This is a genomic window from Algoriphagus aquaeductus (assembly GCF_003253485.1).
In the GTDB taxonomy this organism is placed as follows: Bacteria; Bacteroidota; Bacteroidia; order Cytophagales; family Cyclobacteriaceae; genus Algoriphagus; species Algoriphagus aquaeductus.
Map to the genome: position 1 here is coordinate 288,358 of NZ_QKTX01000004.1, position 110,230 is coordinate 398,587.

Genomic DNA, 110,230 nt, shown 5'->3' on the forward strand with positions numbered 1-110,230 from the left:
ATCGGATCAAAAAATAAATCCCGGCGAGAACCGGGATTTACTCCAGATCAATTTCCAAAGGTATAGCCTATGGAAAGTTTCAAAACGCGATTGCTTACGTCTGTATTGAAATAATTCAGGGAAGAGAGTCCCAAATCGTAGCTTGCCTGAAGGTTGAGACCTGCGGCCACTTTTACCCCCACTCCGACTAGGGCACCGAGCTCATATCCAGCGACTGGTTCAAGGCTTGAATTGGAAATATTACCCTTGGTATAATTACGAGAAACCAGCAAGGAAGCTTGAGGTCCTGCAAAAACATTCAGTGCGGGCATCAAATTCAATCGGATCAATACCGGAATATCCACATAGCCCAATTTTTCGGTGACCTCATCGCCATCCAGGGCGACTGTGGAGTATCCTTTTCCGGAATACTGAATTCCCGGCTCTACGGATACCAAGTCAGCACTGGTTTTCACCAAATAGTATCCCCCAATATGAAAAGCTCCAATGGAAGAAAAATCCGAATTGGAGAAATTGGCGGAACTGTAGCCTGCCCGGACTCCAAACTGTGCTTGTGCTGTCACCGCAAAAGCGAAAAGAAAGAATAGAAGGAAAATTTTTCTCATAAACCGTTAAATTTTAATTTCCCTAAACTAACGCAAGAATTATAAAATTCTTCTCCCTTTTTACACTTTTCTAACCAAAATGAAATCACCTGACGAGACTTTCAGGACCTTTCCCTTTCTGGACCAGGCATCCAAAGAGGCCTTTCTTTCTAATATTCAATTTCATACCTATGAAAAAGGGGAATTATTGGAAGAAGCCGGCAAGGTCTGTCATTACCTTTATTTTTTGGCAGAGGGATCGGTCCGAAGCTATTACCTAAAGGAAAACAGGGAAATCACCGTGTCCTTTTCTCTGGATGGGGAATTTATCACCTCGATGCACTCCTTTATTACCCAAAAGCCATCTTATGAAAACATCGAGGCCATGGAAAAAACAACCGTAGGAAAAATGAGCCAAGAGGCGCTTTGGGGACTTTTTGACACCCATCCCAATATCGAAAGAGCATATCGGATGATTCTGGAGCAATATTACATCACCTTGGAGGAGCAGCTCATTTTTTCCAAATTCAAATCAGCCAAAGAGCGATACCTCGAGCTGATGAATACCCGTCCCAAGGTGATTCAAAAGGCCTCAGTCGGGCACATTGCTTCCTTTTTGGAAATGAGCCTCGAAACCCTCAGTCGAGTCCGGTCAAAAATCTGATTATTTGACTTTTCTCAAAGGAATTCAGCCGGGCAAAGGATATTTTTGGAGTATTCCCTCAAAAGCACTACTCCATGAAAAAATCCTTGATTTATCTGTTCTTGTTGTGGGTCGGAATAGCCTGCAGCACCCAATCTTCGGAACAGACTTATGACAGCTCTGTTTTGCGAAAAGCCAGTCCCGGAGAAATCGAGCAATTGGTGGAAGCGTTTATTTTGGCCGAAGATTCTACCACGATCCAAATTCCCCCGGGATTTTATGACCTGAATACCCAACTTATTCTGGACAATAAATCTTCCATCCGGATCAAAGGTGCAGGAATGGATCAAACCGTGCTTTCATTCAAAAACCTCAAATCAGGTGGCGAAGGAGTCAAGATCGTGGGCAACCAGATCATCATCGAGGACCTAAGCATAGAAGATGCCCCGGGAGACGGAATCAAAGCCCAGCACACCGACGGGATTACTTTTCGACGGATCAACGTCACCTGGACCAACGGAGACAAATCCAAAAACGGAACCTACGCTATTTATCCGGTTCAATGCAAAAATGTCCTGATTGATGAATGCATCGCCTCACACTCCAAAGATGCAGGAATCTATGTGGGGCAATCTGAAAACATTGTGGTCAAAAACTCACTTGCCTTTGGAAATGTGGCAGGGATCGAGATCGAAAACTCGGACAATGCCGAGGTATTTGGCAATACGGCCCGAGACAATGCGGGTGGAATTTTGGTATTCAACCTTCCCGGCTTGCCAAAAGCTGATGGGAAAGGTACCAAAATCTATGACAACGATATCATCGAAAACAACCATGAGAATTTTGCTACACCCATAGGGGATGGGCCCAATGGTAATACAGTCACGATGATCCCTCCTGGTTCAGGTATTGTCTTGCTAGCCGCCAAAGAAGTTGAAATTTTCAATAACCGAATCCTGAGAAACAAAACTTACGGCGTGGCCATCGCCAGCTACCAGGTGACGGGATTCCCCGCCGAAGCGCCAAACTGGTCACCATACACCGCTGATGTTTACCTTCACCACAATCAGTACCAGCGGGAATCCTTTTCCATTCCGGATGTCACTCGGGAGATGGGACAATTGGTCACTGTACACAATGCCCATGGCATAGGCAAAACCCAAGACATCATCTATGACGGTATCTGGGACACCGCTATCAACAGCCGTATCGAGACCAATCCCATGAGAATTTGTATCAATGAACCCGAGATAGAAAAGCTCCGATTTACAAGATTCTACCTGATGGAGGGAGAAGAAAACATCCAATCTTTCAAGGATCACGAGCTATTCCAAAACTGTGAAGTGAAGGTACAAACCGATATTTCCGGGATCGCATTACTCAACCCTACAAGCAAAAAATGAAATACACTGCCCTGATTTATAGAATTATCCTGATGTTTACCCTATTGGGATTAAGTGCATGTCAAGGTGAAAAAAATGAAATCCAATCAGACCAAGCGAAAACAGGACAGCGTGCCTTAGCACCCGAAGAAGCCAATGGTCAGTTTCCCTATCGAAGACTATCCACTTATGGCTTTTTTGAAGGAGAAATGGCGGCGCTTTCTCATTCACAAAAGCTGATCCCCTATCGGCCAGCCTCTTCCCTTTTCACGGACTACGCCTTGAAATCGCGCTTTGTCCTGATTCCCGACGGCTCAAAAGCCCAGTTGATCGATGAGGAAATCTCCCTTCCTGTCGGTTCTATTTTGGTAAAAAACTTCTATTATCCGGAGGACTTCAGACAGCCTGAAGGCAAACGCAGAATCATCGAAACCCGCCTGATGATTCATGAGGAAAAAGGTTGGCAAGCTTATCCCTATCTCTGGAATGAAGAGCAATCCGACGCCATTTTGAAGATCGTTGGGGCAGAGACTGAAGTAAGATTTGTCGACCAAACCGGAAAAGATCAGGTGATCAATTACCTGGTCCCCAATAAGAATCAATGCAAAAGCTGTCATAACAAAAATGAGGAACTTTCACCTATTGGCATTCAACCCAAGCATTTGAACAATGATCTTCCTTATGAATCAGGAACCAATAATCAACTGGCCCATTGGACTGATTTGGGAAAATTAGAAGGTTTTCGGGGTCAAGACTCCCACCCACAGGTGATTGACTATGAAGATCAATCACAAGCCCTGAACGACCGGGCGATGGCTTACCTGGACATCAACTGCGCCCATTGCCATCGCGCCGAAGGTCCGGCAAGTACCTCAGGACTCTTTCTCACCTTTGATCAGAAAGACCCCATGAAGCTGGGATTCAATAAAACGCCCGTAGCGGCAGGGAAAGGGGCAGGCAGTTTCAAATTCGACATTTTACCGGGTAAACCAGAGCAATCCATTTTGGTCTACCGGATGAATTCGACAGAGGTAGGCATTGCCATGCCGGAGATTGGCCGCACGACCATCCATCAAGAAGGAATAGAATTAATCAAAGCGTGGATCTCCTCTTTAAACTAAAAAAACTGCCAGAATTCCTTCTGGCAGTCATGGGTTTTGGACTCTTTAAAAAGTATAACCAAACGATAGTTTAAACCCCCTGTTGTATACATCCGCATTGGAATCTTTGAAAACAGGAGTCATTCCATAGTCATAGGAACCTTGAATATTGAATCCCTTGGGCATATTGTATCCCACACCAAAGACAAGTCCGGTGTCTGTTTCCCGGATATTACCGGTTTCCAGGGAAACGGTGGATCCTCCAAAATCTCCTTCAATTTTGGATCGGGTCAAAAAGGAAATTTGTGGACCGGCAAATACATTGAAGCCCTCTCCTGCCCTCAATCGAAGTAAAACAGGCACATCCACATAATCCAAGATGGCTCTGCTGTTGATCGCATCCTCATTTTGGGTCCCTTTTACCGAATAGAATATTCCCGGCTCGATCGCTATCGCGCCTCCACCAAGACTGGCATAAGCTCCGGCATGAAAACCGGCTCGGTTGGTGTAATTATTTTCGGATACATCATTCCCTCCAAAATTGAAGAAGTTTACCCCTCCTCTGATACCCAATCCAGATTGGGCCTCGACTGCAAAAGCGTTAGCTGCAAAAAGAGCTGCGATTAAAAGGATCTTTCTCATGGGTTTTATGAATTTGATTTCATGGGTAAATGCCCAATTCAATGCCAGAGAACTCCGAAACCTCAGTCGGTCAGACTACTGATTTTTCGATATAATTGGAATTGAGCAGCGATAATGCGCCCATGTATTTCAGATTAAAACTCAGGGAATCACCTACTTTATAGCCTTTTTCATTCACCCCAAGGTTGACAATGAGCATATCCGAGCTCGCGCCAAGGATGACGATTTCCGGATCATCGGGAATGAGGTATTTGGGGTCAATATCCAGGAGACCCACATCCAAAATTGCCCGAAAAGAGGTCTTTCCGTAGAGAGATTCATCAATTTCGGCGACCTCACCCTGTGGATTACTGGCCAAAATCCCATGAGGAACCATAGGCTTCTCCTGCAATTCGATGATCTCCGCTTGAAGCTGGAAGACATCCCCGTGCATGCCCTCAATGACTTTTTCATCAAACAAATCCACTCCAAAATAAAGCGTCTCCCCAATCCGAAAATGGTTGATCCCCTGAGGAAGCTGGTGATGGATCATGAGTGGAATAGTCACAGACGTACCTGCTGATACCCAGGGAATGTTTTTTCCAAATTTCAACTCGATGATCTGCTTGTAGAGGGAAAGTTGGATGAGCTTGTCGGTACTGGGCATGACTCCATTGAGACAGTTGAGATTAGTCCCAAGACCAATCACCTCAATATGGGGGAGATCAAAGACTTGCTCATAAAAGTCCACCAAGTGATCACCCATCACCCCTTCACGGAGATCTCCGGTCTCGACCATGATGATGATTTTATGCATTTTGCCTTGAAGAGCCGCTTCTTTGCTGATCAACCGGATAGTTTCCAACTCGCTATTGAGACTGACGTCTGCAAATTCTACCATCTTCCCGATATTCTTGCTGGCCACCGGTTTGATATATACGGTTTGAACGTCCTTCTTCAAGCGCTTCACCATCGCCAAATTGGAGATTCGGCTATCATGAACTTCCATGATTCCCAGACTTAACAGTTCCTGTAGAAAAAGCTTATTGCCACAAAGGAGCTTGGAAACTACTCCCCAACTGATTGCCCGTTGATCGAAAAGTGCCTTGAGAAACGTAAAATTGACACGAAGTTTTTCCCGATCGAGTGTAAGTACCGCCATCTTAGTTACGTGTTAATCTCATTTCCAAATATTTATTGGTAAAACCCAATCGCTCATAAAGCTTGCGTGCAGGATTGTCAGGTTCCACATGGAGCGCAATTGCACCATTGGCCATTTTGAGGGCCATCTCCATGATTTTACCACCGATGCCTTTACCCCGCTGATTGGCATCTACAGCGATGTAGACTAAAATATTTTCAGGAATGTAACCTGACATTCCGGTTTTGTTCATGACCAAAGCACCGACGATCTGGTCGTTTTCCCGGGCCAAAATGACGAAACCACCAGCTTGCAATCCCGGATCGAGGGCATAATCCAGACACTTGAGAATATCGTCTTTAGGATCACCGTATTTTCCCAAATGAGCAAAAAGAAAATCTGCAATTTCATTTTTCTGAAGAAAGGTGGCTTGGTCAATAGCTGAAAGAGAATGAAGTGTGATCATATCGTAGAATGGTTGAGTTTATGAGAACTGTAAGAAACAAGCCAAAAGGCGGCAGCAGAAAGTAAGATTCCAAATAGATTGGCATCAAGGCCCCAAGGCAGGTCTACCTCCGCGAAGGTCAAAGTGGCGGTAAATCCTCCTCCCAAAATCATGGCAGTTACCGCAGCGCGTGGATTTCTTTTCTTGAAAAAAAGACCAGCAATCACCGGCACCAACAACCCTGAAACCATAAAAGCATAAGAATAAAGCATCAAGCTGAGTACCTCGGTCATCTGCCAGGCAAGAAGTACCGCCAAAACGCCAATTACCAGGGTAAGCAATTGACTTAATCTCACTTCTTTGGAATGAGGAAGATTTCCAAAATACTTACCGATCAAATCAGTGGTAAGATTACCCGAGGCAGCCATCAGACAAGAATCTGCAGTGGAAAGCACTGCTGAAAAATAAGCGGACATCATCAATCCCATCAGGCCCGCGGGCAAAATCTGACTCAGCAATACCGGAAGTCCCATTTCCGGATCCATTTGGGCAGTGAAATTCTCCAAGGCTCCCTGCTCTACAGCCACCCGGGACAACAACCCAAGTGAAACTCCCAAAAATGCCATGATTGGCCATTCAAAAAGTCCGGCAATAAACCATGCCTTTTTCGCTGACTGAACATTACGGGCCGCAAAAATCCGTTGATAAAGGGTCATGCCAACAAACCAAATGGGAATAATAGTTACTCCCCAGTTGACCAGATCCTGCCACGACAGCTGAGTCAGGGAGAAAAATTCGGGAGGTAGAGTCTCCGTGATTCCTTGCCATCCTCCGACGAATGAATAGGCCAGTGGCAAACCTATCCCAATCAACCCAAGCATCAGGATAATCCACTGAACAGTATCGGTATAGATCACTGCCTTGAGCCCACCCATTACGGTATAGACTACAGCTATCACTCCCATGATGAGTAAAGCCGTACTGATCTCCAACTCCGGGAAAGTTCCTGCCGCCAATTTGGCTCCTGCAAGTAGTTGTGACGAGGTAAACCCCAAATACCCTAAAAAACAAATGACAGCTGCAACCTTTGCTGCTTTGGAATCAAAAAGATAGCCGATAATCTGGGGGAAAGTGAAAAATTTGGAGAAAGCAGGATCTGATTTTACTCTTGGAATCAAAATTACAGCTGCCATCCAGGCTCCGATCAAACCGGTAAACAGCATCCAGGACCCTGAAAGTCCCATGGCAAATCCCAAGCCTCCCAACCCAATCGAAAAGCCTCCACCGACGTCGGTGGCCACTACCGAGAGGCCTATGTGCAGACTTCCAATTTTACGTCCACCCACATAGTAATCTTCCTGACTGGTATTCTTTTTCATGTAAAAATAACCCACACCGAGCATGGCCAGCATGTAGGCAATAAAGATCCCCAGATCTAATAACTGCATTATGTTTTTGGATTTTATACAAATTCAATTTGAAATATAATTTTTCAAATATACTTAAAATGAGGTTTTTACCCAATTTTATTGGGTTTAAAATGAAAAAATGATATAATAATTCAATTTTTACTTAGAATAGTGAAAATAAAAAAGCCAGCCCTTTTTTGGACTGGCTTTATCGTAATTCAAACCGGATTATACGTTTTCGCTACTTACCACCGCCGAGAAATACTCTCTGTTCATACGGGCAATATTGGTAATGGAGATTCCTTTTGGACATTCCGCCTCGCAAGCACCGGTATTGGTACAAGCACCGAAACCTTCCGCATCCATTTGTGCCACCATCTTTTCCGCTCTGGTTTTTCGTTCTACCTGACCCTGTGGAAGGAGTGCAAGCTGCGAGATTTTGGCAGAGGTAAAAAGCATGGCAGAGGCATTTTTACAAGCCGCTACACAAGCACCGCAGCCGATACACTGGGCAGCATCCATGGCTAAGTCCGCGATCGTCTTAGGAATCGGGATTTCGTTGGCATCGGGCACACCCCCGGTATTGACAGAGACATAGCCACCTGCTTGGATGATTCGGTCAAAAGCCGAACGGTTTACCACCAAGTCTTTTACCACAGGGAAAGCCTTCGCTCTCCAAGGTTCGATGGTGATGGTCTCCCCGTCATTGAACGAACGCATGTGCAGCTGACAAGTCGTCGTCTGTAGCGGTCCATGCGGTTTGCCATTAATATAAAGTGAGCACATTCCGCAGATACCCTCACGGCAATCGTGGTCAAAGTGAACGGGGTCTTCTCCCTTTTCAGTCAATTGGTCGTTCAACACGTCCAACATCTCAAGAAAGGACATGTCTTTGGAGACGTGGTCTACCGGATAAGTAGCAAAGCCGCCTTTATCGGATGCATTTTTTTGTCTCCAGATTTTTAAAGTCAATTTCATATATAAGTATGAATTATTGTCTACAGATTATTTATAAGAACGCTGGGTCAACTTCACATTTTCGAAGACCAAGGACTCTTTGTTGAGCTCTTCTTCTTGACCTTCTCCCATATATTTCCAAGCAGCTACGTAAGCAAAATTCTCATCATCACGAAGCGCTTCTCCATCCGGAGTTTGATACTCCTCACGGAAGTGTCCTCCGCAAGATTCGTTTCTATTAAGCGCATCGTCCACCATCAGTTCACCCAATTCCAAAAAGTCAGCTACTCGGTGAGCTTTCTCCAGGGTTTGGTTCAACTCTTCGTTGGTGCCCAATACTTTTACATTGGACCAGAATTCCTTTTTCAAGGCTTTGATTTCAGCTTTCGCTTCTTTCAGTCCAACTTCAGTTCTGGCCATCCCGCACTTATCCCACATGATCTTACCCAATTTTTTGTGGAAATAATCCACCGTTTTGGTTCCATTGATCGACAGGATGGTTTGGATTCGGTTTTGAACCTCCTCTTTTGCTTTGGCAAACTCAGGATGATTTTCGTCCACCTTCTTTGGTGGAATCTGAGCCAAATAGTCTCCAATAGTATAAGGAATTACAAAGTATCCGTCTGCCAAACCTTGCATCAGTGCAGAAGCACCAAGTCTGTTTGCACCATGATCGGAGAAGTTAGCTTCACCCAAGGCATACAATCCAGGGACAGTCGTCATGAGGTTGTAATCTACCCAAAGACCACCCATGGTGTAGTGAACCGCTGGATAGATCATCATTGGCACTTCGTAAGGATCCTCTCCGGTGATCTGCTTGTACATATCAAAGAGGTTTCCGTATTTCTGCTCAATGATGTTTCTTCCATCCCGTTTGATGGCATCGCGGAAATCCAAAAACACGGCCTCCCCGGTTTCATTTACACCTCGGCCTTCATCGCATACATACTTCGCATTTCGGGAAGCCACGTCGCGTGGTACCAGGTTACCAAAAGAAGGGTACTTTCGTTCCAAGAAATAATCTCTGTCTTCTTCTTTGATATCATTTGCCTTGATTTGGCCTTTTCTGAGTTTCTCAGCGATTTCCTGAGTTGCCGGAACCCAAACACGACCGTCATTTCTCAGAGATTCGGACATCAAGGTCAGCTTAGACTGATGATCACCCGACACCGGGATACAGGTAGGGTGGATTTGAGTAAAGCAAGGGTTCGCAAAGTAAGCACCGCGCTTGTGAGCTCTCCAAGCCGCTGTCACATTGGAACCCATTGCATTGGTTGAAAGGAAAAACACATTACCGTAACCACCTGTACAGAGAAGCACGGCATGGGCTGCATGCGTTTCTACTGCTCCGGTGATCAAATTTCGGGTAACAATCCCTCTGGCTTGGCCATCGATCACTACCACGTCCATCATTTCGGTACGTGGATAAAGCTTAACTTTTCCGTTGGCTACCTGACGACTGAGTGCGGAATATGCCCCCAAAAGCAACTGCTGTCCCGTCTGACCTCTGGCATAAAAGGTTCGGGATACCTGAGCACCACCGAAAGAACGGTTGGCCAACAATCCTCCATACTCACGGGCAAAAGGAACCCCCTGAGCCACGCATTGGTCAATGATTTTAACAGACACCTCGGCTAGGCGGTACACGTTTGCCTCACGGGCACGGTAGTCACCTCCCTTGATGGTATCATAGAAAAGTCTGAAGATGGAGTCACCGTCGTTCTGATAGTTTTTGGCAGCATTGATCCCGCCCTGAGCCGCGATAGAGTGTGCTCTACGGGGGCTGTCCTGGAAACAAAAGGCCTTGACATTGTAACCCAACTCCGCTAAAGAGGCTGCAGCAGAAGCACCTGCCAAACCTGTACCCACTACGATGACATCGTATTTTCTTTTGTTTGCCGGATTGACCAGCTTGCTGTTAAACTTGTGCTTAGTCCATTTTTCTGCCAAAGGACCAGCAGGTATTTTGGAATCTAGTATCATACGGGACTATTAATTGGCTGTGAAATAGATATAAAGTGGCATCGAGGCAAACAGCGCAGGAACCACAATGCAATAAAGTTGACCCAAGGCCTTGATGGCAGGGGAATACTTTTTATGATTCAATCCCAAGGTCTGGAAAGCTGAGGCGAAACCATGGGAAAGATGAAATCCAAGGAATCCCATGGCAATGACATAAAGTGCCACCAACCACTCTTGCTTGAATGCTTCGCTGACAATCAAGAACAAGTTTTTGTATTCCTCACCATCGTAAGAAACCATCGGGATTTGCCCCCAATGCATCTTAGCCCAAAAACCCTGAAGGTGTACTACCAAGAAAATCAAAATGATGGTGCCTAAGACCCCCATGTTTCTGGAAGACCAAGTGCTGTTGGTTGATGCTTTGGACTCGGCGTAACCTACAGGACGGGCAGCCCTATTATGCTGAGCCAAAAGAATGGAATAAATAATATGACCGATCACCGAGATATAGGTCAAATAGGAAAGGATCTTTACTGCCGGATTGGTGGTCATAAACTTGGCATAGATGTTAAATGCCTCTCCACCATCTCCCTTGAATAACAGTAGATTTCCTGACACATGTCCCGTTAAAAACAGGATGAGAAAAAGACCGGTCAATGCCATGATCAGTTTTCTTCCGAGGGTGCTTTTTAAGGTTTTTGTAACCCAACTCATACGAATGTTTCGATTAGTTTAGAACGAAATTCTTTTGTTGATAATGCTGCCAAATTTACATGCAGGAGTACTAGTATCCAATGCAATCGAATTCAGCGGGCTTATTTTAAAAGGTTCTAAATAGCATTAATTAGTTTGTTTAAAGTTTAATTTTCAACGCTATCCCAACAGTCTGTTTATTTTTATTGTTTGAATTTCGAGTGTTTTTCTCCCTAGTTCCGTTTATTTCGTATAGGAAGAAAAATTTAACCAGATTTATAAGTAGAAAATCCTTGAAATAGCAAACCCGTAGAAAGGGAAGCGAGCACCAAAGTTGACTGATATGAAGCTTAAAATTCACCTAGGACTTTTTTTTATCGCCCTTTTCATGGGGATTACCTCAGCTTGGGCAACCCATATACGAGCAGGGGAAATCATCGCAGAAAGAGTCTCTGTCCAAGCGCTAACCTACCAAATCACGGTGGTGGGCTACACCGACACCCGTTCGAGTGTTATCTTTGGCCCTGGAAGAATCAATTTCGGTGACGGAAGAGAGGAGCAGCTCAATACCCAAAGTGATTTTTCTGTAGTCCGGGATCTTGGTAACCAAATTGAACAGAACATTTTTGTCATCCGGCATACTTTTCAGGGTCCGGGCAAATACAAAATCCGCTTCATCGAATTCAACCGAAATGACTTGACACTGAACATGGACAATTCGGTGGATACGCCTTTTTATGTAGAAACCGAAATCAACATTGATCCATTTTTTGGAGTAAACAATTCCCCAGTGCTAACGATCCCTCCCGTAGACAACGGTGCAGTAAACGTCCGCTACATCCACAACCCCGGAGCCTATGACCCGGATGGAGACAGCCTTTCTTATGCTTTGGACATTCCCAAGCAGGCTTTTGAGAGACCTGTAAATAACTACAGAAGTCCAGCCTCCCCAGAATTTAGCCAAAGACAGGAAAATGGAGCTACGCCGGCTTTTTTGAGGATTGATCCGGTCTTTGGAGACCTGATATGGGATGCCCCGGGTACTGCGGGGCAATTCAACGTGGCATTCCGGATCATCGAATGGCGCAAAATCAACGGCAAATTTGAGCAAATCGGGTATGTGGTCCGGGACATGCAGATCATCATCGAAAACTCCAATAATCGCCGGCCCCAATTGATCCTGCCTCCGGATCTGTGTGTAGAAGCAGGCACCAAAATAGAAGAAATCATACAAGGCCAAGATCCTGACGGAGACCCCATCAAAATAGAAGTCTTTGGAGAACCGATTCAAATCAACTCCTCTCCAGCAGATTATTCCCCGGAAAATGTATTCCAACCTCAACCGGGCATTGTCAACTTCACTTGGCAGACGGTCTGCAATCATGTCAGAGAGCGAGAATATGAAGTGCGTATTCGAATCACCGACCAACCAAGATCAGGCCCAAGTTTGGTGGACATCCAAACCTGGAAAATCAAAGTGGTCGGTCCGCCACCCGTTTGGGATGATTTGGTTCAGAAACCCGGAAGAACGGTGGACCTCACTTGGGATCCTTACGTGTGTGCCAATTCCGCCCAAGAAATGCAGATTTGGAGAAGAATCAACTCTGACCCTTACGTTCCGGATTCCTGTGAAACAGGCATCAGACCTGGATATGAATTGGTGGGCATCACAGACATGAACACCTTCTCGTTTACGGATCTCAATGGAGGGGATGGACTGGCACCTGGAAACACCTATTGCTATCGCCTGGTGGCTGCCTATCCCCAGCCACGGGCAGGACTGAGCATCGTCTCCGAAGAAATCTGTATCACCATTGATGTGGATGTTCCGATCATTACCAATGTAAGTATAGAGGCGACAGATCCTCAATCGGGTGAAATCTTTGTCAAATGGACACCGCCATACGATATTGATAAAACCCAATTCCCCGGCCCCTATACCTATGAGCTTCTTCGAAGTGAAGGATTTACGGGCACTCAAAACAGAACCTCACTCGGGATTCTATCTGACACACTCTTTACTGATCGTGGATTGAACACCGAAAACCTGGTTTATAATTATAAAGTCGTCCTATTGGACAATAATGTAAAAATCGACACCTCATCCTCAGCTTCCTCAGTAAGATTGGAACCCACCATCATCAATGAAGCCATTGAACTAAATTGGACCTTCAATGTGCCTTGGAACAATCAAATTGCGCAATACACCCATGAAGTCTATCGAAACAGAACTGATGCAGCAGCTCAAGATGAAGGTACTTTTGTGAAAATTGCAGAAGTCGATGTCACTCAACAAGGGTTTAAGTTTTTGGATGACGGAAGTTTCAATGGCGTGACCCTCAAGAAGGAAGTCGAATACTGCTATTATGTGATCACCAAGGGTGCCTACAATGTAGCAGGACTGGTTTATCCTTTGGAAAACAAATCACAAATCGTCTGTGCAAAACCGGATGATAATCGACTCCCTTGCCCTCCCGAATTAACCTTCGAAGGTCCAGAGTGTGCAGCATATGTCGCAGAACAACCCTGTAACTCCAACACCTTTGAACATGTTCTGAGCTGGCAACCTGACTTTAGCGGTGATTGTGATGACGAACTGAGTGGGTATAGACTCTATTTTACTCCTGATGGGGAAGAAGGACAATTCAACCTGGTGGGGCAGTATTCATCTCTTCAGCTGACTGCTACCCTTCGAAACCTTCCAACATACAGAGGTTGCTACTACATCACAGCGATAGACCGGTCTGGTAACGAAAGTGAACCAAGCAATGTGGTATGTGTGGACAATTGCCCGGTTTACAACCTTCCGAATGCCTTTACGCCAAACAACGACGGGGTAAATGATACTTTCATGGCCTTTGACAATCCATTTGCTCAATGTCCACGATTTGTAACGGGAGTAGAAATCTTCATTGTCAATCGTTGGGGAGCAGAAGTATTTCGATACAACAGCCTCAGCTCCAACGAAAATGATGTATTTATCCGATGGAACGGAAGAGACCAAAGTGGAAATGAATTGCCTGCAGGAACCTATTTCTATTCCGGAACGGTATTCTTTGACGTCCTTGATCCGGCATTGAAACAGCGTGAACTGAAAGGTACCATTCAGCTCCTTAGATGAGTTCTGAAAAATCCATCATCCTCTTTGACGGAGTCTGTAACCTCTGCAATGCTTCTATCGATTTCATCCTCAGGCGAGATAAAAAAGACCGCTTTTTGGTAGGAGCATTGCAGGAGGCCCCAGGCCAGGCGCTACTCTCCAAATACCAGGTTGCACCGACCTATTTGGATTCCTTGGTCTTGGTGGAAAAAGGAAAAGTGTACTTTAGAAGCACTGCTGCCTTAAAAATATCCCGTAGACTTCATGGGTTATGGCCCCTCTTTTATCCCTTGATTTTACTTCCTGCATTTTTGAGAGACCCGGTTTATGATTGGATCGGGAGAAACCGATATCGCTGGTTTGGAAAGAAAAATACTTGCCGCATCCCAACTGAGGAAGAAAAGAGCAAATTTTTAACTGCTGACCAAATCAATTTTTAGAAGAATTGGATGATCATCCAATAAATCGGCATTCCCAAGGTAATGTTGAACGGAAAAGTCACAGCGAGTGCCATTGGTACATACAAGCCTTCATCCGCCTCGGGATTTGCCAGTTTCATAGCAGCGGGTACAGCGATATAGGAAGCAGAGGCAGCCAGAATGGCAAATATCAAGCGGTCTCCAGCTTCAGGAGCAATCCAATGGCTCAAAACCGCCACAACACAGCCATTCACTAACGGGACCAAAACCGCAAACATGGAGGAAAAATACCCGGTCTTAAAAAAGGCTTTCAATTTTTTTCCACTATTAATTCCCATATCCAAAAGAAAAACGGCCAGGAATCCTTTGAAAATATCTGTGATAAAAGGCTTGATCCCCTCGGCTTGTTTTTCATCCGCAATCAGCCCTATCACCAAACTCCCCAAAATAAGCAATACGGAACCATTGGTAAATGCATGGATGATGATTCCCCTAAGACCACCTGCAGGCTTATTTTCAGAATACTTTCTCAACAAGATTACCCCTGAAATAATCGCCGGAGCTTCCATCAAAGCCATAACAGCCACCATATGCCCCCCAAAATGTGCCCCCTGTATCTCCAAAAAGGATACTGCCGCTACAAATGTAACCGCCGATATAGATCCATATGCCGCTGAAATTGCCGCAGCGTTGGGCACTCCCAGTTTTCTTTTCAATATAAAAAAGGTGTAAAAAGGAACTGCCGCTGACAGCACCACACCAAAAAGCAAGGCCCAAATGATCCCCGCATTAAATTCACTGTGTGATAGCTCTTGCCCTCCTTTAAAACCTATGGATAACATGAGATACAGTGCTATAAACTTGGCACTCGTAGCAGGTATCTCCAGATCACTTTTCAACTTGACAGCCAAGATCCCCAAGACGAAAAAGAGAAGGCTCGGATTCGTCAGGTTATTAATCAATATTTGAAAATCCATGACGCAAATATCTTTTGCCTTTTCCTCAGAAAAAAACAAAACATAATTTTTTTTTATTCGTTGCTGATTTTAAATTAATTTCACTTATGAATTTAACCATACATCAACTCAAAGCCTTCCAGTCAGTCGCCAAATACCAAAGCATCACCAAAGCGGCTGAGGCTATGAATATGACTCAGCCGGCTGTTTCTATTCAGCTGAAAAATCTTCAGGAACAATTTGAGGTTCCGCTGACAGAAATCATCGGAAAAAAAATCCACATCACTGAATTCGGCCAAGAACTGGTCGACACGGCCGACAGAATTTTTTCTGAACTCAATCAGATCGAGGAGAAAATGCTTGAATTAAAAGGTCTTCTGGGTGGAAAAATCAGAATTTCTGCCGTATCGACTGGCAAATACATCATTCCCTACCTCATGGCGGATTTCATGAAAATCTACCCTCATGTAGAAATCAGCCTGGAAGTCTCCAACCGATACAATGTGCTGGCCCATCTTCAGGAAAACTCCACAGATCTGGCCTTATTATCCCTTTGGCCAGACGATCTTGATTTGGAAAGCATACCACTCGCCGAAAACAAATGGTACCTGACCTGTGCCCCAGAGAAAAAAGAGCTGTATGGCAAGTATATCAAAGAGGAAGCTTGGACAAAAATCCCTTTCATCTTACGCGAAAAGGGTTCGGGAACACGGACCATGATGGAAAAATTCTTTACCGAACGGGATATTCATGTAGAGAGCAAGCTAGAACTCGCCACCAATGAAGCGGTAAAACAAGCGGTAATGGCAGGTCTTGGAGCCTCAATCCTTTCCAATTTTTCTACCGCTCAGGAAATCAAAGATGGAAGAGTGGCAATTTTGGAATACCCCGGACTTCCGCTTAAAGCAGATTGGAAATTGATTTGGCTCAAGCAGAAAAAACACTCTCCTGCCGTAAAAGCCTTCATTCGATGGCTTTCTGAAAACAGGGAAAAAATCTTGAGAAATCATTTTCCAACGCTACTTGGCCTCTAACGACAAGGCTTAAAAAGATCAAAAGGACTATATTTGCCCCGCTTCTTTCTAATCCTCTTTTGGATTTGGGAAGTAAATTCCAGAACAAAAGGCTTCCGATCTTGCGAGTTAGCCGCTCTTCTGGTAAAAAATCAAGGCTCCGTAGCCATCAAGTCCGCAGCGTGCCTTTAAATATCAAACCCTAATTAAATGAAAGCATTTGTTTTTCCGGGCCAAGGTGCCCAGTTTCCCGGAATGGGAAAATCACTTTATGAGGAAAACCCAGAAGCCAAAGCCCTCTTTGAAAAAGCCAACGAGATTCTCGGCTTTCGCATTACGGACATCATGTTTGAGGGAAGTGAAGAAGAACTGAAGCAGACCAAAGTCACGCAGCCTGCCATTTTTCTCCATTCGGTCATTTTGGCCAAAACCACGGCTGATTTCGCACCGGATATGGTAGCAGGTCATTCCTTGGGGGAATTCTCTGCCTTGGTAGCCAATGGAGCGCTAGCCTTTGAAGACGGGTTGAAACTGGTGTACCAAAGAGCAATGGCTATGCAGGAAGCCTGCGAAATCAATCCGTCCACCATGGCAGCTATCTTGGGCTTGGCCGATGAAAAAGTCGAAGAAATCTGTGCGGAATTCACCGATGAAATCGTAGTTCCTGCAAATTACAACTGCCCTGGACAGCTGGTTATCTCCGGCACCAACAAGGGAATCGAAATTGCCTGCGAAAAAATGAAAGCGGCAGGTGCCAAAAGAGCCCTTCCCCTTCCGGTTGGGGGAGCATTTCACTCCCCACTGATGGAGCCTGCCAGAGAAAAACTCCAAAAAGCCATCGAATCCACCCAATTCAATACGCCTATCTGCCCGGTATACCAAAATGTAAGCACCACCGCAGTATCAGATATTGAGGAGATCAAAAAGAACCTCATCGCCCAACTGACTGCCCCTGTCAAATGGACTCAATCTGTTCAGAATATGGTGAAAGACGGAGCCATTCAATTTGTGGAGTGCGGTCCGGGGAAAGTCCTTCAGGGACTGGTCAAAAAAATCCATCCCGAAGCTGAAGTTTCCGGTCTCTAAAATAAATCAATTCCCGCTCAAAAGGCGGGAATTTTCATTTTAGCTCTTTAGAATAAAGGTTGACCTCGGTATGATCCTCGCACTCCTCCAGCAGCTCCCGGGAGGTTTTACCACTTAACGGATGTTTTTTATCCGGTGCCAGCTCTGCCAATGGAACTAGAACAAATCTTCTTTCAGCAATAAAGGGATGGGGAATTGTAAGCGTATCCGAATCAATCACTTCATCTCCAAAATAAAGGATATCAATATCCATGGTCCGGTCCCCCCAAGGCTCATCACGCGTTCGCCCAAGTTCGTTTTCTATTTCCTGGATAATTTCCAACACCTCCCACGGACGGAGAGAAGTCCAAACAATTGCCAATTGATTGAGAAAATTGCCTTTGGCTACGCCTCCCCATGCTTCCGTTTCATAAATTTTAGAAACTTTGATCAATTGAAAATGATCGTTCAGGGCTTCTATCGAGCGGAAAAGCAACTTTTCACGATCTCCTTTGTTACCTCCTAGACATAGTACAACCTCAGTTTGCATCGCTTATCACTTGAGCCTTTGTAAAGCTCTTTTAAATTAGGTTAATTTCGACCTCAAATTTGTAACAATATGAAGTTTCTGGGTAATGTGCTGGCTGTTATTGTCGGCTTATTCATTTTTAGCATCATCAGTGTCCTGATTTTCTTCGGAATAGTAGGAATGATCGCCGCTTCTTCTGATAAGGAAGTAAAACTGGAAGAAAACACCATCCTTCACCTCAACCTCAATGGCAGAATGCTGGTGGAAAGGACTTCCGAAGACGACCTCAAATTCGGTTCATTCTTAAATCCTTTTGGTCGGGACATAAACGCTGGACTAGTCAATCTTAAAAAAGCAATTGCCGAAGCCAAATCAAATGACAACATCAAAGGGATATACCTCAATACCGGACTGATCATGGCGGGACAGGCCAACCTTCTGGAATTGCGGGAATCTCTCCTTGATTTCAAAGAATCAGGAAAATTTATCGTGGCCTATGATGAAGCCTATTCTGAAGGAGGGTATTTTCTGGCTTCTGTAGCAGACGAAATTTACCTAAATCCTTTGGGAGGGATCGATTTCAACGGATTCGCCTCCGAATCAATATTCTTAAAGGGCTTCTTTGAAAAAGTAGGCATCAAACCGGAGGTTTTCCGGGTTGGAGAGTTTAAAAGCGCTGTTGAGCCTTTTATCTTGGATAAAATGAGTCCGGAAAATCGGCTTCAAACCCAATATTTCCTAGATGACATCAACAATCAGGCAATTGACCTGATCGCAGTCTCCAGAAATATTTCAAAAGACAGCTTGGCGAAAATCAACAGCCAAATGCTGGTACGAAAGCCGAAAGATGCAGTCACTTATGGCTTGGCAACCGAATTGAAATATGAAGATGAGGTTCATTCCATTCTCAAATCCAAATTGGGACTGGAAGAGGATGACCAAATCACCACCATCAACGCAACGGATCTGGGTTCATTGGCAAAAAGCAAAAATATCACCTCCAAAAACCGCATTGCAGTAATCTTGGCCGAAGGAGAAATAGTAGACGGAGATATTGAAGGAGCGATCAGTTCTGAAAAATTTGCCAAAGAAATCCGAAAAGCCCGAAAAGATGACAACATCAAGGCGATCGTGCTGCGCGTAAATTCACCGGGCGGATCCATCCTAGCTTCAGAAGTGATCTGGAGAGAAATGTCGGAAGCCAAAAAAGCCAAACCTCTGATTGTGTCCATGGGTGAAGTGGCAGCTTCGGGCGGATATTATATTTCTGCGCCAGCCGACACCATTGTTGCACAGCCCAACACGATCACGGGATCAATTGGCATTTTTGGACTGTGGTTCAATGTCCAGGAACTCATCAACGATAAACTGGGTGTGACCACCGATGTGGTATCGACCGGAGAGCTCTCAGACTTTATGAATATGGCAAGACCGCTGACCGAAGTGGAGCGAACGATCATTCAGTCCGGAGTAGAAGATGGCTACGAGACTTTTATATCCCGAGTGGCAGAAGGCAGAGGCATGCATCCGGATTCGGTGAAAAAAGTTGCCTCAGGACGAGTTTGGACAGGAACCCAAGCCAAAGAACGGGGCTTGGTGGATGTATTGGGCGGGCTGAACACGGCCATCCAAATTGCAGCAGACAAACTCGATGCAGGGGAGGATTATCGCGTAGTGTACTTTCCCGAGAAAAAACCCTGGTTTGAAGAATTTATGAGCAGCTTCACCGATAAAGTTCAGGCGAGGATTCTCCAAACCCAACTGGGCGATCAATATCCCTTGTACCAAAAAATCCAAAAACTGAAGCATTACCAGGGTGTTCAAGTAAGAATGCCCCAAGACATGACCATAAAGTAATCCTTGCCTACTCAAAAATCTCAGCCCCTCAGAAGTCGTCTTTTGAGGGGCTTATTTTTTTAGATTTTCTGCAATAAAATTTTCCAGGCTAACTCCACATTGCCCGATTCCAATTCCTCTTTGGCCCAGCGATGCAGGTGATCAAGCCAAGATTCTGTATCCAGCCGAAATCTTCGTTTCATATCCTGAACCTCCTCGGTCTTGGAAAAAAGCTGTACCTCTTCGGCACTTGGCAATTGCTCCACATTGGCCAGCCGAGCTAAATTATTTCCGGTTAGGACGGGGCTATTCCTGATTTCATCCGGGATTTGGTCTATTCCAATTCCAAGTGTAGTCAACGGTTTGGGAATTTGAAAAAGGGAATCGGAAGTGATTTTAGAATACCAATTTCCTCCAAGTCGAGCGACAGGATCGAGCTTAACCGGGTCAATCACTCCTTTTGAATCCAAAATACGTTCGTCCAAGTGTATCCTGACCACCTCACAGATCACCAGATTCCCGGCACCTCCACCCTCCCCTAGTGATTTGACCTCATTCACTTTACATTCAAAAGCCACAGGGGCTTCTTTGACTCTGGGAGGAGTGACCAATTCTGAGGATACAGCCGTCAATCCTGCCTTTTCAAATTCATTGACTCCTTTGGGATATTCTGTGCTGGCCAAAGACATCTGCTCGACAAGCTCAAATCCCACGATATGAATGACTACCTCAGGGACCTCGAGCACATTTTCCAAGGTATGCTTGGTGGAATTATCCCTGACTCGGCGGGAGGGCGAAAAAATCAAAATCGGAGGATTGGCGCTAAACAAGTTGAAAAAGCTAAACGGGCTGAGATTGACTTTGCCTGCTTTATCGACCGTGCTTGCAAAGGCAATTGGTCTCGGAGCCACTGCTCCCTGAAGGATGGCCTGAAGATCTTGGGTCTTCAGCTCTTTAGGATAAATGGTTTTCATCTAATCAAATTAACATGCAATTTTAACTCATAAGCCATATTTCACGAATTAGTTCAATAAGATGAAGTTAAAATCCCTCCCGCTCTTTCTCCTGATTCTACTGACAGGAATATCCTCGATCTTTCAGTCTACCGCTCAAACACACCGCTTTGCTACCTTCAATATCCGCTGGGACAATCCGGGCGATGTCGGCAACCTTTGGAAAGACCGAGCCCCGCATGTAATCCACTTGATCCAATTTCACCAAATCGGGCTATTTGGCACACAGGAAACCCTTGCACACCAATTAAAGCAGATCAACGAAGGGTTAGGCTACTTATCCATAGGAGTAGGAAGAGATGACGGAAAGGAAAAAGGCGAATTTTCTCCTATCCACTACGATCCGAACCTGTATCAGCTGGAAGATTCGGGCACTTTTTGGCTATCTCCTACTCCCGATACCCCAAGCAAAGGCTGGGATGCATCGCTCAACCGGATCTGTACCTGGGGAAGATTCAAGGCAAAAGACGGAAAGCGGTTTTACGTCTTCAATATCCACTACGATCACATCGGGCAACAAGCCCGGGAAGAAAGCAGCAAGCTAGTGGCCTCTAAAATCCAGGAAATCAACCGCGAAAAACTCCCCGTGATCTGGATGGGTGATTTCAACGTCACTCCCGACAATGCCGCCTATCACACCATAGTTTCAAATCCAAGTTGGAAAGATGCCCGATTGGTTTCAAAAGTGCCTTCCTATGGACCTGCCGGCACCTTTACGGGATTTGATTGGGAACGGATGCCTGACGGCATCATTGACCACATTTTCGTGAATGGAAAAATCGACGTACTTAGGCATGGGATTTTGACTGACAACTATGGCAAAAAATACCCTTCCGATCACTTTCCAGTGATGGTAGAGTTGAAGTTTTAGTCTCAAACTTTTCCAAAGTTCCGAACTTTGGAAAAGTTACCCTCTAAAAAGAAAGGCCCGCTACAAAGCAGGCCTTAAGATTTCAGACCTGCCAGGGTTTAAAAACCTAGCAGGACTTGTATATTCATATTACTCTGCCAAAGCAGCTACTCCGGGAAGCACTTTGCCTTCCATGTGCTCGAGCAAGGCACCACCACCGGTAGAAACGTAAGATACCTGATCGGTGTAGCCAAACTTGTTCACCGCAGCTGCAGAATCACCACCACCGATCAAAGAGAAGGCCCCGTTTCGGGTAGCCTCAGCTACATATTCTGCGATGGCCTTGGTTCCTTTGTCGAAAGATTCCATTTCGAACACACCCATTGGGCCGTTCCAAAGGATCGTTTTGGATTCCAAAATTGTCTTTCCGAAGAGTTCTCGAGTTTTTGGCCCGATATCCAAGCCCATCCAGTTGTCAGGGATTTCACCTTTGTTGGCTACACCTTGGTTGGCGGTATTGGAAAATGCGTCTGCAATGATGGTGTCCACTGGCAAAATCAGGTTCACCCCTTTTGCCTTGGCTTTTTCCATCAGTTCTAATACAAAATCCATCTTGTCCGCCTCCAATAGAGACGTTCCGATGCTACCGCCTTGCGCTTTGGCAAAGGTGTAAGACATCCCGCCACCGATGATGAGGTTGTCTACTTTCTCCAACAAACGCTCGATGATCAAAATTTTATCGGCGATCTTGGCTCCACCCATGATCGCGGTGTAAGGACGCTCAGGGTTTCCCAATACTTTGTCGGCATTGGTCAACTCGGACTCCATCAAGTAGCCTGCTACTTTTTCGGAGAAAAACTCAGCAATCACCGCCGTAGACGCATGCGCTCTGTGCGCGGTACCGAAGGCATCGTTCACATACACATCACCCAACTTGGCCAATTTGCCTGCAAAGTCTTTGTCACCTTTTTCCTCCTCCTTGTAAAAGCGAAGGTTTTCCAATAGCAACACCTCACCTGCACCAAGACCTGCTGCCAATTCAGCCGCATCAGCTCCGATGCAATCGGTCGCAAACTTGATGGATTGACCCAGTGCAGCTTCCACAGCTGAGATGATATGCTTCAGGGAATATTTATCCTCAGGACCTCCTTTTGGACGGCCGAGGTGAGACATCAGGATGGCCGAACCGCCATCTTTCAAAATTTTCTTGATCGTAGGGACTGCCGCCTGGATACGGGTATCATCAGAAACAGTAAAGTCTTCATTCAAGGGCACATTGAAGTCCACTCGAACCAGGGCCTTTTTGCCTGCAAAATTGAGGCTGTCCACATTTTTTACATTCAAACTCATAAGATTGGTTTAATAGATGTTGAATTGGTTTTCGTAAAAACTGGCCTGAATTTAAGCCAATTTCATCCAAAAGGGAATCAAAATCGGGGAAAGTTAACGAAGAGGAGATTGGGAGATTTGAAAATTCGGATTTGGGATTTGGGATTTTGGATTTCGGATTTTGAAATGGCTTCCACATTACCCCCCTGCTACCATGCCTCCAAACTTCCTGACTTTTCAGCTTTCAAAATTCATCCTTCAACCCTTCACAGCCGCTCTTCGAAGACGATCATTGATCGCCCTGCCCAAGCCGGTTTCAGGCATCAGTTCTGCAAGAATCACTGCAACAGGGGTTTCATCCAGCTTTCGCATGGCTGCAAAAAGGTTTTGCGCAGCTTCATGAAGATCATGCGAAGGGCTCAAGGCAATCTGCTTTTCTTGGGGAATTTGTTCAAAAGCATCTGAAAAACTCAACACTGCAAAATCAAATCCCTCAGCTTGTTTTTCAGCAATCAAGGTCTTCAAATCCCCCAACATAAACGGCTTTCTCGGCGCATAGTGACTGTCCAATTGTCCCGGAGCAGAAGGATTGCTGCTGCTGTGATCTTTGACTTTGACCGGCCCGACTACATCTTCTATTTCAGCAATCTCCAAACCGCCCAGGCGATAGATCACGATTTCCTCTCCTTCCATTCCTACGATTGTACTCTCCAGCCCAACTGCACAAGGCCCGCCGTCCAAGATGTAGGGGATTTTTTCACCCAACTGAGCTTCTACATGCTGCGCCTGGGTTGGACTGATGTAGCCAAATGGATTGGCGCTTGGAGCTGCCAAAGGGAAATCCAATTGCTCCAATAAAGTCCGCGTCAGAGGATGATTAGGAACCCTTACGGCAACTCGATCCAATCCGGACGTGACCAAATCGGGAACAATGGGTTTTCTGGGTAAAAGTAAGGTCAATGGTCCCGGCCAAAATTTCTCAGCCAGCTGTTTTAACTTTTCCGGAAAATCAGAAACAAACTCTCCTACTCGCTCCAAAGATGAGGTGTGAAGAATCAAGGGATCGAACGAAGGACGGTTTTTGGTTTCAAAAATCAGGGCAACCGACTCAGCATTCAGCGCATTACCGGCAAGACCATAGACCGTCTCGGTGGGGATTCCCACGAGCTGTCCTTTTTCCAAAAAGGATCGGGCTAAGGCAATGTCGTTACCAATTTGCGCCATGTTTATTTCTCGCAGAAATCTTTGATCCAGGTTTCGGCTTCGGCATATCCAAGCGAAAGTGCCATTTTCAGATCGGCACAGCCTTCATTTTTTTGACCCAAAGCACTCATTCGAGTTACTCCGAGCAGGTAATAAGCTTCGGCATTTTTAGGGTCGAGATTGACGGTATTGGTCAAAGACTCCATCCCATGAATCGGGTCACTCATGCCTAGTTCGGCTTTTCCCTTTCTGAAGTGCGCCTCGGCATTGTTGGGGTCAGACTGCAGGAGAGTCTGAAAATCCAAGAGGGCATCTTCGTATTCTTCCATGTTCAAAAGTGCAGTGCCTCGATTGAATAAAATATCCAATTGGGAAGGATCCAAAGCTGAGGCTATATTAAAATCGGCGAGTGCTTCCTTATAGTTTTTTAGCTCCATTTTGGCATTGCCCCGATTAAACCAAGGTTTGTAATTGCTGGAGTCAGCGGCGATGGCTTGGTCAAAAACAGGAATTGCTTCCTCAATTTTCCCCTGTTGAAACAGCGCAACGCCTTTAGCATTCAGCACCGTGGTATTTGCCGGGTTTTTCTCAAGCAACCGTTCAAAATAAGGGACTGCCTCAGACCAGGCCTGTGCGTCCATTTTCTCAATTCCAGATTTCAGCAGTTCTTCTTCACTGGGGCTACAGGCAAAAAGGCTCACGCAAAGTAAGCCAAGAATCCAAAGTTTGTTCACGGGGTAAATTTTGGGCAAAGATAGGGAAAAAGGGCTAGAGAAGACTGTCGGCATTTTAGCCAACTTAAGAGGCATGGATTGGCCTCCGTGAGTGTCCTCTCACGGAAATTTATTTTCAACCATACTAAGTATCCATATTCTTGAATCAAACTTATGCTTGAGAATTTCGCACTCCGTGATAAATACGATTGAGAATTAAAAAACAAAGTATGCTGTGAGTGAGGATCTTCACAGGGGCGAAGACCTTAGATGAGGGCCAACTTTTCACGGGCTTGGACGGGAATGGGAACCGGCTTCATGGTATTCATGTCCACGGCTACCATCACACAGCGGCATTTGGCAAACACATGCTCATTTCCTTTGGCATCCTTTCCGATCAAAAACTGCTCGAGATCAAAGGAAGAATTTCCCATTCGGGAGCATTTGACCAAAGCTTCGACTTGGTCTTCCAAATGGATAGGACGGATGTAATCGATCTCGATTCTTCCTACCACCGTACCGATGGTCATGACATTCCAGTCTGCTACTTCATACAAAAAAACTGCCCTGGCATGTTCAAAATAGCTAAAGTAAATTCCGTTATTCACATGAAGGTATCCATCAATATCCGAAAACCGGACCTGAATGGGCGTTGAAAAAGAAAATTCAGATTTAAGCTGGGAAGCTTCCACTTTTTTCATCAGAGCAAAATTTCTGATTTCGAAGTTTTTTCAAGCATTCTCAGGATGGATGGATTATACCCGATCATATCTACCACTGAGTCAAAACTGATCCATGCCAGAGATATGCTTTCATCGCTCATGATGAGTGGTTCATTGATATCCGCTTCAAAGAGATACCGAACATCATAATGAAAATGCTCCGGTACATGAGGTCTTTGAGGAATGATATGCTTATCGATATCAAAAATATTGGAATCAACCAGCTTGAGGCTCTTAAGGCCGCTCTCTTCTTCAGCCTCGGTAATCGCAACTTCAATCAGGTTTTCATTCCCATCTGCGTGGCCGCCCAATTGTAACCATCTGCCCAGCTTTCGGTGAAGGGTGAGAAGGGTATGTGTTCTTTTTCGATTTACGATCCATGCTGAAGCGGTAAAATGGCCTTCCAACCGCTCTCGAGAATAAGCTAAAGGATCCTCAGTCAACTCCGCAAAGTCTTTGATGAAATCTGATTCCTCCTCGTAAGGGGTGCGGTAATTTTCGAGTTGGTTTTTTAAAATTGTTCTATCCATTTTCTTTTTTCTCAAAGATTCGATCCATCAACTGATCGAACGACTTGGCATCTTGATAAAGGCGATCTGAATAGATGGCTGCAAGAAGCTTAATATAACTAGGCTGATTATCAACACTTATTTTCTCCAGGGAAATGTTGCCATAAAGCTGGGAGATCAATTCGCCTTCCTTGGGAAGCTGTAAAGGAGGCTTGAAATAAAACTTTTCTGTCACCTTGACCCGTTCGTTGACTTCTTCGTATTTCCTGTCCAGGCTGACCTGCTCATATCCCAAATCTATTACTCTGCGGCTTAATCCGAGGAAAAACCTGGAAAAAGTTTTGGGATCGAAAGGGGGTTCGTAGGTCACTGCAAATCCATTGGCATAGGGTGATGTGAAAATATGAACTTGTGGGGTCTCGTTAATTTGTGTTCGCTTAAAATGATAATTTTTGTAAACCAACGCATACAATTGGCGGGAAGCTGAAGTCTCAAGCCAGTCATCCAAATCTTTTTGGTCGGATTCCTTCAATTGAAAGTTTTCCTTGACATTCACCGGAAGCTTCTCTGAAGCCTTAAATACTTTCTTCAACAAGTCATCCAGAAAATTACCCATGAGAACTTAAGCTATACCTACCCTCTGAACCAACGGAAACTTTTCCCTCGTCTACCAATCGCTGAAGCAATTTGAGATGGGGCTCTGATGCAGGCTTATTGATTTTTTCAAATAGTTCGTGTTCTGTTAACCCCCCATGAATGGCTAAGGTTTCGATTATTTTTTTCTTTAACCGATCTTCCGGTAATTCCGGGTGAAGGGACTTTTTCTTTTCAATGCAAAAATCACAGATACCACATTCCTGGTCGGTCTTTTCTCCAAAATACTCCTGAATAAACTGGGTCCGGCAAATTTTATTCTGATGAGCATATTCGACCATACCTTTGGCCTTTTCCAGGGTAAGTTCTTTTCTGATTTTGATCCGCTGAAAGTTTAATGGAAGCTTTCCTGCATCATACCGTTGGGTTAGAAAAGTGAGCTGTGGGGTATCTTTCCGCTGGTCGTAGTCCAGGACTTCAAGCTTGGCCAGCTGATGAAGCGCATGGATCAGATCTTGCTCTTTCATCGCAAGGGACTTTGCCAGTTTGGACTCCTGGATTTTGATATACTCAGAAAACAAATTTCCACCAAAAGTTCTCAGGAGCATTTTGATGATCGGGTCCAGTTTGGCGTATTGAATCTGGATTTCATACAGTCGGCTGGGATCAACCAAAAAATGTACTCTTGAAGGAGCAAAAAAACTTTCATTAAACTCTACAAACCCCTCTTCCTCCAGGACTTTCAATGCATAAAAAGTATCCAAGAGTGGAAGTTGATAGGTTTGACAAAAAAGTGGGAGGTCAAAGTCAAAACTGCTGAGGAGATTGGTACCCACAGCCAGCTGAAAAAAATTGGCAAGGCATTGATAGACCCTTCTCAGAAAATCGTTGGGAGGATAAACCAGTGCCGCCCGATCCATAAGCTGCTCTAAATCCTGCTCATTTACGAGCAAAACGGCAAAAGCTTTTTCCCCATCCCTTCCGGCCCTACCCGCTTCTTGATAATAATTCTCAAGATTCTCCGGTAGATCACTATGAATTACGACCCGCACATCCGGCTTGTCGATCCCCATACCAAAGGCATTGGTACTGACCATTACCCGGATTTGATTGTGCTTCCAAGCTTCCTGCTTGGCTGAGCGATCTGCACCGGACAGTCCGGCATGGTAGTGGGCAGCAGATACACCCATCTGATTGAGTGCCTTGGCCAATTGATGGGTTCCCTGCCGGTTTCTCACATACCAAATAGCTGTGCCTGAAACCCGATTGAGAATCTCTATTCCCTTTTCCAGTTTGTTCTCAACCACTCTGACACTGTAGCTGAGATTTTTCCGATAAAAACTTTGATGAAATTCCCGATGCTTGCTCATCTCGAGCTTTTCAAGGATATCCTTGCAGACTTGAGGAGTGGCTGAAGCAGTCAGCGCAATGACATTGACTTTGGGGTGAAAAGCCCGGATTTGAGCGATTTCGAGATAGGCAGGACGAAAATCATAACCCCATTGGGAAATACAGTGGGCCTCATCCACAGCAATCAAATTGACCTTCATCTGCTTAAACCGCTCGATAAAAAGTTCTGTTTTTAACCGCTCAGGAGAAATATACAGGAATTTAACGTCTCCATATATACAATTATCCAAAGTGGTATCAATCTCCCGATAGCTCATCCCGGAGTATATCGCGGCAGCTTTTACTCCTTTGGCCTTTAGATTGTCAACTTGATCTTTCATCAAGGCTATCAAAGGTGAAACCACCACACAGATTCCCTCCAGAGCTAATCCCGGGATTTGGAAACAGAGACTTTTCCCTCCACCGGTAGGGAGAAGAGCCAAGGTATCGAACCCGGAAATGACCGAATCAATCACCTGCTTCTGAATGGGCCGAAATTCATCGAACCCAAAAATCTGTTGGAGAATATGTTTAAGTCTTTCTTCCAATTACCAAGTGGGTTTGGTTTTTTGGAGAAACGCAGCTATGCCTTTTTTACAGTCCTCATGCGCTCTTGCCCTGGCATTTGCCTCTGCGGCTGCATCCAAGGCTTGATCTCGGGTGACTTTTCCCAAGGATCTGAGTAAGCGCTTGGTCTCTCCCATAGAAAAGGCCGAGTTATCGCGGATCAGCTTGAGTGCAAATTCATTTAAAACCCAATGGTCAAGTGAGGCTCCGTCCATATATCCGGTAATCAATCCGAATTCATCTGCCTTTTTTGCAGAGATCATCTCCCCTGATATCAGCAGCTCACCAGCTCTGTAATGGCCAATCTGCTCCGCAAGAAATACCGAAACCAGCGCAGGAACAAAGCCGATCTTGGCTTCCGTGTATCCAAAAAGGGCTTCAGAATCCGCAAATGCAAAGTCACAGACCGTCACCAAACCACACCCTCCGGCAAGGGCATGCCCTTGGACCTTAGCGATGACAACTTTTGGAAATTCATAGATCTGAGAAAAAAGCCTTTTTAATCGATGGCTGTCTTCTAGATTTTCCTCATAGGAAAATTGTTGCAATTCTTGTAGATATTCTAAATCTGCACCGGCACAAAACGCCTTTCCCTTTGCCTGTAGAATTACCAATTTGACTGATTTATCCGCTTTCATTTGAGCAAATGCCTCAGACAACTCCCCAATCAATTGGGGGCTAAGTGCATTTCTTTTTTCTGGTCGATTCAGGGTTATGAATCCCAGTTGATTTTCAACATGTGTCAACACCGTTTTTTCCATGATTTCTTGGAATTAGGAAGATAAATTAAGTTGATATTTAGGCTTGGTCAATCCGAAGGTCAGAAAAACCCTGTGGAATTGACTTTATATTTCGATTTAAATTCTGAAAAGGGAATTTAATCCCCTTCCGTACTTCGAAAAATCTGAATTTTAGGTGAGTAGTCCCTTTCCATTTGAATTAATTTTTCATCAGGATAAAACCGAAATCCCAGTGCAGGAAACCAAACAGAATCATTTTCCCTGATTCCTATCAGGGAATTGGGCTGTGCACTTCTTTGATTAAGGAGTCGATTGGGATCTAAGGCGAAGCTAATTTGATCAGGAGGAAAATCTTGGTTCCAAGTGAAATCATGTCGCCCAAGCTGAAGGTCAATCAAGGCTCCCTTTTCACTTGAAAAAAACCAAATCTGATAGGAAGGCCTACGGATTTCCCGAATCAATCGATCGCCCAACCAAACTCCCAAAATCAAAAAAAAAGAAAAAATCATTTTTCGGCGATTCCCCAATTCCCAATTTCCCCATACCAGCAAAAAAGCCCAAACGACAACCATTCCTGAAAAAGTAATGGTAAGTCGGTCCAATTTGCCGAAAGGAAGTGACTGAATCATGGAATTCACCTTTATTTGAAATACAATCATCCTGTCAAGCACTAACCCTAAGAAATCTCCCACGGCGGGGATTTTCCCCAAAAACAAGAATGGCACGCCCACGGACATGATCAAAAATGCAAGCGGAACCACAATCAGGTTTGCCACTAAAAAATAGGTCGGAAAAAGATGAAAATAATACAGAGATAGCGGAAAAGTGACCAATTGAGCAGCAATACTTACAGCTGCCAACTGCCAAAAATACTCTGCTGCACGGTGGGAAGGTAGCCACCAACGCAGGATCAATGGTTGTAAACCTGCGATTCCCCCCACTGCCAAATACGAAAGCTGGAACCCAACCTCAAAAAGTACATCAGGATCGACGATCAACATCAACATCGCTGAAAAGGCCAGAATATTCCAAATCGACGGCCTTCTTTTTCTCATTTGACCTGCAATGATCAGGGAAAACATCACCGATGCCCTGACCACGGAAGGAGAAAAACCTGTCATGGCCGCATAAATCCAAATGGTCGAAATCACAAAAACCAAATAACCGACAGGGATCTTTCTTCTTTCCTTGAAAGCTCGAAGAGGAAAAAGAAAAATGGCATAAATGATCCCTACATGAAGCCCTGAAACGGCCAAAATATGCATCGTGCCTGTCTCCGCATAGGCATTCCGAATTTCCTTATCCAATGATTCTTTTTGCCCGATCAAAAGTGCCAAAGCAATTTGTCTGGATTCCTTGTGGTGGATTTTTGATTCAATCAACCGGGCAAGATTCTCTCTCAATTGGACAAGTGCAAACTTTGGATTTCGATTTTCGGATGATCCCATGACTACAAATTCATTTCCGATAAACTTTCGATAAAAAATCCCTTTTTTGGCCAAAAACCCTTTGTAATCAAATTCATCAGGGAAGGTTGGACCGGGAATCTCTTCCGGGCTTTTCTGGAACCAAATCAGGTCTCCGGGCTGAAGTCTTCGATCACTTTTGTGATAAACCAATATTTTCCCAGCAGCAGGCCTCCAGTCCAAACTATCACGCACTGCTACCACCTCCACTAGATTTTCTTTGGAATTTGGCTTATCCAGATCAAATCGCTGTACTTCTGCCAAATAAGCTTGGAATGAATCCAACTGAGGAAAAGAAAAAGATGGATTCTTCACACTCATACCGGAAACCCAAAATCCCAGGAGGAAAATAAGCGAATAGCCTAACCCCGAAGTATATCCAAGAGAAACAGGTGGCCTTTTCCCAACTCCCCAGAGGTAGCAAAGCCAAATCAAAAGGATTCCAATAAGCAAATAAGTAGCTGTCGAAAGAGTGGAAAAATTCCCCACGATGATCCCGGCGATCAAAAACGGCAAATACCTCAAAAAAGGAAAATCGGCAAACCTCATAAGAATAAAAATTAATCCTTAAGTTAAAAAAATCGGAGCAAAAAAAAGAGCCATTAAAGGCTCTTGTGATTTAAGCTGAGGCAGTTAGAATCTGTATCCAAGCGTAAAACCTCCGTTTAGTTCTACTGGAGTAAACCGCTCGTTGGCTTCTTTTCCAAATCCCCGCCCCACGCTAACATTAGGTCCAAAGGCGAAGTGCTCCGAAACTTCCCACTTGTATCCAAAACCGGCCCCTATAATAAATGAGGTCATATCGGTAGTGGTGATTCCCCCTGATGAAGTGGGTTCTTCAAATTCTCCAAACCTGATTTTTGCAAAGGGATACATGTGAAATCTCCCATTGGGTTTATTTCCAAAGTAAAAGTGCAGCGCGGTCATTGCTGAATTGGTCTTGTATTTCTTACCCTTTCCTTCGGAATTATAGCCAAATCGATCATTGATCATCACCTGAAAATCAAGAGAGTGATTTTCACTCAGAAAGCGTTCGTAACCCGCTTCAAAAGACCCCAAAACGATCAAATTCAAGAAATTTAACTTGATCTCATTTTCAAAGTTTCCAAGGTTTGGGTTGGTGGATCGGGAAGAAGAAATGACCTGTTGAGAAAAAGAAGCTGCACCTAGTCCAAACACCAAGACGATAGCTAAAATTGATTTTTTCATAAATATTAAATAACAGTTGGATGTACGTAGACTGAACAAGGATCAAGCCAAGTGCATTTTGAAATGCTGAATATCACATTCTACAAACAGCTCTCCTTCCTTTTTAAATCCAAATTTGGCATATAACGGAACTGCATCTAACTGAGCATGCAGGTATATGGGGCTTTCTGCTGTGGTGGGGTTTTCTTGGATATCTTTCAAAACCTCCCTAACCAAAGCTTGCCCCACTCCTCTGCCCCGGGCTTCAATGAGTACCGCAAAGCGCTCCAATTTAACCCCATTTGGCGTAATTCTCCACCTTGCTGTGCCAACCGGAAGCTCCCCGAATCTGGCAAGAAAATGAATGGAGGAATCTTCAAATTCATCGCGCTCTTGTTCAGGATCTACATGTTGCTCCAAAACAAAAACCTGATGTCTTATTTTAAAAGCTTCATCGAGCGATTGCTTATCCGTTATTTTTTCGACTGTTAGCTTCATGTCGTCTTTGATCTTCCAATACCTGGTTGGTCTCATAGGCTTCAATGATGGCTTTTACCAGTTTATGGCGAATCACATCCTTGCCACTCAGATTTACAATCCCAATCCCCTTCACCTCTTTCAGGATTCGAAGGGCTTCCGCGAGACCTGATTTTTGCCTAACGGGCAAATCCACTTGAGTCTGGTCTCCGGTAATAATCACCTTAGAATTGGGCCCCATTCGGGTAAGGAACATTTTGATTTGCTCACTAGTCGTATTTTGAGCTTCATCCAACAGTACGAATGCATCGTGAAGCGTTCGGCCACGCATATAGGCTAGTGGGGCTATTTCTATGACTCGGGTTTCCTGGTAATATTTTAGCTTTTCAGGTGGCACCATATCCTGAAGCGCATCATATATAGGTCTTAAATAAGGATCCAGCTTTTCTTGAAGATCTCCGGGTAAAAAACCGAGATTTTCGCCTGCTTCTACCGCTGGACGAGTGATGATGATCCGTTTCACTTCACGGTTTTTCAGCGCACGAACCGCCAAGGCAACGGCGATATAAGTCTTGCCTGTACCTGCAGGCCCCAAAGCAAACACCAAATCGTTTTTCATGGCCACCTCTACCAATTTGCGCTGGTTGGCCGACTTTGGCTTGATCACCAAGCCCTTATTTCCAAATACGATGACTTGATCCCGATTGGCCTCCTCAAATGGTATCCCCTCGATGTCAAGATAATCTTTGACATTTTCAGGAGTCAAATGTCCAAATCGATCAAAATGCTCTAAAAGCAAATTAATCAGATCATTGATCCGCAGAATTTCTGGAGCGCTTCCCTGAATTCGGATTTCATTTCCACGGGAGACTATCTTGCTTTGGGGAAAAGCCTGGGCTATTTGCCTGATATTTTCATTGGCGGTGCCTAAAAACTCCGCCAAGGGCACATTTTCTAAGGTGATTACTTTTTCGACCAAACTTGTGTATTGATTAGATTTAACCTTGAAGGCAAAAGAATAAAATTTCTATTTTTGTTCGCTCCCCCTCAAACAAAATTACACAATTTTAATAGACTTGCTTGTATGGCATTGGTGACATTCCTCTCTGATTTCGGGGATAAAGATTATTACGTTCCGGCCGTAAAGGCCAAAATGCTTTCCATCAATCCACAGCTTAATATTGTCGACATCTCCCACTCTATAGCTCCATTTGACCTCGAGCATGCAGCGTTTGTCCTGAGAAGTACCTATAGGGAGTTTCCCAAGGGGACCGTTCATTTGGTGGGAATCAATACCACAGGGACGATGACCTTTGGCTACATCGGTATCAAACTGGAGGACCATATTTTTATTGGGCCAAATAATGGTATTCTAAGTCTTTTGGCAGATTATGACCCCGGGATTATAGTCCAATTTGCAGATATTCATCTGCGGGACTCTACTTTTCCTACCCGGGATATTCTTGCCCCCATAGCGGCAAAGGTCGCCTCAGGAGCGGCCATCCATGATTTCGGAGGCCCTTCATCCAATTTCAAAAAATTAATGTCCCGACAGGCTAAAGCAACAAGGGAACAGATCATCGGACACGTGATTCGGATCGATTGCTATGGAAACCTGATTACAAACATCAGAAAAGAGATTTTTGAAAAACTGAATCCCGGGAAATTCACAATTCAGTTTGGCAGAGAAACCATCGATCGGCTTCAAACTGGCTACGATCAAGTAGAGGCAGGTGACCCCTATGGTTTTTTCAACAGCATGGATCTGCTGGAAATCGGAATTAATCATGGACATGGAGGCAATCTTCTTGGGCTCAAGCAAGACAGTGTGGTGTATATAACTTTTGGAAGCTGATGCTGATCCGAATTGTACGAATGACTTTCCGTCCGGAAGCGGTCAGCGCTTTCCTGGAAAATTTTGAAGCAAACAAAAAATTTATCAGGAATTTCCCCGGTTGCCATCATTTGGAGCTTTGGCAGGACTTTTCGGATAAAAATATTTTCGTGACTTACAGCCATTGGGAAAGTGAGGCACACCTGAATCAGTACCGTGATTCTGAGCTCTTTAAATCTGTCTGGAGCTTTACCAAGGCCCTTTTTGCAGAAAAGCCGCAAGCATTTAGCACAAAAAAATTGCAGGAAGTGGCAAAATGAGTTTGTAGGAAATCATTTTTGTATTCATATTTGCAGCCCGTTCAGCAAGGAACGGAAACACAAATTCTGATCTGATCAGACCTGCCTGCGGAAGGCAGGTGCGTACCATGCCCAGGTGGCGGAATCGGTAGACCTGCCTGACGGTAGGCAGGCGCGTTGGTCTCAAACACCAATGAGAATATAATTGAAATAATACAATGCCCAGATGGCGGAATTGGTAGACGCGTTGGTCTCAAACACCAATGAGGTTACACTCGTGCCGGTTCGACTCCGGCTCTGGGTACTAAGGCTCACAGAAATGTGGGCCTTTCTTATTTTTAGTACTTTTTCTATGAAAGAATTTTACGTCTATGCGATCAAAAGTCTTGAAAGAAACTACATCTATGTAGGTATGACTGATAATCCGGAAAGACGTTTTGATGAACACAACTCCGGAAAAGGAAAAGCCACAAAGCCATATGCGCCCTTTCGTATGATTTTCCTTGAAAAAGTCGGGCCTAGGGAGGCCGCCAGAAAAAGGGAAAAATACCTCAAAAGTGGCGTTGGAAAAGAATTCTTGAGAAATCTAATTTAGGCCAAAGCCCGGATGGCGGAATTGGTAGACCTGCACTTCCTAGTAGACAGGTTGGGATACATCGAGAAAGCTCGCAGCAATGCGGGCTTTTTTTGTTTTCAGCCTTACCTGCCTGAAACTTTTCCAAAGTTTTAAACTTTGGAAAAGTTGGAATTCGGTAATTCTCTTTACTTTCAGATTACATGATTTGGAACATAAAACCATGCAAATTGAAAGTTAATCCTAAGTCCTATGATCCATCGAACACTTGAAGACAAGCTAATCCAAGGCCTGAAATCCATGCCTGTGGTGGTCATTTTGGGACCTAGGCAGGTGGGCAAAACTACGTTGGCTTTGGAGTTTGCCAAACCGCTTTTGGATAAGCCTGTTCATTACCTCGACTTGGAGTTGGATTCCGACCTAGCCAAGTTGGATGACCCGGAAAGCTACCTTCGTCAATTTGAAAACCAACTTTTGGTCATCGACGAGGTACAGCGAAAGCCGGACCTTTTTCGGATTATCCGAGGCTTGGTCGATATCCGAAAGCGTGCCGGTGAGAAGTCTGGACATTTCCTCCTTCTGGGTTCTGCTTCCAAAGAATTGCTTCAGCAGTCATCTGAAACCTTGGCCGGAAGAATCCGATATCTGGAACTGACTCCCTTCACCACCCATGAACTCCACCAAAATGACCCCCTGGGGTTCAGCGTGGAAAAACTTTGGTTTAGAGGCGGATTTCCGGATAGCTATCTGGCTGAAAGCGATCTGGAAAGCTGGGACTGGAGACAAGACTTTATCACCACTTATGTGGAAAAAGACATTCCGCTATTTGGACCTCAGGTTCCTTCCACGCGGATGAAGCGATTTTGGACCATGCTAGCCCACTTTCATGGTCAACAGGTCAATCTGAGCAATATTGGTAAAAGTCTGGACGTGAGTCATACCACCGTCAAAACATACTTGTACACGCTTCAGGATTTCTTTATGGTAAGACAAGTGCAACCTTGGTCGGGAAACATCAAAAAAAGGCTGGTCAAGACACCCAAAATTTTCATTCGAGATACGGGCTTACTTCACGGCCTGCTTAGTATTCACAATTTTGACCAGCTGTTTGGTCATCCGATCGTAGGGGCCAGCTGGGAAGGTTTTGTGGTAGAAAATATCCTGAACACGATCTCTTCCACTTGGACTCCGAGCTACTTTCGCTCCAGCAACCAAGCTGAAATTGATTTGATCTTGGAAAGAAACAACCAGGAAGTGTGGGCGATTGAGGTAAAAAGAACCATTGCACCCTCGCTTTCAGCGGGCTTTCATAATGCCTGTGCCAATATCGGCGCCACCAAAAAATGGGTTATTTATGCTGGGAAAGACCGATTCCCAATCAAAAATGAAACGGAAGTGATTGGATTGATCGAGTTTTTGGGGTTATTAAAAGGATAGTAGTGTGAGAATGGAGTACCAACTTTTCCAAAGTTCAAAACTTTGGAAAAGTTATTAAAAGCCAAAATCTCCTATCTCCCCAAAAACCAATAAATCAATACCGTCACAATGCATAGCAGAACGGATAGGGGCTTGGCATATCGCCAAGATTGGAGATTGAGTGGCCCCGAAGGAAATTGGTTCTCCTCTTTTGCAGGATATTTTAAACTTACCAGATACATCACCACCAGGTTGAGTACAAACTCAATCCCCCAAACATGCACAAAATGGAGATCTACTTGGAAAATAAAGGTGGTGAGCAAGTAAAAAGACAGCCCCACGGCCAAGCCTGCTTTGGCTCCGGCAGCTGAGATCTTCGGCCAAAAAAAGCCTGTCAAAAGAATAGAAGCTATCGGAATAAAAAAGATCCCATTCAGCTGCTGCATGAGCTGATAAAGTCCCTCTGGAGCATTGCCCACCATGGGGGCAATCAAAATGGACGAAATCGCCAAAATCAAGGAAACCCATTTCCCTACCCGCACCAACTGAAGTTCCGAAGAGTTGGGACGGATGATCTTTTTGTAAATGTCCAGACTGAAAATGGTAGATGCCGAGTTGAGCACCGAATTAAATGTGCTTAGTACCGCCCCCAATACCACCGCAGCAAAAAAACCGATCATCCCGGCAGGCAAAACTTTCTTCACCAAAATCGGGTAAATCATATCCTGATCATCAAAATGCTCCTCCCCGAAATAGTAAAAGGAAATCACTCCCGGTAAAACGATGATCAAAGGAATCAAAATCTTGAAAATTCCGGTGTACAAGAGCCCTTTTTGAGCCTCTGCCATATTTTTGGCACCCAAGGCCCGCTGAATAATCGTCTGATTCATCCCCCAGAAATACAACTGATTGATCATCAAACCAGTGAAAAGTGTACTAAATGGAAGTACTGAATCTTTTGATCCAATGACATTGAATTTTTCAGGAACAGTTTCATACACTTTGGCCATTCCTTCTCCAATATTTCCTCCTCCGATTTCCCAAAGGGCAAAAACCGGGACAGCCAAACCACCTATGACTAGTCCGATAGCATTAATTGTATCTGAATATGCTACGGCTTTTAGCCCTCCCAAAATGGCATAAACTGAACCGATCCCTCCTATGGCCAAAACAGAAATCCAAATACCCTGAGCGCGACTGACACCAAATACTTCAGATACAGAAAACAAACTCTCCAGATTGATGGCTCCAGTATAGAGTACGATGGGAAGCAAAGTGAGCACAAACGAAAGCATGAGGAGAATGGAAACAAGCGTCTTGGTGGTCTCATCGTAGCGATAGGCTAGGTATTGAGGGATAGTTGCCAGGCCTATTCTGAGGTAAATAGGCAAGAAATAAAGGGCAGCAATCACCAAAGCAATTGCGGAGGTAACCTCCCAAGCAATGATGATCATGCCGTTTTTATAGGCCGAACCATTCATCCCGATCAGGTGCTCCGTGGAAATATTGGTCAAAATCATTGATCCTGCGATCACCCTTCCTGTCAAGCTCCTTCCTCCCAAAAAATATCCCTCACGGGATTTGAGATTCTCATTTCGGAGTTTATACCAAGAAAAAAAGGCTACAAGCAGGGTGAAGCCTACAAAGGTGATAACTGTAAGCATGTATAAGAAGGCTAGATTGGGTGAGGTAAATAGAAAAGGGGATGAAATCATCATCCCCCGAATAGAAAATTGTCAGTTTTTTAAAATTTGACCACTGAAGGCAAATATTTGGCCACCAGGTCTTCATAATAAGGCTTGAGCGCTTTGGCATCAGGCGGCACAGGCACTTTGGAGTACAAGTCGTAAGGATTGAATTTATCCACCCACTTGAACATCTCCCGATCAAGATCATTGAGCAAGTGATCATAGGCATTTTCCCGATGCTGTGCATAAAAAGAGTGGTACCGAATCATGTATAGGGCTGGCTCGGGCAAATAATCTTTGAACATCTGATAAAGGTACTCATCATGGCCCCAAGACATTTTCACGTTATCCAATCCGCAGTGGTGGGAATAAACTCCATACTTCGTATTGAATCGCTCATCGGCAGAATCAGGATTGAGTGCGAAAAACTCAGGATATACGATTCGATCAGAATGCTGGCAACCCACCGGGAAAGTGTCACCAACGACTGCCCATTGTGGCTCGCCAAAGAGACAAAGTACCTTTCCTAAATCATGAATAAACCCAGTCAGAACAAACCAATCCGGATGACCATCAGCCCGAATGGCCTCTGAGGTCTGAAGCAAGTGCTGCAACTGATCAAGATTGGTGTCCGGATCAGAATCATCTACCAGGGTGTTTAGGTAATTAACCGCATCCCAGAAGGGCATTTCCTTTTTTTCAAACTTCAAAAACTCCTTTTCCTTCTCAACCACAAAGTCATAGGTTTGATAGGTATGGTTCAGCTTATAAAACTCCCTTACGGTATTGACACGCTCGGAATCGTGATAGTTTCGGTAATCATCTTTTGCCTTTGCCTGCTTGCTTTTTGGTTCAGGGTATCGGACAAGCAAATCATCCTCCCATTCTTCTATCGATTGGAGAGGCGCCTTTTCACTTTCTGACAAATTGGTTTTCATGGGCTTAGAGTTATTCTCGGAAGATAAAAACAAATTCAAAAAAATCCAGCCTCTTGAAAAACTCGCTACTCAATCACAAAAAATGAGCCCCCAAAACCGGAGGCTCATTCCTTACTTTTTAACTTATCGATTAAAATCTTTATCCATTCCCTCTCAAAATCTCCATCGGAGGCTGATTGATGATTCGACGCCCATTCAGCCAACCCAACACAATCGTCAGTCCGGTGATTGCTAAATAAATGATCAACCCTTCCTTCCAGACCAAGCTGAAATTCATCTCAAAGACAAACTCTCCCAAAAGGAAAGTGGCCATAAACGAAAGCAAAATCCCGGAAAGCGAAGCCAAGCTTCCCAAAAAGAAATATTCCAGGGTGTTGATGACGCGAACTATTCCTGAACTCGCTCCCAAGGTGCGGAGCAAAATACTTTCGCGCATCCGCTGATACTTGGAGATGATCAACGAACTGATCAGCACCAAAATCCCCGTAGCAATGGAGAAAAAAGCCATAAACTGGATCACAAAGCTGATTTTGCCCAGGATATCTTCCAAGGTCTCCACAATAGTTCCCAGGTTGATAATCGAAATATTCGGAAACTCCCGAACGATTTCCGACTGCACATCGGCGGCTTGGCGGTCATTTTGAGTCTTGGTGATAATCACGTGGAATTTCGGAGCCTGTTCCAAAACTCCCTCCGGAAACAAGACTAGAAAATTGGTCGAAACTTGATTAAACTTCACGTCCCTAAAGCTCCCGATATATGTTTTGATCGGCCTTCCCTGCACATTGAAGATCAACTCATCTCCAAGCTTCATTTTGTTCCCTTCTCCAAAGCCTTTTTCAAGCGAAACAAAAATACTGTCTCCTCTCGCTCCAAGCGGAATCAGCTCACCAGAAGTCAAAGTTTCTGATTTGATCAGGGTATCCCGATAGGTCACTCGAAACTCTCTGTTATAAAGCCATCGGCTGTAGTTTTCCTCATCGGGCAGTTCCTCATTTTCCTTTTTGTCGATTCCATTGATCTCATTGAGCTGCATGGTTACGATGGGCACTTCCTGAATGATCCGCATCTTGCGATCCACAACTTTGGACTTGACATCGGCAAGTTGGGGAGTCTGAATATCAAACATCAGCATATTTGGCTGATCTTCTTTATCGGCAAACTTGGCTTCCTCGAGCAATTGATTCTGAAGGAAAAAGAGGGTACTGATCATTGCGGTACCCAAACCAATCGTGGCGATAAGGGAAATGGTCTGATTGTTTGGCCGATATAAGTTTGCCAAAGCCTGTCTCCAAGGATAGCTGAGCGAAATGGGCAAAAACTTACGCACTGCCCACATAATCAACTTCCCAACTCCCCAGAGCGCCCCAAAAGCCACCAAAACAAAACCGGTAAAACCCAAAGCCCAGGTCACCTGCTTGAGCAGGAAATAGCTAAATCCGAAGATGAACAATAAAATCCCCACCATCACCGCCCAGCGGGCCGGGTCTTTAAGCAAGGTGGAATCTGCGGTCTCCGGTCGTAAAGTGGCCATGGGAGACACATTTCTGACTTTCAACAAAGGCAACAATGCAAACAAGACCGAAACAAATAGCCCGGTAATCATACCAAATCCTACCGACACCCAGGAAATCCCTACCGTGACTTCTACAGGAAGAAAATCTGCAAAAACCGCCGGAAGAATAAATTGGAGTAAGGTTCCCAAAATCGATCCGATCAAGGCTCCGAAAAGTCCCATCACGACGATTTCGACCAGATAGATGAGCAATACATCAAGAGAAGCAACTCCCAGACATCGTAACACCGCAACGGATGCAAGCTTTTCCTTCACAAAAACATTCACGGCAGATGCCACGCCAACACAGCCCAAAAGCAAAGCGATAAAGGCTACAAGGCTCAAGAAATTGGAAAGATTTCCGAATGATCTTCCCGTGCTTCGTTTGCGATCCTCCACCGTATCGGCATCGACTCGATCCATCTCCCATTGATCTTCAAATGGCTTGATGAGCTCTTCCACATTGGTGCCTGAGGCAAACTGAAGGTATCTATTATACTCTACCCGGCTACCATACTGCACCAATCCTGTCTCTTCCAGATAGGCCATCGGAATGTACACCGCCGGCGCTACGGTGGCTGTGATTCCTGTTTGACCGGGGACTTTCTGGAGTTCGCCCACGATTCGGAACATCACCGATCCGACTTTGATCGAGTCCCCTACTTGGGCATCAAACTGAGCCATAAGGGTCTTTTCGACCAGAGCTTTTTTGCCACCGCTACGGAAATCTGCATCGCCTTCCGAAGGAATGGTTTCCAGCTTTCCATAAAAAGGAAAATCACCCTCCAAGGCCCGTACCTGAGTCAGTCGGCTGGCATCGGTTTTGGGAAAAGCCACCATGGAGGCAAAATTGACTTCTGAAGCCAGCTGAATCGCTACAGAATCCAAGGCCTGATCCCCTAGAGGCTTGTTGTTTTCCAGCACCAAATCAGCCCCGAGAAGCTCTTTGGCCTGATTGTCTATGTCTTTGACTAGATTTTCCCCAAAACTGCTGATCGCTACCAAAGCGGCGATGCCGACGACAATCGAGGAGACGAAAAGCAACAGGCGGGAGAGATTTTTCCGAAAATCCCGCATCGCCATTTTCAAAATCCAATTGAAATCAGGCATGAGCGTCCTCCTGTATTTTTCCTCCTTTGATATGGATGATTCGACGGGTTTTGGCTGCCAACTCGAGATCATGCGTAACCAGCACCAGCGTAGTTCCTTTTTCGGTATTCAGGTCAAAAATCAGTTTTTCGATCATTTCCCCGGTTTCGGTATCGAGGTTTCCGGTGGGTTCGTCTGCAAAAAGGATTTTGGGTTCATTCGCAAATGCCCGGGCGATCGAAACCCGCTGCTGTTCCCCCCCCGAAAGCTGGGTGGGATAGTGGGTAGCCCGGTCTTTCAGCCCAACTTTTTCGAGTAGTTCAAGCGCTTTTTCCTTAGCATCTTTCCGCTTTTTTAACTCCAATGGTACCATTACATTTTCCAAGGCGGTCAGCGTAGGCAGCAACTGGAAGTTTTGAAAAATGAATCCAACATCCTTGTTACGGACAGCAGCGCGCTGATCTTCATTAAGCTTTTCTAAAGCTTGGCCATTGAGTACTACCGAGCCTGTGGATCCGGAATCAAGCCCGGCACAGAGACCCAGAAGGGTAGTTTTCCCGCTTCCTGAGGGTCCGACGATGGAAATCGTCTCCCCGGCTTGAATTTCAAAATTGACATTTTCCAAGACGGTCAGCTTGCGGCTGCCACTTTGGTAGGTTTTGCTTAGGTTTTGGATGGATAGTATGCTCATGGAGTCAAATAGTAGACAATAGAAAGTTCAAACGCTTAAGAGCCTGATTGGTTAAAAAACTCAGGACATGCCAGTTGAACCCACGTAAAGAAAATAAAATTCCTTGGGTTGCACTAGATGGACTCGACAGACGGGGAGATTTGCTCGACCAACGAGGAAAAAGGAATTTTTGCAGAATATTTTCCAACTTTGAACGCTGGGTTTTAAACCTTTTGGGCTGAAATCCTTTCATAGATCAAAATCCCTTTAACCATGAAGATTCATTTCCGGATTGCCTCATTTTTTACCCTCGTAGTCGTAAGTTTCTTGTTTGTTTCCTGCGGAGGAAACAGCCCTGAGACGACCAATCAAACCAATTCTGACAGCACGGCTGTAAGCCAAAAATCAGAGCAAAAACTTGTCCTGTTTTTTGGAAACAGTCTCACCGCGGGATATGGTATTGACCCGGAGGATGCATTTCCGGGATTAGTTCAGGCAAGATTGGATAGTCTGGGGAAAGAATTCAAAGTGATCAATGGAGGTTTGAGTGGAGAGACCACCGCGGGTGGTTTGAGCCGGTTGGATTGGTTTTTAGAAGAGGAACCCTACATTTTTGTCCTGGAACTGGGTGGAAATGATGGTTTGAGGGGGATTTTGCCCAGCGAATCCAAAAACAACCTACTTGCGATCATCGACAAGGTGAAAAGCAAATACCCCAACACCAAGATCATTTTGACAGGAATGCAGATTCCGCCCAACATGGGCCAAGAATATACCGATGAGTTCAAAGCCATTTATCCTGCCGTCGCGGCAGAGAAAAATGTCACCTTGATTCCATTCCTTTTAGAAGGGGTAGCCGGAAATCCCGAACTCAACCTTCCGGATGGCATTCACCCGACAGAGGAGGGACATCAAATCGTCTTTGGGACGGTTTGGCCGTTTATTGAATCAGAAATTGATTAACAACTTGTCAATGAAGGGAAAACCAAGAAGTAAGAAAACCCAAGAAATCCGCTTGGATAAAAAACCTTCCACTCTACAAGAGCTTGCCGGCAAACTTAAACCTGAAATGGATCCAATCAAATTTCAGAAAGAGCAAAGAGGCAATTGGTAGAATTTGAACGTTTAAATTTAGACTTTGGGACAAGAAAGAGTTAAGGAATAACTCGATCAAAAATCATTTCCACCAAGAATTTTTTTACTTTATATTTCCAACTTCAATAAAAATTTTTGGAAATGAGCTTTCAAATCAAAGAAACTCCGGACAGCTATGATGTGATCATCGTGGGTTCCGGCGCAGGTGGGGGAATGGCTTCCAAAATCCTCTCCGAAGCGGGTCTTTCCGTGGCTGTCGTAGAGGCTGGAGGAGACTTCGACCCTGCCAAAGACGAAGACCGCACCCAACTCAGACCACCTTGGGAATCCCCAAGAAGAGGTGCAGGTACCCGAATCCGCCCTTTTGGTGATTTCGATCAGGCGATCGGTGGATGGGATATCGATGGGGAACCCTATACCCGTAAAGATGGAACTTCCTTTGACTGGTTCCGATCCCGAATGGTCGGGGGCCGAACCAACCACTGGGGAAGAATTTCACTTCGCTTTGGCCCCAATGATTTCAAGCGTGCCAGCATCGATGGGATGGGTCATGACTGGCCGATCGGATACGACGACCTGAAACCTTACTACGACCGGGTAGATAAATTAATCGGTGTTTTTGGATCGAAAGAAGGCATTTTCAACGAACCAGACGGTTTTTTTCTTCCACCGCCGAAACCTAGACTTCACGAACTCTATATCAAACGGGGCGCTGACAAGGCCAATATCCCGATGATTCCGGGAAGGCTTTCCATGCTGACCCGTCCGATCAACAATGAACGGGGGGTATGCTTTTTCTGTAATCAGTGTAATCGTGCGTGCCAAGCCTATGCAGATTTTTCTGCTGGAACTTGCTTGGTTCACCCTGCAATGAAAAAGGGCAAAGTAGATCTTTTCACCTACTCCATGGTGAGAAAAGTAACCACCGACGACACCGGGAAAGCAACTGGCGTTTCTTTCGTTTCCAAAGTGGATATGAAAGAATACAAGCTCAAATCCCGGGTAGTCGTGCTGGGTGCTTCTGCCTGTGAATCCTCCCGTATCCTGATGAACTCCAAATCCAAAGTGCATCCTAACGGAATCGGGGCAGACTCAGGTGTTCTTGGTCGATATCTCCATGACTCCACAGGCGCAGACCGAATGGGTATCATGCCTGACCTGATCGACCGAGAGCGCTATAACGAAGACGGCGTCGGTGGCATGCACATGTACACACCTTGGTGGTTGGATAACAAAAAGCTGGACTTTGCCCGCGGATATCATATCGAATACTGGGGCGGCATGGGTCAGCCATCTTACGGAGCGGGAGGCAGCATGGACAGCATGCGTAAATACCTCAAGGATGAATTTGGGAACCCAAGTCCAAGTGGGGGCTATGGCGAAGGACTGAAAAAAGACATTCGGCGAATTTACGGTTCTACTTTGGGTATGTCCGGCCGTGGGGAAAGCATCCCTCAATACAGTAACTACTGCGAAATCGATCCGAACGTAGTCGACAAATACGGCATTCCGGTACTCCGATTCCACTACAAATGGACCGATCAGGAGATCAAACAGGCCAAGCACATGCAGGATACCTTTGAAGAAATCCTGACCAATGCCGGAGCCATTCTTCTAGGAAAAAAACCCGGACCAGAGACCATGTACGGACTCGCCGCCCCGGGTAGAATCATCCACGAAGTAGGTACCACCCGAATGGGAAATGACCGCAAATCCTCTGTGGTCAACTCCAACTGCCAAGTACACGATTGCAAAAACGTATTTGTGGTGGATGCAGGACCATTTGTATCACAGGCTGATAAAAACCCAACCTGGACCATTCTGGCGCTTTCTTGGAGAACTTCAGATTACATTGTCGATCAGCTAAAACAGAAAAACATCTAAGCCATGAACAGAAGAGAAAACCTAAAACTGCTCTTTACCGGCTCCGTGGGAGCGGGCTTGCTGTTGACCGGATGTGAACCAGAGCAGGTCGCGATCCAAGGTCAGGTGATGACTGGTGGCACTCCCGGAGGAAGAACCGAGGAGGAAAAAGCTCGGGATGCCAAGTTGCTTTCCGAGAGTTTTTTCACGGAAGAGGAAATGAAAAAGCTGAATACGCTCGTAGACATCATCATGCCGGCGGATTCCGAGTCTCCTTCGGCTACCGAACTGAAGGTTCCGGATTTTATCGAGTTTATGATGAAAGACCAGCCTGGTATGCAGACACCGATGAGAGGTGGATTGATGTGGCTGGACTTTGAGGCAGATGAGTTATTTGGGAAAAAATTCAATGACCTCACCAAGGAAGAAGTTATCCAAATCGTGGACTTGGTCGCTTGGCCTGAAAAAGCCACCGAGGCTTATTCAGGTGGCGTTCGATGGTTTAATATGCTCCGAAATCTGACATGCTCGGGCTACTTCTCGACCGAGGCTGGCTGGAAATACATGGGCTACATGGGCAACCAACCCAACGTTTGGGATGGAGTCCCGCAAAATGTCCTTGATAAACATGGCCTCTCCAATCCCGAAAAATACCTAAGTATCTACCTAAAGCCAGAGGAACGTGGTAAAGTAGCGGAATGGGATGAGGAAGGAAATCTAATCGGCTAATCACCCAGCACTTTTGAATCAAAATCCACGGTCGCGAAACCGTGGATTTTTTTATTCGTACTAACTTCGTCCCAGTTAAAGCCCCATCTATGAATTTTTGCCTTTCGTTCAAAAACACGTTGAAAGTACTCTTCGCTGCCATTTTGCTGTTTGCAAGTGGTTGCTCCAAAAATGTCACGATGACCCGACTGGTACCCGCTCCAGTCACTGTACCCAGCCATGTACAGAAAATAGTTTTGGTAGATCGGACCAAGCCTCAAAGCGAAGGCCTGGCCATTATCGAAGGGATCATCACTGGTGAACTCCCATTTGAGGTTCGGAATGCTGTACAGGCTACCCTCTCCTCCCTGCAAATGAGTCTGAATTCCTCCCCGAGATTTCAAATCGTGAGAGCCACCGAGCGCCTTCCGGGTGGGATTTTCGGACAGATGTTCCCCAATCCGCTGGATTGGTACACGGTGGAGCAACTCGCCAATCGATATGATGCGGATGCGGTTTTGACTTTGGAAAATTTCAGCTCAGATTTCGTAGTCACGGATCAGCAGCGCTTGATCAAAAAGACGGTGACCGAAGGCAAAACCTCCCGACAAATCGAGGTGCAGGGCTGGTATGTCGAAGGCGTGGCCAATGTCAGCGCAGGATTCCGTCTGTATGATCCCAAGGATCGGAATATGATAGATCAGCAGCGCTTTGAAAAGAAAAACCTCTGGTCGGCAGAGGGAGAAACCAAAGCTCAGGCCTTGGCTCTTTTGATCTCCAAAGCAGATGCTGCCCGAGCCGTAGGAGAAATGGCAGGTGCGGGCTATGCGACCAAGATTGCTCCGATGTATGCGGAGATTAACCGAGGCTTTTTCCCCAAATCCAAAACCAATCCAGCCGTGGCTCAAGGTGCCCGACTCGCTGAAGTAGATCAATGGGAGCAAGCGATTGAAACATGGAAAGCCGCTTTGCCCGGGGCAGATGAAGAAAGCGGGGGAATGCTTGCCTACAATATCGGTGTAGGCTATGAAGTATTGGGATCTCTTGATTTGGCAAAAGAATGGGCAGGCCGTGCCTACACGGACTTTGGACTCAAAAAAGGAAGAAACTATACCCGGACTTTAAATGGCTTGCTACAGCAGCAGGCCCTACTGGATCAGCAGATGGAAAAACAAGATTATTGAATTAATTATTAGTGAACCATTTGAATATTCACTCTTGATTTATTTTCTTAAGAAAAAATCAAGAAATGAAGCATTTTTTACAAGTACTAAATGTATCCCTCGCTTTGGTCATTTGGGGATGTAATTCTTCTGATCGAAATTCAAATCTGAGCTCATCGGATTGGGAATTAGAAATCGTGGATTCCCTTCAAATTCAGTCCTTGGAGAGTTTGGATTTGATGGATATCCATCCGGAACGTGGACTTTTTCTTTTTAATGTGCAGAAAGAAAACGCCCCCATGATTCTGGTGGATAAGAATGGAGAAATCCTTCATCGCTTAGATGTACCCAAAGATGCCCCTACCGGTTTTGGCGGGATTTGTTCTGGAGCAATTTTCTCGGGAGATTCCATTCTCATTCAAGGTAGAAGAGGCATCTATTCATATGACCTTAAGTTCAATTTTTTAAGCCGCTTGAATCGCCCCTATCCTCCAAAAGGCATGATATACGTCGGCTTTGATCACCTCCGGACTGCCAACACCTACGAAGGACCGGCCTTGATTTCTTTTTCCGGCAATCCCCAAACAGACTATCCGCCCAATCAACGGGAGTTTTATGAAAATTTTAATGGATTGGATCTGATTCCGGTTTCAACCCTCGAATTCAAGCCTATTGCCCCTCTTCATCCCGACAGTCGTTACCTCAGTTCGGGAATGGCTTTTAATCTCATTTCGCTCACCTTTTCCATATCCAACAGCCAGCTTACTTATGCACATCCTACAGATTCGATGCTGTATGATATGGATTTGATGGACCCACAACTGCGTCAAAAGGCCACCAAAATCCCCTTTGACAAGTTTGTACTTAGAAATGGTTTTCCTTTTGGCAGTCAGGAGGACTATGATGGACCTACGGATTATGAAGGCCAGCTTTCGAATATTTTTAAAGTAGGCGATAATGACCTCCTTCTGTATTATTCTGGAATCAAAAAAGAGGACTTGCCACCTCTGACACAAGATAGAGCTTCACGTCGAAATGAAATCAACCGCATGAATCCTCAAAAGTGGATGGTAAGAGATGCTCAGAATAAATTCACCAAACCAAAGCTCGTGTCTCCAAAATACAGAATTGTGCGAGTGGATTCTCAAAACAGGATTTGGGCGATGCAAAATGTCAATCAATTGGAGGAAGAACCTGAGGTAGTCACTGTTTACCAACTCAAACTCATTAGAAAATGAAAAACCAACTTTGGCTATTTTCAGCCGCACTCCTGATTTTTTATTCCTGCAGCCAAAAGGAAGAGTCCCTTCCTGAAAAACCTCTTTCTGAACAGCAATTCGAGTTTGAAATATACGATTCGCTGGTAGTGGACTATTTGGGGAATCTGTATTTGGCGGATATCTCCGAGGATGGAAACACTTTTCTGCTGATCGATCAACAAACGGATACGCTTTTTGTAACTGATTCTCAGGGGGCAATCATTCATAAATTCAGCAAAAAAGGAGAAGGCCCCGGAATGTACCCTGAAGGGAGATTAGGCCCACCAAGATTTTTAAATGATGAAGAAATCATCATTCCGTCGTGGAAAGGTTTTTATCTCTACTCCTTATCAGGAGATGCTACAAGGACCTTTTCTCCTGAGTTTAACCCCACGACTTCATTTGTTAATCAATATGACAATAGCCTAGTGAGCTATCAGAAAAAGATTTATTATCCTCTGGAAGGAAGGATAGCAAATGAACTTGGGGTAGAAGGCCGGGAATTTCAGACTAAAGTCAGAAGAGTGGAAGTGCTAGATCTAAGCAGTGGAAAGTTTACTCCTGGGATTCCTTTTCCGAAAACATCAAAATTTAGTACTGGTGAGAAAAGTTTTCTCAATGTCAACTACAATACTACGCTAACCAGCAAAGATGATTCGCTCTATGTGGCCTTCAGAAATGAGCCGGTTATTTATGGATACCATTTTTCACAGTTGGACACTCCCACAACCCGATACACTATTCCATTTGAGGAATTTATTGAAAAGGAGCCAAAGGATGCCGAAAAATTCGGACCCTATGAGGCTAGGGATTTGTATGTCGGTGCGATCAATTCCTTCTACCGAACAGAAAAAAAACGGTTTCTGATTAAATTTAATCGAGGTCTAACTGACGAGGAATATCAAGAGATTTTTGCACTTATCGAAAAAGATCAGGAGGCAGGCTTTGAAAAAATGAAACAGATCAATACCAACGGAAGCATTCTTTTCGATGGGAAATCACTAAGCTCACTGATCAAAAAACCAATAAGTTTAGGCTTTACCTACGAGTTCATTTCTGAGGATGAAATCTGGTTTTCAGCAAATTTTGAAGAAATCGAAAATGACTATTCCGTCATCTATAAAACCCGTCTCGTCTCAAAATAAGCCCCTCCCAAAACCTGCTTTTTCCACTCGCGGGGAAGGTCACCTGACTTTCCCCGCGATTGTTTATATTCCCTCCTGATCAAAGAAAACCACATGCAAAAATCAACTTACCTCATTCTCCTTGCTGCAGGACTGATTTCCTTCAGCTCCTTGGCACAGGACATCAAACCCACCTCCGAAAAAGCCCTGCAAGAATCTGTAGACAAGCACAAAGCCATGCTGTCCTCCACGCCACTTAAGGATTTCAAAGCCCGAAACGTCGGCCCCACCAACATGTCAGGCCGTATCGTAGATCTCGAGGTGGCCAACAATACCAACACCTTTTACATCGCAGCAGCTTCTGGGGGCGTATGGAAAACCGAAGACAACGGTCAGTCCTTTACCCCGATTTTTGACCATCAGGGCGCTTTGGGAATCGGCGCCATGGCGCTTTCCAAGTCAGACAACCAAGTCCTTTGGGTAGGTACAGGCGAAAACAATTCCAGCCGGTCTACTTATGCCGGAGCAGGTCTATACAAATCCACCGACGGGGGCAAAACCTTCCAAATGATGGGCTTGCTCCACTCCCACCATATCGGTCAAATTCAGATTCACCCGACCAATCCGGATATCGTGTGGGTTGGGTCGATGGGTTCCCTATACTCCAAAAACAAAGAGCGGGGGCTCTATAAAACCACTGACGGAGGGAAGACTTGGAAAAAAGTCCTCTACATCGATGACAACACCGGCATCATCGACATCAAAGTCCACCCAACCAACCCGGATGTGCTTTTGGCATCAAGCTGGGAGCGATTCCGTCAGGCGCATGACTTCATCGGCAACGGAAAAGGATCAGCGATCTGGAGATCGGAAGACGGTGGAAACACCTGGAAGAAAGCCGTGGAAGGATTCCCACAGGATGAATTTGTAGGCCGAATCGGCTTTGACTTTGCTTTATCCCAACCCAATATAGTCTATGCTTTGCTGGACAATCAGGGCAAATCCGACAAACCCGCTCCTGCCCCAAGACAGCGTGGCAATCAGCAGCAGGAGGAAAATCCGATCAAAATAGAGGACTTCAAAGACATGACTTTGGATCAAGCCTTGGCTTTGGATGACAAAAAGCTCGAATCCTTTCTGAGACGAAATCAATTTGCCACCAAATACACCCCTGCCGAACTCAAGCGACAGCTGAAAACCGGTAAAATTACCACCACCCAGATCGCCAACTACCTGGGGGGTGCTGTGGATGCCAATGCGGCTATGTTTGGTCAGCCGATCAAAGGAGCAGAAGTGTACCGATCTGAAGACGCCGGCAAGAGCTGGAAAAAAGTTTCGGAATCCGACATTAGCCAATTGTATAACTCCTATGGCTATTACTTTGGTGAAGTGCGGGTAAGCACTTCGGACGAAAATGAAGTATTTGTATTGGGCGTACCACTCTTGGTCTCCAGAGACGGAGGGAAAAACTTCTCCCGTACTGACTCCATCGGTAGACCCCACTCTGATCATCAAGCCATGTGGATCAATCCTAAGGACAGCAAGCACATCTTACTCGGCAATGACGGTGGATTATACCGTAGCTATGGAGGCGGTGCGCGTTGGGATCACCTGAACACACAGATGCCGATCTCGCAGTTTTACTCCATCATGGTAGATGATGCCAAGCCTTACAACATTTACGGAGGCATGCAAGACAACGGCGTTTGGTTTGGCAAATCCACCAACAAGCCCGAAGATCCATGGGAGCCACTTCTGGGTGGTGACGGCATGGTGGTCGCGGTAGATACTCGAAACAACAATATCGTCTACACTGGATCGCAGTTTGGAAACTACATGCGAATCAACAAAGAGACCGGAGAAAGACGACGCATCACACCGGGTCATGACATCGGAAATGCCCCTAACCGCTGGAACTGGAGAACCCCTGCCGAGCTCAGCTATCATAATCAGGACATCGTATACATGGGTTCGCAGTACGTCTACCAATCGCTCGACCAAGGAAACACCTGGAAAACGATCTCTCCTGACCTAACCAAAAACCAGAAAAGCGGAAACGTGCCTTTTGCCTCTCTTACGGTGGTGGAAGAATCTCCTCTCGAATTTGGCACGCTCTACGCCGGTTCGGACGACGGCAATGTCTGGGTAACCCGAAACAACGGTGGCAATTGGACCAGTCTCAATGCTGGGCTTCCCCAGGACCGCTGGGTAAGCAGTATTTCTCCTTCAAGATTCAAAGAAGGGCGAGTGTACATCACCTTGAATGGCTACCGATACGATGAGTTTAACACGTATGTCTACATGAGTGAGGATTACGGCAAAACCTGGGTTTCGATCAAATCCAACCTGCCGGATGAATCTACCAACATCATCATCGAAGACCCAAAAATGCCAAACCTGCTGTATCTAGGCACAGACCATGGCTTGTATGTGAGTATGGATGAAGGAAAAAACTGGAACCTTTACCAAGGCGAAATCCCGAACGTAGCCATCTACGACATGGTCATCCAGCAGCGTGAAAACCATCTGGTGGTCGGGACCCACGGCCGTAGCGTCTATGTCATCGACCTCAAACCGATTCACGAGTGGGCAACACCAGGACCACTGGTCATGGAAAAGTAAAGTTGAGCAAACCTCAAGTTTGAAACTAAACAGGCCCTTCCGCTTTTCGAAAGGGCCTGTTTTTTTTTGATCTGGATGATTAAAATCCTATCTGGATATATGGAACTTCACCAGCAGCCTAGTTAGAAGTTCAAATGAATGCGGGATTGAAAATTCTTGGACTTCTTCGGTCTTCCGTCTTCGGTCTCCCAGCCAAAATGATAGGAATATTCGTCTACAGGCAGAATAGCGTCTTATCAGAAAATTCTAAACCCTACCGAAAGCACCCATTGGTTGATTCTATTGTCTGTGTCGAAATTGCCGATATTCTCGGTCCATTTGCTGAGACCTCCTTCATACTTTGCGTCGACAGACAGATTTCCCAAGTCAATTCCCAAACCTGCCTGATAGCCCAAAGTGGCATTTTTAAATTCAACATTATCAATTGTATTTCCGGCTTCCTTCAATTTGGAATTGATATTTAGGCTGGCAATCGGTCCAGCCTGTAGTCTCAGAAGTTTGAAAAACCTCATGCCAACCATGACCGGTACATCCAAGCGATTGAATTCTGCTTTGATTTGATCCTGATCATTGAGAAACTTCCCACTGGTCTGAGTAAATAGGAGTTCTGGCTGGACAAAAAACCCTCCTGCTCCGATTCGTCCAAAAACACCGACGTGATACCCAGTCTGTGCACCTTGTGGCACAAATTGTTCATTTTTGAAATCAACCTCGGTACTGCTCAATCCGGCCTTGATGCCAAATCCTCCCTGAGCAAATACGTTGAGGGCAAAAAAGCCCAAAAACATTGCGGCTAAAATGATCTTTTTCATAGAAATTGGATTTTGGTTTAGTTTACTGCTAACGTCCTCTCCGCAATTCCATTGCCAAGAATTTTTAACAACCGGTCACGCAGCCGTGCTTTTGGCCAAAAAATATAAATCCTGGAAGTCAAACGGCTTTGGAACCAACGCATCAAACAATTCTCCGCCCTTACCTCTATAATACTCGATATCACCTGAAGTAAATCCGATGACGGGAATACGTTGCATCGCTGTACTCTCTCTGACGTGATGAACTAACTCCACACCATCCATTTCAGGCATCATCATGTCCGTCAGGATTACCTGAAATTTGGGATCAAACTCTAAAAACCGAAGGGCTTCTTTACCATTTCTTGCCACAACCACTTCATCATTTGACTTCTCAAAAATCTTCCTTAAAATCAGCAAATGGAGGGCATTGTCATCGACCAAAAGAACTCGCATAACAGGTTAGATTGAAATGAAAAAACACCAGCTTGAGACAAAAGTTATAAAAAGAGAACTAAATAAAAAAGGCTGTCAGTCAGCCTTTTTTATTTAGTAATTGAATGATTCGGACTAGGCAGCTTGTGGGGCTCCAAACAATCCAATCATATTCAAAATCAGCAAAATGATTACAATCGGACAAACCCACTTGATAAAGAACATCCAACCTGAACGATAAATACCTTTAAAGCCCGGTGCACCATTGGCCAACTCATCAGCATAATCACTGATCTTCTGTCCCCATCCTGTATACAAGGCTAGCATCAGACAGATCACAATCACGGCGAATGTTCCGAAAATGAAGTCCATGGCTCCGAAAAATCCAACCAATTCATTGCTAAGGAAAGTAAATCGAATCTCTGCGAATACATTCCCTTCGATAGAGGATAGCGCCGACGGAACAGACATAATCATTGCTGCAATCCCTACAGTCCAAGTCGCTTTTTTACGATCCCATTTTCTGTCGTCAATCAAATAAGCAACTGGCACTTCCAGCATTGAGATAGTAGAGGTCAATGCGGCAACCATCAACAAAATAAAGAAAAGTCCACCGACGATATTTCCACCGGGCATGGCATCAAATACCTTAGGCAACACGTCAAAAACCAAAGCTGGTCCAGCAGCAGGATCTTTGCCAGGAAGCAAAGCAAACAATGCAGGGAAAACCATCAATCCTCCCAACAATGCCACCGCCGTATCCATTCCGGCGATCCAGCCTGAAGATTGAATGATGTTTGACTTTTTATCCAAATAAGAACCAAACGTGATCATCAAACCCCACCCAACAGACATGGAGAAAAACGCCTGACCCAAAGCCTGAAGGATTACCGTTCCGTTGATTTTTGAAAAGTCCGGGTTCAGATAATATTGAATACCGGCCTCAGCTCCCTCCAAGGTTACAGATCGTCACGCAATAAACAGGATAATAATGAAAAGGATGGGCATCAAGAACTTGGCAGCTTTTTCAATTCCGCCCGAAACTCCTCCCAACACGATCAAAATGGTCAAAAGAATAAAAAAGAACGTCAATGGAATGACATACATTGGAGTCTCTACGAACTCATCAAAATTCACAGGAATATTGATGATTTCAGTCACGATATACCCTACAGTCCAACCGGCAATCACTGAGTAGTAGCTGAAAACAAAAAAGCAGACCATCACGCAGAGTACCCCGGCCAATTGCCAGAATTTGTTTCCTCCGGTCTCACGAATGGCTCCAATGGGGTTTTTGCCAGATCTTCTTCCTAGAGCAATCTCATTGAAAAGAAGGGGTAGACCGATGAGCAATACGCAAAGTATGTAGACAAAAACGAACGCTCCTCCTCCATTTTCTCCGGTGAGGTATGGAAATCGCCAAATGTTGCCAAGTCCAACAGCCGAACCAGCCGCGGCCATGATAAAGCCAAGACTCGATCCAAACTGACCTCTGTCCTCGGTATTAGAACTTACTGCCATAGATAATGCTAAAGTTAAATTAAGGGTATAAACTGCTTTTTAAGAGCGGGCTAAGATAATTTGTTTTGCCAAAATACCTATTCCCGTTCGGAAACTTTTGGGTTCAAATCCCAGTTGTTTTCTGGCTTTTTCGATGATAAAACCTGTTTTCATCGGGCGTTTGGCAGGCTGCTTAAACTTTGCAGAATCCGTCTGCTTGATTAAGGTTTTGTTAAGTCCAAAATACTCGGCAGTTTCTATGGCCATTTGATAAGGCGTCAAAAGATCTGCCCCGGAAATATTGAACACCCCTTCTGCCTTCTTTTTTGAAATCAAAATACAACCCGCTGCCAAGTCTTCTGCTAAAGTCGGTGTCCTTACTTGGTCGTCTACCACCTGAATTTCTTTTCCGGCTTCCAATGAAGACTTCACCCAAAGGATAATATTGGACCGACTGAGATCATTGGCGATTCCATATACCAAAACTGTCCGGGCAATAGCCCATCTTAGCTTGGAGTTTTTGACGATTAGCTCTCCTTCCAATTTGGTCTGTCCGTAATAGTTGACAGGATCGGGAGTGGCTTCTTCATCATAGGGATTTTTTCCATCTTCTCCTGAAAAAATAAAATCTGTGGAAACGAAGATAAAATGGGCGTTGATTTTTTCTGAAGCTTCCACCAGATACTGGGTGGCGAGCACATTGGCCCGGTGACAGGCATCCTGATTAAGCTCACATTCATCTACATGGGTCATCGCTGCCCCGTGAATGATGACTTCTGGCCTCAGTGCCAGCAGTACCTCTTCGACCTGCTCTTGATTTTCGATATCCAGGGAATGATATTGAAATCCGCTTCCCGAAAGTCTACAGCTTCCTCTACCGGTGGCCAGGACATCAAATTGACCTTCTGACACCAACTGATCCACCAGTTTTTGTCCGAGTAAGCCATTGGCACCCGTGATGAGAAGTCTAGGCTTATTTGTTGGACGGGTAGACATAGCCGAATTCTTTTTCAATTTTTTTTCGAGACACTTTTTCCACCGTCACCTTCATCAGGACCGGATCATTGGGTACTTCTCGTGTGGTAGGTTCTGAGGCAATTTTATCCACAACCTCCAAGCCAGTCAGTACTTGCCCAAATACGGTATACTCAAAGTCGAGATGGGGAGTACCTCCGACCACGGCATAGGCCTTGATTTGCTCAGGTGTGTAATCTTTCGTGAGTTTGATCTTTAAAGTCGATGCAATTTCATCCCGCTTGGAAAGCAAAAGATTAGTCAGACTGTCAAACTTTTGTTCTTCAAACAAGCGTGAATACTCTTGCTTGAGTTCTTGGCCTGAACCTAGCTGCATGTATTGAAAAACAGCCTTTTGCAAGGCGGGAAAATCAGTGGTCAGCTCCAATTCCTCATACGTTCTGCCCTGCACAATATAAAACTGCGATCCATTGCTTCTCTTTTGTGGGTTGATGTTGTCACCTTGACGGGCTGCAGCAATCATTCCTTTGGTGTGGACATGCTGGGGCAAAATCTCAGCTGGAAGCGTCGGCCATTGCTGTGCGGGCAATCCTTCCTTTCCAAAAACATCCCCACCCTGAACCATAAAATCCTTGATCACCCGATGAAACTGGGTAGAATCAAATCTTCCGGACTCCGCCAAAGCAATAAAATTCTTTTTATGCTCAGGCGTATCGTCAAAAAGGATAGCCTTGATCTCTCCGTGACGGGTGGAAATAGTGATAAGATAATCTTTGTCCTTCCCACAAGCCCAAGAACTTGCCAGAAGAAGTCCGAAAATCAGAAGCGTGCTTAGCTTTCGCATATCAGGATTGTGCTTTTTTGATTTGTTCTAAAATTTCTTTCCCGCCGGCCGACAATACTTTTGAGGCCAACTCCTGACCAAGGCTCTCCGGATCAGAACTGGATCCTTGAAGGTGAAAAGTGATCCGTTGCTTCCCATCCAGGCTTACAATTCCTCCATTGAGCTTCAACTGGTCATTTTCAAGCTTTGCCATTGCAAAAACGGGAATACTGCATCCACCTTCCAACACCCTGAGGTAAGCTCTTTCTGCTCGAAGTCTGGTTTCGGTTTCAGAGTGATTGCAGGCTTGAATGATTTGAGATCGGAGGCTCGGATCGAGATTTTTAGCAGATTCAATTGCCACAGATCCTTGCCCTACAGCAGGAGTGAATTCATCCAAATCCAAGTATTCAGCAATCAGATCATCATAGCCCATCCGATGCACCCCTGCATAAGCCAGCAATAAGGCATCGCAAAGCCCCTCCTCCATTTTTCGGATTCGAGTTTGAAGATTGCCTCTGACATCGACTGTTTTCACATGGGGATAAAAATGCTTTAGTGTGGCAATCCGTCGCGTGGAGGAAGTACCCAAAACCAAGGGCTGCGAAGCATCTGAAATTGAAAAGCCTTTATTCTTGGAAAGCAGGATGTCATTTTCCTTTTCCCGCTCAGTAAATGCTATGATTTCAAAGGCTTCATCCAAATTGGACTGCATATCCTTGGCAGAATGTACCGCAATATCAATCCGACCATCAAGCAATTGATCTTCCAACTCCTGAGTAAAAACCCCTTTGGAACCAATCTTGGAGATCGACACATCCAAGACCTGGTCGCCCTTGGTATCAATGATGACAATTTCGGATTCAAGACCTGCTTTTTTCAGCAGATCCTCCACGTGGTAGGCCTGCCAAAGCGCAAGCTTACTGCCTCTGGTGCCTATTTTGATGACGTAGCTCATTAATGTTTTTCTCGTTTAGAAGATTTTTTGCGGACTCCATCCTCCACAAATTTGACAATTTCAGCAGCGATATTGACCCCTGTAGCACTTTCAATACCTTCCAGACCAGGGGAACTGTTCACCTCCAAAATCAATGGTCCTCTTGCTGATTGGAGCATATCCACCCCAGCTACGTCCAGTCCCAAAGCTTTGGCAGCATTGAGGGCGGCTTGTCTCTCGGCACGGCTCAACTTTATCACGGTGGCCACACCTCCTCTGTGGAGATTGGAGCGGAACTCACCTTCAGCACCCTGACGCTTCATGGCTCCTACGACTTTTCCATTCACTACAAAAGCCCGGATATCGGCCCCTTTGGCCTCTTTGATAAATTCCTGAACGATAATTCTAGCCTTCAATCCATGGAAAGCTTCGATCACAGACTGGGCCGCCTTCTTTGTTTCTGCCAATACTACCCCAAGCCCCTGAGTTCCTTCGAGCAGTTTGATAATCACAGGTGCACTGCCTACTTGTTCGATCAGCTGTTTTTCCCCTCCTTTTGAAAAATTTGTAAAGGCGGTCTTGGGCATTCCCAAGCCGTTTTTGGAAAGGATCTGCAAGCTTCTGAGCTTGTCCCTGCTCCGAACGATCGCCTGTGAGGTCACCACAGAAAATGCCCCCATCAGCTCAAACTGACGGACCACGGCAGTTCCATAAAACGTCACAGAAGCTCCGATTCGTGGGATAATGGCGTCCACTCCTTCTAGCTTTTGCCCTTTATAAATGATGGAGGGGCCCTCTTGCTCGATAATCAAATCGCAAAGGCTGTGATCAACCACCATGGCCTCATGCCCTGCATTTTGAATTTCTTCAACAAGTCTTCGGGTCGAAAATAGTTTGGTGTTCCTCGAAAGGACGGCAATTTTCATTTCTTTTTGCGGTAGGTTTTACCCAAGTTGGTTTTGGATACATCCACGAGGAATTTGCCCCGAAGAATCTTTCTGCCCAGTAGGATGGAATTTTTCATGCTGGACCTGTCAGTAAGCGTAAACTCAGTCCTAAAGGTCTCCCCGGCGAGCTGTATTTTGGTTTCGATCAAGAAGCGGATTTCTGCTTGACCGAAGGAGTTTTTTACTTTCTTTTCTCTGTATTTTTCAAAAACGAGGGTTTTCCCCGTAAATTTTTGATGCTTGGGCATCAGGATTTGAAATTTGAGGACTTTCTTTCCCTCAAGCTCTTCTTCTCTGATTTCCTCCGCATGAAGGCTGCTGGTATATGCCCCTGTATCAATTTTTGCCCAGACCAGGTTAAGCCCCAATTCGGGAAGGGTGATTTTCTCTTTTCGGCCGATGATTTTCTGCTCCATGACTTAGTTCTTTGACATCATCAGCAACAATTCCATGGACAAGTCGGTGAAAATCATTTTGGCATTGCCATTTCGCTCAAGATGATAATGCGCCTGATTGAAGGCCTCATACATCTTCAGGGCATGATCTTCGGTGAGCACATTTTTACTGATCTTGTTGATAAAATCCCGATCCTCATCGGTGGTACGAAGCAGGTTTTCCAGTTCGAGATTCTTGAGCATGATCTCCCGGGTCACGTTTAGTCCAGCCAAAATCAATGATTTTTGGGCCTCTTTATCGTACTTGTGAAACTCATCCGAAAGATTGAAAAGGTCTTTCAGGTTTTTGGTCACACAGAGTCTGAACCAATCCCTTACCTGACGGACGGTTTGATCTTCGACATTTTCCAAGAGGCGATAGGCTTCTCTGAGATTGCCATCAGCCAGCATGGCGATTTGCTCGGCTGCCTTATTTTCACATAGACCGGCATCCACCAGGTGATTTTTGATCTCCTCATCCGAGAAGGCTCTCACCATGATTTTTTGAGTACGGGAAAGAATGGTAGTCAACAGCTGATCTGCCTGAGAAGTCACTAGCATAAAAATGGTCTTGGCAGGCGGCTCTTCAATAATTTTCAGCAGGGAGTTGGCCGCTGATGGATGGAGAAATTCGGGCGCCCAGATCAACATAATTTTGTATCCTCCTTCGAAAGACATCAGCGAAAGTGCCTGAATGATCTTTCGGGCCGCAGCTTTGGAGATGTTCAATTGCTTTTTCTCAAAGCCATTGAAATAGATGAAGTCGTGAACATTACCGTAAGGCTGACCAAGGACAAACTTTCTCCAATTGCCCAGAATATCGGTCTTTTCTTCCTTTTCGCCATCGTCTCCTCCTTCATCGTCCTTGGAAGAGGCGATCACCGGAAAGGCAAAATTCAAATCCGGCATGATCAGTTTTTTCATCCGCTGACAAGACCCACAAGATCCGCAAGAATCAGTTTCACTCGGATTTTCGCAATAAAGGTAGGTAGCTAAAGCCAAGGCCAAGGTCAGATTGGCTGAGCCTTCTGGCCCATGAAACAGCAGCGCATGTGCCAAATGATTGAATTTGACCGCATTGAGTAGCTTTTCTTTGGTTTCAGGGAGCCCTGGTATTTCTGCAAACTGCATAACTGGATGGATCAGGAAGTTTTATCCCAAATTCTATAGCTTTTGGTCAATTCAAAAACCTTATCCAAGATTTCTTTTTCGACCGGAGTCCATTCCACGCCTCTTCGGCCGTAGACTGCTATGGCCGTTTCTTCAAACTTGGGCATTGTAAAAGTCGAGAAGCCGGCAGCACCTCCCCATGAGAAAGAAGGGATAAAATTCCGAGGATAGCCATCCCCAAAAATATTAGCACCAACTCCCACCACAGTCCCTGTGTTGAACATGGTGTTGATTCCGCACTTGCTATGGTCACCCATCATCAAGCCACAAAACTGAAGTCCGGTATTGGAAAACCCTCCTTTAGTGTAATCCCAAAGTTTAACCGGGGCATAGTTATTTTTGAGATTGGAGGTATTGGTATCGGCACCCAAGTTGCACCACTCACCAATGACGGAATTCCCCAAAAATCCTTCATGTCCTTTGTTGGAGTACCCAAAAATCACCGAATTAGAGACTTCACCCCCAATTTTGGAAAATGGCCCAACCGTGGTGTCACCACGTAGTTTGGCTCCCATATTTACCGTAGAACCTTCACACAGTGCGAATGGACCTCTAATCAAGGAACCTTCCTGGATTTCAGTATTCTTCCCGATGTAGATAGGCCCACTTTCTGCGTTGAGTACAGCAGCTTTGATCTTGGCCCCTTCTTCGATAAAAATCTGATTTGATCCATATACCACGGTGTGGGGATCATGCACAGGCTGGGAAGTTCTGCCCTTGGTCAATAAGGTATAGTCTTTCCTGATTTCAGCACCGTTGAATTGGAAGATCTGCCAAGTTTTCTGCAACAGAACCGGCTCTTGCTCCAGTTGAACAGCCTTTTTGTCAGCCAGCGTGCTTAAGTTTTTCTCCGTTTCTCCGATGTATCCCGCAAGAATCGTTTTACCAAAATACAGCACCTCATCGGTCCTGAGCAAAGAAATGATCCTAAGTGAATAAGCATCAGGAAGCCAAGCACCATTGACGGCGAGGGCTTTTTCCTCAGTTCTTGGAAATTTCTTTTGGAGATATTCTTGAGTCAAAAATGAAATTTGAGCCCCGGTGAGCATCTTCCATTTTTCTGAAATCTTGAGAATACCCACTCTGATATCCGCAACAGGTCTGGTAAAAGTAAAAGGAAGCAATGATCCTCGGATCGCAGGATCGTCAAACAACAGAATATTGGTCATAGGACAAAAATAAAAAAGTCTCCCGGAATCCTTGCTCCGGGAGACTTTTTCGGCTTAAACTGCCAAGAATTACTTCTTCGCGTATCTTTTGTTGAATTTCTCCACTCGGCCTGCAGTATCAAGAAGCATTTTCTTGCCTGTGTAGAATGGGTGAGATTCAGAGCTCACTTCGATTTTGTAAACTGGGTAAGATTTGCCGTCAGTCCACTCGATGGTTTCGCTAGTCTCGATAGTAGACTTAGTCAAAAACTTAAACTCGCTAGAGGTATCGTAGAATACTACGTCTCTGTAGTTAGGATGAATATCTTTTTTCATATGATTTATAATTGTTTTTCTATACCCATATGGAATCTACCTGTAAGTAGTCCCTTATGAGGGATTGACTACTTTGGGCTCGATTTCATGTTTATAGCTAGTAATTTTTGCCTTTTTTGAAACGAGGCACAAAGATATCTTTTTAAATAAATCTCACCAAATCTTTCTCGATGATTTATTCGGCTTAAGAATCAAAAGAATGCGAACGCTGGATTATTTGCTTTTAAGGTCGCCTCTTTTGATAGAGCGAATAAACTGTGACCACGCAAATGGGTCCAAAATCCTAAGCGGACGTGGTCCATATAAATCCTGATTTTGTAACATTTGCCCTTGTTGGAAATATCTGAAATTCTCTCCACCTGAGGCCGGCATTGACTCAGCCCACCTCAAAAGCATCTCGGGACTCATATTGGACCTGCTGATTGACATAGGGTCCACCACATTCATTGCAATGACTGCTTTTTTGAATTCTTCTTCTGTGGGATAAGGCATAACCATGATTTCTGCCAACGCAATCTCATCCACCTCCATCGTCAAGATTAAAGAAATTCGATCACTTTCAACTTTTTCCGGTACTTTGAAAGTCTGTTTTTTCAATCCAATGAAGGAAAAAACCACACTGTCACCTTCCAGAACTGGCATGGAAAAGTAACCAAAGCGACCGGAAGCAGTCCCCCTACCTTTTTTAGGCACATAAATATTTACGCCGGGAACAGCGTCAGTACTATCTGCATTTAAAATAATCCCCGAAAGCTGGATGACTTTTTTATCCTGGGTATCTTGAGAAAATGCAGTCTGGGACAGAAAAATCAATCCGAGTAGTGAGAAGAGATATGTAAGCTTAGGTAATTTCACGGGGAAGAAATGAGATGTGGCCGAGTGGAATTGCGATGCGAATTAGAACTAATTTCGGGGATTTCTTTTAGGTTTAACCGACGGCACAAGTTAAAAGTTACTAATGAGACTTAAAAACATCAGCTTAAACTATGGGCTCAGGATATTCAAAGCGCTATCAGAGGAGCCAAGGGTACGTGTAATCCATTTGCTCATGCTCAATAAAGAATTGAGCATCTCGGACCTTGAGCATATTTTGGATTTCACCCAAACCAAAACCAGCCGTCACTTGATATACCTTAAAAATGCAGGGCTTTTGGGCAGTCGGAGAATCGATCAATGGGTTTTCTATTACATTTTGGAGGAATACCTTGAAATCATTCAGCAGATTTTCAAGTTTATCCAAAAGGACCCCAGCCTAATTAAAGATCAGGAAACCTTTGAAATCCTGAAATCCAACAGAGAACTGGCCATCAATAAAATTCAAAACCATACTTACCGACGCTGATTACATTTTGAAAACATACCAACACCTTTTCTTCGATCTGGACCATACCCTTTGGGATTACGATCGAAATGTCACCGAATCCCTTTCTGAACTTTATCAAATCTACAGCCTTCAGGATTTGGGAATTCCAACCTTTGAAAAATTCTTCGAATCCTTTCATGAAGTCAATTTCCAGCTTTGGGACTGGTACAATGTTGGAAAGATCGACAAGCATTATCTGAGAAAAGAACGGTTCCCAAGGATATTCGAACATGCCGGAGGAAATTATAAGGCAATTCCTGCCGAGTTTGAAGAAGACTTTATGCATCGAACTTCCTCCAAACCTCACGTTTTTCCCTACTCCAAAGAAATCTTGACTTACCTGAAGGAAAAGTATCGCATTCATGTCATCACCAATGGATTCAATGAATCTCAGGCTAAAAAAATGAAATCTGCCGACTTGGATGGGTATTTTGAGCTGGTGATCACATCCGAAACTACGGGCTATAAAAAGCCAGATCCTAGAATTTTCCATTACACCATGGACCAGCTCAAAACTACTCCTGATGTCTGTCTGATGATTGGTGATAATCCGGCATCTGACATTTTAGGCGCTCAACGGGCCGAAATCGACCAGGTTTTCTTCAATCCTGAAGAAAAAACTATCGAACTCACACCTACTTACGAAATCCGCCATTTAAAAGAATTAGAATCGCTTTTGTAAGGCAAATCACTGCCCGTTAAATGAGTAAAACTTATCTTTGGCCTCTCAGAAATCAAATAAACTCCAAATATCATGTTAAAGGGATTTTTCAACGTTCCTGCTCCCGTCAATGAGCCGGTAAAAGCATATGCTCCGGGCAGCCCCGAGCGCAAGGAACTTCAGGCCATGCTGGCTGAACTCAGAGCTAAGCAAATCGATGTGCCGATGTACATCGGAAGCGAGGAAGTTAGAACAGGCAACACTCGTGCGATGTCACCTCCTCACGATCACCAGCACATCTTGGGACACTTCCATGAAGGCGACGCCTCTCATGTGGAGCAGGCGATCAATGCCGCCTTGGGCGCCAAAGAAGCTTGGGAAAATTTGGAATGGGAACAGCGTGCAGCCATTTTCCTGAAAGCAGCCGAACTGATTGCCGGGCCTTACCGAGCTAAAATCAATGCTGCAACCATGCTCGGCCAATCCAAGAATGCCATGCAAGCCGAAATCGACTCCGCCTGTGAGTTTATCGACTTCCTCCGCTTCAATGTGAAGTACATGACGGAAATCTATGCGCAGCAGCCCCCCGTATCTGGTGGTGGAGTTTGGAATCGCGTGGAGCAACGACCGCTTGAAGGTTTTGTGTTTGCTTTGACCCCGTTCAACTTCACCGCGATTGCCGGCAATTTGCCAACTTCCGCAGCGATGATGGGCAATACGATCGTTTGGAAACCAGCCTATACCCAGATTTATTCCGCTCAAGTGCTGATGGAAGTATTCAAGGAAGCGGGCGTGCCCGACGGAGTGATCAACCTGATCTATGTGGACGGACCGGTGGCCGGAGAGGTAATCTTCAAACATCCGGATTTTGCGGGAATTCACTTCACAGGTTCTACGGGTGTATTCCAGCACATTTGGAAAACCATCGGAGAAAATATCCATCGCTATAAGTCCTACCCGAGAATCGTCGGAGAGACCGGTGGAAAAGACTTCGTGCTTGCTCACAAGTCCGCTGATGCAAAAGCAGTAGCCGTTGGATTGGTGCGTGGCGCCTTCGAATATCAGGGACAAAAGTGCTCCGCCGCTTCCCGTGCTTACATCCCCTCCAACCTTTGGGAGGATGTGAAAAAATACATGCTTGCAGATCTGGCCGATATCAAAATGGGCGGCACTGAGGACTTCACCAACTTTGTAAATGCGGTGATCGACGAGAAGTCTTTTGACAAAATCGCCAAGTACATTGACAATGCAAAGGCAACTCCGGGAGTGGAAATCATCGCCGGTGGCAACTATGACAAGTCCAAAGGCTACTTTATCGAGCCAACAGTAATTTTGACCCAAGACCCGATGTACACTACCATGTGCGAAGAGATCTTCGGTCCAGTCTTGACCATCTATGTGTACCACGAAGAGCACTTTGAAACGGTACTCGAACTGGTGGATCAGACTTCTCCGTATGCACTCACAGGTGCTGTGTTCTCTCAAGACCGCTACGCCATCGAATTGGCCACACAAAAACTGAGAAACGCAGCAGGTAACTTCTATATCAACGACAAGCCAACCGGAGCCGTGGTCGGTCAGCAGCCATTTGGAGGAGCTAGAGCTTCCGGCACGAATGACAAAGCCGGATCAATGATCAACCTGCTCCGCTGGGTTTCTCCACGGACTATCAAGGAAACCTTTGTGTCGCCTAATGATTATAGATATCCGTTTTTGGGGAAAGACTAAAAAATGCTCAATGAGCAATGATCAAATTCAATTTTCAAGAGCCTCGGTCTCGAACTATCGGGATCGGGGCTTTTTTATTTCCCACAGAAAAGCACAGATTAAAAACACAGATTTTCACAGAAATTCTATCGAGGTTTTTCATCTATGCGGATCTGTGACCTTTTCCGCGAAGATCTACGGGAAACAAAAAACGGCTAAGTCTCCTCAGCCGCTCGTTTGACCTTTGAGGTTTTCAAAAACCTCGAAGGTCAAGATTGAAAATCTCTGTCTACATTCTTATTTTGGTTTTTAAAATATTGCCTTTCAATAATTTATAAAAATTCATTTTTATGACTGATCCCTTTTCACCAGGAGAATTTTTCCATGTTTACTCAAGAACAAATGGAGCGGAATTACTTTTTAGAACTGAAGAAAACTACACCTATTTCCTTCAAAAATATCAAGATCATTGCTCTCTCTATTTTTCAACCTTGGCCTACTGTTTACTACCCAATCATTTTCACTTTTTGATTCGAGTAGAAGAAAATGCCGAACCAGAAGCTGCTTTAAGTGCTTTTTCCAACTTCTTGAATGGCTACGCCAAAGCATACAACAAGCTTTACGATAGACACGGAGGATTATTTCAACGGAAATTCAAAAGAAAGCAAGTAGATCAGGAAAGTTATTTATCCCAAGTGATCATTTACATCCATAGGAATCCTCAAAAACATGGAATTGTCGAGGACTTTAAAAATTGGAAATTTTCATCCTACAATGGCCTGATATCTCTAAAAACCACAAAACTGGATAGAGATTTCATTCTGGATTGGTTTGGAGGATTAGAACAATTCAAAAAAGTTCATGAATTAGAACAGGCTGCTGACTTTCCCGAAGAGATGTCTTTAGAATAGAAAACTTTGTAAAAGACCTTTGAGGTTTTCAAAAACCTCAAAGGTCTAGTTTTCCTTGAAACCTTCGAGGTCTTGAAGAATTAAATGATGTAATCTAGAATAAAACCTTCGAGGTCTTGAAGACCTCAAAGGTTAAGTATACATCGCCCCATTCACATGGATTACCTGTCCGGAGATGTAAGTGCTCATGTCGGAGCCTAAGAACACACAGACATCGGCGATTTCTTCCGGCTTGCCTCCACGCTTCATCGGGATGGCATCTCTCCAGCCTTGCACGGTTTTTTCATCCAATACTTCGGTCATCTCGGTTTCGATAAATCCAGGAGCGACCGCATTGCAGCGGATATTTCTGGAGCCCAATTCCAAGGCTACTGACTTGGTGAAGCCGATGATTCCGGCTTTGGAGGCTGCGTAATTGGCCTGACCTGCATTGCCTTTGGCACCGACCACAGAGGTCATGTTGATGATCGAGCCGGACTTGGCTTTCATCATGGTGCGGGTAGCCGCTTTGACGGTATTGAAGCAGGATTTCAGGTTGACGTTCATGATTTCATCCCAAGATTCCTCAGTCATCCGCATCAGCAGATTATCGCGGGTGATGCCGGCATTATTGACCAAGATGTCCAAGGCACCGAAGTCCGCCACCACGGAGTTGACCAATTCATCAGCAGCTTTGAAGTCTGAAGCGTCTGATCGATAGCCTTTGGCTTTTACACCAAAAGCAGCAAGCTCGGCCTCGAGGGCTTGGCCTTTTTCCACGCTGGAGAGGTAGGTAAAAGCAACGTTAGCTCCTTCCTGTGCAAATCTGATGGCGATTGCCCGACCGATCCCTTTAGAGGCGCCGGTGACCAAGGCAGTTTTTCCTGAAAGTAATCCCATGAAGATCAAAATTAAGTTTGGCCAAAATTAGAAAAAAAGCCCGGACTTTGGCCTTTTGAAACTTCACCCGAAGCTTTTTAGCTGAAAAACAGGAGGATAAACCAGAAAAACCCTGAATCTCAGAAACCCCTTTGGTCTTTATCTGATTTACAAAATTTTCAATTATTAACTGCAAATAATTCATCAACAGGGCGTTTTGGATTCCATTTACTCATCCGATTCTGATTTTTTTCTGAATCCAAAAGGCCTATTTTTGCACAGTTTCATTTGTAATCAAACCCATTTTAAATATGTCTTCGACAAAATTTGACTTGATCGTGCTGGGAAGCGGACCGGGAGGATACGTGGCGGCTATTCGCGCTTCTCAACTCGGATTGAAAACTGCGATCGTAGAAGCCGCAGAGCTAGGCGGTATCTGCCTCAACTGGGGTTGTATCCCGACCAAAGCTTTGCTAAAAAGCGCCCAGGTTTTTGAATACATCAGCCATGCCAAGGATTACGGAATCTCTGTTCAGGGTGCTGAGGCAGACTTTGCCGGAATGGTAAAAAGAAGCCGTGGCGTAGCTGATGGCATGAGCAAAGGCGTGCAGTTTTTGATGAAGAAAAACAAGATCGAGATCATCACAGGATGGGGTAAAGTCCAGCCGGGTAAAAAAGTCGAAGTCAACGACGCCGAAGGCAAAAAGTCAGTGATCACAGCAGACAACATCATCATCGCTACCGGCGCACGATCCCGAGAACTGCCTTCAATGAAAATTGACGATAAGAAAATCATCGGCTACCGCAAGGCGATGACCTTGGAAAAGCAACCAAAGAAAATGGTCGTGGTAGGTTCCGGTGCGATCGGGGTGGAATTTGCCTATTTCTACAATTCCATTGGAACAGAAGTGACCATCGTAGAATTCATGGATCGCATCGTCCCTGTAGAAGACGAAGAAGTGTCTAAGGCTTTGGAAAAAATCTACAAAAAGTCAGGCATGAAGATCATGACTTCCTCCGAAGTGACCGGTGTAGACACCAAAGGCGAAGGCTGCAAGGTGACCGTAAAAACTGCCAAAGGCGAAGAAATCCTGGAGTGCGATGTAGTTCTTTCTGCAGCTGGGGTAGTTTCAAACCTTGAAAATATCGGCTTGGAAGATGTCGGAATCCTCGTGGACAAAGGCAAAATCCAAGTCAATGAATACTATCAAACCAACATGCCAGGCTACTATGCCATCGGTGATGTGGTACCTGGACCGGCTCTGGCGCACGTGGCTTCTGCTGAAGGTATCATCTGTGTGGAAAAAATCGCAGGCCATCATCCTGAAGCCTTGGACTATGGAAATATCCCAGGCTGTACCTATTGTTCTCCGGAAATCGCCTCAGTCGGAATGACCGAAGCCAAAGCAAAAGCAGCCGGACATGAAGTACGAGTGGGTAAATTCCCATTCTCAGCTTCAGGAAAAGCCTCCGCAGCTGGAGCAAAAGACGGTTTTGTGAAATTGGTTTTTGACAAAAAATACGGTGAGCTGCTTGGCGCACACATGATCGGTGCCAACGTGACCGAAATGATCGCTGAGATCGTGGCTATCCGCAAGCTGGAAACTACCGGTCATGAACTGATCAAGACCGTTCACCCTCACCCAACTATGTCCGAAGCGATTATGGAAGCAGCCGCTGCCGCTTACGACGAGGTGATTCACCTTTAATTTTGAAAATAAACAGACACCGGGCACAAACATTTGGCCCGGTGTTTTATTTTTAAGACATTAACATTCCAACCGACTGACTTTTGCAGGAAGAAGAAATCATAGCCGGGCTACGAGCCCGAGACCGCAAAACTACCGAGTACCTCTACGAAAAGTACTCGAGAGCCCTGTTTGCAGTCATTAGCCGTATCATCGCAGACCAGGATATCGCGGAGGAGGTTTTTCACGATGCGTTTATCAAAATCACCCGGAAAATCGATTCCTACGAAGAGAGCAAAGGCCGTCTATACACCTGGATGGCCAATATTTGCCGCAATTCTGCCATTGATAAACTCCGATCCAAGGAATTTTCTCAATCCGGTAAGACCAACACCATAGATGACTTCGTATATGGCCTTGAAAGTCAATCCGGAACTATGGAACAGGTAGAAGGGATCGGAGTCCGGGAGCTCATGAGCCACCTAAACGAAGATCAAAAATTTATCATCGAATACATTTACTTCCAAGGGTACACCCACTCGGAAGTCTCGGAAGAGTTTGACATCCCACTGGGCACTGTCAAATCCCGAGTCAGAGCAGCATTGCAAGTATTAAAAAAGAACTTAGAACGAATTTAGCGTGAACATCCAAGAATATATCGAATCAGGCAAACTGGAGCTCTTCCTACTCGGAGAGCTGACCGAGCGTGAGCGAGAGGAAGTGATCGCTATGGCTCAAGCCCATCCACAAATCCAACAAGAACTGGAAGCTTTGGAAGAGGCTATGTTTGCTTTTGACGAGTTGACAGGGAAAAAACCTTCTCCTCAACTCAAGGATAAAATCTTCGCTTCCCTCGAGGAAGAGTTTAGAAAGGAAGAAGCCCCGAAAGCAGCCCCTGCGCCTAGTCCTGCCCCTAAAGAAACCAAGGTGGTCAAACTCACCCCTTGGAAACCTTTTGCGGTAGCAGCGTCTTTGGTGGCCGTTTTGGCAAGTGCGGCGGCGATTTACTTTGCAGGCAAATTCTATGAGACAGATCAGAAATTCACTGCGCTCCTTCAAGATCAGCAGGTAATGGCCGATAATCTGAATCAAGTCAAACTCCAATACGAAGAAACAGACAATCGTCTGGACCGACTGGTTGCCGGTGATTTCCGCAGAGTGGAAATGAAGGGGGAAGCTTTACCCATGCAAAAAGACGCCAAAGTGGATGTTTTTTGGGATCAAAAAGCCCAGGAAGTCTTTGTAGCGGTGAATAATCTGAACTCTTTATCAGATGAATTTGACTATCAGCTTTGGGCAATCGGCAAAGACGGTCCAGTGGGAATTGGCTTAGTCAATCCTGGAGAAAAGTTCACTCTGCAGCAAATGCAAGCCGTGGCAGAAGCAGGCGCCTTTGCGATCACCATCGAGCCAAAAGGTGGTTCGAAAGTGCCGACTTTGGAAAAATTGGTGGTGTTGGGAGAGGTAGCTTAATATCATCTTATTGAAAAATCTAGAGCCCGCTTTCACAAGAGCGGGCTTTTTTGCTGCCTTTTACTGAACTTACCTATTCCGAAAGCACTTTCTAACTTTATGGAACTCCAACTCTCCACTCCCGCCCTGCTTTTTTCCGCCATCACCTTATTGATGCTGGCTTTTACCAACCGGTTTCTGGCGATTGCCACGCTAATTCGAGGACTGCATAAAAACTACCTGAAGGAACCCGATCAGGAAATCATCGTGGAGCAGATTCACAACCTCCGCCGCAGACTGACCCTGATCAAAAACATGCAGCTTTTTGGGGTTTTCAGCTTTCTAATGTGCGTGATCTGTATGTTTTTGCTTTTTCAGGGATACACTTCTGCTGCCAATTGGGTCTTTGTGGCGAGCATGGTATCGCTGTTGATTTCCCTGGGGATTTCTCTGGTCGAAATCCAGATTTCTACCAAAGCACTCAATCTGGAACTCTCTGACATGGAAGGCATTTTTGAGAAACGGAAAAGCAGTTTGGACTCTTTTTTCCGGAAAGAAAACAAATCAAATCTCTAAATATTTACCCTAAAATTTACCCATCGGAAAAATAACCCTTCGATCTTTCCTTCTTCCTGTTAAACTTTCGCTGAATTTCAAGCTTTTCACCTATGAATACATCTTTGCTCAGACTCTTTTGTCTGGTTTTCCTCCTTTCCTGTACTGGACCCAAAACAGAAAATTTTAAAGCTACAGGTAATGGGTCCGAAAGCTCAGATCTACAGACCATACGGCTTGCTGACCTAGAAGAAACCCGGGATTTTTACAGCTGGACTTCAGATCGGATCCCCATGGTATCGGCTCATCGCGGTGGACCTTATCCGGGATTTCCTGAGAATGCAATCGAGACCTTTGAACATGTGCTGAAATACACCCCATCCATCATCGAGCTTGATGTGGCCATGACAAGGGATTCGGTCTTGGTACTCATGCACGACGATGAACTCGACCGAACTACCAACGGAACCGGAAAAGTCAATGAGGTGGATTTCGCCTATGTCCAAAGTCTTTTTTTGGAGGATAATGAAGGAAATCTGACCGAATTCAAAGTGCCTACGCTGGACGAGGCTTTGATTTGGACCAAAGGCAAAGCCCTCCTGACCGTAGACATCAAGCGATCAGTTCCATTTGAAAAAGTGGTAGACGCAGTCCGCAAAAACAAATCGGAAACCTATGCCGCACTGATCACTTACTCCTTTGAAGCAGCCAAAAAACTACATGGAATGGCGCCGGAATTGATGCTTTCGGTAACGATCCGGAATGAAGAAGAAATCGGAAGGTTGGAAGAAACCGGAATCCCTTGGAATCGGGTGATTGCTTTCACCGGTGTGACTGAACGCACTCCTGAATTCAACAAAGCCCTTCACGAAAAAGGAGTTTTTACCATTTTAGGCACTTTGGGCAACTTGGATAAAAGTGCCGAAGCCCGAGGAGACGAGCTTTATGCTACTTTTGTCCAAAACGGTGCAGATATCCTAGCCACCGACCGCCCCATCGAAGCCGCTAAAGCCATTGAAACGCTCAAACCCAAAACCAGTTCAAAATCCAAGTACTTCACCCATGCTGATTGATTTAAGAAGTGACACTGTGACCCGACCTACTCCCGGGATGAAAGAAGCCATGTTTTCTGCGCCTATAGGCGATGACGTGTTTGGAGAAGATCCGACCGTCAATGCCCTCGAGGACAAAATCGCGAAGTTATTTGGGATGGAAGCGGCGCTTTTCTGTCCTTCCGGCACCATGACCAATCAGATCGCGATCCGCCTTCATACGGGACCACAGCGAGAAGTTATCTGCCATCAATATTCGCACATCTACCTCTATGAAGGAGGAGGCATCATGGCCAATTCATTGGCATCTGTGAAGCTATTGTCGGGAGATTTGGGGAAAATCACCGCTGCCCAAGTCGCCGAATCCATCAATCCCGACGATGTGCATGCGCCTGAGACGACCTTGGTTTCCCTGGAAAACACAATGAACAAGGGCGGGGGAAGCATTTATACCTTGGACGAAATCAAGCCCATTCATGCGCTTTGCAAGGAAAAAGGCATCAAGCTTCATTTGGATGGAGCCAGACTATTTAATGCTTTGGTAGAAACCGGCGAAAGCCCTGCCGATTGGGGAGCGCATTTCGATACGATCTCAATCTGCCTGAGCAAAGGTTTGGGCTGTCCGATTGGGTCAGTTTTATTGGGTAGCAAAACGGACATCAAGCGCGCAAGAAAAGTCCGAAAAGTATTCGGAGGAGGTATGCGACAGGCGGGATTCCTTGCTGCTGCGGGGATTTATGCCTTGGATCATCAGGTGGATCGACTGAAAGACGATCATGCACGAGCCCGAGCTTTGGGCGAAATGCTAAGCAAACTGCCTGCGGTATCAGAGATTTTCCCGGTTGCCACCAACATCGTCATCGCAAGACTGGAGGGAACTACTCCTGAGGAATTCATGAAAAAGCTTTCAGATCAGAATATCAAGTCGGTCAAATTCGGAAAAGACTTGGTTCGCTTCGTGACCCACTTGGATTTTGGAGACGAGCACTTGGAGGAATTTGGGGAGAAGATTGGGAAAATTTGAGGTTTGAAATTTGGAATTGCCTCCTTAACTAGATCAAAAGCTAAACCTATGATTACCAAAGACAAAGCGATAGAAGCTATTAAATCCCTTCCTGATGAATTCTCGATTGAAGAATTGATGGATCGATTAATTCTTCTAAATAAAATTGAGACCGTAATCAGACAAGCTGAGCAAGGGGAAATATACACCGCTGAAGAAGCTAAAAAGATGTTGGATGAAAATTGGATTTAACTTTAACAATTAATGACTTTCCAAACTACTAAGGGCCTGAAAAGGCCTTTTTTTATGGTATTTTGCAAAGCCGATTGAAAATTAAATCTGAAAGTACAGAGCTCTTGATACTAGCATCTTGATACTCGATACCTTCTAATTTCTTGCCTCTAATCTCTTGCTTCTCACCAAATGAACCCCACTCCCCTAGCCGAACGCATGCGACCTACCCGACTGGAAGATCTAATCGGTCAGGAGCATTTGTCTGCACCTTCTTCCTTTCTCTACAAAGCCATCAAATCGGGAAATGTGCCTTCGCTCATTCTTTGGGGACCTCCGGGTGTAGGCAAAACCACGATTGCCAACATCATTGCCAATGAGATCAAAGTGCCTTTTTACACCCTGAGTGCAATTAGTTCAGGAGTGAAAGACATCCGGGAAGTTATTGATAAAGCCAAATTTCAGAGGGGCACGGTCTTATTTATTGACGAAATTCACCGCTTCAACAAATCCCAACAGGATGCGCTTTTGGGAGCGGTGGAAAAAGGAATCATCCGACTCATCGGCGCCACCACAGAAAATCCCTCTTTCGAAGTCAACTCGGCTTTGCTTTCCCGCTGTCAGGTATTCACGCTGAATCCTTTGGGCAAAGCCGAAATGGAAGCCATGATGAAGCAGGCGTTAGAAAAAGATCCAGACCTGAAAAAAATCCAAGTTGAGCTTCAGGAAATAGATGCTTTGCTTCGAATTTCAGGTGGAGATGGGCGCAAACTCCTCAATCTGCTGGAAATCGTCATCGATGGGATTAACGAAAATCCCTGTGTGATCACGGACGAAAAAGTAATGCAAATCGCCCAGCAAAAGGTGGCACTTTATGACAAATCTGGCGAGCAGCACTACGACATCATTTCAGCCTTTATCAAATCGATTCGTGGGTCGGATCCCAATGCAGCCGTGTATTGGTTGGCACGGATGATCGAGGGCGGCGAGGATGTGAAGTTTATCGCCCGAAGGCTGGTGATTTTGGCTTCGGAAGACATCGGGAATGCCAACCCCAATGCCTTACTTCTCGCCACCAACTGCTTTGAAGCAGTGAAAATCATCGGCTATCCCGAAGCCCGGATTATTCTTTCCCAGTGCGTGACCTATCTGGCGAGTTCGCCGAAAAGCAATGCTGCCTACCTAGCCATCAATCAGGCCCAAGCTTTGGTCAAAGAAACGGGTAATCTATCCGTTCCGCTGCATCTCCGAAATGCTCCCACCAAGCTGATGAAGGATCTCAACTATGGCAAAGCCTACAAGTATTCCCATGACTTTCCGGGCAACTTTGTCGAGCAGGAGTTTTTGCCCGATGAGATCAAGGGCACCAAACTCTACGAACCCGGAGAAAATGCCCGGGAAAATGAGCTGAGAAAGTATTTGTCTGGGAAGTGGAAGGGGAAGTATGGGTATTGAAAAGCTGTAAGACCGAAGACAGCAGACCGAAGATTGAAAACACAGATTATAGTTATAGTAGTAGAAAAATCTGCGTAAACCTACCTACCGTAGGCAGGTCTGTGTCTTTTTATGTGTAAATCTGTGGGAAACAAAAAAGCCCCGATCCCGATACTATCGGGACTGAGGCTTCGATGTGGAAGTTGATCCCGAATGCTTTCGGGAGAACCCCCGACCCTCCCGATTGAATCGGGATGCGCTAACCCAGCTGAGCAAACTTCAATTCGACATCAATTCTTCAATCTTTTTTCGGGATTTCCATGATTTCACAATTCTTTCCCGTTGATAGGCAGAAGTTTTATTGATGTGCTCTTCATAATAAACCACTTCCCAATCCGCTAATCCACCTGTAAAGCCTTTATGATTAGAATTATGTTTTCGGAGGCGTTCGGCCAATCCTTCGCATGTATGACCAATGTAGAATCTGTCTTTCGACCTAGAAAAAAGTATGTAGAAATCACACGACATAAGTAAAAATAAAAAAGCCCCAGAAAAAATCTGAGGCTTCGATGTGGAAGTTGAGGGATTCGAACCCCCGACCCTCTGCTTGTAAGGCAGATGCTCTGAACCAGCTGAGCTAAACTTCCATTACTTTTTGATTCCACTGGGATTCTTTCACCCGACTCTCCCGATGTAGTCGGGATGCTCTGAAGCAGCTGAGCTAAACTTCCGAAGTCTTTTCGGCTACTATTAAAATGTGGAAGTTGAGGGATTCGAACCCCCGACCCTCTGCTTGTAAGGCAGATGCTCTGAACCAGCTGAGCTAAACTTCCGATTACCTTTCCTTTCGAAAGGGAATGCAAAGGTAATCTGAATCAATTTGGATGCAAGAGTCCCTATCACTTTTTTTCATTCCAAATTTTCAAACCATTGAAAATGAAGTGAAAAAAGTAAATCCTACTCCAAATTCACCATAAATCCAGCTCTAAACCACCTTCCCGGCATCTGAACGGTACCTGCTTCGATATAATCGGTATTGGTGATGTTGGACGCCTCAGCGAAGAAGCCCAACTTCTTAGTACGGTTGTAATCAGCTCGCATGTCCAGCACAAAGTATGGATCCAAAGCCATTCGCTCTACATACCGAGCTTTGGTATTCAACTCCAATTTTTGACCCAAGCCGAGCAAAATCCCACCAATAAATTGGTTTCTCAAGGCAGTCAAGGCATATCTGGATTCTAATCCCGGTTTTGCATTGAAATCGGCATCAATGAAGTTGTAGGACAACATCAATTCCTTAACCTGAACTGCTTTTCCGTTAGGAATGACCCGATAATACATACTGGACTCGATCCCGTTGAAAATTACCTCATTGAAATTCTGAGGCTGCCAAGGTTGCTGAGCATTGGTTCGAGTCCATTCGATCAGGTTTTCCGAAATACGATTGAAATACACCAGTTCGGCTCTCCATGGACCTTTAGTCCATTTGCCTCCAAACTCAAACGATCTAGCCTGCTCGGGCTGCAAATCAGCATTTCCAATGTTGGTTGGGCCGATATAAAACAAGTCGGTGTAGGTTGGAATCCGGAAACTTGACCCAATTCCGGAATAAAATCGTAATGCTTCGGTTGCCTGATATCCTACTTCCAACCCCGGAAAATGCTTCCATCCGTATTCGGAATAATAATTGGAATAGACTCCAGCCCGGACATCTGTCTTCTGCCCAAGATTGACCAATTGCTCCAAAAAGACCCCAACCAAGGAACGGTCATGATCTCCCAAATTGGTGGACTCGATGGCTTCTTTTCGTGTTTCGACTCCGAATCCAGTTGTCCCCCACTTACTTTTATAACTTCCATTTGCCTCGATAGCAAACACATCGGAAGTATGTAAATTTTGGAAAAAAGCAGGTTCATTTCTTCTCAAGCGAAATTCATCCTCATTCCTTCTCCAATACGCCCGTGTATTGAGATACCATTGATTTTTGGTAAAAGAATGTGAAAGTGAGGTCAAGGTAGTCTGAATACTTTCCCATTGATCCGGAAAGGCAGAAGTGTAAAATCCATTCGCACCAAACGTCCGATCGGTGTAGGCCAACATACCACGGAGTTCATGGGCATCGTTTAGTTGAATCCCTCCTTCATAGAAGATATTGCTGACCCTATAGTCAGAGTTGTACCAATGACCATTGGAATCATCATAGGAAATAGCCAGGTTTTGACGGTATTTTCCGGCAGGAAGTGATCCGGCAAAGTTGATTCCTTTCATCCCAAAATCTCCGGCATAGCCTTGAAGTCGAAGGCTTCTCACATCAGAAAGCTGAGTAATGACATTGACCGCTCCCGCATAGGCATTTTGTCCAAAAATCCTCGACCCAGGACCTTTCAGTACTTCCACCCGCTCAATGTTCACCAAAGGAACAGGAATGTTCATCATGTGGTGGCCAGTCTGTGGATCGCTGAGTTTGATCCCGTTGAGTAGCATGAGGGTCTGCTCAAAACTACCCCCACGGATGCTGATATCCGCTTGGACGCCGGTAACTCCCCGCTGTCGGACATCTACTCCGGGCACAAAGCTCAAGACCTCCTGTAAGCTTCGGGCAGGCGTAGTCTCTAATTGTGGCCGATCTACCACAGCGATATTTCGGCTTTGCTTGGAAAATGGAATTTGGATACGGTTTTCTTGAATGATGACCTCTTGCAGATTTTGAGAGGTCGTGTCGGTTTGAGCTTTTCCCTGAAAGGACAAAGAAGCTAAACCACCAAATAGTAGCAGTTTATACATTGAGGTATAATGATAGTGCACTCAAATGTAAACCCGAATTTTGCCCGGCTCCAATTTTTGATTGATCTAAATAATTGTTAAACCCGAACAGCTTAAAGAATTCCAATTCGCAAATCGGGCTTTTGTCGTTATTTTCAGGCCAAATCAATTCTTACCATGAAAAAAATCAGCATTATCGGTGGACTTTTGTCCCTTTTTCTTCTGATCGAAAATTTTCCAGCCCATGCTCAACAAGGCAAAGAAAACAATCAAAAAGACTTCTCCGAGTTTATAGATCGGTCCGGAAATAGCTACCGAACCGCATCAGGTAAACCCGGCGAAGCTTATTGGCAAAATGCCGCCGACTACCAAATCGAAGTGGCTTTAGACGAATCCAGCCACACGCTTTCGGGTAAGGTCACCATCACCTACACCAACAACAGTCCTGAAACACTGGATTTTATCTGGCTTCAGCTCGAGCAAAATCGGTTTACGCCCACTTCAAGAGGCACATTGACTACTCCCGTCCAAGGAAACCGATACAATGGGGACACCGACGGAGGATTTAACATCAGCAATGTATCCGCCAAAGTGGGTTCGAAAGGAACTCTTTCCTCCAAGCACTTGATCGAAGACACACGAATGCAGGTTTGGTTCAATGAACCGATTCCAGCTAAGGGAGGAAAAGCGACCGTTTCTATGGATTTTTCTTTCAAAGTGCCCCAGAAAGGCATGGATCGCATGGGTCGATTGAAAGTAAAGGACGGATGGATTTATGCTTTTGCACAGTGGTATCCCAAAGTAGCCGTGTTTGATGAGACCGAAGGTTGGAATGTGGAGCCCTACTTGGGCGCTGGCGAATTCTATCTCGAATACGGCAATTTTGACTACAAAGTGACCGTACCTTACAATCACATCGTGGTGGGTTCAGGTAAGCTGATGAATCCGAATGAAGTCCTTTCCAAAGAACTTCAAACCCGCTACGCCAAAGCCGCTCAAAGTGAGGAAACGGTTTATTTGGTTTCTCCTGAAGAAATCAAAAACACCGCCCTTACTCGTCCTAAGCAAGATGGAACCGTAACCTGGCATTTCAGAATCCAAAATGCCAGGGATATTGCATTTGCTACTTCCGATTCATTCATCTGGGATGCTTCCCGTATCAATCTCCCCAGTGGAAAGACAGCCTTGGCACAGTCCGCTTACCCGATTGAAAGCAATGGACAGGATGCCTGGTCCCGATCTACCGAATACAGCAAGGCCTCTATCGAATATTACAGCAAGCAATGGTTTGAGTTCCCCTACGAAACTGCCACCAATGTAGCGGCAGACATCAATGGAATGGAGTATCCCGGGTTAAACTTCTGTCACTACAACTCCAAAGGCGCATCACTGTGGGGGGTGACGGATCATGAATTCGGCCACAACTGGTTCCCGATGATCGTCGGCACCAACGAACGGCGCTATGCCTGGATGGATGAAGGCTTCAACACCTTCATCAACCACTACAGCTCCAATGCCTTCAACAATGGAGAATATCCTTCCACGCTTAACCAAACCCGCAGATTCAACGGATACTTTACCAGCGAAAGCCGCGAGGGAATAGACAACTACCCTGATGTGACCGATACTCGAAATCTCGGAATGGTGGCTTATTACAAGCCTGCAATCGGCCTCGTGATGCTACGGGAGTACATTTTAGGACATGAGCGATTTGACAATGCCTTCCGCTCCTACATCAAAACTTGGGCGTATAAGCATCCCCAGCCTGCTGATTTCTTCAATCACATGGAAAATGTAGCCGGAGAAAATCTATCCTGGTTCTGGAAAGGTTGGTTTTATGGAAATGGAAACATCGATTTGGGGATTAATTCGGTGCAGCCTTACGGAGGAAATTACCTCGTGAATCTGGTGAATAAAGGAGATTTCCCGATGCCTGTACTTTTGGAATTCACCTACGAAGACAATTCGACCGAGCGGGTAAAACTGCCCGTGGAGATATGGCAAAGAGGGGATTCTTGGGGATACCTCCACAAAACCTCCAAGCAAGTGAAAAAAGTCGAGATCGACCCGGACAAGGTCATGACCGACATCAACCTGGGAAATGACAGCTGGCCTGTCGAAGTTTACAAATGATAAATCGAATTCTGTTTTACTTGAAATTGCTAATTGATAATTAGTCTTTTGGTTTCGAGTTGGGAGACAGAAGACTGAAGACCGAAGAGTCTAGAAATCAGACTTCTCTTCAAACCAAAGCACTAAATTAACTTCATGACAGAGTTTCATAGAGCTATCCAAGAAAAAAGGTCCTGAGCGAAAACTCAGGACCTTTTTTTGTTCCAAATTTGATGTTCGGTGTTCGAAATTTGGCATCAAGACTTCTTTACATGTCGTAAATCGTCTTTCTAAAATCGTAAATACATTTTTTATCCCAACGCCTGATTCATGTCTTTCAGCAAATCATCGGTATGCTCTAAGCCGACGGACACTCTGAGGAGATTTTGAGGAGTTTTGGTATCAGGACCCTCCACGGCAGCACGACGTTCGATAAGACTTTCGACTCCCCCCAAGCTTGTGGCATTGGCAAAAAGATGGAGCTTTGAAACCACTTTTTCCGCGGTTGAAGCATCACCTTTCACTGTAAACGAAACAATTCCTCCAAAACCACTCATTTGTCCAGCGGCAATCTGATGTCCGGGATGAGATTTTAACCCCGGGTAATAGACCCTTTCGACCCGCGGGTGACTTAGTAAAAACTCCGCCAAAATCATGGCGTGCTCGGCATGTCCTTTCATCCGATAGGCAAGGGTTCGGATACTTCGGGTGAGGAGGTAGCAATCCAAAGGAGCCGGCACTGCTCCCCCGACTTTTTGTACGGTCCGTACTTTTTCCCAAAAAGCATCCCTTTTCTTCGTCACCAAGGCTCCTCCCAAAATATCCGAATGACCTCCAAAATACTTGGTACTGCTGTGCATCACGATATCCGCACCGAGCAAAATTGGATTTTGGAAAACCGGCGTGGCAAATGTATTATCACAGACCAGTATTGCTTGCTGTGCTTTTGCCAAGGCGGAGATAGCCCTGATGTCGGTGACCTTCAATAGCGGGTTGGACGGAGTCTCCACCCAAATAAGGCGCGTATTAGGTCTAATGGCGCTTTTTACCTTTTCCAAATCACTCATATCGACAAAACTGACCTCATGGATTCCTTTGAACAGAATCGTCATAGAATTGTGAAGCCCGTGATACATATCATCGGGGGCAACGATATGCGAACCCGGCTCCAAAGCTTGAAAAACGGCGGTTCCGGCCGCATTCCCTGAGGAAAAAGCTGCCGCATCCTCCCCTTTCTCCAAGACGGAAATCAATTCCTCCAGGGCCATTCGATTGGGATTATTGGCTCGGGTGTATAGGACACCACCCTCATTTCCATGCTCAAAAGTGGTACTTAAGGTGATTGGCTGGACGACAGGCTTATTTTTATCCGTAATGAGGTTGCCTTTATGGATGGCAAGGGTTTCGAATTTCATTTTGGTGAGAATTTGGATGAAAGTAACAAGGATTGGCAGGAAAATGAAGGTCAATGCCCAAAAAGCTGGGACAAAAAAGCCCGGCGTTGGAGCCAGGCTGATTTTTTTATCTGATCCGATCCACGGATCGGACCAGTGCTTCGTCCTTTTTGATAAATCGATTAGCCAGCATATTCATGACCATAGCTACCAAGATCGACCAAAAACCAACCTCATAGCTTCCTCCGTCTTGGGCTTGAATGCTGGAATTGATCCCGTTGGTCGTCAGAAAAGTCGCTGCCACCAAGGAAACCATCACCAACGAATTGATCATATTGAGAAGCATCTGTCTGGAACGAGTACGGTACTGGAAAATGGAAATCATGGCAAGTAGTCCTGCAAATGCAGCCAATGCGCCTAAATACCATTTGGAAGAAGTTTGGATTGCATCTCCGTTTGCATCAAAGTTGGTAAGGGTAAATACCGTAAGATTCCAGGTATCGCCGGATGTGCCTCCACTTTGGTTCCAAAGCTGAGTACCGATGGTCACCCCCATAGCCACGGCTACGAAGAAAAGAAATATGGTCTGAATTCGCTGAATCATGATGGTTTAAATTTTGGGCAAAGAAAAAGCCTTCACTCCGGAATATCAAGAAAACAAAACTCTTCGGGGGAATTGATAGGGAATAGTATCTTTGCGCCTGCATGAACGAGACGAAAAATCGGTACTTTCTTCAGTTGAGCTACCACGGTGGACCCTTCCACGGCTGGCAGATCCAGCAAAATGCCTTTACTGTACAGGAATGCATCGAAAACGCACTCAGCACCTTCTTGAGGAAGCCGATTGCTATCATGGGAAGCGGGAGAACTGACACGGGAGTGCATGCCAGCATGCAGGTTTGTCACTTTGATCTCCCGGATATGACTCTGCCCGAAAATTTCCTTAAGGCGGTGAATGCGATTTTACCGAAAGAAATCGCTATTCATACTATTCGCAAAGTACAGCCTGATGCACATGCAAGATTTGATGCTCTAAAACGATCCTATTTTTACCGAATCATCTTTTCCAAAAATCCTTTTCTGGAAGGGATGGCTTGGCAGCTATTCCACCGACCGGATGTAAACCGCATGAATGAAGCGGCCCAATTCCTCCTTCAATATGAGGATTTCGAATGCTTCAGCAAGGTTCACACCGAGGTCAATCACTTCCGTTGCAAGATATTTGAAGCGCATTGGGAACAAAAAGATGACCAATTGTTATTTCATATAACCGCAAATCGCTTTTTGCGTGGGATGGTACGGGCAATTGTAGGAACTTTGATCGAAATCGGATTTGGACATAAACAAATCGAGGACCTTGAACGAATCATCTTGTCCAAGGACCGGACCCAAGCAGGAAAAGCAGCCCCTGCCAAGGGACTGTTTTTGAGTCAGATCACCTATCCAACCAACATTTATCTAGACTAAACAGGCATTGAGCTTAGAAAAAGAAAAAGAGTCCTCCGGGGAAATCATAGACATGAAAGTCTTGAGACAGCTTTACACTTTTGTAAAGCCCTATCAGACTCAATTTTATTTTCTGGTATTCCTGACCATTGCATTGGCAATATTGGCCCCGACCCGGCCATACTACATCCAGGTAGCCATTGATGACTTTGTGGCAGTGGGAGATGTTGCCGGTTTGGTTCGCATCATCTACATTTTGGTCGGCCTCATGGTGGTGCAGGCTGTAGCCCAATGGGCTCACACTTACTATTCGGGATGGATCGGACAGGTAATCATCAAGGACATCCGTACCAGACTATACAAACATCTGCTAAAGCTCAGACTGAAATTTTTTGACAATACTCCGATCGGAAGACTGGTCACCCGAAATGTATCTGATATCGAGACCCTGGCAGATGTATTCAGCGAAGGTTTGGCAGCGATCATTGGTGATTTGCTTCAGATCATCACGATCTTGGGAGTGATGTTTTACATCGACTGGAAACTGACTTTGGTCAGTTTAAGTACCCTCCCGTTATTGATCATTTCCACGTATGTATTCAAGGAAAAAATCAAAGTCACCTTCAATGACGTCCGAAATGCGGTTTCCAACCTGAACTCGTTTCTGCAGGAGCATATCACCGGAATGAACATCGTACAGATATTCAACAGGGAAAAGCGGGAATATGAGAAATTCAAAGAAATTAATCGAGAGCATCGTGCTGCCCATATTCGATCTGTCCTTTATTACTCCGTGTATTTTCCAGTAGCAGAAATCATCCAGGCCATCGGTATCGGATTGGTCGTATGGTATGGGGCTGTTGGCGTGCTGGGATTGGAGCTACAGATTGGAGTGTTGATTTCATTCATCATGTATCTTCAGCTGTTTTTCCGACCTATCCGGATGATCGCTGACCGCTTCAATACCCTTCAAATGGGGGTAGTTAGTTCCTCACGGATTTTCAAACTCCTCGCCTCCACCGAGCAAATTGCCAATGAAGGCAGCTTCAAGCCTGAAAAAATCCAGGGTAATTTACGCCTGGAGCATGCTTGGTTTGCTTACAATGACGAGGAATACGTTCTCAAAGACATCAGTTTTGAAGTCAAAAAAGGCCAGACGATAGCTCTGGTAGGAGCAACCGGCGCAGGAAAATCCTCCATTATCAATTTGATTTCGAGATTTTACGAAATCAATAAGGGGCATATTTATGTGGATGGGACAGAGATTCGAGAATATGAACTGGGAACTTTAAGGAAGCATATTGGAGTCGTTCTTCAGGATGTGTTTCTATTTTCCAACAGCATTTATCACAACATCACTTTGGGTAATCCCACAATTACCAAAGAGCAAGTGATGGAAGCAGCCGAACTGGTGGGGGCATGGAAATTTATTGAAAGGCTTCCTGGTGGCCTAGATTACAATGTGATGGAGCGTGGATCTACACTTTCTGTCGGTCAGCGTCAACTGATCTCTTTCGTCAGAGCAATGGTATACAACCCGGAGATTTTGATTTTGGACGAAGCGACCTCTTCTGTGGATACCGAGACTGAGGAATTGATACAAGAATCTATTGAAAAAATGATGAAAGGCAGGACCTCCATCGTAATCGCCCACCGGCTCTCCACCATTCAAAAAGCTGATCAAATCTTAGTCCTACACAAAGGAGAAATCGTAGAAACTGGCACCCACGAATCGCTGTTGGAGAAAGGCGGATACTATACCCAGTTGCACCAAATGCAACTCAAAACGATGGCTATCTAATTTCTATACCTAAACCAACTTGTATGAAACTCAAAATTCTTCTCGTACTACTCGTTCTTCCTATTTTGGGATTTGCTCAGGAAAGAGGTGCTGGAATCCGACTGGGAGAACCATTTTCCTTGACTTACAAAGATTTTATCGAGGACTACCTTTCCTTTGAAGTGATGGTAGGTTCAGGGAGCACCAATGGACTGGAGTATTACAAAAGATCCTTTGAAAACAACCTCCCTTCTTCCAATGCTTTTTATTTAAACCACTCGGCTTCCAGAGGAATTGCACTCAACTTCAGAATGGCACTGCATGAGGACATCACCGATATGTTCGAAATCACTGAAGGATACTTATTGGGCTATGCCGGTGTTGGAGCCCAACTGCGAACCACCAATGTGAATTACGCTTATTTCCAGCAAAACAATCCAGGCACTCCGGCACAACCAACTCAAACTATAAGACGGACCAATGTGGATTTTGGCCCGGAGGCTTTTGTAGGAGCTGAATATTACTTTGACGAAGCACCCATCAGCGTTTTTGCCGAGGTCGGAATGTTTTTGGAACTGATCGATAGGATCAATTTCAAAGGCCAAGGGGGTATTGGTGTCCGATATTTATTTTAAAAATGAGAAAACCGGGTATAATCGGAGTGGCAATCGCCATTCTATTTGGAGTGGGGTATTACTTTTTCAATCAATTGGGAGGGAATAATCCGATTGAAATTTCACTCATCGAAGAAAATCCGGAGACCTTATCAGGTAAAACCTTTAGAGGAACCCCGCAAGACAAGAAGCTCGAGCAAATTTTCAGAGCTATAGAAACCCAACAGTCTCTTCATCCCGGGTCAAAAATACATACCATTTACTTCATCGAACCGGCAGGAAAATTGGATACGATGGAGGTATTTGTGGGACTTAATCTTCCTTTTGCTTTAGGAGATTTGGAGTCAAAATCTTTTGCCGAAAGCCGCTATCTATTGGCAAAAGTAAAAGCCAATAAATGGGTGATGCCCGGTCCAAATAAGGTGAAATCTGAACTGGAGAACTATGCCCAAATGAAAAATCTGACCTTAAGTGGGACTTTTATTGATAAGATCATCGGAGAATCCGAGGTGCACGTAATCGCACCGATAAAATAGCTTTATTTTTCTTCAAACCTTGGCACGATCCATGCCGTGGAAAGCTCATAAACTAACTCAACTATGAAAAAAATAGCCGCGATTTTGGGGTTGATTACCTTGGTAGCTTTTCAATCCTGTGAAGGCCCAATGGGGCCAATCGGTCCCGAAGGACCACAAGGGCCACAAGGGCAGCCTGGAGTCAATATAACCAGTGAAGTATTCCAAGTGGATGTGGATTTCACGGAGGCCAATAATTTTGAACAAATTTTCGACTTCAATCCAAGAATTGTAGAAAGTGATGTGGTATTAGCCTTTATCAGGTGGGAAACCTCCGGACAAACACCCATTTGGAGAGCCCTGCCGCAGACCGTCTTTTTCAACGAGGGCGTATTGATGTATAATTATGACTTTACCAGAGACGACTTCAGGTTGTTTTTAGACGGTCCAATAGATTACAGAACTTTGGGAGCTGAATGGACACGCGGACAACGATTCAGAGTGGTAGTTGTACCCGGAGATTTTGCAGGTTCCAGGATTGACTGGACCAATTACGAGGACGTGGTCAAACTATTAGGAATCGAAGAGCAGGACTTTCTCAATTCGGAAATCGCCTTAAGTAAATAAATCAATCCAGTAAATAACACCTCAGAGCCTTCTAAAAGAAGGCTCTGATTTTTTATGTGTGATTTTATCCTTCCCAAATAAAATTCCGAGCCTATCTTTGCGCCATGCAACTCCAAAACGATCTGCTGCTGCGCGCAGCCAGAGGTGAAAAAACCGAACGAACTCCAGTGTGGCTGATGCGACAGGCGGGCCGAATCCTTCCGGAATACCGGGCTGTGCGAGATTCTGTCAGCGGATTTATAGAATTGGCGCAGACTCCAGAATTGGCTGCTGAAGTGACTATTCAACCCGTGGATATCCTCGGTGTAGATGCTGCAATCATTTTTTCGGATATTCTCGTAATCCCTGAAGCCATGGGTTTGCCATATGAAATGGTTGAAAAACGTGGACCTTGGTTTCCTCAAACCGTCCGTTCGGAAGCTGAGCTGAAAAAACTACGCGTGGCAGATGGTGAAAATGACTTGAAATATGTCATTGACGCCATTCATATTACCAAGAAAAATTTAAATGGACGCGTTCCTTTGATTGGTTTTGCAGGAGCTCCCTGGACGATATTTGCTTACATGGTCGAAGGAAGCGGAAGCAAAACTTTTTCCAAATCCAGAGAAATGCTCTATCGGGAGCCTGTATTCTCCCACAAGCTCCTCCAGCTGATTACGGACTCCACGATCAATTACCTGAAGGCTCAGATCCGCGCGGGAGCTGACTTGGTTCAGATCTTTGATAGCTGGGCCGGAATCTTGGGACCCAAGCAATACCAGGAATTTTCTTTGAATTACATCTCTCAAATCTGTGATGCAATCACGGAAGTACCGGTAACTGTATTTGCCAAAGGAGCTTTTTTTGCGAGAGAGGAAATGGCAAAACTCAACTGCGAGACGATTGGACTGGACTGGAATATGGGAATTGAAGAATCCCGAAGGCTGATAGGCCCGAATAAAACTTTGCAAGGCAATCTCGATCCTGCCGCACTGTATGGCAATCCAGATCAGGTCCGGGCGGCGACGTTGGAGATGATGGATCAATTCAAAGGATCAAGACATATTGCCAATCTGGGTCATGGACTCTACCCGGATATTGATCCTGAGATGGTTAAAGTCTTTATTCAAACCGTGAAAGAATACTGATCAAAACATGTAAAATTACCAAAAGGGGGCTCTGAGCCCCTTTTTTTATATGTTATTCTAATCATAAAATATTCTTATGGTTTTAAAAAACAATAATTATTTAAAGATTTTTTTACATTTTTTTCAATGAAAATGTTTTTTCTTTAGAAAGTTGATTCTATTTTCAACCTGATTTCGATTAAAACACATAATTTTAATTCAAATCACATCTTAAAAAAACCTATTTCAAACCAAAAAACATCATTTCATGAAAAACCTGTTTAATTTCAAACCAAATGGAGTTAAATCCATACTGATTTTGGCCTTGGGTCTGATCCTGATCGCAAATCACGCCTCAGCACAAGAAGAAAAGCAATTCAACTTTTCCGTAGCCTTGAACTCGGACCAATTCTTTGGTTTCTACCCTACTTTCCAGGGTTCGTATGGATTTTCGGACAAGGCAGCTTTGACCTTCTACGGAATTCATTGGGGAGGTGGCACGGGTGCAAACTGGGGCAACTGGACTGAGTTCGGCTTGGGAGCCAATTTCCAAGCAGGCGAAGGATTATCTATCAATCCACAAATCGGCTTCCTCGGAGGAAACCTACTCAGCTCCGGAACTAGAGGACCTGCCATTTTTGGAGACGGTATTGTACCAAATCTGACTGTAAACTTATTGAAAGAAAAAGTAGAAGGTCAGCTATACTTTGGCTACTATGCTCCACTTCGAGATGAAGCTCCGGCAAATGGCACAACCCTATCATATGTACACTATTGGCTCAACCTAGGATATCGTGCTAGCAATTTCTTTTCCTTTGGAGCACATTATGAGCACCTAATCAATTCCGGAGGCTCCAATGTCGCTACTTCTACGGATGTTTATCAGTGGCTCGGACCCTACGTGCAGTTCAGCAAGCCTACCGGCGGACCGTTTGCCAGATTCTCTTTCGGAACTGACTTAGTGGAAGGAAACGACTCCTTTTTTAAGTTGACTACCGGATTTAGCTTCTAAACAATCAACTAACCTTACAAGAAAAAGCCGGGCAGTATGCACATACTGTCCGGCTTAATTATTTGATCTAGAATCAATCCTTCTGTGGGATTAAAGGGTCGCCTAGTTTTACTTTTCCTAAAGTCAGGGCGACTACATTTTGGCCAAACAAGACTTTGTTATTGACGGTGCGAAACGAGGAGAGCGTTTTCAGTGGTTCTTTTCCCTGCTCAGCGGTGTCTTGGTCCACAGTAGTCATCACACATCTGGCACATGGCTTGACAATCTGAAAATCCACCGACCCGATGCGGATTTTGCGAAGCTTATCTTCCAAAAATGGTGATCCTCCCGAAAAAACCAGATTTGGCCGAAAGCGATTCATGGGCACAGGCGACTCCAATCTGGAATTCAGCTCATCCAAAGAAGATTGGCCGATAATCAAATAAGGCATACCATCCGCAAAACTCACCGACTCGCCATTGACCGCGTAGCGAGGATCCACTTTACGGTGTGTGGATTCCGGCATCAAAACCAGATCCACCTCAAACCCGAGGAAATCAGAAAACCAACGGGAAATCTCTCGATTTACTGAAACAGCAATGACTTCATCATCCCAAATCACCACTTTCCGGACTGGCCCCTGAGCCAGCTCAAATGTGACTACAACCGCATTCTTGGGATTTTTTCGGTCAAAAACCCTCAAACCTTCCTCTTCCAACTCGACCCCAAGCAGCGCTAATTGGGGATATTCACGTTGGGAAACAAAGCGTCCGCCCGTATCCACGAGCATCCACCTTCGGTCATGACGAAAACCTCTTTCTTCTACTGTAGCCTCGGTGAGCTCGATTCCCCCAAGTGACTTAATCGGGTAAATAAAAATATTCTGAAGTATTAGATTATGATCCATGCCTTAAAAATAGCCGAAAACACCAAGGAATTGATTTCCGATCCCGTGGTGATTCTCGAAAAAATAGAGCAAATGACCCACTCAGGGATTGAAACCCATTCAGATGAGCTTGCCCAAAGCCATACTAAAGCCATAATGGACACCAAAGCCCATTTCCATCTTTCATGATCAGTTGGTTTGAAATCCGTCTGCACACTTTCTAGATGAAAAGAATTAGGAAAGGGTTGCATGACAAAACCAACTTCTGACAAGAAAGTCAGTATTTCTTAGGGTTAATGTGACATTAGGTTAATAGCCCGAAAGAATCCGCTCGGCAAATCCTGACAAACTGACACCAAAAGTCCGAAAATACCTGATGGCACAAGCATTGAACAAGGGGGAATGTATTCAATCCGAAAACACATAAAACTTATATAATCATGGGAAAAATTATAGGCATTGACTTGGGTACCACCAACTCCTGCGTGGCCGTAATGGAGGGTAACGAGCCTGTAGTCATCCAAAACAGCGAAGGAAGAAGAACCACTCCATCTATTGTGGCTTTTCTTGACAATGGAAATGGGGAGCGTAAAGTAGGTGATCCTGCCAAGCGTCAGGCCATCACCAACCCTGCCAACACCATCTCCTCTGTGAAGCGATTTATGGGCAAGAAATTCTCTGAGGTATCCGATGAGAAAAAACATGCCTCTTACAAAGTGGAGCAAGGACCCAACGATACGGTTACTGTAAAAATCGGCGACAGATCTTACACCCCTCAGGAGCTTTCGGCGATGATTCTTCAGAAGATGAAGAGCACTGCGGAAGACTTCTTGGGACAGAGTGTCACAGAAGCAGTCATCACTGTACCTGCATACTTTAACGATGCGGAGCGTCAAGCTACCAAAGAAGCTGGACAAATCGCCGGTCTTGAAGTGAAGCGAATCATCAACGAGCCAACAGCTGCAGCGTTGGCCTATGGGATGGACAAGAAAAATCAGGATATGAAAATCGCCGTGTATGACCTGGGTGGTGGTACATTCGATATCTCTATCCTCGAATTGGGCGATGGGGTATTTGAAGTAAAATCCACCAACGGTGACGTACACTTGGGTGGTGATGACTTTGACCAAGTAATCATCGACTGGTTGGCTGCAGAATTCCAGACAGAGGAGCAAATCGACCTGAGAAAAGATCCAATGGCTCTTCAGCGATTGAAAGAAGCTGCTGAAAAAGCAAAAATCGAGCTTTCCAGCTCTGCCTCCACAGAAATCAACCTTCCGTACATCACTGCTACTCAAACCGGTCCAAAGCACTTAGTGAGAAACCTCAGTCGCGCGAAGTTTGAGCAACTGGCTGAATCCCTGATCAAAAGATCCATGGAGCCTTGTGTCAAAGCATTAAGAGATGCAGGCATGACAGCCGCTGATATTGACGAAGTGATCCTAGTAGGTGGATCTACCAGAATCCCGAGAATCCAGGAAGAGGTAGAGAAATTCTTCGGAAAGAAACCTTCCAAGGGCGTGAACCCGGATGAAGTGGTGGCCATTGGCGCTGCGATTCAAGGTGGTGTATTGACCGGTGAAGTGAAGGACGTGCTTCTTTTGGACGTGACTCCCCTTTCATTGGGTATTGAGACCATGGGTGGCGTATTCACCAAACTGATCGAAGCCAATACGACTATCCCGACTAAAAAGTCTGAAGTATTCTCCACCGCAGCAGATAATCAGCCTGCAGTAGACCTGCACATTTTGCAAGGTGAGAGACCTTTGGCAAAGGATAACAGATCCATCGGAAGATTCCAATTATCTGACATTCCACCTGCACCAAGAGGTGTACCTCAAATCGAAGTGACCTTTGATATTGATGCCAACGGTATCCTCAATGTGTCTGCAAAAGACAAGGGAACCGGCAAAGAGCAAAAGATCAAGATTGAAGCTTCTTCCGGTCTTTCCCAAGATGATATCGAAAGAATGAAGCGTGAAGCAGAAGCAAACGCAGCCTCTGATAAAGCTGAAAAAGAGAAAATCGAAAAGCTCAACCAAGCTGACAGCCTAATCTTCCAGACTGAAAAGCAGCTGAAAGAATATGGAGACAAGCTATCTGACGGAAATAAGGCGAATATTGGCTCCGCACTGGAAGCATTGAAGTCAGCACACGGTGCTAAAAACATCGAAGGAATCGATGCGGCTATGGAAAACCTGAATAAGGCTTGGGAAGCAGCTTCGACCGAAATGTACAATGCTACTCAAGGCGCCGGTACTCAAGCCGGTCCTGATGCTGGTGCTGGCTCAAGTGCAGGAGACGGCGTCTCTGATGTAGACTACGAAGAAGTGAGCGAAGACAAAAAGTAATCGAAATCTAAACCAGTTTAGACAGCATCTGTTGAAAGGCAGATGCTGTTTATATTTTAGGCGAAATCCAGCCTTGATTTGGTTATTACTCCCTAGACCCAAGACGAAGTATGCAATTAACTGCTGATAACAAACTAAAGAAATTAATTGTGGTCGGTGATCGAGTTCTCATTCGATTAAAAAAACCACATGAAAAAACAGACTCGGGACTTTATTTGCCTCCCGGCGTGCAGGAAAAGGAAAAAGTCCAACAAGGCTATATCATCAAGGCTGGCCCGGGATATCCTATCCCTATGCCGGTAGAGGACCATGAACCGTGGATGGATTCGGATGAAAAAGTAAAATATGTCCCCCTTCAGGCAAAAGAAGGAGACTTGGCCATCTTTCTACTTTCCGGCGCTCATGAAGTGATGTATGAAGGTGAAAAATATTATATCGTTTCCCAAGGTGCGATTCTTATGCTCGAGCGGGAGCAGGATCTATAAAAAAAACCCAACCATTTTCACGGTTGGGCTTTTTTATGTCATTTTGATAATCTTTTAGTGTATCCAAGTTCGTTTGGGAGACATCGATTTGGGTTCTTTATAGACCGCCTTTGAATCTACTTTTGGCTGAGGACGATCCCAAGGGTTGGAGTTTTTGGCCTTAAGTCCCTGAGGATTGTCTATTTCTTCTCGGAATCCAACTTTAGATTTTCTGGCAGGCTCTTCCATCCATACCTCTGTATTTTTGGCCACTGGCCCTTGGAGAACCGAAGGGTGAGACTCATGCAACATGGTGATTTTAGGCGTTTTCACTTTACCTACCTGAGCATTCTTTGCTTTGGGACCAGTTGTCAATTGCTGCGAATAAGAGACTGACGCAATCAGTAGTGCAACGAGGAAAAACACGGTATTTTTCATTTCCTTACATTTGGGTTGTGCAAATATATACAGAAACGAAAACCACTTTGTTTCAAAAATCAGATGAATTTTTAATTTTTATCGAAAAAAAAAGAATTTTATTCTACTATTTCAATATTTACTGCATAAAAACAAGGTGATTTTTCAACCAGAATCAAAACAATATTCAAAAAATTCTGTTTTAACGGCTGGTTTTTCTGCCCATATTAGATCCATTCTTTAAATAAATAAAAAAACCGAGGTGAAAATCACCCCGGCTTTATTAACAATAGACCCTGTTTAATTTTTAGAAAGCAAAGACGGCTGCAAACAGAAACGAAGCCAATCCTTTACTTCCATTAAGATTTTTATTCACAAAAAACTCCTCTTTCATGCTGTCAACTCTCAACTCGGGAATCAAAGTCAGATTGCCTCCTACTTTGATATTTCCTGACAATGTCCCGGCGAAGACACTCCCTTTTCCGGAATCATTCAACCCTACGACTCCTTCTAATCCTGAATTAAATACAGAGAAATACTCGCCACGGAAGCCAATCCCAAACTTCTCAGTAGGTTTTGCCTGAAGATATCCAGCAATTCCATAAAATCCAGCTCCATCTCCTCCAATTTCTCTGATATCAGAGCCAGTGTACTCCTCACCTGAGGAAGAAGAATTGTATGTAGTGTTAAACCCTGCATACAGCATATCATTCAAATCAAATCCGGTGGTCAAATCAATTTGAAAGGTTTTGCCTAGAGAAGTTGCGCCAGAAACCAATCCCCCGTCGTCCGTGAGGCGCCCATCCTGATCCCCATAGACCAAGTTCAGGTAAGTGTTGCCGGCATCAGTGGAATACCCTAATTGACCGCCAAAGGTATAGGTGCCATTTAGGTTAAACTCTGTCATATCAGTAGGGTTCATCACTGCAGCCAAAAAGGACCATTTATCAGAAAGTTGAAAGTTTGCTTTGAGCCCTGTATGGGAGAAAGGACCGTATGAAAACATATAGGAGGTGGAATAATTGAAATTGCCGGTTGGAGAAATTACCTCATACCCCAAAAATGTATTGAAGTTCCCAAGTGTCAGGGTCACTTTATCCGAAACATTCCAATAAACATAGAGCTGATTGACAATCTGCGAACTACCAGCCATCCCTCCTCTGTAAAGTGGAGAGCCAAAGACAGCATCTTCACCCCTGGGACCAAAGACCAAATCGACTACAGCCCCTACTTTTTTGCCTTGGTATGTGGCTATGATATTGGCCATACCCAAAGAAAACCCGGGGAGATTGCCAAAAGATGATGCCGGGGCCTGAAAATTATCCCCCTTGTTGGGAGCATTAAGATTGGTTCTAAAATACGCATCTACCGATCCGGAGAGTGTAAGTGAACCCTCTTCTTTTTCAGATGAATCTTGAGCAAAAACAGCTTGAGAACTAGTGATCACAAAGCATAGTATTAGTAGGAATAGATTTTTCATTTTAATTTTAGGTGTTGGTGAATGATAGAGTTGACCAATAAGAGCCCCAATCCGGTCGAAAGAGAGTCGCGTTTTTTTCTCCGGATGGGGTTCTTTTTTTGAAGTAAGCGTATTAATTATTCATCGAATACGATGGTGTAGCCTCGGATTCCATGTTCGTGGGAGTCTAGGCCAGATTTTTCATGCTCGGCAGATACACGGATTCCAACGGTCTTTTTGAGCAGGTAGAAGATGGCAAATGCAGCTGAGAAAGCAGTGGCACCGCAGATCAGTACACCGATCAGCTGAGTTAGAAAAGAATGTTCGGGATTGGTAGAAAAAATACCTACGGCTAATGTACCCCAAATCCCGCAGGTCAGGTGAACCGAAACTGCTCCTACTACATCATCCAATTTGAGTTTGTCGAGAAGAATTGCAGACAATACAACAAGAATTCCCGCCACAAATCCTATCAGGATAGCTGCACCAGGTGTGATGACATCCGCCCCGGCAGTGATCCCTACTAATCCCGCCAAAATACCATTTAGCAACATGCCTAAATCAAGTCTCTTGAAAGAGAAGTAAGCTGCCATAAAGCCCCCAAGACCTCCTGCACATGCACCGAGCGAAGTCGTAACCAAAACCAAGGAGACCAATGCGGGATCAGCAGACAATACGGACCCTCCATTGAATCCAAACCAACCTAACCACAAAAGAAAAACACCGATAACTGCCAAAGGAACACTGGCCCCGGGCTTATCCACCGTCTTACCGTTGACATATTTTCCGATTCTGGGACCAACTAAAATAACTCCCGCCAAAGCGCCCCATCCACCAACAGAGTGAACCAAGGTGCTTCCTGCAAAATCATAAAATCCCATTTCATCCAATGCGCCACCACCCCATTTCCAGCTACCGATCAAAGGATAGACTAAGCCCACAAAGAAAATTGTGAATACCAAATAGGCCGAAAGCTTCACCCGCTCGGCAATAGCTCCCGAGACAATGGTTGCCGCTGTAGCTGCAAACATGGCCTGAAAAAGAAAATCTGTCCAATAAGTATATCCTCCATCGGCGTAGTTTACAGATACATCCGCACTGGCAGGTGAAAACCAGAACATGTTCCAACCTGCTAAGTCAAAAGACAACCAACCAGGAACTTCAAAACCGGGATACATTAGATAAAATCCTACACAGGCATAGGACACAATTCCAATAATAGGTGTGATTGTGTTTTTGAACAGGATGTTGACCGTGTTTTTGGCTTGGCCAAAACCTGTTTCCACGCCTGCAAAACCAAGGTGCATAATAAACACCAAGGCGGTTGCAAGCATCATCCAAACGTTATTTGTCGTGAGCACATTCTTGGATAGCTCCACTGACAAATCCATGGTCGCGGCCATATCATTGGCCAACAGGGATGCGAAATACTTCATAGGTTTGAGAGTTGATTAGAGATAGAATTTCAATTTTCCTTATAATCCTTATAAAAAGATCTAATCGAATGTAATTAGAAATCTGATTAAAAAACAAACCTATTTTTAAACTATTTACATTTTTTGTGGTTTATAATTGATTTTTTTAAACCATTTTTTGCATTTTATTCAATATTTATTCATTTATAGGCTCTTTTTTACACCATACTATCCATTTTATGTAATTATTCTTGGATTCATAATATTCTTTGAAATCGATTACGAAAACCAGCCAACCAATCAAATCAAACATTTTCGACCATAAAAAAGTAAATAATTTTGATTTATTAATTTTTGCGAAATTTACAGCGAGAAATACAAAATTATCAAAACAATAATTTTTTAGAATCTTTGATTTTTTTTCAACCTCAATTTCACTTTGAGCGGAAAAATGAACGCAACACAATCTGAAAAATACCCTGAAAATAAAAAAAGCCCCGATTACTCGGGGCTTCTGCCTATTTTTAGGACTGACTAGTGATGATTTTTTGCAAAATCCTTCGCAAAGTAAGTCAGAATGATTTTTGCTCCTGCCCGTTTGATGGAAAGTAAGATTTCATTCATCGAACGCTCATAGTCCAACCAACCTTTATCGGCAGCGGCTTTTACCATGCTATATTCACCGGATACATTATAGGCCGCAATTGGGAGAGGATAATTGTCACTCAACTGTCTGATAATATCCAAGTAGCTCAATGCCGGCTTTACCATCAAAAAATCCGCTCCTTCTTCCACATCCAAATCCGCTTCGATCAAGGCCTCTTTTGCATTGGCAGGATTCATCTGGTAGGTCTTCTTATCCCCAAACTTGGGTGCAGAATCCAGTGCATCCCGAAATGGGCCATAAAATGCACTGGCATACTTGGCAGTATAGGACATAATAGAGGTGTCAACAAAGTCATTTTCATCCAAGAGCTCGCGGATAAAACCCACTCTGCCATCCATCATATCGGATGGACCCAGGATATCTACTCCGGCATCGGCCTGGGCCAAAGACATCTTACCCAAAATCTCCAAGGTCTCATCATTGAGAATTTTCCCGTTTTTCACCAACCCGTCGTGTCCATCACTACTATATGGATCCATAGCCACATCTGACATCAGGCATACTTCAGGGAATTGTTTCTTGATTTCTCGAAGAGCCTTCAGATAAAACGTCTCAGGATTGTAACTTTCAGAAGCTACGGCATCTTTAAGGGACTCTGGATAAGCAGGGAAAACATCAAAAGAATAAATCCCCAACTTCATGCACTCTTCAATTTCCTTCAGCATCAAGTCAGTGGAAAAACGAAAGATCCCCGGCATAGAAGCCACTTCGATCTGTTTCTTATGCCCATCCACCAGAAATAAAGGAAAAATCAAATCTTTAACTGAAACTTGGGTCTCTTCCACCAAATTACGTACAGACTCAGATTTACGGTTTCTTCTTGGTCTTCTTTGCATAGCTCGATTGATTGGCTACAAAGGTAACCCTTGATGCTTAGAAAGCCTGAAAAGGCAGATAGAAAAAAGGCACTTCCAACAATAGGAAGTGCCAGATTTGCACAAACTGAGGAAATCAAAAATTGACCTGCGCCTGTAGCCTCAATAGACTTCCTTTTTGTCTGTTGTCAGGATCAAGCGAATTTTCAAATGTCCGATCTGAAATGGTATACATCGTCACCAATTCAAAATTTTTGTTGAACTGCCACTCCACTCCTATTTCCAATTCTTTGACCCGATGTCGCGTAGCGTCCAGCTCAAATTTTTTACCTCCTCTAAAATAATGATATCTTGTAAATGGGATGATGACTTTGGAATTTGCCTCCATCATGTAACTGGCCAAGACATACCCCCCGCCTAAGGGAGATTGCTTGACGTCGTTAGTCTGTGGATCATATTCAGGCCCAGTGCCCCAGTTGTATTCCGCCTGTAGTCCAAAAGGCTGAGGATAGATAATCAATGAAGGCCCATACCTAAGCTCGTTAAACTCAACTTGGTCAGAATCAGTTTTGTTGTTTCGATTGACATGATATTTACCTGTATAGCCCTGAAACGATCCTTCAATAATCTGTCCAGAAGGAAGTTCGAAAGGATAGGTGATTCTGGACACTAAATGAAGGTTTTTGTTTTTATCCAAAGCATTAGGCCCTTGTCCGTTGTAAACTCCTAAACCGAAAACCCCATAGTCACCTGAACCTTTTAGCCCGGAGGACACCAAATTGCTAAACCTTTTTCGGATTTCTTTAGGAGCATAATAGAAAAACACCCCTGTTTCCCTTTCGTTGGGAACTGCCGAATTCATCCCATCGTGTCGGTCAAGCGGTAGGCGATTTTGGCTAGACTGCATATTTTCAAAACCAAATGGCACTTTGGATTGCCCAATCCGTAGCCTGAATTCATTATTAGCATCTAACCCCAAATCAAAATACGCATCCCTAATTTGGGCCATATTGGAACCTCCGGACGCAAAATCCGGCTGAATGTAAAAATATACCCGCGGGTGAATTTGACCCGAGAAAATTATTCGAATCCGCCGGAAGAAAAACCCTCCTCCGTCACCGCCCCAACTTTTATCGCATTGATCACATTTGAGATCCGGGTTTGATTCGAGCAATCCATTATACCTCATTTGGGCATAACCTCTGATTTGAATTTTTTCAAACCAGGCATTCTGAACTTGAGGTTCAGGTTTTTCAGTGAGCAGCGAATCTTTTTCAGCACCCCTTGCAAAAGCACCAAAAGAGATCATGGCCATAAAAGCCAAGGCTGCTGCGAAGCGTATTCGCATACAGGAAGAGATTTAGTAAGAATTTGTACAGCGATGCAAAATTGAATCAGGCAGTTTGCTAAAAAATGAATCCAGAGTTATGAATTTGTTATAAAAACTAAAATTTTAACCTATTTTTTAGGCTCGAAAAAAGGAAAAAGTTCTCAAAAATTGAATTTTCGGAGTTTATAATATTAAGCCAATGTTAAGAGTTCTTTTCAATGTTAAAAAATCTTGAAACTAATGTTAAGCCCATTTAGACTATTCCAAGAGGGAAATAATCTTATTCAATTCCAATCCAAGGTAATTTTCTACATATAGGTCACATTCGGGCAATTCATCTACTGTATGAGATGAAAGTACACCCACGACTTTCATACCGGCATTTTTTGCTGCCGAAACACCCGAAAATGAATCCTCAAAGACAAGGCATCGATCTGGAGAAAGGGAAAGATTTATGGCAGTTTTGAGATAAACTTCGGGGTCAGGCTTATGCTTAGTCACATGCTCACTAGCCAATGCAGACTCTAAGTGCGGAAACAAATCCAATCTTCCTCCGATAAGTTCAAGATTGGCAAAAGGAGCGGAAGTAGCAACACCAGTTTTGATCCCTTCTTGCCTGAGGCTGTGAAAAAAATCCAAAAAACCGGGAATGGGTTCTACATGGTGTTGATAGATTTCCCGAAACAGGCTTTCTTTTTCAAACTCCAGTTCCAGCAACTCTTCCCCTTCAATTTTTCTTCCCAAAAAATGACTGAGAATGTAGCCATTGTTTTTCCCATACATGTGAAGTAGGAATTCCTCTTCGGTAGGAAAGAGGTTTCTTTTTTCGAAAAAAATCTTGAAAGCCTGAGAATGAAAGGGATTGGTGTGACAGATCACTCCATCCATATCGAAAATAACTGCTTTTGACATAAAATAGGCTTGGAAATAGAGAATTCGCTTCAAGCCAAAACTCAAAGCGAATTCAAAAGTGCGAAATCGGTTTAATTAATTGAAAGAGGAAATCACCTTTTCGATAATGTCACAGCACTCGTGAAGCTGCTCTTCTGTCATCACCAAAGGAGGCGCAAATCGGATGATATTCCCATGAGTTGGCTTGGCTAACAGACCATTTTCGGCAAGCTTCATACAGATATCCCAGGCCGTAGAACTTTCGGGCGTATCGTTGATCACCACAGCATTGAGCAAGCCCTTTCCCCTCACCAACTTGGCGATTGGATAAGTATCTGCCACTTTCTGCATTCGCGCTCTGAAAATCTTACCCAAGCGCCGGGCATTTTGGGCCAGTTTTTCATCCCGTACCACCTCCAAAGCTGTCATGGCTACTGTGGCGCCCAGAGGATTCCCTCCGAATGTAGACCCATGCTGACCAGGTTTAATCACTTCCATGATATTTCTATCTGCCAAAACAGCAGATACCGGATAAAAGCCACCTGAAATAGCCTTCCCCAAAATCAGAATATCCGGCTTGGTGTAAGTTTCCTGCTGTTCACAGTGACCTTCGCAGGTACAGTTTCCACAGACAGCCAACAAAGATCCTGTCCGTGCAATACCGGTTTGGATCTCATCTGCTATAAACAAGACATTTTGAGCTGAACAAGCCTCTTTTGCTTTTCTTAGGTAATCTTCAGCTGGAGTATAAACACCAGCTTCACCTTGGATTGGCTCTATTAAAAAACCCACTACACCTTCTATTTCTAAGGCTTTTTTCAATGCTGGAATATCGTTGTAGGGTATTCGAATAAATCCATCAGTAAAAGGACCGAAGCTCTTCCGTGCATTGGCATCATTTGAAAAAGAAATGATTGTAGTTGTGCGGCCATGAAAGTTATTTTCAGCTACGATGATCTTGGCAGTATTTTCAGTCACCCCCTTTCTTTCATAGCCCCACTTTCTGGCAAGCTTCAATGCAGTCTCCACCCCTTCTGCGCCAGTGTTCATGGGCAGAACCATGTCAAAGCCAAAATATTCGGTGATATACTTTTCAAAAGGTCCAAGCATATCATTGTAAAAAGCACGGGAAGTAAGCGTAAGCTTTCCCACCTGCTCGATCATGGCATTTTTGATTCGTGGATGACAATGTCCCTGATTGACTGCTGAGTAAGCTGAAAGAAAATCATAATACCTTTTCCCTTCTACATCCCAGAGGAAAACGCCTTCCCCTCGAGAAAGCACCACAGGCAGGGGATGGTAATTATGCGCTCCATATTGATCTTCCAATGAGATGGCCTGCTGGCTAGAGGTAATTCGTTCCATGATTTAATTACTTTTGTGTGGCGATTCAACATCGAATCCAGCCCAAATATAGGAAATGCCTTTTGGCCAAGCCATGAAACCAGAGAAGAAGACTTTGCCCAAGCTGACGCCCGAAGATTACTATATCAATGATCAGGGATTGATGGTCTTTACAGCGAAATACCATTTGAAAAGGGGGTATTGTTGCGGAAACGGATGCAAGCATTGCCCCTATCCCAAGCCCTGAAACACTTGGGAATATTTTTAAAATGCTTTGTTGTTAATTCCCAAAAAGTTCCGATATTTGCAGACTCATTACAGAAACGCATACCAATTACGATACATAATCATGGCAAAAGTTTGTGACATTACCGGAAAAAGACCTCGAGTAGGTAACAACGTGTCCCATGCAAACAACAAGACCAAGCGTAGATTTTACCCAAATCTTCATAAGAAGAATTTCTACGTTCCTGAGGAAGACGCATGGATCACTTTGAAAGTGTGCTCTAAGGCATTGAAGACAATCAATAAGAAAGGTATCTCTGCCGTTTTGAAAGAAGCGCAGGATAAAGGCATGATTGTAATCAGATAATCAAAGTCACAGTCCCTAAATCAACACAGAGATGGCTAAGAAAGGAAACAGAGTACAAGTGATTATGGAATGCACCGAGCACAAAAACTCCGGCATGCCAGGTACTTCAAGATACATCACCACCAAAAACAGAAAAAACACTACTGAGCGATTGGAGCTGAAGAAATTCAACCCAATTCTTAAGAAAGTGACTGTTCATAAAGAAATTAAATAATTTTAGCTTGGGAGCCTCTCCCTTAAACTTAAGAAGCAATGGCTAAGAAAGTTGTAGCAACCCTGAAAAAAGAAGGTGGCGTGTCTTACGCCAAAGTGATTCGTGCCGTAAAGTCTGACAAGACTGGTGCATATACCTTCAAAGAAGAAATGGTTCCTTCTACTTCGGTACAGGAAACCTTGAAGAAATAATTTGCCAAGTGCATCGTAATGCATACCAAGTCCCTCTGACTCAAATCAGCAGGGACTTTTTCATTATATTCCGCTTTTAATACAATTCAATCTCATGGGAATCTTTGGTTTCTTTTCAAAAGAGAAAAAAGAAAGTCTTGATCAAGGCCTGCAAAAGACCAATGAATCGATTTTCTCCAAACTGAGCAAAGCTGTAGTAGGCAAGTCTAAAGTAGATGAGGATGTTTTAGATGAACTCGAGGAAATTCTCATCACCTCCGATGTAGGGGTAGATACTACCATCAAAGTAATTAGGCGAATTGAGGAAAGGGTAGCCAAGGATAAATATTTAAATGCAGCTGAACTAGACACCATCCTACGGGAAGAAATTGCATCCCTATTAGAAGAAAATAATTCACAGGATCTCTTAGATTTTGATATTCCAACTGAGAAAAAACCATACGTAATCATGGTTGTAGGTGTAAATGGTGTGGGAAAAACCACCACCATTGGGAAGCTTGCCAACCTTTTTAAAAGTGCAGGAAAGAATGTAGTCTTGGGAGCAGCAGATACTTTCAGGGCAGCTGCTGTAGATCAATTGATCCTTTGGGGTAATCGAGTCGGAGTACCGGTGGTGTCACATGGCATGAATACTGACCCAGCGTCTGTAGCCTTTGATGCTGTCAAACAAGGTGTAGATACTGGCGCAGATGTTGTCATCGTGGATACTGCAGGCAGGCTTCACACTAAAGTAAATCTGATGAATGAACTGAGCAAAATCAAACGGGTGATGCAAAAATTCATCCCAGACGCTCCTCACGAAATCATGCTGGTACTTGATGGTTCGACCGGTCAAAACGCCTTCATTCAAGCAAAAGAATTTACCAAGGCTACCGAAGTAACCTCCCTTGCCATAACCAAACTTGATGGAACTGCAAAAGGAGGAGTGGTAATCGGAATATCAGATCAATTTAAAATTCCGGTGAAATACATCGGTGTCGGTGAAAAAATGACTGATCTACAGATCTTCAATCGAAAGGAATTTGTTGATTCCCTCTTTAAAAAGAAATAAAATTTAAATCCATCAGACAATCCTCCGAGCACACGGAGGATTTTTTTTTCAAAACAGTTGAACATTGAGCTTCTTTTTCCGTAATTCACAATGATATCATTTTAACATCATATTGACATGGAAAAAGTCATCAAACCTTCATCAGGTTATTTTATGCTTTTCTTGGCCTTGGCCGCGATAGCAGGTTCTGTTTACAGTTTTACACTGGGTCTTCCCTATGGCATCATAGGAGGTATTGTTTTTCTGATAGCCTTGATTTGTATGGCGGGATTCTTCATTGTTGATCCAAATAAGGCAATGGTTCTCTTGCTGTTCGGCGAATACAAAGGAACTGTGAAAGCAAATGGTTTCTTTTGGGTTAATCCCTTTATGACCAAAAAGAAGATTTCCCTGCGTGTCCGAAACTTTGAAAACAAACCCCTCAAAGTCAATGACAAGATCGGTAATCCTGTCATGATCGGAACCATTGTGGTCTGGCAAGTCGAGGACACTTTCAAAACTACCTTTGATGTAGAAGACTATGAGAACTTCGTACATCTTCAAACAGATGCTGCCGTGAGAAAAATGGCTGGACTTTATTGCTATGACAATTTTGATGATGATCATTCTGAAGTCACACTGAGATCGGGAGTAGAAGAGGTCAATCATTCCCTCGAAAAAGAAATCGCAGAAAGATTGCTACAAGCTGGAATCAAAGTGATTGAAGCAAGAATTTCCAATTTAGCCTATGCTTCTGAAATTGCCTCGGCAATGCTCCAGCGTCAGCAGGCTACCGCAATCGTAGCTGCAAGGCAAAAAATAGTAGAAGGAGCGGTAGGTATGGTTGAAATGGCACTTGCAGACCTAAAAATGAAAGACATCATTGAGTTTGACGAGGAAAAGAAGGCTGCTATGGTTTCAAATTTAATGGTGGTACTTTGTTCGGACAGAAGTGCCAGTCCAGTCCTAAATGTAGGTACCCTAAACCAATAAGAAAATGGTGGTCAATGAAACGCAAAGTTTCCGGGGAACTATCCTAATGTATGGAGTCATTCTACTGGAACTCCCGACGCTTGTATTGATCAGCACCCTTTATTTCACAGGAAAGTTGGGCGACGATGGATGGATCGCCCTGCTTACTGTGGGTACACTCATTCCTTTTACTTTTTTCCTGCTGATGAATATCACCCTTGAAACACGAATGGATGATGCTTGCTTCAAGTACAAAAGCGGCCCTTTTCATGGTTCTTGGAGATCCCTAAACAAGGAAGACATCAACACCATTTCAGTCAATAAAAAGGATGGATTCCTCGATTATGGGGGTGTTGGAATGAGAATTTCCGGAAAAACAAAAGCTTACATTTTCTTAGCTGACCATGTCATTGAAATAGAAACTAAGGACAAGACATTAGTCTTCAGCACAACAAAACCTAAGGAATTTGAAGAAATGATTGAGACTTGGAAATCCTCAAAAAGATAAACTTATGGCAAACTACCTATTTCAAGAGGCTCAACGCATCAGAAGATTCTGGATTTGGGGAATTACGATTCTGGTAATCGGCATTGTCTTAAGTAGTATCTTCTTATCCTCAGGGACATCCTTGGATTGGGGGATCGTCTTTCCCATTGGCATTCTAGCCTTGGTCAATATTCTTCTTTTCAAAATGGAACTCAAAACCCGAATTGATCAGGACAGCTTGAGCTTTAGTTATTTTCCTTTTATCAAAGAAAGAAAATACCGCTTTGAAGAAATTGACTCAATGGATTTGATAGAATACAATGGACTTTTGGAATATGGAGGCTGGGGGATTAAATGGAATTTCGATTCCTGGTCCTACACTACCGGTGGAAAACACGGAATCCTAGTTAAAACAAAAAAGAAAAAATTTCTTCTAGGCACCCAAAAGCCCGCAGAGGCTCAAAAAGCGATTGATCAGTTTAACGAATTCAAATCTCAATCTAATGGCAGCTAAAAAACCATTCGCCCTGAGATTGGACGAAAAAATGATGAAGGCCGTGGAAAAATGGGCGGAAGATGAGTTCCGAAGTACCAACGGGCAATTGGAATGGATCATCAGAGAAGCGCTGAAAAAAGCCGGAAGGCTTCCAAAATCCAATCCATCCGATGATCCAGAAACTTAATTGACTATTCAGGGTTAATAAAGAATCAACTAAAAAATCCCCGATATGAAATCAGTTTTCAAACTCGCAATAATTTTCATTTTTACAGGAGTTGCTTTCTCCCAGCAGGCCTATAGCCAGGAAGTTTTAGCTCAATCTGAACCAACCAAAAAAGAGCTAAAGCTTGCTTCTTCATTAGAAAAAGCGAAATCAGATTTGGAAAAATCAAAACTCAAATTGGCTAACCTCCGAACTTCCTATGATAAGAAGCGGAAGAGGTTTGAAAAACAAAACTCGAAAGGAAAGTTATCGCCTAATGCAGTTGCCAGTCATACCAAAACCTTGAACAATCTGAGCAAGAAAATCTCAAGTGAAGAATCAAAGATCCAGAAACTCGAAAAATACATCGTTCAGAACGGTGGGTAAACCATCTTCGATGAAATAAAGGCTGCAAAAATTTTTAGAGCTCCGGTTGTTCGGAGCTCTTCCTTTTTATTTTAATAACTTGCGTCCGAATTTAGATTCTTCATGAAATCCATCATAAGCTTTGTCATCCGCTATGTTCCCCGCCCAATTTTACAACAGGTAAGCCCCTGGGCCATGAAAATTCTTTCCTTAGTCAATAAAGGAAATGAGGTGGAATGCCCAGTTTGTAGCAGCCATTATAAAAAGTTTTTACCTTATGGCCGAATTGCCAGGGAAAATGCCCTTTGCCCCAATTGCCTTGCCCTGGAAAGACATCGCCTGATGTGGCTATTTCTGAAAAAAAAGACTGATTTTTTTTCTGCCCCACTCAAAGTACTCCATGTAGCCCCCGAGCATTGTTTTATTGAAAGATTCGAATCTCTGTCCAATCTGGATTATATCACGGCAGACATCGAATCTCCATTGGCAAAAGTAAAGATGGATGTTCATTCCATCCCTTTTCCTGACAACAGTTTTGATGTGATTTTTTGCAATCACGTACTCGAGCATGTGGATGATGATTTGCTGGCTTGCTCTGAATTTAACCGAGTTTTAAAACCAAGTGGTTGGGGCGTTTTACAGTCGCCGGTTTATTCGCTTGCCGAGACCTTGGAAGACAAAACTATCACAGATCCAGCAGAAAGAGAGCGTATTTTTGGACAGCGGGACCATGTCCGCAAGTTTGGAAAAGACTATGCAGAAAGATTGAGAAAATCAGGGCTCAACATCGAGGAAAATCAATTTGTCAAGCAAATAGGGGAAGACCTCATCAAAAAATACGCACTACCAAAAGATGAAATCATTTTTGTTTGTAGAAAAGGAAATTAACCTTTTAAACGCTTTCTGACTAGTTCCACTACCAAACCAGCGCCATATCCACACAATTGGATCAAAGATGTAAGTAAAGCTAAGTCTCCAACTAAAATCGACTGATATTTCCAACTTGCTGAATAGACGATAAGTCCTGCCCAAATGCCTAGAATAAGCAAATGAGGAACCAGTAAAAACTTATATAAAGCGACATTGAGCACAATCGAAATCAGAAAAATGAGAAAGAAAGTGGGAAGTAGATGTACCAACTTGATCGCTTCGGGATGAAAACGGGAAACATTTACCCGATTCCTTCCAAAAGAAAAAGCCTGCTTCGCAAATGATCCCAGTGTGCTTTTTCTTTTATGATAGACAAAAGCTTCTTCAACCAATTCGAGCTTAAATCCTGCTTTTTTGATCCGAATACTCCACTCGATATCCTCTCCCCTATTGGGATCTACAAAACCACCTACTTGCTCAAATACTTTTCTGGAAACCCCCATATTGAAACCCCGAGCCTGATATTTTGAGGGATCTTTGAGTTTACCTCGGATTCCTCCCGTAGTCCAAAAAGAAGTCATGGCAAAATCCATCGCCTTTTGGAGATTTGAAAAATCATCCGCAGCGGCATCTGGTCCACCAAAAGCATCCAAATTCCTATTGTAAATAGCCTCTTTGAGTACTTCCATATACCGCTTTGGCAAAATGACATCCGAATCCAAAATGACAAAAAAATCACCGTTTGCTTGATTCATACCCTTATTTCTCGCGAATCCTTGTCCGGTATTTTGCTGGAAGATGTACTGAAGATCCATCCGACCCCGAAAAGAGTCCACCACCTCGTCGGATTTAATATCAGACCCATCTTCAACCACAATTACCTCGAATTCTGGTAGCGTCTGTTCAGCCAGACTTTCCAGTAACTCCAAAAGCTCATCCGGCCGATTAAAAACAGGAATGATGATCGAGAAATACATCAGAAATCAAAATTGATCTCTTCGTCAATTTTATATTCTGCCTCCTTGGCCTGATTAGACGTCATCAGTTCTGCGATAAAACCCGTCACAAAAAGCTGCACACCAATAATAATAGCTACCAGTGCCAAGAAAAATAAGGGCTGATCTACGATTTCCCGAACTTTCAATCCTTTACTCAACCCGTAGATTTTTTCAAAAATCAACCACGCTGTAATGATGAAACCGGTGAGAAAGGAAAGCGTACCCAAGAGTCCAAAAAAATGCATGGGCTTTTTCTTATAACGATGAACAAAAGAAACCGAAATCAAATCCAGAAATCCATTTAGGAAACGCTCAATTCCAAATTTGGAATAACCATATTTTCTAGCCTGATGCTGCACCACCTTTTCCCCAATTTTCGGGAATCCGTTCCACTTTGCCAGTAACGGAATATAACGATGCATCTCACCGTATATATGGATATTTTTAACCACCTTATTTCGGTAAGCCTTCAATCCACAATTAAAGTCATGAAGCTGGATACCAGAGATCCAACGAGTGACTCCGTTAAAAAATTTGGAAGGAATCGTTTTGGATATTGGATCATGTCGCTCCTTTTTCCAACCGGACACGACATCCAGCCCGTCCGAAACCATAGCAAACAGGCCAGGAATCTCATCAGGGCTATCTTGAAGGTCCGCATCCATGGTGATCACTACGTCTCCTACAGCCCGCTTAAACCCTGCATCCAAAGCAGCTGATTTACCATAGTTCCTGGTAAAATTAAGGCCCTTTAAAGACGTATTGGAAGCAGAAAGCTGCTGGATCACCTCCCAAGATCGATCGGTACTTCCGTCATTGATCAAAATGACCTCATAAGAAAAGCCGTGCGCATTCATCACACGGCTGATCCAATGGGTCAATTCAGGTAAAGATTCTTCTTCGTTGAATACAGGAACAACAACGGAAATTTGAGTCATATTAATAATCCAGCGATTTATCCCGCTTTTTAAGTATAGCTGCCAAAATTAAAGCAATAATCGCATAGCCAATTAACCCAAAACCAAAGTTTTTAATCTGACCTCCAAGGGTAAACGAACTTTCAGATTGCTGCTTTAATTTATCCAATGCTTCAGTAGGCATAGAATCAGGATTCTGACCAAAACTTTCCATCATTTTTAGGGAGTTTTCAAATGTAACTTCAGCCAAAACTTGCGGAAGAGAAGGATCAATGACTTGAAAAAGTAAAATCTGTCCTACCAAAGAAACTAGGCCAGAAATCACGATGGCGATAAAACTGAAATTAAATGCTGTCCCAAAAGACATAAAGCCTCCCAATTCAGTCCTGTACTGAATACCAAAATAAATAGCCAAGGCAAAGAAAATGACCAAGGCAACCAATGCAAACCATCCGGACGCCATAAGGCTCGAATCAATGAAATAGGCAATATAGGTTACTGCCAAAGCTACCAACCCCATAGTGAATCCGGGCTTAATGGCTGCTTGAAATGGAGTTTGTACTTGTTCTTCCATAAAAGATTTAGTTAGGGTTTTTCCTTAAAATAATTGAAATAATAATGCTAAAAAACATTCCGGGTATGATTTTCCAAATCCCGTCGTTGAGTGCAATGTCCCAGAAGGACATCGCTTTGAGGTTACTTTGAGTCAATTCAAAAGAATCAATCCCTACCTGAGAAATAATAACCTCACGATTTTCCTCCAATACCGACCATTTAGTCTCTTGAATAGAAGCAAAAAGGTCCGGAGAAACCTTTAAAATCAAAGCGATACCCAAAAAAGAAATCACTCCGATCAAAAGATAGGTAACGAAACCAATGGTCATCCCTTCTGCAAAAGACAAGTACCCTGAATTGGTATAATCTTTAAAAAATTTGATTCCCAAAAACAAAGCGATTGGCGTAATGATATAGCCAAAAATTAAATTGAGATTGGTAGGATCGGTATTCCAAAAGGAAAGAAATATAAAAGAACCTATGCTCAATATTCCTCCGAGAGTCCCAAATTGATAAGCTGTTTTCAAGTACTTATTCATCTACGCTTACCAATTTGCCTTTTTGGATCACATATTTCACTTTACCTTTTAACTCTTTGCCAAACCAAGGATGATTTGATGAAAGTGATTTATTGGTCTGGACATCATATTTCCAGGTAGCTTCCGGGTCAAAAATAGTCCAAGAATCCAATGGTATCCCCAAAATTTCAGCTGGTCTTGTTGATATTTTTTCAATCAACAATCCCCATCCCAACTCCTTAGAGAGTTGGACTAATGCGGGAAGAAAAGTTTGTAGTCCCACCATGCCAAATGCAGCCAAATCAAACTCAGCAAATTTAGAATCGAAATCTTGAGGCTGATGGTTGGAAACTATTGCATCAATGGTCCCATCTTTCAAGCCTACGATTAGCGCATCTCGATCTGAATCTCCCCGAAATGGCGGCTTCACTTTAAGGTTGGATTCGAACGAAGCCAAATCTTCATCCCTGAATATCAATTGGTATATGGAAACATCAGCGCTTACGTCAAGGCCTTCTTTCTTAGCCTGTCTAATCAATTCAACTCCCTTGGCCGTACTTAAGGTCTGAAAATGAACTCTACCTCCCGCATACTTGATGATTTCGAGATTTCTTTGAATCGCAACATCTTCTGCAAGATTTGGAATGCCTTTCATCCCCAGTTTGGTGGAAACCTCTCCTTCGTGCATTTGTCCAAAAATAGCTAACAAAGGATCGTAGGCATGGTCAAACAGAATCCCGTCAAATTTTTGGAGATATTGGAGTATTTTCATGTACCGATCTGAATTGGCAAGTGGCTTTATTCCATCTCCAAAATATCTAACCCCTGTCTGAAAATACATATCAAGCATCTCCGTCAAATCTTCTCCTTCAGTCTTTTTGGTAACTGCGCCCATGACCAAAAATTCCGGCAAATAATCTCTGGATTTGCTTTTGATAAATTCCACTTCATTTTTTGATTGGATCACCGGTTCGGTGTTTGGCATGATCAACGCTCTTGAAAATCCACTAGCCAGAAGTGATTCCGCAAGAGAATTGATAGATTCCCGGTATTCATGGCCAGGTTCACCCAAACCACACCTTAAATCAATCCAACCCTTGCTTGCAAAAAGACCAGAACAATCAATTACCAAGTCATAAGCAGTAGAACTTCCTTTTTCAATGGGACTTAACTGATTCTTATCAAAAGAATAATTCTCCGGAGCAAATATTTTCCCATTTTGGATTAATTGAAGATGTTGAAGAAGGATAGCCATTCCGTTAATATTTGGTGCAAAACTGCAATAATATTCTATAAAAAGAAAAGTAAGAGCGGAATTGAAGTCAATCAAAAAAACAGTTTACCCTAAGCTTGCCTTTAAACAAAATTCAAAAAGACCAAAAGGCCAAAACGCAAAAAAGCCTTCAGGGATAAGCTGAAGGCTTTGAATAATGTGGCGGCGACCTACTCTCCCGGGAGTAACCCCAGTACCATCGGCGCTGCAGGGCTTAACTTCTCTGTTCGGGATGG

111 protein-coding genes, 3 tRNA genes, 1 rRNA gene and 1 pseudogene (1 of these 116 cut by a window edge) are annotated in these 110,230 nt (G+C 44.4%); 56 read left to right on the plus strand and 60 right to left on the minus strand.

Annotation, left to right across the window (positions count from 1 at the left end; all coding sequences use genetic code 11):
- On the plus strand, positions 1 to 17 hold the end of the coding sequence (gene ruvC / locus CLV31_RS07565; protein WP_111392265.1) for a crossover junction endodeoxyribonuclease RuvC. The gene continues 559 nt to the left of window position 1, outside the view; the window shows 17 of its 576 coding nt (coding positions 560-576); the start codon falls outside the window, past its left edge; the stop codon is at positions 15 to 17.
- A 30-nt stretch (positions 18 to 47) separates the two neighbouring features.
- Here the strand turns inward: ruvC and CLV31_RS07570 are convergent, their stop codons facing one another.
- Positions 48 to 605 (minus strand): porin family protein, encoded by a 558-nt coding sequence (locus CLV31_RS07570; protein WP_111392266.1) that lies wholly within the window; start codon positions 603 to 605, stop codon positions 48 to 50.
- Positions 606 to 684: 79 nt separating this feature from the next.
- On the opposite strand from CLV31_RS07570, the gene CLV31_RS07575 reads away from it, so the two are divergent.
- The 3 genes from CLV31_RS07575 to CLV31_RS07585 all read left to right on the plus strand — a co-directional run bounded on the left by CLV31_RS07575 (position 685) and on the right by CLV31_RS07585 (position 3,730).
- Complete coding sequence (locus CLV31_RS07575; protein WP_111392267.1) at positions 685 to 1,248, plus strand: Crp/Fnr family transcriptional regulator; 564 nt, start codon at positions 685 to 687, stop codon at positions 1,246 to 1,248.
- A gap of 74 nt (positions 1,249 to 1,322) precedes the next feature.
- Positions 1,323 to 2,630 (plus strand): parallel beta-helix domain-containing protein, encoded by a 1,308-nt coding sequence (locus tag CLV31_RS07580; protein WP_111392268.1) that lies wholly within the window; start codon positions 1,323 to 1,325, stop codon positions 2,628 to 2,630.
- Entirely contained in the window at positions 2,627 to 3,730 is a 1,104-nt protein-coding gene (locus tag CLV31_RS07585; RefSeq protein WP_245943353.1) for an SO2930 family diheme c-type cytochrome, read from the plus strand. The genes CLV31_RS07580 and CLV31_RS07585 overlap by 4 nt, the downstream gene beginning before the upstream one ends.
- A gap of 45 nt (positions 3,731 to 3,775) precedes the next feature.
- Here CLV31_RS07585 and CLV31_RS07590 read toward each other — a convergent pair whose 3' ends face one another.
- The 7 genes from CLV31_RS07590 to CLV31_RS07620 all read right to left on the minus strand — a co-directional run bounded on the left by CLV31_RS07590 (position 3,776) and on the right by CLV31_RS07620 (position 10,958).
- Positions 3,776 to 4,351 carry a porin family protein gene (locus CLV31_RS07590; protein WP_111392269.1) on the minus strand — a complete coding sequence of 192 codons (576 nt, stop codon included), beginning with the start codon at positions 4,349 to 4,351 and terminating at the stop codon, positions 3,776 to 3,778.
- A 70-nt stretch (positions 4,352 to 4,421) separates the two neighbouring features.
- Complete coding sequence (locus CLV31_RS07595; RefSeq protein WP_111392270.1) at positions 4,422 to 5,492, minus strand: alanine racemase; 1,071 nt, start codon at positions 5,490 to 5,492, stop codon at positions 4,422 to 4,424.
- A 1-nt stretch (position 5,493) separates the two neighbouring features.
- A complete protein-coding gene (locus CLV31_RS07600; RefSeq protein ID WP_111392271.1) occupies positions 5,494 to 5,937 on the minus strand; it encodes a GNAT family N-acetyltransferase in 444 nt (147 codons plus the stop codon).
- Positions 5,934 to 7,364: a sodium:solute symporter family protein gene (locus CLV31_RS07605; protein ID WP_111392272.1), complete on the minus strand. Its 1,431-nt coding sequence runs from the start codon at positions 7,362 to 7,364 to the stop codon at positions 5,934 to 5,936. The genes CLV31_RS07600 and CLV31_RS07605 overlap by 4 nt, the downstream gene beginning before the upstream one ends.
- A 189-nt stretch (positions 7,365 to 7,553) precedes the next feature.
- Positions 7,554 to 8,303: a succinate dehydrogenase/fumarate reductase iron-sulfur subunit gene (locus CLV31_RS07610; protein ID WP_111392273.1), complete on the minus strand. Its 750-nt coding sequence runs from the start codon at positions 8,301 to 8,303 to the stop codon at positions 7,554 to 7,556.
- Between the two features lie 27 nt (positions 8,304 to 8,330).
- Positions 8,331 to 10,265: a fumarate reductase/succinate dehydrogenase flavoprotein subunit gene (locus tag CLV31_RS07615; protein ID WP_111392274.1), complete on the minus strand. Its 1,935-nt coding sequence runs from the start codon at positions 10,263 to 10,265 to the stop codon at positions 8,331 to 8,333.
- A gap of 9 nt (positions 10,266 to 10,274) precedes the next feature.
- A complete protein-coding gene (locus tag CLV31_RS07620) occupies positions 10,275 to 10,958 on the minus strand; it encodes a succinate dehydrogenase cytochrome b subunit (protein ID WP_111392275.1) in 684 nt (227 codons plus the stop codon).
- Between the two features lie 322 nt (positions 10,959 to 11,280).
- Between CLV31_RS07620 and CLV31_RS07625 the strand changes: the two genes are divergently transcribed.
- Together CLV31_RS07625 and CLV31_RS07630 are read left to right on the plus strand one after the other, a co-directional pair.
- Complete coding sequence (locus tag CLV31_RS07625) at positions 11,281 to 14,058, plus strand: T9SS type B sorting domain-containing protein (protein ID WP_111392276.1); 2,778 nt, start codon at positions 11,281 to 11,283, stop codon at positions 14,056 to 14,058.
- Positions 14,055 to 14,477 carry a thiol-disulfide oxidoreductase DCC family protein gene (locus CLV31_RS07630; RefSeq protein ID WP_111392277.1) on the plus strand — a complete coding sequence of 141 codons (423 nt, stop codon included), beginning with the start codon at positions 14,055 to 14,057 and terminating at the stop codon, positions 14,475 to 14,477. Before CLV31_RS07625 ends, CLV31_RS07630 begins: the two co-directional genes overlap by 4 nt.
- Here the strand turns inward: CLV31_RS07630 and CLV31_RS07635 are convergent.
- Positions 14,474 to 15,433, minus strand: coding sequence for a sodium-dependent bicarbonate transport family permease (locus CLV31_RS07635; RefSeq protein WP_111392393.1), 960 nt, complete (start codon positions 15,431 to 15,433; stop codon positions 14,474 to 14,476). The genes CLV31_RS07630 and CLV31_RS07635 overlap by 4 nt on opposite strands.
- A gap of 86 nt (positions 15,434 to 15,519) precedes the next feature.
- Here CLV31_RS07635 and CLV31_RS07640 point away from each other — a divergent pair, with 86 nt between their 5' ends.
- A complete protein-coding gene (locus CLV31_RS07640) occupies positions 15,520 to 16,446 on the plus strand; it encodes a LysR family transcriptional regulator (protein WP_111392278.1) in 927 nt (308 codons plus the stop codon).
- A gap of 189 nt (positions 16,447 to 16,635) precedes the next feature.
- A complete protein-coding gene (gene fabD, locus CLV31_RS07645; protein WP_111392279.1) occupies positions 16,636 to 17,511 on the plus strand; it encodes an ACP S-malonyltransferase in 876 nt (291 codons plus the stop codon).
- A gap of 34 nt (positions 17,512 to 17,545) precedes the next feature.
- Here fabD and folK read toward each other — a convergent pair whose 3' ends face one another.
- Positions 17,546 to 18,040, minus strand: coding sequence for a 2-amino-4-hydroxy-6-hydroxymethyldihydropteridine diphosphokinase (gene folK, locus CLV31_RS07650; protein ID WP_111392280.1), 495 nt, complete (start codon positions 18,038 to 18,040; stop codon positions 17,546 to 17,548).
- Between the two features lie 69 nt (positions 18,041 to 18,109).
- On the opposite strand from folK, the gene sppA reads away from it, so the two are divergent.
- A complete protein-coding gene (gene sppA, locus CLV31_RS07655) occupies positions 18,110 to 19,876 on the plus strand; it encodes a signal peptide peptidase SppA (protein ID WP_111392281.1) in 1,767 nt (588 codons plus the stop codon).
- A gap of 59 nt (positions 19,877 to 19,935) precedes the next feature.
- On the opposite strand, the gene CLV31_RS07660 is transcribed toward sppA, so the two are convergent.
- Positions 19,936 to 20,829, minus strand: a complete 894-nt coding sequence (locus CLV31_RS07660) for a flavin reductase family protein (RefSeq protein ID WP_111392282.1) — start codon at positions 20,827 to 20,829, stop codon at positions 19,936 to 19,938.
- A gap of 61 nt (positions 20,830 to 20,890) precedes the next feature.
- On the opposite strand from CLV31_RS07660, the gene CLV31_RS07665 reads away from it, so the two are divergent.
- Positions 20,891 to 21,739 carry an endonuclease/exonuclease/phosphatase family protein gene (locus tag CLV31_RS07665; protein ID WP_111392283.1) on the plus strand — a complete coding sequence of 283 codons (849 nt, stop codon included), beginning with the start codon at positions 20,891 to 20,893 and terminating at the stop codon, positions 21,737 to 21,739.
- A 129-nt stretch (positions 21,740 to 21,868) separates the two neighbouring features.
- Here the strand turns inward: CLV31_RS07665 and CLV31_RS07670 are convergent, their stop codons facing one another.
- The 12 genes from CLV31_RS07670 to CLV31_RS07725 all read right to left on the minus strand — a co-directional run bounded on the left by CLV31_RS07670 (position 21,869) and on the right by CLV31_RS07725 (position 33,594).
- Positions 21,869 to 23,068 carry a phosphoglycerate kinase gene (locus CLV31_RS07670; protein ID WP_111392284.1) on the minus strand — a complete coding sequence of 400 codons (1,200 nt, stop codon included), beginning with the start codon at positions 23,066 to 23,068 and terminating at the stop codon, positions 21,869 to 21,871.
- A 237-nt stretch (positions 23,069 to 23,305) separates the two neighbouring features.
- On the minus strand, positions 23,306 to 24,271 hold the full coding sequence (locus CLV31_RS07675) for an L-threonylcarbamoyladenylate synthase (RefSeq protein WP_111392285.1): 966 nt from the start codon (positions 24,269 to 24,271) through the stop codon (positions 23,306 to 23,308).
- A 2-nt stretch (positions 24,272 to 24,273) separates the two neighbouring features.
- Positions 24,274 to 24,984 carry a tetratricopeptide repeat protein gene (locus tag CLV31_RS07680; protein ID WP_245943354.1) on the minus strand — a complete coding sequence of 237 codons (711 nt, stop codon included), beginning with the start codon at positions 24,982 to 24,984 and terminating at the stop codon, positions 24,274 to 24,276.
- Between the two features lie 245 nt (positions 24,985 to 25,229).
- Positions 25,230 to 25,664, minus strand: a complete 435-nt coding sequence (locus tag CLV31_RS07685; RefSeq protein ID WP_111392286.1) for an acyl-CoA thioesterase — start codon at positions 25,662 to 25,664, stop codon at positions 25,230 to 25,232.
- Positions 25,664 to 26,215 carry an NUDIX hydrolase gene (locus CLV31_RS07690; protein ID WP_111392287.1) on the minus strand — a complete coding sequence of 184 codons (552 nt, stop codon included), beginning with the start codon at positions 26,213 to 26,215 and terminating at the stop codon, positions 25,664 to 25,666. Before CLV31_RS07690 ends, CLV31_RS07685 begins: the two co-directional genes overlap by 1 nt.
- Complete coding sequence (locus CLV31_RS07695) at positions 26,208 to 26,810, minus strand: hypothetical protein (RefSeq protein WP_111392288.1); 603 nt, start codon at positions 26,808 to 26,810, stop codon at positions 26,208 to 26,210. Before CLV31_RS07695 ends, CLV31_RS07690 begins: the two co-directional genes overlap by 8 nt.
- On the minus strand, positions 26,803 to 28,725 hold the full coding sequence (locus CLV31_RS07700; RefSeq protein WP_111392289.1) for a RecQ family ATP-dependent DNA helicase: 1,923 nt from the start codon (positions 28,723 to 28,725) through the stop codon (positions 26,803 to 26,805). The genes CLV31_RS07695 and CLV31_RS07700 overlap by 8 nt, the downstream gene beginning before the upstream one ends.
- Positions 28,726 to 29,505 carry an enoyl-CoA hydratase/isomerase family protein gene (locus CLV31_RS07705; RefSeq protein WP_181452589.1) on the minus strand — a complete coding sequence of 260 codons (780 nt, stop codon included), beginning with the start codon at positions 29,503 to 29,505 and terminating at the stop codon, positions 28,726 to 28,728.
- A gap of 116 nt (positions 29,506 to 29,621) precedes the next feature.
- Entirely contained in the window at positions 29,622 to 31,499 is a 1,878-nt protein-coding gene (locus CLV31_RS07710; protein ID WP_111392291.1) for a ComEC/Rec2 family competence protein, read from the minus strand.
- Positions 31,500 to 31,583: 84 nt separating this feature from the next.
- A complete protein-coding gene (locus CLV31_RS07715; RefSeq protein WP_111392292.1) occupies positions 31,584 to 32,159 on the minus strand; it encodes a DUF3575 domain-containing protein in 576 nt (191 codons plus the stop codon).
- Between the two features lie 42 nt (positions 32,160 to 32,201).
- Positions 32,202 to 32,636: a GNAT family N-acetyltransferase gene (locus tag CLV31_RS07720; protein ID WP_111392293.1), complete on the minus strand. Its 435-nt coding sequence runs from the start codon at positions 32,634 to 32,636 to the stop codon at positions 32,202 to 32,204.
- Positions 32,605 to 33,594, minus strand: coding sequence for a PhoH family protein (locus tag CLV31_RS07725; RefSeq protein WP_111392294.1), 990 nt, complete (start codon positions 33,592 to 33,594; stop codon positions 32,605 to 32,607). Before CLV31_RS07725 ends, CLV31_RS07720 begins: the two co-directional genes overlap by 32 nt.
- 105 nt (positions 33,595 to 33,699) lie before the next feature.
- On the opposite strand from CLV31_RS07725, the gene CLV31_RS07730 reads away from it, so the two are divergent.
- The 5 genes from CLV31_RS07730 to CLV31_RS07750 all read left to right on the plus strand — a co-directional run bounded on the left by CLV31_RS07730 (position 33,700) and on the right by CLV31_RS07750 (position 36,759).
- Positions 33,700 to 34,470 (plus strand): SAM hydrolase/SAM-dependent halogenase family protein, encoded by a 771-nt coding sequence (locus tag CLV31_RS07730; protein WP_111392295.1) that lies wholly within the window; start codon positions 33,700 to 33,702, stop codon positions 34,468 to 34,470.
- Positions 34,470 to 34,769 carry a putative quinol monooxygenase gene (locus CLV31_RS07735; RefSeq protein WP_111392296.1) on the plus strand — a complete coding sequence of 100 codons (300 nt, stop codon included), beginning with the start codon at positions 34,470 to 34,472 and terminating at the stop codon, positions 34,767 to 34,769. Before CLV31_RS07730 ends, CLV31_RS07735 begins: the two co-directional genes overlap by 1 nt.
- Positions 34,770 to 34,968: 199 nt before the next feature.
- Positions 34,969 to 35,052 (plus strand) — tRNA-Leu (locus CLV31_RS07740).
- Positions 35,053 to 35,100: 48 nt separating this feature from the next.
- The gene (locus tag CLV31_RS07745) at positions 35,101 to 35,343 is read left to right on the plus strand and encodes a GIY-YIG nuclease family protein (RefSeq protein WP_111392297.1); all 243 of its coding nucleotides are present in this window, start codon (positions 35,101 to 35,103) and stop codon (positions 35,341 to 35,343) included.
- Between the two features lie 231 nt (positions 35,344 to 35,574).
- Positions 35,575 to 36,759 carry an ATP-binding protein gene (locus tag CLV31_RS07750; protein ID WP_111392298.1) on the plus strand — a complete coding sequence of 395 codons (1,185 nt, stop codon included), beginning with the start codon at positions 35,575 to 35,577 and terminating at the stop codon, positions 36,757 to 36,759.
- A gap of 71 nt (positions 36,760 to 36,830) precedes the next feature.
- Here the strand turns inward: CLV31_RS07750 and CLV31_RS07755 are convergent, their stop codons facing one another.
- The 4 genes from CLV31_RS07755 to CLV31_RS07770 all read right to left on the minus strand — a co-directional run bounded on the left by CLV31_RS07755 (position 36,831) and on the right by CLV31_RS07770 (position 42,699).
- Complete coding sequence (locus CLV31_RS07755; RefSeq protein WP_111392299.1) at positions 36,831 to 38,402, minus strand: solute:sodium symporter family transporter; 1,572 nt, start codon at positions 38,400 to 38,402, stop codon at positions 36,831 to 36,833.
- 80 nt (positions 38,403 to 38,482) lie between these two features.
- A complete protein-coding gene (locus CLV31_RS07760; RefSeq protein ID WP_111392300.1) occupies positions 38,483 to 39,364 on the minus strand; it encodes an inositol oxygenase family protein in 882 nt (293 codons plus the stop codon).
- A 139-nt stretch (positions 39,365 to 39,503) separates the two neighbouring features.
- On the minus strand, positions 39,504 to 42,029 hold the full coding sequence (locus CLV31_RS07765; RefSeq protein WP_111392301.1) for an ABC transporter permease: 2,526 nt from the start codon (positions 42,027 to 42,029) through the stop codon (positions 39,504 to 39,506).
- Positions 42,022 to 42,699, minus strand: a complete 678-nt coding sequence (locus tag CLV31_RS07770) for an ABC transporter ATP-binding protein (protein ID WP_111392302.1) — start codon at positions 42,697 to 42,699, stop codon at positions 42,022 to 42,024. The genes CLV31_RS07765 and CLV31_RS07770 overlap by 8 nt, the downstream gene beginning before the upstream one ends.
- A gap of 252 nt (positions 42,700 to 42,951) precedes the next feature.
- On the opposite strand from CLV31_RS07770, the gene CLV31_RS07775 reads away from it, so the two are divergent.
- From CLV31_RS07775 to CLV31_RS07805, 7 genes are all read left to right on the plus strand, one after another.
- A complete protein-coding gene (locus tag CLV31_RS07775) occupies positions 42,952 to 43,641 on the plus strand; it encodes an arylesterase (RefSeq protein WP_111392303.1) in 690 nt (229 codons plus the stop codon).
- A gap of 273 nt (positions 43,642 to 43,914) precedes the next feature.
- The gene (locus tag CLV31_RS07780; RefSeq protein WP_111392304.1) at positions 43,915 to 45,657 is read left to right on the plus strand and encodes a GMC oxidoreductase; all 1,743 of its coding nucleotides are present in this window, start codon (positions 43,915 to 43,917) and stop codon (positions 45,655 to 45,657) included.
- A 3-nt stretch (positions 45,658 to 45,660) separates the two neighbouring features.
- Positions 45,661 to 46,365, plus strand: coding sequence for a gluconate 2-dehydrogenase subunit 3 family protein (locus CLV31_RS07785; RefSeq protein WP_111392305.1), 705 nt, complete (start codon positions 45,661 to 45,663; stop codon positions 46,363 to 46,365).
- A gap of 89 nt (positions 46,366 to 46,454) precedes the next feature.
- Positions 46,455 to 47,528 carry a DUF6340 family protein gene (locus tag CLV31_RS07790; RefSeq protein ID WP_220084325.1) on the plus strand — a complete coding sequence of 358 codons (1,074 nt, stop codon included), beginning with the start codon at positions 46,455 to 46,457 and terminating at the stop codon, positions 47,526 to 47,528.
- Positions 47,529 to 47,593: 65 nt separating this feature from the next.
- A complete protein-coding gene (locus CLV31_RS07795; protein WP_111392306.1) occupies positions 47,594 to 48,745 on the plus strand; it encodes a hypothetical protein in 1,152 nt (383 codons plus the stop codon).
- Positions 48,742 to 49,911, plus strand: a complete 1,170-nt coding sequence (locus tag CLV31_RS07800) for a hypothetical protein (RefSeq protein ID WP_111392307.1) — start codon at positions 48,742 to 48,744, stop codon at positions 49,909 to 49,911. Before CLV31_RS07795 ends, CLV31_RS07800 begins: the two co-directional genes overlap by 4 nt.
- 93 nt (positions 49,912 to 50,004) lie before the next feature.
- Positions 50,005 to 52,512, plus strand: coding sequence for a WD40/YVTN/BNR-like repeat-containing protein (locus CLV31_RS07805; protein ID WP_111392308.1), 2,508 nt, complete (start codon positions 50,005 to 50,007; stop codon positions 52,510 to 52,512).
- Between the two features lie 236 nt (positions 52,513 to 52,748).
- Here CLV31_RS07805 and CLV31_RS07810 read toward each other — a convergent pair whose 3' ends face one another.
- The 12 genes and pseudogenes from CLV31_RS07810 to CLV31_RS07865 all read right to left on the minus strand — a co-directional run bounded on the left by CLV31_RS07810 (position 52,749) and on the right by CLV31_RS07865 (position 62,821).
- Positions 52,749 to 53,324: a porin family protein gene (locus tag CLV31_RS07810; protein ID WP_111392309.1), complete on the minus strand. Its 576-nt coding sequence runs from the start codon at positions 53,322 to 53,324 to the stop codon at positions 52,749 to 52,751.
- Positions 53,325 to 53,399: 75 nt separating this feature from the next.
- Entirely contained in the window at positions 53,400 to 53,759 is a 360-nt protein-coding gene (locus CLV31_RS07815; protein ID WP_111392310.1) for a response regulator, read from the minus strand.
- 114 nt (positions 53,760 to 53,873) lie between these two features.
- A pseudogene (locus CLV31_RS07820) lies at positions 53,874 to 55,259 on the minus strand (sodium-dependent transporter).
- A 39-nt stretch (positions 55,260 to 55,298) separates the two neighbouring features.
- Positions 55,299 to 56,234 (minus strand): SDR family oxidoreductase, encoded by a 936-nt coding sequence (locus CLV31_RS07825; RefSeq protein ID WP_111392311.1) that lies wholly within the window; start codon positions 56,232 to 56,234, stop codon positions 55,299 to 55,301.
- On the minus strand, positions 56,212 to 57,057 hold the full coding sequence (locus CLV31_RS07830) for a peptidylprolyl isomerase (protein ID WP_111392312.1): 846 nt from the start codon (positions 57,055 to 57,057) through the stop codon (positions 56,212 to 56,214). Before CLV31_RS07830 ends, CLV31_RS07825 begins: the two co-directional genes overlap by 23 nt.
- A gap of 1 nt (position 57,058) precedes the next feature.
- Positions 57,059 to 57,994, minus strand: a complete 936-nt coding sequence (gene hemC, locus CLV31_RS07835; RefSeq protein ID WP_111392313.1) for a hydroxymethylbilane synthase — start codon at positions 57,992 to 57,994, stop codon at positions 57,059 to 57,061.
- Positions 57,994 to 58,899 carry a 30S ribosomal protein S6--L-glutamate ligase gene (rimK, locus tag CLV31_RS07840; protein WP_111392314.1) on the minus strand — a complete coding sequence of 302 codons (906 nt, stop codon included), beginning with the start codon at positions 58,897 to 58,899 and terminating at the stop codon, positions 57,994 to 57,996. Before rimK ends, hemC begins: the two co-directional genes overlap by 1 nt.
- Positions 58,896 to 59,336, minus strand: coding sequence for an ATP-dependent zinc protease family protein (locus tag CLV31_RS07845; protein WP_111392315.1), 441 nt, complete (start codon positions 59,334 to 59,336; stop codon positions 58,896 to 58,898). The genes rimK and CLV31_RS07845 overlap by 4 nt, the downstream gene beginning before the upstream one ends.
- A gap of 3 nt (positions 59,337 to 59,339) precedes the next feature.
- Complete coding sequence (locus CLV31_RS07850; RefSeq protein WP_111392316.1) at positions 59,340 to 60,485, minus strand: DNA polymerase III subunit; 1,146 nt, start codon at positions 60,483 to 60,485, stop codon at positions 59,340 to 59,342.
- 11 nt (positions 60,486 to 60,496) lie between these two features.
- Positions 60,497 to 61,693, minus strand: a complete 1,197-nt coding sequence (locus tag CLV31_RS07855) for a GlmU family protein (protein WP_111392317.1) — start codon at positions 61,691 to 61,693, stop codon at positions 60,497 to 60,499.
- A gap of 69 nt (positions 61,694 to 61,762) precedes the next feature.
- Entirely contained in the window at positions 61,763 to 62,008 is a 246-nt protein-coding gene (locus tag CLV31_RS07860; RefSeq protein WP_111392318.1) for a type B 50S ribosomal protein L31, read from the minus strand.
- A 213-nt stretch (positions 62,009 to 62,221) separates the two neighbouring features.
- Entirely contained in the window at positions 62,222 to 62,821 is a 600-nt protein-coding gene (locus CLV31_RS07865) for a carboxypeptidase-like regulatory domain-containing protein (RefSeq protein WP_245943358.1), read from the minus strand.
- Between the two features lie 145 nt (positions 62,822 to 62,966).
- On the opposite strand from CLV31_RS07865, the gene CLV31_RS07870 reads away from it, so the two are divergent.
- The 4 genes from CLV31_RS07870 to CLV31_RS07890 all read left to right on the plus strand — a co-directional run bounded on the left by CLV31_RS07870 (position 62,967) and on the right by CLV31_RS07890 (position 66,650).
- Positions 62,967 to 63,350: an ArsR/SmtB family transcription factor gene (locus CLV31_RS07870; RefSeq protein WP_111392320.1), complete on the plus strand. Its 384-nt coding sequence runs from the start codon at positions 62,967 to 62,969 to the stop codon at positions 63,348 to 63,350.
- A 7-nt stretch (positions 63,351 to 63,357) separates the two neighbouring features.
- The gene (locus CLV31_RS07875; protein WP_111392321.1) at positions 63,358 to 64,053 is read left to right on the plus strand and encodes a YjjG family noncanonical pyrimidine nucleotidase; all 696 of its coding nucleotides are present in this window, start codon (positions 63,358 to 63,360) and stop codon (positions 64,051 to 64,053) included.
- Positions 64,054 to 64,125: 72 nt separating this feature from the next.
- Entirely contained in the window at positions 64,126 to 65,760 is a 1,635-nt protein-coding gene (pruA, locus tag CLV31_RS07880; RefSeq protein ID WP_111392322.1) for an L-glutamate gamma-semialdehyde dehydrogenase, read from the plus strand.
- A gap of 329 nt (positions 65,761 to 66,089) precedes the next feature.
- The gene (locus tag CLV31_RS07890) at positions 66,090 to 66,650 is read left to right on the plus strand and encodes a transposase (protein WP_111392324.1); all 561 of its coding nucleotides are present in this window, start codon (positions 66,090 to 66,092) and stop codon (positions 66,648 to 66,650) included.
- A gap of 132 nt (positions 66,651 to 66,782) precedes the next feature.
- Here the strand turns inward: CLV31_RS07890 and fabG are convergent, their stop codons facing one another.
- A complete protein-coding gene (gene fabG / locus CLV31_RS07895) occupies positions 66,783 to 67,529 on the minus strand; it encodes a 3-oxoacyl-[acyl-carrier-protein] reductase (RefSeq protein ID WP_111392325.1) in 747 nt (248 codons plus the stop codon).
- 290 nt (positions 67,530 to 67,819) lie between these two features.
- Here fabG and lpdA point away from each other — a divergent pair, with 290 nt between their 5' ends.
- The 8 genes from lpdA (at position 67,820) to CLV31_RS07935 (ending at position 74,944) form a co-directional block, all read left to right on the plus strand.
- Positions 67,820 to 69,217: a dihydrolipoyl dehydrogenase gene (gene lpdA / locus CLV31_RS07900; protein ID WP_111392326.1), complete on the plus strand. Its 1,398-nt coding sequence runs from the start codon at positions 67,820 to 67,822 to the stop codon at positions 69,215 to 69,217.
- 83 nt (positions 69,218 to 69,300) lie between these two features.
- Entirely contained in the window at positions 69,301 to 69,834 is a 534-nt protein-coding gene (locus CLV31_RS07905; RefSeq protein ID WP_111392327.1) for an RNA polymerase sigma factor, read from the plus strand.
- Position 69,835: 1 nt separating this feature from the next.
- Entirely contained in the window at positions 69,836 to 70,669 is an 834-nt protein-coding gene (locus tag CLV31_RS07910; RefSeq protein WP_111392328.1) for an anti-sigma factor, read from the plus strand.
- Positions 70,670 to 70,768: 99 nt separating this feature from the next.
- The gene (locus CLV31_RS07915) at positions 70,769 to 71,224 is read left to right on the plus strand and encodes a DUF2721 domain-containing protein (RefSeq protein WP_111392329.1); all 456 of its coding nucleotides are present in this window, start codon (positions 70,769 to 70,771) and stop codon (positions 71,222 to 71,224) included.
- 92 nt (positions 71,225 to 71,316) lie between these two features.
- Positions 71,317 to 72,276, plus strand: a complete 960-nt coding sequence (locus CLV31_RS07920) for a glycerophosphodiester phosphodiesterase family protein (protein ID WP_111392330.1) — start codon at positions 71,317 to 71,319, stop codon at positions 72,274 to 72,276.
- On the plus strand, positions 72,266 to 73,279 hold the full coding sequence (locus CLV31_RS07925; RefSeq protein WP_111392331.1) for a threonine aldolase family protein: 1,014 nt from the start codon (positions 72,266 to 72,268) through the stop codon (positions 73,277 to 73,279). Before CLV31_RS07920 ends, CLV31_RS07925 begins: the two co-directional genes overlap by 11 nt.
- Before the next feature lie 48 nt (positions 73,280 to 73,327).
- Positions 73,328 to 73,510, plus strand: a complete 183-nt coding sequence (locus tag CLV31_RS07930; protein ID WP_111392332.1) for a hypothetical protein — start codon at positions 73,328 to 73,330, stop codon at positions 73,508 to 73,510.
- 171 nt (positions 73,511 to 73,681) lie between these two features.
- Positions 73,682 to 74,944, plus strand: a complete 1,263-nt coding sequence (locus CLV31_RS07935) for a replication-associated recombination protein A (protein WP_111392333.1) — start codon at positions 73,682 to 73,684, stop codon at positions 74,942 to 74,944.
- 258 nt (positions 74,945 to 75,202) lie between these two features.
- Here the strand turns inward: CLV31_RS07935 and CLV31_RS22250 are convergent, their stop codons facing one another.
- The 4 genes from CLV31_RS22250 to CLV31_RS07955 form a co-directional block, all read right to left on the minus strand.
- Positions 75,203 to 75,451, minus strand: coding sequence for a GIY-YIG nuclease family protein (locus tag CLV31_RS22250; protein ID WP_111392334.1), 249 nt, complete (start codon positions 75,449 to 75,451; stop codon positions 75,203 to 75,205).
- Between the two features lie 44 nt (positions 75,452 to 75,495).
- Positions 75,496 to 75,570, minus strand: a tRNA-Val gene (locus CLV31_RS07945).
- A gap of 111 nt (positions 75,571 to 75,681) precedes the next feature.
- A tRNA-Val gene (locus CLV31_RS07950) sits at positions 75,682 to 75,756 on the minus strand.
- A 124-nt stretch (positions 75,757 to 75,880) separates the two neighbouring features.
- Positions 75,881 to 77,707: a TonB-dependent receptor gene (locus tag CLV31_RS07955; RefSeq protein ID WP_111392335.1), complete on the minus strand. Its 1,827-nt coding sequence runs from the start codon at positions 77,705 to 77,707 to the stop codon at positions 75,881 to 75,883.
- 156 nt (positions 77,708 to 77,863) lie between these two features.
- Here CLV31_RS07955 and CLV31_RS07960 point away from each other — a divergent pair, with 156 nt between their 5' ends.
- Entirely contained in the window at positions 77,864 to 79,819 is a 1,956-nt protein-coding gene (locus CLV31_RS07960; protein ID WP_111392336.1) for a M1 family metallopeptidase, read from the plus strand.
- Between the two features lie 290 nt (positions 79,820 to 80,109).
- Here the strand turns inward: CLV31_RS07960 and CLV31_RS07965 are convergent, their stop codons facing one another.
- Positions 80,110 to 81,213 (minus strand): trans-sulfuration enzyme family protein, encoded by a 1,104-nt coding sequence (locus CLV31_RS07965; RefSeq protein ID WP_111392337.1) that lies wholly within the window; start codon positions 81,211 to 81,213, stop codon positions 80,110 to 80,112.
- 106 nt (positions 81,214 to 81,319) lie between these two features.
- The gene (locus CLV31_RS07970) at positions 81,320 to 81,796 is read right to left on the minus strand and encodes a DUF4293 domain-containing protein (protein ID WP_111392338.1); all 477 of its coding nucleotides are present in this window, start codon (positions 81,794 to 81,796) and stop codon (positions 81,320 to 81,322) included.
- A 101-nt stretch (positions 81,797 to 81,897) separates the two neighbouring features.
- Between CLV31_RS07970 and truA the strand changes: the two genes are divergently transcribed.
- The 7 genes from truA (at position 81,898) to CLV31_RS08005 (ending at position 88,292) form a co-directional block, all read left to right on the plus strand.
- Positions 81,898 to 82,659 carry a tRNA pseudouridine(38-40) synthase TruA gene (gene truA / locus CLV31_RS07975; RefSeq protein WP_111392339.1) on the plus strand — a complete coding sequence of 254 codons (762 nt, stop codon included), beginning with the start codon at positions 81,898 to 81,900 and terminating at the stop codon, positions 82,657 to 82,659.
- Between the two features lie 7 nt (positions 82,660 to 82,666).
- Positions 82,667 to 84,439 carry an ABC transporter ATP-binding protein gene (locus CLV31_RS07980; protein ID WP_111392340.1) on the plus strand — a complete coding sequence of 591 codons (1,773 nt, stop codon included), beginning with the start codon at positions 82,667 to 82,669 and terminating at the stop codon, positions 84,437 to 84,439.
- 23 nt (positions 84,440 to 84,462) lie between these two features.
- Complete coding sequence (locus CLV31_RS07985) at positions 84,463 to 85,053, plus strand: hypothetical protein (RefSeq protein WP_111392341.1); 591 nt, start codon at positions 84,463 to 84,465, stop codon at positions 85,051 to 85,053.
- A gap of 2 nt (positions 85,054 to 85,055) precedes the next feature.
- A complete protein-coding gene (locus CLV31_RS07990) occupies positions 85,056 to 85,568 on the plus strand; it encodes a hypothetical protein (protein WP_111392342.1) in 513 nt (170 codons plus the stop codon).
- 63 nt (positions 85,569 to 85,631) lie between these two features.
- Positions 85,632 to 86,174, plus strand: a complete 543-nt coding sequence (locus CLV31_RS07995; protein ID WP_111392343.1) for a hypothetical protein — start codon at positions 85,632 to 85,634, stop codon at positions 86,172 to 86,174.
- A gap of 104 nt (positions 86,175 to 86,278) precedes the next feature.
- Complete coding sequence (gene hemE, locus CLV31_RS08000) at positions 86,279 to 87,301, plus strand: uroporphyrinogen decarboxylase (protein WP_111392344.1); 1,023 nt, start codon at positions 86,279 to 86,281, stop codon at positions 87,299 to 87,301.
- A gap of 247 nt (positions 87,302 to 87,548) precedes the next feature.
- A complete protein-coding gene (locus CLV31_RS08005; protein ID WP_245943355.1) occupies positions 87,549 to 88,292 on the plus strand; it encodes a DUF6733 family protein in 744 nt (247 codons plus the stop codon).
- Between the two features lie 73 nt (positions 88,293 to 88,365).
- Here CLV31_RS08005 and CLV31_RS08010 read toward each other — a convergent pair whose 3' ends face one another.
- Complete coding sequence (locus tag CLV31_RS08010; RefSeq protein ID WP_111392345.1) at positions 88,366 to 89,178, minus strand: MOSC domain-containing protein; 813 nt, start codon at positions 89,176 to 89,178, stop codon at positions 88,366 to 88,368.
- Between CLV31_RS08010 and CLV31_RS21815 the strand changes: the two genes are divergently transcribed.
- The 3 genes from CLV31_RS21815 (at position 89,170) to CLV31_RS08020 (ending at position 91,993) form a co-directional block, all read left to right on the plus strand.
- On the plus strand, positions 89,170 to 89,346 hold the full coding sequence (locus CLV31_RS21815; RefSeq protein ID WP_181452590.1) for a hypothetical protein: 177 nt from the start codon (positions 89,170 to 89,172) through the stop codon (positions 89,344 to 89,346). The genes CLV31_RS08010 and CLV31_RS21815 overlap by 9 nt on opposite strands.
- A 251-nt stretch (positions 89,347 to 89,597) precedes the next feature.
- The gene (gene dnaK, locus CLV31_RS08015; RefSeq protein ID WP_111392346.1) at positions 89,598 to 91,508 is read left to right on the plus strand and encodes a molecular chaperone DnaK; all 1,911 of its coding nucleotides are present in this window, start codon (positions 89,598 to 89,600) and stop codon (positions 91,506 to 91,508) included.
- A 110-nt stretch (positions 91,509 to 91,618) separates the two neighbouring features.
- Positions 91,619 to 91,993, plus strand: coding sequence for a co-chaperone GroES (locus CLV31_RS08020; protein WP_111392347.1), 375 nt, complete (start codon positions 91,619 to 91,621; stop codon positions 91,991 to 91,993).
- Positions 91,994 to 92,047: 54 nt separating this feature from the next.
- Here the strand turns inward: CLV31_RS08020 and CLV31_RS08025 are convergent, their stop codons facing one another.
- From CLV31_RS08025 to rocD, 7 genes are all read right to left on the minus strand, one after another.
- Positions 92,048 to 92,410, minus strand: a complete 363-nt coding sequence (locus tag CLV31_RS08025; protein WP_111392348.1) for a hypothetical protein — start codon at positions 92,408 to 92,410, stop codon at positions 92,048 to 92,050.
- A gap of 286 nt (positions 92,411 to 92,696) precedes the next feature.
- A complete protein-coding gene (locus CLV31_RS08030) occupies positions 92,697 to 93,869 on the minus strand; it encodes a porin (protein ID WP_111392349.1) in 1,173 nt (390 codons plus the stop codon).
- Positions 93,870 to 93,985: 116 nt separating this feature from the next.
- Positions 93,986 to 95,284, minus strand: a complete 1,299-nt coding sequence (locus CLV31_RS08035; RefSeq protein ID WP_111392350.1) for an ammonium transporter — start codon at positions 95,282 to 95,284, stop codon at positions 93,986 to 93,988.
- A gap of 513 nt (positions 95,285 to 95,797) precedes the next feature.
- Positions 95,798 to 96,766 (minus strand): porphobilinogen synthase, encoded by a 969-nt coding sequence (gene hemB / locus CLV31_RS08045; protein WP_111392352.1) that lies wholly within the window; start codon positions 96,764 to 96,766, stop codon positions 95,798 to 95,800.
- A gap of 115 nt (positions 96,767 to 96,881) precedes the next feature.
- Positions 96,882 to 98,093 carry a porin gene (locus CLV31_RS08050; RefSeq protein ID WP_111392353.1) on the minus strand — a complete coding sequence of 404 codons (1,212 nt, stop codon included), beginning with the start codon at positions 98,091 to 98,093 and terminating at the stop codon, positions 96,882 to 96,884.
- 240 nt (positions 98,094 to 98,333) lie between these two features.
- On the minus strand, positions 98,334 to 98,987 hold the full coding sequence (locus CLV31_RS08055; RefSeq protein ID WP_111392354.1) for an HAD family hydrolase: 654 nt from the start codon (positions 98,985 to 98,987) through the stop codon (positions 98,334 to 98,336).
- A 75-nt stretch (positions 98,988 to 99,062) separates the two neighbouring features.
- Positions 99,063 to 100,331 carry an ornithine--oxo-acid transaminase gene (gene rocD / locus CLV31_RS08060; protein WP_111392355.1) on the minus strand — a complete coding sequence of 423 codons (1,269 nt, stop codon included), beginning with the start codon at positions 100,329 to 100,331 and terminating at the stop codon, positions 99,063 to 99,065.
- A gap of 73 nt (positions 100,332 to 100,404) precedes the next feature.
- Between rocD and CLV31_RS21820 the strand changes: the two genes are divergently transcribed.
- From CLV31_RS21820 to CLV31_RS08110, 11 genes are all read left to right on the plus strand, one after another.
- Positions 100,405 to 100,557, plus strand: coding sequence for a DUF5522 domain-containing protein (locus CLV31_RS21820; protein ID WP_181452591.1), 153 nt, complete (start codon positions 100,405 to 100,407; stop codon positions 100,555 to 100,557).
- Between the two features lie 102 nt (positions 100,558 to 100,659).
- Positions 100,660 to 100,902 (plus strand): 50S ribosomal protein L28, encoded by a 243-nt coding sequence (gene rpmB, locus CLV31_RS08065; RefSeq protein ID WP_111392356.1) that lies wholly within the window; start codon positions 100,660 to 100,662, stop codon positions 100,900 to 100,902.
- A 31-nt stretch (positions 100,903 to 100,933) separates the two neighbouring features.
- A complete protein-coding gene (rpmG, locus tag CLV31_RS08070; RefSeq protein ID WP_009036148.1) occupies positions 100,934 to 101,116 on the plus strand; it encodes a 50S ribosomal protein L33 in 183 nt (60 codons plus the stop codon).
- A gap of 38 nt (positions 101,117 to 101,154) precedes the next feature.
- Positions 101,155 to 101,307 (plus strand): DUF4295 domain-containing protein, encoded by a 153-nt coding sequence (locus CLV31_RS08075; protein WP_111392357.1) that lies wholly within the window; start codon positions 101,155 to 101,157, stop codon positions 101,305 to 101,307.
- 94 nt (positions 101,308 to 101,401) lie between these two features.
- Positions 101,402 to 102,358, plus strand: coding sequence for a signal recognition particle-docking protein FtsY (gene ftsY, locus CLV31_RS08080; protein ID WP_111392358.1), 957 nt, complete (start codon positions 101,402 to 101,404; stop codon positions 102,356 to 102,358).
- Between the two features lie 117 nt (positions 102,359 to 102,475).
- A complete protein-coding gene (locus tag CLV31_RS08085; RefSeq protein ID WP_111392359.1) occupies positions 102,476 to 103,330 on the plus strand; it encodes an SPFH domain-containing protein in 855 nt (284 codons plus the stop codon).
- Positions 103,331 to 103,334: 4 nt separating this feature from the next.
- Entirely contained in the window at positions 103,335 to 103,817 is a 483-nt protein-coding gene (locus CLV31_RS08090) for a hypothetical protein (protein WP_111392360.1), read from the plus strand.
- 4 nt (positions 103,818 to 103,821) lie between these two features.
- On the plus strand, positions 103,822 to 104,310 hold the full coding sequence (locus CLV31_RS08095; protein ID WP_111392397.1) for a hypothetical protein: 489 nt from the start codon (positions 103,822 to 103,824) through the stop codon (positions 104,308 to 104,310).
- Positions 104,300 to 104,479: an Arc family DNA-binding protein gene (locus CLV31_RS08100; RefSeq protein WP_111392361.1), complete on the plus strand. Its 180-nt coding sequence runs from the start codon at positions 104,300 to 104,302 to the stop codon at positions 104,477 to 104,479. The genes CLV31_RS08095 and CLV31_RS08100 overlap by 11 nt, the downstream gene beginning before the upstream one ends.
- Before the next feature lie 45 nt (positions 104,480 to 104,524).
- Complete coding sequence (locus tag CLV31_RS08105; RefSeq protein WP_111392362.1) at positions 104,525 to 104,884, plus strand: hypothetical protein; 360 nt, start codon at positions 104,525 to 104,527, stop codon at positions 104,882 to 104,884.
- 102 nt (positions 104,885 to 104,986) lie between these two features.
- Positions 104,987 to 105,751: a class I SAM-dependent methyltransferase gene (locus CLV31_RS08110; protein ID WP_111392363.1), complete on the plus strand. Its 765-nt coding sequence runs from the start codon at positions 104,987 to 104,989 to the stop codon at positions 105,749 to 105,751.
- Here the strand turns inward: CLV31_RS08110 and CLV31_RS08115 are convergent.
- The 6 genes from CLV31_RS08115 to rrf all read right to left on the minus strand — a co-directional run.
- Complete coding sequence (locus tag CLV31_RS08115; protein ID WP_111392364.1) at positions 105,748 to 106,710, minus strand: glycosyltransferase; 963 nt, start codon at positions 106,708 to 106,710, stop codon at positions 105,748 to 105,750. The two genes, CLV31_RS08110 and CLV31_RS08115, sit on opposite strands and share 4 nt — an antisense overlap.
- Positions 106,710 to 107,669 (minus strand): glycosyltransferase family 2 protein, encoded by a 960-nt coding sequence (locus tag CLV31_RS08120; protein ID WP_111392365.1) that lies wholly within the window; start codon positions 107,667 to 107,669, stop codon positions 106,710 to 106,712. Before CLV31_RS08120 ends, CLV31_RS08115 begins: the two co-directional genes overlap by 1 nt.
- Position 107,670: 1 nt before the next feature.
- Positions 107,671 to 108,222 carry a DUF4199 domain-containing protein gene (locus tag CLV31_RS08125; protein ID WP_111392366.1) on the minus strand — a complete coding sequence of 184 codons (552 nt, stop codon included), beginning with the start codon at positions 108,220 to 108,222 and terminating at the stop codon, positions 107,671 to 107,673.
- Between the two features lie 7 nt (positions 108,223 to 108,229).
- A complete protein-coding gene (locus CLV31_RS08130) occupies positions 108,230 to 108,742 on the minus strand; it encodes a DUF4199 domain-containing protein (protein ID WP_111392367.1) in 513 nt (170 codons plus the stop codon).
- On the minus strand, positions 108,735 to 109,976 hold the full coding sequence (locus tag CLV31_RS08135) for a dihydroorotase (protein WP_111392368.1): 1,242 nt from the start codon (positions 109,974 to 109,976) through the stop codon (positions 108,735 to 108,737). The genes CLV31_RS08130 and CLV31_RS08135 overlap by 8 nt, the downstream gene beginning before the upstream one ends.
- A gap of 175 nt (positions 109,977 to 110,151) precedes the next feature.
- A 5S ribosomal RNA gene (gene rrf / locus CLV31_RS08140) occupies positions 110,152 to 110,230 on the minus strand; the annotation flags it as partial.

Coding starts and splice junctions, on each gene's coding strand:
- CLV31_RS07570 (WP_111392266.1), bottom strand. CDS start 605: ATGAGAAAAATTTTCCTTCTATTCTTTCTTTTCGCTTTTGCGGTGACA.
- CLV31_RS07575 (WP_111392267.1), top strand. CDS start 685: ATGAAATCACCTGACGAGACTTTCAGGACCTTTCCCTTTCTGGACCAG.
- CLV31_RS07580 (WP_111392268.1), top strand. CDS start 1,323: ATGAAAAAATCCTTGATTTATCTGTTCTTGTTGTGGGTCGGAATAGCC.
- CLV31_RS07585 (WP_245943353.1), top strand. CDS start 2,627: ATGAAATACACTGCCCTGATTTATAGAATTATCCTGATGTTTACCCTA.
- CLV31_RS07590 (WP_111392269.1), bottom strand. CDS start 4,351: ATGAGAAAGATCCTTTTAATCGCAGCTCTTTTTGCAGCTAACGCTTTT.
- CLV31_RS07595 (WP_111392270.1), bottom strand. CDS start 5,492: ATGGCGGTACTTACACTCGATCGGGAAAAACTTCGTGTCAATTTTACG.
- CLV31_RS07600 (WP_111392271.1), bottom strand. CDS start 5,937: ATGATCACACTTCATTCTCTTTCAGCTATTGACCAAGCCACCTTTCTT.
- CLV31_RS07605 (WP_111392272.1), bottom strand. CDS start 7,364: ATGCAGTTATTAGATCTGGGGATCTTTATTGCCTACATGCTGGCCATG.
- CLV31_RS07610 (WP_111392273.1), bottom strand. CDS start 8,303: ATGAAATTGACTTTAAAAATCTGGAGACAAAAAAATGCATCCGATAAA.
- CLV31_RS07615 (WP_111392274.1), bottom strand. CDS start 10,265: ATGATACTAGATTCCAAAATACCTGCTGGTCCTTTGGCAGAAAAATGG.
- CLV31_RS07620 (WP_111392275.1), bottom strand. CDS start 10,958: ATGAGTTGGGTTACAAAAACCTTAAAAAGCACCCTCGGAAGAAAACTG.
- CLV31_RS07625 (WP_111392276.1), top strand. CDS start 11,281: ATGAAGCTTAAAATTCACCTAGGACTTTTTTTTATCGCCCTTTTCATG.
- CLV31_RS07630 (WP_111392277.1), top strand. CDS start 14,055: ATGAGTTCTGAAAAATCCATCATCCTCTTTGACGGAGTCTGTAACCTC.
- CLV31_RS07635 (WP_111392393.1), bottom strand. CDS start 15,433: ATGGATTTTCAAATATTGATTAATAACCTGACGAATCCGAGCCTTCTC.
- CLV31_RS07640 (WP_111392278.1), top strand. CDS start 15,520: ATGAATTTAACCATACATCAACTCAAAGCCTTCCAGTCAGTCGCCAAA.
- fabD (WP_111392279.1), top strand. CDS start 16,636: ATGAAAGCATTTGTTTTTCCGGGCCAAGGTGCCCAGTTTCCCGGAATG.
- folK (WP_111392280.1), bottom strand. CDS start 18,040: ATGCAAACTGAGGTTGTACTATGTCTAGGAGGTAACAAAGGAGATCGT.
- sppA (WP_111392281.1), top strand. CDS start 18,110: ATGAAGTTTCTGGGTAATGTGCTGGCTGTTATTGTCGGCTTATTCATT.
- CLV31_RS07660 (WP_111392282.1), bottom strand. CDS start 20,829: ATGAAAACCATTTATCCTAAAGAGCTGAAGACCCAAGATCTTCAGGCC.
- CLV31_RS07665 (WP_111392283.1), top strand. CDS start 20,891: ATGAAGTTAAAATCCCTCCCGCTCTTTCTCCTGATTCTACTGACAGGA.
- CLV31_RS07670 (WP_111392284.1), bottom strand. CDS start 23,068: ATGAGTTTGAATGTAAAAAATGTGGACAGCCTCAATTTTGCAGGCAAA.
- CLV31_RS07675 (WP_111392285.1), bottom strand. CDS start 24,271: ATGGCGCAAATTGGTAACGACATTGCCTTAGCCCGATCCTTTTTGGAA.
- CLV31_RS07685 (WP_111392286.1), bottom strand. CDS start 25,664: ATGAAAAAAGTGGAAGCTTCCCAGCTTAAATCTGAATTTTCTTTTTCA.
- CLV31_RS07690 (WP_111392287.1), bottom strand. CDS start 26,215: ATGGATAGAACAATTTTAAAAAACCAACTCGAAAATTACCGCACCCCT.
- CLV31_RS07695 (WP_111392288.1), bottom strand. CDS start 26,810: ATGGGTAATTTTCTGGATGACTTGTTGAAGAAAGTATTTAAGGCTTCA.
- CLV31_RS07705 (WP_181452589.1), bottom strand. CDS start 29,505: ATGGAAAAAACGGTGTTGACACATGTTGAAAATCAACTGGGATTCATA.
- CLV31_RS07710 (WP_111392291.1), bottom strand. CDS start 31,499: ATGAGGTTTGCCGATTTTCCTTTTTTGAGGTATTTGCCGTTTTTGATC.
- CLV31_RS07715 (WP_111392292.1), bottom strand. CDS start 32,159: ATGAAAAAATCAATTTTAGCTATCGTCTTGGTGTTTGGACTAGGTGCA.
- CLV31_RS07720 (WP_111392293.1), bottom strand. CDS start 32,636: ATGAAGCTAACAGTCGAAAAAATAACGGATAAGCAATCGCTCGATGAA.
- CLV31_RS07730 (WP_111392295.1), top strand. CDS start 33,700: ATGGCATTGGTGACATTCCTCTCTGATTTCGGGGATAAAGATTATTAC.
- CLV31_RS07735 (WP_111392296.1), top strand. CDS start 34,470: ATGCTGATCCGAATTGTACGAATGACTTTCCGTCCGGAAGCGGTCAGC.
- CLV31_RS07745 (WP_111392297.1), top strand. CDS start 35,101: ATGAAAGAATTTTACGTCTATGCGATCAAAAGTCTTGAAAGAAACTAC.
- CLV31_RS07750 (WP_111392298.1), top strand. CDS start 35,575: ATGATCCATCGAACACTTGAAGACAAGCTAATCCAAGGCCTGAAATCC.
- CLV31_RS07755 (WP_111392299.1), bottom strand. CDS start 38,402: ATGCTTACAGTTATCACCTTTGTAGGCTTCACCCTGCTTGTAGCCTTT.
- CLV31_RS07760 (WP_111392300.1), bottom strand. CDS start 39,364: ATGAAAACCAATTTGTCAGAAAGTGAAAAGGCGCCTCTCCAATCGATA.
- CLV31_RS07765 (WP_111392301.1), bottom strand. CDS start 42,029: ATGCCTGATTTCAATTGGATTTTGAAAATGGCGATGCGGGATTTTCGG.
- CLV31_RS07770 (WP_111392302.1), bottom strand. CDS start 42,699: ATGAGCATACTATCCATCCAAAACCTAAGCAAAACCTACCAAAGTGGC.
- CLV31_RS07775 (WP_111392303.1), top strand. CDS start 42,952: ATGAAGATTCATTTCCGGATTGCCTCATTTTTTACCCTCGTAGTCGTA.
- CLV31_RS07780 (WP_111392304.1), top strand. CDS start 43,915: ATGAGCTTTCAAATCAAAGAAACTCCGGACAGCTATGATGTGATCATC.
- CLV31_RS07785 (WP_111392305.1), top strand. CDS start 45,661: ATGAACAGAAGAGAAAACCTAAAACTGCTCTTTACCGGCTCCGTGGGA.
- CLV31_RS07790 (WP_220084325.1), top strand. CDS start 46,455: ATGAATTTTTGCCTTTCGTTCAAAAACACGTTGAAAGTACTCTTCGCT.
- CLV31_RS07795 (WP_111392306.1), top strand. CDS start 47,594: ATGAAGCATTTTTTACAAGTACTAAATGTATCCCTCGCTTTGGTCATT.
- CLV31_RS07800 (WP_111392307.1), top strand. CDS start 48,742: ATGAAAAACCAACTTTGGCTATTTTCAGCCGCACTCCTGATTTTTTAT.
- CLV31_RS07805 (WP_111392308.1), top strand. CDS start 50,005: ATGCAAAAATCAACTTACCTCATTCTCCTTGCTGCAGGACTGATTTCC.
- CLV31_RS07810 (WP_111392309.1), bottom strand. CDS start 53,324: ATGAAAAAGATCATTTTAGCCGCAATGTTTTTGGGCTTTTTTGCCCTC.
- CLV31_RS07815 (WP_111392310.1), bottom strand. CDS start 53,759: ATGCGAGTTCTTTTGGTCGATGACAATGCCCTCCATTTGCTGATTTTA.
- CLV31_RS07825 (WP_111392311.1), bottom strand. CDS start 56,234: ATGTCTACCCGTCCAACAAATAAGCCTAGACTTCTCATCACGGGTGCC.
- CLV31_RS07830 (WP_111392312.1), bottom strand. CDS start 57,057: ATGCGAAAGCTAAGCACGCTTCTGATTTTCGGACTTCTTCTGGCAAGT.
- hemC (WP_111392313.1), bottom strand. CDS start 57,994: ATGAGCTACGTCATCAAAATAGGCACCAGAGGCAGTAAGCTTGCGCTT.
- rimK (WP_111392314.1), bottom strand. CDS start 58,899: ATGAAAATTGCCGTCCTTTCGAGGAACACCAAACTATTTTCGACCCGA.
- CLV31_RS07845 (WP_111392315.1), bottom strand. CDS start 59,336: ATGGAGCAGAAAATCATCGGCCGAAAAGAGAAAATCACCCTTCCCGAA.
- CLV31_RS07850 (WP_111392316.1), bottom strand. CDS start 60,485: ATGCAGTTTGCAGAAATACCAGGGCTCCCTGAAACCAAAGAAAAGCTA.
- CLV31_RS07855 (WP_111392317.1), bottom strand. CDS start 61,693: ATGACCAATATTCTGTTGTTTGACGATCCTGCGATCCGAGGATCATTG.
- CLV31_RS07860 (WP_111392318.1), bottom strand. CDS start 62,008: ATGAAAAAAGATATTCATCCTAACTACAGAGACGTAGTATTCTACGAT.
- CLV31_RS07870 (WP_111392320.1), top strand. CDS start 62,967: ATGAGACTTAAAAACATCAGCTTAAACTATGGGCTCAGGATATTCAAA.
- pruA (WP_111392322.1), top strand. CDS start 64,126: ATGTTAAAGGGATTTTTCAACGTTCCTGCTCCCGTCAATGAGCCGGTA.
- CLV31_RS07890 (WP_111392324.1), top strand. CDS start 66,090: ATGACTGATCCCTTTTCACCAGGAGAATTTTTCCATGTTTACTCAAGA.
- fabG (WP_111392325.1), bottom strand. CDS start 67,529: ATGGGATTACTTTCAGGAAAAACTGCCTTGGTCACCGGCGCCTCTAAA.
- lpdA (WP_111392326.1), top strand. CDS start 67,820: ATGTCTTCGACAAAATTTGACTTGATCGTGCTGGGAAGCGGACCGGGA.
- CLV31_RS07915 (WP_111392329.1), top strand. CDS start 70,769: ATGGAACTCCAACTCTCCACTCCCGCCCTGCTTTTTTCCGCCATCACC.
- CLV31_RS07920 (WP_111392330.1), top strand. CDS start 71,317: ATGAATACATCTTTGCTCAGACTCTTTTGTCTGGTTTTCCTCCTTTCC.
- CLV31_RS07925 (WP_111392331.1), top strand. CDS start 72,266: ATGCTGATTGATTTAAGAAGTGACACTGTGACCCGACCTACTCCCGGG.
- CLV31_RS07930 (WP_111392332.1), top strand. CDS start 73,328: ATGATTACCAAAGACAAAGCGATAGAAGCTATTAAATCCCTTCCTGAT.
- CLV31_RS07935 (WP_111392333.1), top strand. CDS start 73,682: ATGAACCCCACTCCCCTAGCCGAACGCATGCGACCTACCCGACTGGAA.
- CLV31_RS22250 (WP_111392334.1), bottom strand. CDS start 75,451: ATGTCGTGTGATTTCTACATACTTTTTTCTAGGTCGAAAGACAGATTC.
- CLV31_RS07955 (WP_111392335.1), bottom strand. CDS start 77,707: ATGTATAAACTGCTACTATTTGGTGGTTTAGCTTCTTTGTCCTTTCAG.
- CLV31_RS07960 (WP_111392336.1), top strand. CDS start 77,864: ATGAAAAAAATCAGCATTATCGGTGGACTTTTGTCCCTTTTTCTTCTG.
- CLV31_RS07965 (WP_111392337.1), bottom strand. CDS start 81,213: ATGAAATTCGAAACCCTTGCCATCCATAAAGGCAACCTCATTACGGAT.
- CLV31_RS07970 (WP_111392338.1), bottom strand. CDS start 81,796: ATGATTCAGCGAATTCAGACCATATTTCTTTTCTTCGTAGCCGTGGCT.
- truA (WP_111392339.1), top strand. CDS start 81,898: ATGAACGAGACGAAAAATCGGTACTTTCTTCAGTTGAGCTACCACGGT.
- CLV31_RS07985 (WP_111392341.1), top strand. CDS start 84,463: ATGAAACTCAAAATTCTTCTCGTACTACTCGTTCTTCCTATTTTGGGA.
- CLV31_RS07990 (WP_111392342.1), top strand. CDS start 85,056: ATGAGAAAACCGGGTATAATCGGAGTGGCAATCGCCATTCTATTTGGA.
- CLV31_RS07995 (WP_111392343.1), top strand. CDS start 85,632: ATGAAAAAAATAGCCGCGATTTTGGGGTTGATTACCTTGGTAGCTTTT.
- hemE (WP_111392344.1), top strand. CDS start 86,279: ATGCAACTCCAAAACGATCTGCTGCTGCGCGCAGCCAGAGGTGAAAAA.
- CLV31_RS08005 (WP_245943355.1), top strand. CDS start 87,549: ATGAAAAACCTGTTTAATTTCAAACCAAATGGAGTTAAATCCATACTG.
- CLV31_RS21815 (WP_181452590.1), top strand. CDS start 89,170: ATGATCCATGCCTTAAAAATAGCCGAAAACACCAAGGAATTGATTTCC.
- CLV31_RS08010 (WP_111392345.1), bottom strand. CDS start 89,178: ATGGATCATAATCTAATACTTCAGAATATTTTTATTTACCCGATTAAG.
- dnaK (WP_111392346.1), top strand. CDS start 89,598: ATGGGAAAAATTATAGGCATTGACTTGGGTACCACCAACTCCTGCGTG.
- CLV31_RS08020 (WP_111392347.1), top strand. CDS start 91,619: ATGCAATTAACTGCTGATAACAAACTAAAGAAATTAATTGTGGTCGGT.
- CLV31_RS08025 (WP_111392348.1), bottom strand. CDS start 92,410: ATGAAAAATACCGTGTTTTTCCTCGTTGCACTACTGATTGCGTCAGTC.
- CLV31_RS08030 (WP_111392349.1), bottom strand. CDS start 93,869: ATGAAAAATCTATTCCTACTAATACTATGCTTTGTGATCACTAGTTCT.
- CLV31_RS08035 (WP_111392350.1), bottom strand. CDS start 95,284: ATGAAGTATTTCGCATCCCTGTTGGCCAATGATATGGCCGCGACCATG.
- hemB (WP_111392352.1), bottom strand. CDS start 96,766: ATGCAAAGAAGACCAAGAAGAAACCGTAAATCTGAGTCTGTACGTAAT.
- CLV31_RS08050 (WP_111392353.1), bottom strand. CDS start 98,093: ATGCGAATACGCTTCGCAGCAGCCTTGGCTTTTATGGCCATGATCTCT.
- CLV31_RS08055 (WP_111392354.1), bottom strand. CDS start 98,987: ATGTCAAAAGCAGTTATTTTCGATATGGATGGAGTGATCTGTCACACC.
- rocD (WP_111392355.1), bottom strand. CDS start 100,331: ATGGAACGAATTACCTCTAGCCAGCAGGCCATCTCATTGGAAGATCAA.
- CLV31_RS21820 (WP_181452591.1), top strand. CDS start 100,405: ATGAAACCAGAGAAGAAGACTTTGCCCAAGCTGACGCCCGAAGATTAC.
- rpmB (WP_111392356.1), top strand. CDS start 100,660: ATGGCAAAAGTTTGTGACATTACCGGAAAAAGACCTCGAGTAGGTAAC.
- rpmG (WP_009036148.1), top strand. CDS start 100,934: ATGGCTAAGAAAGGAAACAGAGTACAAGTGATTATGGAATGCACCGAG.
- CLV31_RS08075 (WP_111392357.1), top strand. CDS start 101,155: ATGGCTAAGAAAGTTGTAGCAACCCTGAAAAAAGAAGGTGGCGTGTCT.
- ftsY (WP_111392358.1), top strand. CDS start 101,402: ATGGGAATCTTTGGTTTCTTTTCAAAAGAGAAAAAAGAAAGTCTTGAT.
- CLV31_RS08085 (WP_111392359.1), top strand. CDS start 102,476: ATGGAAAAAGTCATCAAACCTTCATCAGGTTATTTTATGCTTTTCTTG.
- CLV31_RS08090 (WP_111392360.1), top strand. CDS start 103,335: ATGGTGGTCAATGAAACGCAAAGTTTCCGGGGAACTATCCTAATGTAT.
- CLV31_RS08095 (WP_111392397.1), top strand. CDS start 103,822: ATGGCAAACTACCTATTTCAAGAGGCTCAACGCATCAGAAGATTCTGG.
- CLV31_RS08100 (WP_111392361.1), top strand. CDS start 104,300: ATGGCAGCTAAAAAACCATTCGCCCTGAGATTGGACGAAAAAATGATG.
- CLV31_RS08105 (WP_111392362.1), top strand. CDS start 104,525: ATGAAATCAGTTTTCAAACTCGCAATAATTTTCATTTTTACAGGAGTT.
- CLV31_RS08110 (WP_111392363.1), top strand. CDS start 104,987: ATGAAATCCATCATAAGCTTTGTCATCCGCTATGTTCCCCGCCCAATT.
- CLV31_RS08115 (WP_111392364.1), bottom strand. CDS start 106,710: ATGTATTTCTCGATCATCATTCCTGTTTTTAATCGGCCGGATGAGCTT.
- CLV31_RS08120 (WP_111392365.1), bottom strand. CDS start 107,669: ATGACTCAAATTTCCGTTGTTGTTCCTGTATTCAACGAAGAAGAATCT.
- CLV31_RS08125 (WP_111392366.1), bottom strand. CDS start 108,222: ATGGAAGAACAAGTACAAACTCCATTTCAAGCAGCCATTAAGCCCGGA.
- CLV31_RS08130 (WP_111392367.1), bottom strand. CDS start 108,742: ATGAATAAGTACTTGAAAACAGCTTATCAATTTGGGACTCTCGGAGGA.
- CLV31_RS08135 (WP_111392368.1), bottom strand. CDS start 109,976: ATGGCTATCCTTCTTCAACATCTTCAATTAATCCAAAATGGGAAAATA.